Origin of the sequence: Blattabacterium cuenoti (assembly GCF_014251635.1) — a bacterium.
GTDB lineage: Bacteria > Bacteroidota > Bacteroidia > Flavobacteriales > Blattabacteriaceae > Blattabacterium > Blattabacterium cuenoti_S.
This window is the reverse complement of sequence record NZ_CP059194.1, coordinates 403,701-519,043: the sequence shown is the minus strand read 5'-3', so window position 1 is coordinate 519,043 and position 115,343 is coordinate 403,701. Positions and strand designations below refer to the sequence as shown.

Below are 115,343 nucleotides of genomic sequence, written 5' to 3'. Positions count from 1 at the left end.
TAAAAATCAAATTTTTTGTAGTAAAAAAATTTTAAATAAAGTAGGTCTACCTTGTTTTGTAAAACCTAATAGATCTGGATCTAGTTTAGGGATAAGAAAAGTTTATGAAGAAAAAGATTTGTTTGATGCAGTACAAAAAGCTTTTCTAGAAGATGAAGAGATTATTATAGAATCTTTTTTGAAAGGAAAAGAGGTATCAGTAGGTGTTTTTTCATTTAAAAATGAAGTTGTTGTTTTACCAATAACAGAAATAATTAGTCAAAATGATTTTTTTGATTTTGAATCAAAATATTCTGGTAAATCTAAAGAAATCACTCCGGCAAAATTATCTAAAAATATTGAGAATAAAATACGAAATACAGCAGAAAAAGTATACAATTTTCTAAATTTATCAGGAATATCTAGAGCGGAATATATCATTGTAAATGAAGAACCTTATTTTTTGGAAATCAATACAGTACCAGGTCTTTCAGAAGAAAGTATTTTTCCAAAACAATTGAAAATAGTTGGAATCTCTTTATCCGATGTTTTTAAAAATACCATATATGCTTCCATTGAAAAAATGAACAAATAAAATTTCATAATTTACAATTACATCTTTTCTTGCAAAAATTTTTTTTTGGATAAAAAAAATTCAATAATTTTCTAAATAAACAAAAAATTGAATATAAAAAAAATAAACCTATTATAATATATTGCCACATTTTATTATTTTTTTAATGTTTGATATATTAATAATGAAGCTATATAAGCTAATAAAGTCATAAAAATAAATTGTAATATTGGCCATTTCCAGGATTTTGTTTCTTTTTTTATTATGGATAAGGTACTCATACATTGCATAGAAAATGCATAAAAAAATAGTAAAGAAATTCCTGTTGCTAAATTATAAATAGGCTTTTTAGTTCTAGGTGACATTTCTTTTTTCATTTTTTCCTTTAAAAAATTTTCTTTTTCTTCTATGCTATATACAGAAGCCATGGTGCTAACAAAAACTTCTCTCGCTACAAGAGATGATATCAATCCTATTCCAATTTTCCAATCATATCCTAATGGATGAATTATAGGTTCCATTTTTTTTCCCAATAACCCCAAATAAGAATGAGGCAATTCTTTTTTTTCTATTTTTATGATTGAATTTTTATTTGATGAATTTTCTGAAGGACCAAAAGTTCCTAAAACCCAAATTAATATGTTTATCAATAAAATCATTTTTCCTGCATTTATAATAAAGGATTTAAGATTAATCCATAGAGTAATCAATACATTTTTTAACATAGGAATTTTATAAGTAGGAATTTCCATGATAAGATGACTTTTATAATTTTTTTTTAAAAATTGATGTAAAATTATTGAAACACTCAAAGCAGATATAATTCCTAAAATATACATAGCCATGAGCACTATTCCTCTAAGTTGAATAAAATACCATTTTTTATCCTGTATAATTAGAGATATGATAAGAGTATAAACAGGTAATCTTGCCGAACAGGTCATAAAAGGAGTCGCTAAAATAGTAATTAAACGATCTCTTGGATTATCTATATGTCTAGCTGATATGATTGCAGGAATAGCGCAAGCTATGCTAGAAATAAGCGGAACAACACTTTTTCCATTTAATCCAAAAGGCCGCATGATTCTATCCATTAAAAATATAACTCTGCTTATATATCCACTTTCTTCCATGATAAGAAGGAAAAATAGTAAAATAGAAATTTGCGGAATAAAAGAGAGAATAGTACTAATTGCGGGAAATATACCTTGTAATAAAAAATTATTTAAAGGACCAGGATAAATATTTTCCAACTTTTTTTGGACAAAAGAAAAAAAAAACTCTATAAATTGTTTTGGAATTTCTGACCAAAAAAAAATACATTGAAAAATGAAAAATAAAAAGAAAAAAAAAACAAAATAACCCCAAAAAGGATGCAAAATTAAGTGATTATCTATTTTTTTAGAAAATTCTAAATAGGTTTTTTCTTTATCTGAAATGAATTCGGAAACTGTTTTTGAGAAAACTTTTCCTATTTCTTCATATCTATCTAATGTTTCCTTGATTTGTAGTCTTTTCGGTATAATATTATATTTTTTTTTTATTTCATGTAATAAATTATCTTTTTTTAAAAATTTTCTATTATAAGCTAAATAAGACCACGCTTGATAAGTGTTTACTTTATAATTATTTTTTACATCATTAATAGCAGAAGAATAATGTAATCTTGGATTAAAAAAATAGGTTCTTTTCCTTTTTTTATTATTATTTAAATTTAAATTATTTATTTTTATTTTAACTTTATTTAATCCTATTCCTTCTCTTGCATTGATTAATACAATTTCTGTTATAAGAAATTTTTTTAATTTTTCTATATTAATAGATATTCCCTTTTTTTTTGCTTCATCAAGCATATTTAACACAAAAAGAACAGGAAATCCTAAATCTTGTACTTGTCTTAGTAAAAGAAGACTTTTTTTTAAATTCGAGGAATCTGCTACTACTATAATTTTGTCTGGATAATCTAAATCATTCAGGTTGCTCAGCAATCTGCAAACCACTTCTTCATCTTCAGATGAAGGATATATACTATAAGTTCCAGGAAGATCTATAATTTGATAGCACGTGTAGTCATAATAAAAATATCCTATTTTTTTGTCAACTGTAACTCCTATATAATTTCCTACTTTTTGATTGAGACCAGTTAATTTATTAAACAAAGAAGTTTTTCCTACATTTGGATTTCCAACAAGCGCTAATTTAATTTTTGACATTATTTGTTATCTAAAAAATAATAGGTTCTATTATGATATTTTCAGCTTCTTCTTTTCGTAAAGCTAAGCAAGATTGATCATAGCTAATGCATAATGGATCGTAAAAAATAGAAACAAAAAGTATTTCGATTTTTACCCCAGGTAAAACTCCTAACTCTAATAGTTTTATAGGGAAATTATCATTTTTATATCCTTTAATAATCCCTTTTTCTCCTTTTTTAAGATTAGATAAATTCAAAATATATTTTTATTTTGTAATAAAGGTTTAAATTTATCTTTTTTATTTTTTAAATCTTAGAAATGTCATCAATTTTAATTAGATCTATACAATTGCTACTTAGCATTTCTATATTAGTTGTTGTTCATGAATTAGGTCATTTTATTCTAGCTCAAGTGTTTAAAGTAAGAGTAGAAAGATTTTTTTTATTCTTTGATCCTTGGTTCTCTCTTTTTAAAAAAAAAATAGGACATACCATTTATGGAATAGGGTGGTTGCCTTTAGGAGGATATGTTAAAATATCTGGAATGATGATGGATGATAAAAATGTTTTATCCGAAAATCGGATTAAGAATTGGGAGTATCGTTCTAAGTCAGCAATCAAAAGATTATTGATTATTGCTGGAGGAATTATTTTCAATATATTGTTATCTGTTTTAATTTTCACTTTTTTATTGTTTAAATATGGGGAAACTTATCTCCCTACAAAAAATGTTAAATACGGAATAGAAGTTGATTCTTTAGGAGAAAAAATAGGATTGAAAAATGGAGATAAAATTTTATTCGTAAACGAAAAGTATGTCCCATACTTTAATGATATTCCTAAAGCAATTATTTTAGGTAATTCTATTACTGTAGATCGTATGGGAAATATAATAAAATTATCATTAAATAATAACAAGAAAAAATATCTTTTTGATAGAAAAGAACTGAACTTTTTTATTCAACCCCGTGTCCCTCCTATAATCAATTATGTCATCAAAAATTCTGAAGCAGAAAAATATGGATTAAAAAATAATGATGAAATATTAGCTATTAATTCTGAATTTGTTCTTTTTTCTGATCAATTAAAAGATTTATTATCAAAATATAAAAATGAAAACATATTAATATCCATTAATAGAAATGGAAAATTTATTCAGAAAGAAATTTTTTTAGATCCAAAAGGAGTTTTAGGTATTTATTTAAAAAATTTTATGGATTTAGATCAAATTTTTTTATTTGAAAAAAAGAGTTACTCTTTTTTTGAGAGTATCCCTCATGGGATAAAAAAAGCTTGGAATGTTTTAAAAAATCAAATCTTTTTTTTGAAAAATGTTTTTCATATAGAAACTAAAGCTTATAAACAAATAGGTAGTTTTTTTTCCATAGCTAAAGAATTTCCATCTCAATGGAACTGGGGGATTTTTTGGACTTTAACAGCTACTTTATCTATTTGGTTAGCTTTTTTAAATTTATTTCCCATACCATCATTAGATGGTGGTTATATATTATTTATTATGATAGAAATGATAACAAGAAAGAAAATAAATGAAGAAATCATCGAACGTTGTACTATTTACGGATTTGTAATAATTAGTTTAATTATGATGTTAATTATTCTTTGGGATATTTTCAAAGTTTTTCTTTATTGAATTTTTTAAAGAAAAAAATATGATAGGGAGTGACTCCTATATCTATTAATAAATCATTTTTATGTATATCCTTGATTTTTTTTATGGGATAAAAAAAACTTAAACCTATTTTAATAACGTTTTTTTCACATAAAGAAATAAATCTATCATAAAAGCCTTTTCCGTAACCTATTCTATAACCTTTTGAATCAAATATTAATAAAGGAATAAATATTATTTCAATTAGAGAGATTGAAACGATAGATTTATGCATGGGAATAGGCTCTAAAATTCCATACTTTTTTTTTGTTAATATAGTATTTTCATGAAATAAACAATTTTCTATAGAAAAATTACGAAAATTAGAACAGGGTATCGTAACACATTTTCCTATTTTTAGTAAAAAATTAATTATAATAAATGTATTTACTTCTTTATATTCACGTATAGGTAAAAAAATGTGATAATATGTTTTTTCCCATATAAAAAATATATTTTTTAAATGGGAAAAAATTTCGTTACTCATTTTTATAATTTCTTTTTGAGAAAAAGATTTTCTCATATGGAAATATTTTTTTCGTAATTTTTTTTTATTCATTTTCCTATTCCTATTTATTTACTATAAAAATCTATAAAATTTTCTAATATTTTTATAATTTTTTTAGGGCGTTCTATGTGCCCCATATGACCTGTAGGTATTGCAACAAAATAAATTTGATTTCCATTTTTAGTTTCTTCATAAATTTTTTTTTTATCAAGAATTAGATCGTATAAACCGGTTATATATAGTTTTGGAAATCCAGTTGTTTTCAGCAAAAATTTTCTATCTTTTCGAATAGACATTCCTTTTAAAAAAGAAATAATACTATTGATATGAGTATGCGAAGCTATTTTCTTTGTAAAAGAAATTTCTTTTTGTAAAAAAGATAATTTTTCATAATGAAATAATTTTTTGATACTTGTGGATATAAATAATGGATAATTATTGATTGCTAATTGAATAGACTGAATACGACTTTTCTTTTTTTCAAGTGTGTCTGATTCTGTTGTTGAATGAAGTAAACATAAACCTAAAAACATTTCTGGATATTCTTCCGCTATAGCTAAAGCTATATATCCACCCATAGAATGACCTATGAAAATAGCTTTTTGTATATTTTTTTTTTCTAAAATTTTTTTTACCATTTCTGCTGCTTTTTCCATTGTAAAAATCATATTTTTTTCTAATGTGAAAATACTTTTTCCATGTCCTGGAAGATCTATCAAAATAACTTTATACTTAGTAGAAATACTGCGATATATATAATTCCATATTTCTAAACTTTCCATAAATCCATGTAATAATACTATAGGAATTCCTTCTCCTTTTATTTTAAAATTTATTTTACAAATATTAGTCATATATTAATAATTAATACAATACTACAAAATAAAATATACTTTTATGAAATTATATGAATATGTATGAAATTGAAAAAAAAACAATTTTCTAATTCAAAATGCATTTTTCCAAAAATGGAATAAATCATGTTGTTAACAATAAACATTGGAAATTCCAGTCTTCGTTTTGGACTATTTGATAATAATTATAATTTAGAATGTAATTATTCCTGGATTATTAATAGCAATCCACATAGATCGCTGGATGAATATATTTTGTTATTTAGAAGTATATATCAACAATATGGGATTCTTTCAGAATTTATACAAAACATTGTTATTGGATCAGTCGTCCCTCCTCTCACAAATATCGTGGAACAATCTTTATATGAAATACATAAAATAAAAGCTATTATAGTTGATAGAAATTCTCCTTCTCCTATAAAACATGATTCTCATCAGTTAGGTACAGATCTGTATGCTAACGCTATAGCTGCATACACATTATACAAAAACAATCATACCTCCACTTTAGTAGTGGATTTTGGGACTGCATTAAGTTTAACCTGTATAGATAAATATGGGAATCTTCAAGGTGTTATTATTGCTCCCGGAATCAATAGTTCTTTAACAGCGTTGATTGGAAATACTGCTCAATTATCACAAATCGAATTGAAAAAACCTCCTAAAATATTGGGGAAGTACACAGAAACATGTATTCAAAGTGGAATTATCTATGGATATTTAAGTATGGTTGAAGGGTTGATTAATAGAGTCAATCAAGAATTAAAAACGAATTGTTTTGTTATTGCGACCGGAGGTCTTTCTCACATATATGCACCTTTAACAAAAAAAATTCATATAAAAGATAAACTACATACAATAAAAGGGTTAAAGATCCTATTTCATTGGAATCATTAAATATCAATGATAATTTTCATTGATATTTTTTTGAATAGATTTTTTTATTTTTTTAGACAAAATTTGAAAATTTTTTGAAGATAAAACCATTCTTTTTTTGGAAAAATTTCCATCACTTTCTTTATCCATAGGAATTAAATGAATATGGACATGAGGAATTTCAAACCCCATGACAAACATACCTACGCGATTGCAAGGTATGATTTTTTCTATACCTATCGCTATTTTTTTTGTAAAAGACATAATAGAGATAAATTCTTCTTCCGATAGAGAAAAAATTTTATCTCTATTACTTTTTTTTGGAATTACCAAAGTATGCCCTATTTTTATAGGATAAATATCTAAAAAAGCTAAATGATCAGAACTTTCCGCTACTTTATAAGCTAGAATTTCATTATTAATTATTTTTTGAAATATATTTATATTATTCACTAAATGCTATTTCTAAAATTTCATAATCAAGTATCATTTTATTAGGCAATTTAATATGGGCTATTTGTCCGACTTGTTTTCCAAGTAATCCTGTTGATATAGGAGTATTTATAGATATTTTTCCTGATTTTAAGTCAGCTTCACCCTCTGGAACTAAAGTATATATTTGTTCTCTTCCATTAGTTAAATTTTTAACTCTTACTGTAGAAAGAATAGAAACTCTAGTTCTATTAATTTGTGATCCATCTATGATACGTGCGTTAGATAGTTTTTTTTTTAACTTAGCTATATTCATTTCTAAAAAGCCTTGAGCCTCTTTTATTGCATCATACTCAGCATTTTCTGATAAGTCCCCTTTATCTCTAGCTTCTGCTATTTGCATGGATATTTTCGGACGTTCTATGTTTTCTAGTCTTTCTATTTCTTTTTGTAATTTTTCTAATCCTTTTTTAGTTATATATTCAAATTTTTCCATAATTTTTCATTATTATTTTTTTCTGATCTTTTTCATTCAATTTATCTATTTAGATGACATATAAAGTTATATGGTTTTGAAATAAAACATAATATGAAAAAAATACCTCATTTTTATTTAAAAACATTAAATAAAAAAATATATTGATTTTGATCAAATTAAAATTACGAATTTTTGTATTTTTATTTCACTTATTTATTTATAAATTAATTGAATTGATATGATAGGAAAATAATTAAAGTTGATAAGGTAAAATATCATTTCATTCTTAGAATATTTGCCCCTAAAAAACGTAATCTCTTATCTATATTTTCATATCCTCTATCTATTTGTTCTATATTTTTAATAATACTGGTGCCTTTAGCCGAAAGAGCTGCTATAAGCAGTGAAATTCCCGCTCTTATATCTGGAGAATTTAATATCGCTCCTCTTAGGGAAGATTTGTGATTAAGTCCTATAACAGTAGCCCTATGAGGGTCACATAATATGATTTGAGCTCCCATTTCTATAAGTTTATCTACAAAAAATAATCTACTTTCAAACATTTTCTGATGAATTAAAACACTTCCTTTAGCTTGAGTCGCTACTACAGTTAAAATGCTTAATAAATCTGGAGTTAATCCAGGCCATGGAGCATCAGATATTGTCAATATTGCATTGTTAAATGATTTTTTGATTTGATAAGATTTTTGTGATGGAATATAAATATTATCTTTTTCCTTTTCTAATTTGATCCCCATTTTCTGAAATGTTTTAGGAACAATTCCCAAATTTTTCCAACTAACATTTTTAATTCTAATTTCAGAACAAGTAATAGCAGCTAACCCTATCCAACTGCCTATTTCTACTACATCAGGTAATATAGTATGCTCGTCACATCCACCTAGTTCTTTAACTCCAATTACATTAATTAAATTAGATCCTATTCCTTTAATTTTCGCTCCCATTTTATTTAACAATTTGCATAATTGTTGAATATAAGGCTCACAAGCAGCATTATAAATAGTAGTTTTTCCTTTAGCTAAAGTGGCCGCCATAATGATATTAGCTGTTCCCGTAATAGAAGCTTCTTCCATTAAAATATACTCTCCAGTTAAATTGTTTTTATTTATTATTTGTAAATCAAAATATTGGGAATCATTATGATAATGTATATTACTTCCTAATAATTTGAATCCTGTCAAGTGAGCATCTAAACGTCGTCTACCTATCCTATCTCCTCCGGGAATCGGAATACAAACTTTTCCAAATCTAGCGAGCAAAGGTCCTGCAATCATAATTGATCCTCTGATGGATTTTCCATATTCATGAAATCTTTTCGTATTCAAATATTCAATGTTTATATTTTTTGCTTGAAAAGTATAATCTCCAATTCCATTTTTTTTTACTAAAACTCCTAATTCTTTAAGAATTTGCATTAAACATTTAACGTCTCCTATTTCTGGAATATTTTTAATTCTCAATTTTTCTGAAGTGAGTAATACGGCACATAATACCTGCAAAGATTCATTTTTAGCTCCTTGCGGTTGAATTTCTCCTTTTAAAGAGAAACCTCCTTTTATTTTGAAAATCCCCATTGTTATGATTTAAAACTAACTTTACTATTTTTTAGTAATTTTTTTTTACTTTTTAAAATTTTAGAACATTGTAATAATGGATCTGTATTTTTCATTAAACATATTTTTCCTTTTGAAAGTTTTTTTAAATCTTTAAATATGACGTAATCTTCCACCATATTTTTATTCCATCTTAAGTAGTTTTTTTTCATTGTATTAGCAATAGCATAAAACAACCCTTCCTTTTTTTGCGTATCTTTACAACGTATTGCTACATGGATCATATTTCTTATTATTTTTCCATAATATCTAAAATTAGTTAAATATTCAGGATACACGACTTTTTTGTTACAGAAACTTATTTTGTAGTTTTCTTTTGTGTTTGGTTTAGGAAAAGGAGTATCAATATCTAATTGATATTTAGACATAATAAATAATTGATTCCATAATTTATGTTGAAAATAAGGAATCGATTTGTGAAACTTAGGATGAATAGAACCCGTCATTAATTTAATAATCCCCCATGCACAACGATTTCTTTTTTTTCTGTTTTTTATTTGTATGGCGTAGTCTATCATTTTATGAATATTTCTCCCATATTCTGGGATCACCAATTTGAAACGATTAGTGTTGTATTCCATAATATATATTTAAAGTTTAGTTTTATTGTTGTTATAATAAGACGTTTTATCTAAAGTCCAAAGAATTTTTTTTTGAAAAAGGTTTTTTCTTACTTGACAAGAATGATTAGAACAAAATGCACAATGATCGTTAGAGCAAGCTTCTACGTGAACAGATAGTTCTACTTTATATCCAAATTCATTTTTGGTTAGTTGAGTTAACTTTTTTACTTCTTGATTCGCTTCTTTTATATTAAAATACCATGGAACAATTAGATGACAATCTATATGTAATGCGCTACCATATTTAATGATTTTTAAATGATGAAGATCGATCCAATGCACATCTCTTTTTTCGTTAAGGTAAAAAGATAATTTTTTTAAAAGTTTTTTATCAGATTCATCCATAATTCCAGCTGTAGCATTCCTCAATAATTTAAATCCTGTATACAAAATTGCGGAAGAAAAAATAATAGAAATAATAGGATCTATCCATGTACATTTGGTGATATTCAACAAAATTAATCCTACAACTATACCAAAAGTAGAATAGGTATCTATTTGAAGATGTTTTCCACTAGCTATTAATGTTAAAGCTCCATTTTTATGTCCGATCTTACAAGCTAAAAACCCTAATAAGTAATTAATAATTCCAGTAAATGACATTAAAAGTACACCATAATCTAATCTAGATAAAAGAATTCCATGCATGTTATATTTAATACGTATAAAAGTATTTATAAAAATAGTAATTCCTACTATAGAAATTAAAACCCCTTCTATAGCCGTTGATATAAATTCTATTTTTCCATGTCCGTATGGATGATTTTGATCTTTAGGCAAAGATGATATATAAAGACTACATAATCCAATAAAGCCACTAATGATATTAATTAAACTTTCCATGGCATCACTAAATATAGAAAGTGAAGAAGTAATATGCCAAGTAATTAATTTAATGAAAAAGAAAATAATCGCTACAAAACAAATTATTTTCTGAAAATAAAAATTAAATTTAATTTTTTTTGAATCATCCATAAATTTTTGTTATGAGTAAATAACAAGTTTATCTAATTTTAAAAAAATTCTTTTTTCTCCCGATTTTTGAAATTTTATTAAAGCTATTTGATTCTTATTTTGTAATTCTACAATGGTTCCTGCTCCAAAATTTTTATGAAAAACTTTTGTTCCTTTTTGAATTTCTAAATGTTTAGAATATTCATGTTCATGATTAAAATGATTCAAAGAATTAATTTTATCTTTTTCTGATTTTTCTGATTTATGATTTTCTATATCAATAAAACTTTGATTAAGTTCATTAATAAAACGACTAGGAATATTTTTTTTTTTTTCTCCCCATATAAATCTATATTTTGCATAAGTTAGAACTGCTTTTTTTTGAGCTCGAGTCAAGGCAACATAAAATAAACGACGTTCTTCCTCTATTTTGAACTGATTTTCAAAACTAGATTTTGATGGAAACAAATTTTCTTCTAATCCTACGATAAAAACAATGGAAAATTCTAATCCTTTGGATAAATGAACTGTCATTAATGAAACTTTATCTTTTTCATTTTTTTTATGATTGATATCTTCATCAATTTCCAAATAAAAACATTGTAAAAAACCAAGCAAACTTGTATCTCCATTCTTTTTTAATTTTTCTTGTTCTTTAACATATTGAGATATATAATCAAGTATGTATTGTAAATCTTCATTTTTATTATCATCGTTTTCTTCTAACAAAAGATTTATCACTTTTTTTGCTATTATATATGCATTATTTTGTTCTACACGTAATTTTTCTATTGTAAAAATTAAACTTGTAAAATTATTTTTTGTTTTATTACTTATTTTTAATAAACATTGATAATCTTTAATATTTTTTATTATATTATAAACTGTAGTCTCTTTTTTTTTAGATAAACTTAATATATTTTTTACGATTCTTTGGTTTTTCTTTTTTATAATTCGCAATAAAGATTCTTCATCATTTGAATTCACAATAACTCTAAGATAAGCTAGAAAATCTCTAATCTTTTTTCGTTTTTCGAATGAAATAGATCCATATATATGATATGGAATATTTTTTTTTCTTAGTGAATACTCGATAATATGTGATTGTATATTCGCTCTGTAAAGAATAGCGAAATTTTCGTATCGTAAGTTTGTTTTCTTTTTTATTGAAAGAATATAAGAAGCAATATATTGCGCTTCTTCTAGATCAGAAGAAGCGCAATATATTTTTATTTTTTCTCCTTTTTCATTATTTGTCCATATTTTTTTAAAAATTTGATTTTTATTAAAAGAAATAATGCTATTAGAGGCTTGCACTATATGGTTAGTAGAACGATAATTTTGTTCGAGTCTAAAAATTTTAGCATTATTATAATCAAGATTAAAATTCAAAATATTTGAAATATTAGCTCCACGAAAAGCATAAATACTTTGAGCGTCATCTCCTACTACAAAAAGATTTTTATGTTGAGAAACTAGATTCTTTATGATCGTATATTGAGATAAATTAGTATCTTGATATTCATCAATTAATATATATTTAAATTTTTTTTGATACGTTTTAAGAACGTTTGGAAAATAAAAAAATAAATGATTGGTATAAAGTAAGATATCATCAAAATCTAACGCATTTGCTTGAAAACAACGTTTTGTATAAGATTTATATATTTTGGGAAAAAATTCTAATTTTTTATCTTTATATTTTTTATTATTATATAAATATAAATTATTTTTATATTCAGAAATTCTCTTTCTTATCTCTTTATAATTTAAGGATATATCTATGTTGATTTCTTTTAATATTTGTTTGATAACATTTTCTGAATCTTTATGATCATAAATAGTATAATTTGATTTTAATCCTAACCAATGAGATTCCTTTCTTAAAATGCTGGAAAATACAGAATGAAAAGTTCCTAAAGTTATTTGATCAAAATCTGTATGATTCATCATCATGTTAAAAATACGGGTTTTCATTTCTTTAGCAGCTTTTTTGGTAAAAGTCAAAGCTAATATATCAGAAGAAGATATTCCTATATTTTGAATCATATGAACAATACGGTGTGTAATAACACGAGTTTTTCCTGATCCTGCTCCAGCAATAACCAGTATAGGACCATTAATAGTTTCTATAATTTCTCGTTGAGAACTATTCAGTGAATTCATCTATTTACTCATTTATATTTATAAATTTTCCATTTATTTTTGTAGTATTCAAAAAAAATATTTTTTGTGTTTCTAAAAAAATTAGGATTTTTTTGAAAAAAAATTTTAGCAATTGGAAAAACTTCTTTTATTAACTTATGATCTTTGATCAGATTTACAATACGTAAATAATTTTTTCCACTTTGTTTAGTTCCTATTAAATCTCCACCACCACGTAGTTTTAGATCTTCTTTCGCTATTTCTAATCCTTTATTTGTTTCACACATTTTTTTGATCCTAAAAACCCCTTCTACACTAATTTTCTGATCGGTAATAAGAATACAATAACTTTGATGCCCCCCTCTTCCTACTCTTCCTCTTAATTGATGCAATTGAGATAATCCGAAAAAATCTGCATTTTCTATTAAAATAACTGATGCATTCGGGACGTTTACTCCTACTTCTATAACTGTAGTTGCTATTAGAATTTTAGTTTTTCCACGTAAAAATCGGTTAATTTGTATATTTTTTTCTTGAAAATTCATTTCACCATGTAAAATTCCAATTTCATTTTCCAAATTTTTAAATTTCTCTTTAATTTCCTGATATCCTTTCATTAAATTTTTATACTTTAAAGAAGTATTTATAGTGGGATATATAATATAAACTTGCCTCCCTATAAAAATTTGATCTTTAACGATTTTAAAAGCTTGATCTCTATTTTTATTCCAAAAATGAATAGTTTTAATAGGTTTTCTCCCTAAAGGCAATTTTTTTATAATAGAAATATTTAAATCATGGTAAATAATTTTTGCTAAGGTTCTAGGAATAGGAGTAGCAGTCATAATTAAAATATGAGGAAGATGATCATCTTTTTGCCAAATTTTATCTCTTTGTTCTACTCCAAAACGTTGTTCTTCATCTATTATTGCTAATCCAAGATTTCGAAATTGAACTTTTTCTTGAATTAAAGAATGTGTTCCTATTACAATAGAGACTTTTCCTGTTAATATTTCATAATAGAGAGACTTTCGTCTAGAATTAGAAATAGAACTTGTCAATAAGGCTATTTTAATTCCAATTTTTGAAAACATTTTCCTTATATAATAATAATGCTGTATTGCTAAAACTTCAGTAGGAGCCATCAAGCAAGATTGAAAACCGTTATCTAAAGCCACAAGCATTGATAACATAGCTATGATAGTTTTCCCACATCCTACTTCTCCTTGTAATAATCGATTCATTTGAGTAGGTTTTTTCAAATCGTTCCATATTTCTTTGAAGACTTTTTTTTGCTCTCCTGTTAGAGTGAAGGGGAGAAAATATTTGTAAAAATTATAAAAATTCTTACCTAATTTCGTAAAAGGAGAACTATGTGCTATTTTTTTTTTCGATAAAAAAAATAATTTCAATATAAATAACTCTTCAAATTTTAAAGAATATTGTGCTTGTAATAAGGAATCTAAAGACTCTGGAAAATGAATTTGAATTAAGGCTTTTTTTCTTGACATTAATTTTTTATTAATATTAAGAAAATCTTTAAAAAAAAACTCATTTATATTATTTTTTAACTCTTTTATGATATTTTGTAATAAATTGATCATAAAAAAATTATTTATTCCTTCTTCTTTTAAATTTTTAGTAATATGATATACAGGATATATCGAATAATTCTTTACTGAAGAAGAAAATTCTTCAATGTTTGGATGAATGATTTGAATTTTTTTTTGAAAATATTTAACTCTTCCAGAAACTATTACTGTAATATTTTTTGTGATATTTCTTATAAAATTATTTTTTTGAAACCAAACTAACTCAATAGAACCCGTATCGTCTTCCAGACGTCCTATTAACATTTTCCCTTTTTTACTTTTATAGTTTATTTCTTCAACCTTAGTGATTTTACCTAGTATTCTTACAAAATCATGATTATTATTTGACAATCCTGATATGTTTTTTAATGTAGATAAATGGATATATCCCTTAGGATAAAAAGAAAGTACATCTTCGTATGTATACAGGTTTAATTCAGTATTAAATAAGTAAGTTTTTTTTAAACTTAATCCTTTTAAATATCTTATAGATTTTTTTAGAATATTGCAGGACATAAATAAAAGTAAATTATAATCCGTTATATATCAAAAAATACTTAATTTTGTTGATTTTAAAGGACATTTAGCTCAGTAGGTTTAGAGCACTACTTTGACAGAGTAGAGGTCATCGGTTCAAATCCGATAATGTCCACAAGAATTATTTACTAAGTTTTTTATGATCTTAATTACCACTGTTAGAGAAGGAGAATCAATTGATAAAGCTTTGAAAAAATGTAAAAAAAAATTTGATAAAACTCGTGTTTTAAAAGAGTTTAGAGAAAAACAACAATATATAAAACCTTCTGAAGGAAGAAGAAATGAAATATTGAGAGCAAAATATAGAGAACGTATGAAATTGAAAAAAGAAGAATAGACTTCATATTTTTATGGTAGATGAAAAAAGAATAATCTATGGTTTGATAGGAAGAGATATAAAATATTCTTTTTCTAGAAAATTTTTTTTAGAAAAATTTAAAAGAGAATCAATTGTAAATGTAGATTATGAAATTTTTGATATTCCAAAAATAGAAAATGTATCGTTTATATTTCAAAATCCTTATTTAAAAGGATGTAATGTAACTATCCCTTATAAAACAAGTGTTATTCCTTTTTTAACCAAAATAACGCCTGAAGCAAAATCTATAGGATCTGTGAATGTAATAAAAATTAATAATAAATGTAGAACGGGATTCAATACAGATGTATTGGGGTTTGAGTATTCTTTTCAAAAAAATTTGAATCGGTTTGTAAATAAAAAAAATTTAAAAGCATTGGTTTTAGGAAGTGGAGGGGTATCTAAAACAATTTCATTTGTTTTAAAAAAATTACAAATCCCATATCAATGTGTTTCTAGAAAAAAAAATATAGGTTTTTTAGTTTATGAAGATATAAATCAAAGTTTATTGAAAGAATATAAAATTATCATTAATTGTACTCCTGTAGGAACATATCCTGATATCAATTCATGTCCATATTTGCCTTATCAATATGTTTCTTCCGAACATTATTTTTATGACTTAGTTTACAACCCAAATAAAACCTTATTCTTAAGAAATGCAGAAAAAAAGGGGGCTTTAATAAAAAATGGATTAGAAATGTTATATATTCAAGCGGAGGAGTCTTGGAAAATTTGGAAAAACAATAAGATTCATGAAATATAAAGAAATTTTTATGAAAAGAGCTATTCAATTAGCTAAATATGGATTAGGACTTACCTCCCCAAATCCTATGGTTGGATGTGTGATAGAAAGAAATGGTATCATTTTGTCAGAAGGATGGCATTATAAAAAGGAAATGTATCATGCTGAATTTTTAGCTATTAATAATATAAAAGATGAATGTTTATTGTTTAATTGTACTTTATATGTAACATTAGAACCATGTGTTCATTTTGGAGAGACCCCTCCTTGTGTTGATTTGATAATTAAAAAAAATATTCCAAGAGTCGTAGTAGGAATACAAGATCCTTGTGATAAAGTAAAAGGATTAGGAATAAAAAAATTAAAGAAATATGGAATTGAAGTTATAGAAAACGTTTTAATGGATAAATGTAGAATTTTAAATAAACGTTTTTTTACTTTCTATGAAAAAAATCGTCCTTATATCATTTTAAAATGGGCACAAAGTAATGATGGTTTTATATATTCAGAAAATATAAAAGATAATCGGATTAGCGGAATACATGCTAGACAACTTAATCACAAATGGAGATCTGAGGAAGATGGAATTTTAGTAGGAAGAAAAACTGTATTGAACGATAATCCAAAGTTAAATGTTAGAAAATGGTTTGGTAAAAATCCTGTTAGAATTTTTATTGATCAAAAACTAAGTATTTCTAATTCTCATTTTATTTTAGATGGGTCTCAGTATACTATTGTATTTACGGAAAAACAAAAAAAAAATCAAGAGAATATAGAATATATTCAAATCTCTTTTGAAAAGAAAATAATAAATCAAATATTAAATTTTTTACACAAAAAAAAAATATTATCTTTAATAGTAGAAGGAGGAAAAAAAACTTTAGAAAATTTTATACAAGAAAATATTTGGGATGAATGTCGTACTTTTATATGCGATGTAGTATTAAAAAGTGGCCTAAAAGCACCTGAAATAACTGAAATAAAAGGAATAGTATCGAAAAAAATGAATCTAAATAAAGATCAACTGATTATTAAACTGAATTATCAATTCAAAAATTGAAGTGTATCGATTTTATCCGCATAGTCTTCTAGTTTTGGATACTGAGTTTTTCCAAAAGGGATTTCTTCTTCTAAAAAATTTTTAGATACTACACATTGCATACGGTTATTATTTTCTAAAATTGTTTTTTTTAGCTCATTTAAATTATTATAAAATTCATAATAAACTACAGATATTGGACTATGATAATTTTTTTCTTCTTTGAAAAGAACGAAATGATTTTTTTGAAAACGAACTTTGTCCATACTAAAAATAGATAGATAATATTTATAATTATCTGTATACTTATAATTTTTTGTAATATATTCAGATATAAATGATTTTTTTAAAATTAAATGAACATCGTAATTATGCGGTATAAATATTTTTCCTACATTTCTACATCCCCTTCCTGAATAAGTTAATATATCTCTATTTAAAGAAATTAATTCCTCTTCTGTTTCAGTTCCTTGTAATACAGCGACAGAAGTTCTATTTTTTCTTAGCAAAAGAGGATATTTTCTAAAATAATATTCAAAATAACGGGCTGTGTTATTGTTTCCAGTAGCTATTACATAATCAAATTTTTCACGAAAAATGTTATTTGTAAATTTTATTTTATTTTTTAATGTGGGTTTTTCATTTATTATTATTTTACATAAAAATGGAAGTAGTAAATTATCTTCTTCAGATAATTTAATTATGATCTTATGTCCTGATAAAATAACGCATAAAAAATCATGAAATCCTACCATTGGTACATTTCCTGGCATAATAACAAGAATTTTTTTAGGTTTTTTCTTTGTATTCGTAAAAGAGTATTTACTCATCCAATATTCTAATTTTTCTTTTTGAAGAATTTTTCCCCATTGATCAAAAGTTATTAATAAATCCTCTATTCTAAACCAGTTATTTGCAATAGTTGTCTTTTTAATAATTTTTTGAAAAATAGGAAAAAATTTTTTATAATATTTGGATAAATATTTTTCATATGCATAAAATTCCTTAACTTCTTTAAGAAAATGTCCTAACTTATCAAAAGTTTGAATCATTATTTTTAATTTTTCAAATTCAATGTCCATAAAAATTACAGAAAAATGTATAAATTGTGGTGCCTGTGAACCCGAATGTCCTAATCAAGCAATTTATGAAGGAGGAAAAAAATGGAGAATGTCAGATGGGACTTCTTTAAAGAAAAAAAATAAAATATTGGATCCGAATATATTTCAAGAGCCCAAAAAAAAAGATATATATTTTATTGTTCCAGAAAAATGTACAGAATGTGTAGGGTTTTATGAAGAACCACAATGTGTTATAGTTTGCCCAGTTCAATGTTGTATTCCAGATAAAAAAAATTCTGAGGATAAAGATAAACTTATTAAAAAAAAGAATTTTTTGCATGGAAGTCTTAGTTAATTAATTTATGACACTAGTAGGAGTAGAAAATAGGAATTGGAGCTCCTTATTAAAGGATGAATATCATAAACCTTATTTTATAAAACTATTAAAGATTCTTAGGGTTGAGTATAATCGTTTTATTTGTTTTCCTAAGCAAGAAAATATTTTTTCTTGTTTCAAATATTGTTCTTTTCAAAAATTAAAAGTAGTTATTATAGGACAAGATCCTTACCATAAAAAGGATCAAGCTGATGGTCTTTGTTTTTCTGTTCCTGATGGGGCCCCTTTTCCTCCTTCATTAAAAAATATATTTACAGAAGTGAATAATTGTTTTAATTATAATAAATACCCTATTAGTGGATCTTTAATTCATTGGGCGAAACAAGGAGTCTTATTGTTAAATTCAATATTAACAGTCAGAAAAGACTGTCCCTTATCTCATAAAAATATAGGATGGGAATTTTTTACAGACGTAATAATACGAACTGTTTCTAATAGAAAAAAAAACATAGTTTTTCTTTTATGGGGGAAACATGCTCAAAAAAAAATATCTTTAATTAACTCTTTTCATAATCATTACATTCTAAAAACTTCTCATCCATCTCCTTTTTCTGCTCATATGGGTTTTTTGGGATCTAAACATTTTGAAAAAACCAATACTTTTTTAAAAAAAGTAGGAATAGAAACTATTTTTTGGAGTTAGAGTAGAGTTAAAAGTATTTTCACTTTACATATGTATAGAACGATTTTCAAAATTAAGTAAAGCTGCTTCTTTGAATGCTTCACTGAAAGTGGGATGAGGATGGCAGATTCTATATATATCCTCTGAAGAGGATCTAAATTCCATAGCCACAGATGCTTCCATAATCATATCTGCAGCGTGATCTCCAATTATATGAACTCCTAAAATCTCATCTGTTTTTTTGTGGGAGATCATTTTTAAGAACCCGTCTGTACAGCCACTTGTTCTAGCCCTTCCTAATATTTTCATAGGAAAAATTCCTATATTGCATTCTATTTTATCTTTTTTAATATCATTTTCTGATCTTCCAACACTGGCCACTTCAGGATAAGTATAAATTATTGATGGGATTAAGTCGTAATTTAATTTGTTTGGTTTTTTCCCCGCTATATGTTCTACTACATATAACCCTTCTTCTTCAGCCTTATGGGCTAACATTTTTCCTCCTATAACGTCTCCTATAGCATATATATTGTTAATGGAAGTTTGTAAATCATCGTTTACAGATATAAATCCTTTTTGATTTATTTTTATTTTTATATTTTCTAATCCCATATTTTTTGTATACGGGGTTCTTCCTATTGATAGAAGACAATAATTTCCTATGAAATTAACTTCTTTTCCATTATGATATTTAGCTAAAACAGATATTTCTTCATCATTTTTTTTAAATATACTGGTAACAGATAAAGAAGTCTCTATTTGAATGGATGATTTTTCTAATATTTTTCGTATTTCTTGACTTAAAGAATTATCCATATTTGATATAATTTTATCCATAGTTTCTATGATGATAATTTTACTTCCTAGTCTATTAAAAATAGAACCTAACTCTAATCCAATTATTCCTCCTCCAATTATGATTAATTTTTTTGGAATTTCTTTTAAATTAAGAGCTTCTGTTGAAGAAATAATTCTATTTTCTATATTAAAATTTAATTGGGATAAACATAAAGGTTTAGATCCTGTGGATATTATGCAATATTTAAATTGTATTTTTTTTTCTTTTTCCAAAGATTTTATATCTGTTACAGACAGAATATTTTTGGTTTTAAATGATCCGATTCCTTGATACAAATCAATTTTATTTTTTTTCATTAAATATTTTATTCCATTATTTATATTTTCTACTATTTTGTTTTTTCTATCCATCATTTTTCTGAAATCCATAAATAATTTTTCAAAAAAAATTCCATGTGAAGAATATTTTTTTTTAGCTAGAAAAAAATATTTAGAAGAATCTAAAAGAGATTTAGAAGGTATACAGCCTACATTTAAACATGTTCCACCTAATTTTTGATACTTTTCTATAATAGCTGTCCGGAGTCCCAATTGACTTGCTCTAATAGCGGATATATATCCTCCTGGTCCAGATCCAATAATAACAAGATCATATAAATTCTTCATCATATATAATTTTTAAATTTTGAATAAAAAAAAATAGATAAAGTAAAGTTACATACATAATTTCTATATTCCTATTATATTATTTATATTATGATTATGATATATTACATATTTAATATGTATGCGAAAATAAGCGGAGCGACTATGGTAGCATCTGATTCAATGATAAATTTTGGAGTATCTTTATCTAGTTTTCCCCAAGTAATTTTTTCATTAGGAATAGCCCCAGAATAAGATCCATAACTGGTTGTTGAATCAGAAATTTGACAAAAATAAGACCAAAACGGAGTAGGATTAAATCCTATATCTTGAGATAACATAGGGACCACACAAATAGGAAAATCTCCTGATATACCTCCCCCAATTTGAAAAAAACCTATTTTATGTTTTATGGATTCTTTTTGATACCATTTTGCTAAAAATATCATATATTCAATTCCGCTTTTTACAAGGAAAGGTTGAAATAGTTTTTTCATACAATATGAAGAAAAAATATTTCCTATTGTGCTATCTTCCCATCCTGGAACTATTAGGGGAATATTTTTTTTTGCTGCAGCTAATACCCAACTGTTTTCTGAATCTATATTGTAATAAGGTTCTAAAATATTATCTAATAATAATTGATAAATGTATTCATGAGGAAAATAACGTTCTGATTTTTCTTTAGCTCTTATCCATACTTTTAAAATATGTTTTTGTAATTCTTTAAAAGCTTGTTCTTCTGGAATACAAGTATCTGTTACCCTGTAATAACCTTTTTTTAGAAAATTTTTTTCCTCATCAGGAGTTAAATCTCTGTAATGAGGTATTTTTTTGTAATGAGAATGAGCGATCAAATTTAATATATCTTCTTCCAAATTAGCTCCTGTACAAGAGATAATATGGACTTTATCTTTTCGAATCATTTCAGATAATATTTTTCCTAATTCTGCAGTACTCATTGCTCCTGCTAGTGTAATCATCATTTTTCCATCATTTTGAATATGATATTTATATGCTTTAGCTGCTTCTGATAAAGTTAAAGCATTAAAATGAAGAAAATATTTTTCAATAAAATAAGTAATAGGAGAGTCTTTCATAATTTTTATTATTTTATCTAGCTATCTAGCTATTTGTACAGCTCGAGTTTCTCTAATCACTGTCACTTTAATTTGACCAGGATAAGTCATTTCGTTTTTTATTTTTTCTGTTATATCACAAGATAATTGAAAAGCTTTCTTATCATCGATTTTATCACTTTCAACTAATACACGTAATTCTCTTCCTGCTTGTATCGCAAAAGCTTTATTTACTCCATCAAAACTAAACGCTATATCTTCCAAATTTTTTAGCCTTTTTGAATAAGATTCAAAAGAATTTCTTCTGACTCCAGGACGAGCCCCACTAATAGAATCTGAAACTTGTATTATAGGAGATATTAAGAATTTCATTTCTATTTCATCATGATGTGAGCCTATGGCATTACAAACTTCCATATTTTCTCCATATTTTTCTGCCCATTGCATTCCTAGAATTGCATGAGGGAGTTCTGATTCATTTTCAGGTACTTTTCCTATATCATGTAATAATCCAGCGCGTTTTGCTAATTTTGAATTCAATCCCAATTCAGATGCCAATATTCCTGATAAATGAGAAACTTCACGAGAATGCTGTAAAAGATTTTGTCCATAAGAAGAACGATATTTCATTCTTCCTACCATACGAATTAATTCAGGATGGATTCCATGAATCCCTAAATCTATAATATTTTTTTTTCCTACTTCTATTATTTCTTCTTCAATTTGTTTTTCTGTTTTTGCTACTATTTCTTCAATTCTAGCTGGATGTATACGTCCATCTATAACTAACTTATGAAGAGCTAATCGAGCTATTTCTCTTCGTATAGGATTAAAACAAGATAAAAGAATTGCTTCTGGAGTATCGTCTACAATAATTTCTACTCCTGTAGCTTTTTCTAAAGCTCTTATATTCCTTCCTTCTCGTCCTATGATACGGCCTTTAACATCATCTGATTCTATGTGAAAAACGGAAACAGCATTTTCAACAGCCTGTTCAGTTCCAATTCTTTGAATAGCTTGAATGATAATTTTTTTTGCCTCCATTTTTGCAGTTAGTTGTGATTCTTCTATAATGTTTTGTATATGAGTTTGTGCTTTTGTTTTTGCTTCTCCTTTAAGAATTTCTATTAATTCATTTTTAGCTTCTTCAGAAGAATAATTAGATATTTTTTCAAGTAATTCTACTTGTTGAGTATGCATATTTTCAAATTCTTCTTGTTTCTTTTTAAGAGTTTTATATTTTTTTTCGTAATCATGTATTTGTGTTTCTAAACGATTATTTTTTTTAAAATATATTTCTATTTCTTTAGATAATCTATTTTCTTTTTCTCTTTTTTTATTTTCTATATCAATTATTTTTTTTTCTCTTAAATAAATATCTTTTTCATGTTTAGATTTAAGTTCTATAAATTTTTCTTTTGCTTGAAGCATTTTCTTTTCTTTTATGGATTCTCCTTCTTTTTCTGCATTTTTTATGATATTTTTAGCCTGAAAATTAGCTTTTTCTAATAATTGAATATATTTTTTTAATATAGTTTTTTTCCCAAAAAAATAACATGTAATAATTCCAATCAGAAACCCCATTAGGACCGAAAATCCAACATTTATTTTCATATTCACTCAATTTAAATAAAAATAAAATAGACATTTTAATAACATTATTATTAAAACAACAAATATTTAATAAAATCTATCAAGTTTTTTTTATGAAGACTTTCAAAATATTTTGAATTAATCCCAATATAATATGATAAATATACAAAATTAAAGATGAGATTTTTTATTAAAAAATATTTTTAACAAACAGAATTTGAATACATTATATATTTGTATATATATGTAAAATTTTCAATAGTAGATGACACGAGCATATTTGGATAACGCAGCTTCTACTCCTATAAGAGATGAAGTTGTTAAAGTAATAACTCATACATTAAAATACTCATTAGGGAATCCTTCTTCTGTGCAACATAGTTATGGAAGAGAAGCTCGTTCAATTTTAGAGGAATCTAGAATTTGTATAGCTAAAAATATTAAAGCATCTCCTTCTGAGATTATTTTTACTTCTGGAGGAACTGAAGCTAATAATCTTGTATTAAGGTCTTCAGTTTTAGATTTAGGAATTAGACATATTATAACTTCACAATTAGAACACCCATCTGTCTTACAAACTATTATATATCTATCTGTTAGATACAAAATATCTGTAGATTTTATTTCAATTAATGAAAAAGGAATATTAGATTTTAATAATATGGAAGAAATATTAAAAAAAAATGTATATAAAAAAACACTTGTGAGTTTAATGTACGCCAATAATGAAATTGGAAATTTATTAGAGGTAGATCAAGTAATTTTTTTATGTAAAAAATATAATGCTTATTTTCATTCAGATACCATACAAGTTATAGGTAATATTCCTATTAATATGGAAAAATTAAATTTTGATTTTGCTACTGCAAGTGCACATAAATTTTATGGTCCAAAAGGAATAGGTTTTGTTTTTATAAGAAATAATATTTTAAAAAAAATAAAACCTTTCATTACTGGTGGGGGGCAAGAAAATGGAATTCGTTCAGGTACTGAAAATATACATGGAATTGCTGGATTATCAGAAGCTTTACGTTTATCTTGTTGCAATTTTGCAAGTTATATAAAAAAAATGCAATATTTAAAATCTTATTGTATTTCAGAATTACAAAAAATAATTCCCAATATTATTTTCAATGGGTTATCATCTCATCCTGAAAAAAGCATTCCTTCTATATTAAATTTTTTATATCCAACAAAAAAAGATCATTTATTATATTTTCATTTAGATTTAATGGGGGTTTCTGTTTCTAAAGGAAGTTCTTGCAACAGCAAAAAAAAAAGATCTCACGTAATTCAATCTATTATAACAGATAGATGTTTGTTGAATAAAACAATGCCTATTAGAATTTCTTTTGGAATTTTTAATGAAAAAAAAGATATAGATTTGCTTGTGAAAGCCTTGCAGAAAATTGGAAAATGAAACGATTTATATAAAATATTTCGAATATCTTATTTATATTTACTTATAAATAATAAATTATGAATTTCAATCGGTGAATCGTTACAATTTTTTTCAATCCTCCATTGGAAAGAAAGTGGTCATGGCTACTACAGGAGTTTTTTTAATGATTTTTTTACTGTTGCATTTAAGTGTGAATTTGTTTCTTTTTTCGGGAGAAAAAGCATTTAACGAAGCTGTTTATTTCATGAGAAAAAATATGTTTATTCGAATAATGGAATATGTTCTTGCTTTAGGTTTTATCATTCATATTTTATTAGGAGTTAAACTACATTTAGAAAATAGAAAGATAAAAGGAGAAATTGATTATGCTATGAATACTTATTTAACGACTCCATTTAGTAGTCGTACAATGGTATATACAGGAATTTTAATTTTATGTTTTTTAGTTTTACATCTTATCAATTTTATGATTCCTATGAAGTATTCAAATCATCTAATTTCTGATTATAATATAGTAGTTTCTTTATTCAAAAATCCTTTTTATACATTGATATATGTATTTTCATTTTTTATTTTAGGAATTCATTTAAATCATGGATTTAAATCTTCTTTTCAATCTTTTGGCCTATCTAATAAAAAAAGATTGGCTTGGATACAGAAGTTTGGTTCTTTATATCTATGGTTTATTTGTTCTGGATTTTCTATTATTGCTATTTGGTTTTTTTTTAATGATAGAGTAAGATAATTAACATTTTTTGATGAAAAAGACCTTTAATCTCAATTCAAAAATTCCAGTTAGTCCGTTAACTCATAAATGGGAAGATCATAAATCTACTTTAAAATTAGTCTCTCCAAACAATAGATCCAATATAGAAATCATTGTTGTAGGGACAGGACTTGCTGGGAGCTCAGCTGCCGCTTCTTTATCAGAATTAGGATATAGAGTTAAAGCTTTTTGTTACCAAGATTCTCCAAGAAGAGCGCATTCTGTAGCTGCACAAGGTGGTATTAATGCATCTAAAAATTATAAAGGAGATAATGATTCGATTTATCAACTTTTTTATGATACAATTAAAGGTGGAGATTATAGATCTAGAGAAGCAAATGTTTATCGTTTAGCAGAGATTTCATCTAATATTATAGATCAGTGTGTAGCCCAAGGCGTTCCATTTGCTCGTGATTATGCTGGATATTTAGAAACTAGATCTTTTGGTGGAACAAAAGTGTCTAGAACTTTTTATGCGAAGGGACAAACAGGACAACAGCTTCTATTATCATGCTATTCTTCTATGTCTAGACAAATAGGAATGGGAAGAATCAAGATGTATAACCGTCATGAAATGTTAGATTTAGTTATTGTGGATGGTGTTGCCAAAGGCGTTATTGCAAGAAATCTTATTTCTGGAAAAATAGAAAGACATGCAGCGCATGCTATAGTTATAGCTTCAGGAGGGTATGGTAATATATTTTTTTTATCTACCAATGCAATGGGCTCTAATGCAAGTGCTATATGGAAGGTTCACAAAAGAGGAGGTTTTTTTGCTAATCCTTCTTACACTCAAATACATCCTACTTGCATTCCAGTACATGGAGATTATCAATCTAAATTAACATTAATGTCTGAATCATTGAGAAATGATGGAAGAATATGGGTGCCTAAGAAACTAGAAGATGCTATTTCTATCCGTAATGGGGCTAAAAAGCCTGAGGATATAAGTGAAGATAATAGAGACTATTATCTTGAAAGACGTTATCCTTCATTTGGAAATCTTGTACCAAGAGATGTTGCTTCTAGAGCCGCTAAAGAACGTTGTGATAAAGGATTTGGAATAGAAAATAATGAAACTAAAGAAGGCGTATTTTTAGATTTTAGTTTTTCTATAGAAAAATATGGAAAAGAAAAAGCAAATGAATTTGGGATTAAAAAACCCAGTTCATGGGATAAAAAAAAATTAGGAAAAAAAATAATGGAATCTAAATATGGAAATTTATTTCACATGTATGAAAAAATTACGAATAATAATCCTTATCAAACTCCGATGAAAATTTATCCCGCGGTACATTATACAATGGGAGGCTTGTGGGTTGATTACAATTTAATGTCCTCTATTCCTGGATGTTATGTTTTAGGAGAAGCAAATTTTTCTGACCATGGAGCAAATAGACTTGGAGCTTCCGCATTAATGCAGGGATTAGCTGATGGCTATTTTATTTTACCATATACCATATCAGATTATTTATCTGAATGTATTACAGAAAAAATATCGACAAAACATATAGCTTTTCAGCTATCAGAAAAAAATGTAAGAAATAGAATTAAAAAACTTATTCAAAATCATGGAAACATACCTGTTGATTTTTTTCATAAAAAACTTGGAAATATTATGTGGAAGTATGTAGGAATGAGTAGAAATCATATAGGATTACATAAAGCTATAAAAAAAATACAAGAACTTCGAGATGAATTTTGGAAAAATGTTTTTATTCCCGGAAATATTGATGATGGATTAAACTATGAATTAGAAAAGGCTGGACGTGTAGCAGATTTTTTAGAATTAGGAGAATTAATGGCTATGGATGCTTTGAATAGAAAAGAATCTTGTGGAAGTCATTTTCGTGAAGAATATCAAACAAAAGAAGGGGAAGCCCTTCGTGACGATGTCCATTATAAATATGTTTCTGTATGGGAACATAGTGAAAATCGTCCTATAAGTGAAGAAATTATGCATAAAGAAGATTTAAATTTTACTTTTGTAAAAGTACAGTCACGTTCCTATAAATAAAAATTAATCAAAGATTGTGTATGAAAGAACTTATGAATTTTAAGTTAAAAATATGGAGACAAAAAAATCGTGAGGAAAAGGGTTATTTTAAAACTTATAAAATATATAATATATCTCCTAATAGTTCATTTTTAGAAATGTTAGATCTTTTAAATAATCAGATCGTACACAATAATATACATAATAAGGAAGATTCTTCTCCTATATCATTTGATCATGATTGTCGTGAAGGTATTTGTGGAATGTGCTCTCTATATATTAATGGAAGAGCACATGGGCCAGATAATTTAATTACCACCTGTCAACTTCATATGCGTCATTTTCATGATGGAGAAACTATATATATAGAACCTTGGAGAGCTAGACCTTTTCCTATAATTAAAGATCTTATTGTAGATAGATCTTCTTTTGATAGGATTATTATGTCAGGTGGATATATTTCTGTAAATACGTTTGGAAAAACAATAGATGGAAATATGATTCCAATTCCAAAAGATCAAGCAGATAAAGCTTTTGATGCAGCTACGTGTATTGGTTGTGGAGCATGCGTTGCCGCATGCAAAAATAGATCGGCAATGCTATTTGTGTCATCAAAAGTTTCTCAATTTGCTTTATTACCTCAAGGAAAAATAGAGAGAAAAAAAAGAGTTATGAATATGATAAAAAAAATGGATGAGGAAGGATTTGGTAGTTGTACTAATACTGGAGCATGTGAAGTTGAATGTCCGAAAGGAATATCCACAGAATATATTTCTTTTATGAATCGTGAGTATATTCAATCATTTACTCTTTAATTATTTTTTTAAATATGGAATATTTAGATTTCGAGAAACCAATACAAGAAATTCAGGATCAATATGTTAACTGTGTTCTAATAGAAAAAAATAGTGGAATAAACATGAAAGAAGTTTGTAATCAACTCCAATTCAAACTGGAAAAAACTATTAAGAAGTTACACAGTAATTTGACTCCTTGGCAAAGAGTACAATTATCTAGACATCCAAATAGACCTTATACTTTAGATTACATATATTCTATAACAATAAAAGGCTCTTTTATAGAATTACATGGAGATCGTCATTTTGGTGACGATAAAGCTATTGTAGGAGGTTTTGGAAAAATAGAAGATCATACTTTTATGCTTATCGGAACTCAAAAAGGAAAAAATACTAAAGAAAGACAATATAGAAGATTTGGGATGCCTAATCCAGAAGGATATAGAAAAGCTTTGCGTCTTATGAAATTAGCAGAAAAATTTGAAAAACCTATTGTAACTTTTATTGATACACCAGGAGCTTTTCCTGGAATTGAAGCAGAAACAAGGGGGCAAGGAGAAGCCATTGGTAAAAACATTTATGAAATGATGTGTTTAAAAGTTCCCATTATTGTTTTAATTATAGGAGAGGGAGCTAGTGGGGGGGCTTTAGGGATCGGGATAGGAGACAAGGTTTTAATGATGGAAAATTCCTGGTTTTCCGTCATTTCTCCAGAAAGTTGTTCTACAATACTTTGGGGAAATCGCGATAATAAAGAAAAATCAGCAGAAGCATTGAAACTGACAGCAGAAAATATGCATAAATTAAATCTTATAGATGATGTAATCAAAGAACCTTTAGGAGGTGCTCATTTTTATCCTGATAAAGCTTATAAACTTGTAAAAAAACAAATTATTAAACATTATAATAAATTATCTGAAATTAATATAGAATCTCTGATTCAAAAAAGAAAAAATAAGTATATTTCTATTGGTTTTTTTGATGAATAATAAATCAATTCTATTCTTCTGTTTACTTTATTATATTATATAATGTTTATTTAATTAAAATGATTTTATGAGTAATATTAGACAGGAAGAAACGAATAAATTTCGTTTTGATTCAGTAATAAAAAAAGGAAAAATACCTCCTCAAGCATTAGATTTAGAAGAAGCGATAATAGGAGCTATTATGATTGATAAAAAAGGTTTAGATGAAGTTATTGATATACTTTTTCCTGAAATTTTTTATAAAAAAGAACATCAAGAAATATTTATTGCAATACAAAAATTATATCATGATTCTAAACCTATAGATCTATACACTATTTTAAATGAACTTCGTAGAATTGGAAAATTAGAATCAATAGGAGGAGAATTATATTTAATTGAATTAACACAAAAAGTTATTTCTTCTGCCCATATAGAGTATCATAGTCGTATAATAGTACAAAAATTTATTTTAAGGAAATTAATTAGTATATCTTCTGATATTATTCAAAAGTGTTATGAAGAAAGTACAGATGTTTTTGATCTGTTAGATCACGCTGAATCAAAACTTTTTGAAATTAATCAAAAATATTTAATAGCTAAAAAATATGAAACAACTCAATGTCTTATACAAAAAGCTATTGAAAAAATTAAAAAAACAGAAAAAGAAGGATTAAGTGGGGTTTCTTCTGGGTTTCATAAACTTGATCATATTACTTCTGGATGGCAGAATTCTGATTTAATTATACTAGCTTCTAGACCTGGAATGGGAAAAACTACTTTCATGTTATCTATGGTAAGAAATATAGTCGTAGATCAAAAAATTCCAATTATAATTTTTTCATTAGAAATGTCTTCAATTCAATTAATTACAAAATTAATTTCTTCAGAAACTGGAATTTCTTCAGAAAAAATTAAAAGAGCAAACTTATCTCAATTAGATTGGAAACGTTTGTTATATAAAACAAACAATTTAAAAAATATTCCTTTATTTATAGATGATACTCCTTCTTTATCTATATTTAATTTACGTGCAAAATGTCGTCGTTTAATATCACAACATGGAATAAAATTGATATTTATAGATTATATGCAATTGATGGGAATTAATGATCATGGGGCTAAACTACAAAATAGAGAGCAAGAAATATCAGTTATTTCCAGAAGTCTTAAATCTATTGCTAAAGAACTTGATATTCCAATAATAGCTTTATCTCAACTATCTAGAGCAGTAGAAACAAGAGGAGGAAGTAAACGACCCGTATTATCTGATTTACGGGAATCAGGAGCTATTGAACAAGATGCAGATATAGTTTTATTTATTTACAGACCTGAATATTATGGATTTCAAATTTGGGATTCTGGAGAAGATAATGACTCTTGTATAGGTCAAGCAGAAATCATAATTGCTAAACATAGAAATGGAGGGTTAGATAAATTTCGTTTAAAATTTATAAGTGATCAAGCTCAATTTGTAAACTTAGAAGAAAAAAAATATACTTCATTAGCTTGGGAAGAAGATTATAAAAAAAATGTTCTTGATAAAGAAAATTTTTTTATGCCTCCTACTTTATCCGAATTTAAATCTAATATAGACTTCAATAATGAGAATTATTTGGATGAAGATATTTAGAATAGTAGAATTAAATAAAATTGAATTTTGAATGGTTTTTTTCCAAAAAAACGGTTTGGGAAGATTGTAGAAAAAATAAAACTCTTCGTAGAATAGTTATTATAACACAAACAACAATAATTTTTGGTTTAATTATAGCTTTTTTAACTTTTTCTATAGGATTTGGGTTTAAAGAAATTATAAAAGATAAACTATTAAATGTTAGAGGACAAATTCTTATACAGAAAGATAATTCAACAACAAGCTATCCTTTTTTTTCTGTAAAAAAAAAGAAATTTTTATTGAAAAAGTTTTTCAAATCCAATTTAGTTAAACAAATTCATGGAATTTCTGAGAAAAATGTAATTATTTCTACAAAAAAAAAAATAGATAGATATATATTCAAAGGAATATATGAAGATTATAATCCCGTTTTTTTTCAATATTTCTTAATTACGGAAAATTTATTTAAAAAAAAAATATTGTGTAATCATAATATTTTTTTATCTAGAAAAGTATTTTTATCATTAGGATTAGATCTTGGATCTAAGATTAAAGTAGATTTTCTATTTTTTGATAAAAAAGGAAGTCCTGTTGTTATTTCTAAAAAATTTAAAGTTTCTGGTTTATATGAAACTGGAATTCCAGAATTTGATGATGTATATATTATTGGAAACATAAAATATATTCAACAAATCTACGGATGGAAGAAAGATTTAGTAGAAAAATTTGAAATCTTTGTTTCCTACGAAAATATAAATAAAAAAATTTTTAATAAAATCCCTAAAGGATTTTTAATTAAAACTATCCATAACAAAAATGATATTATAAAATGGATAAATATATTTGACGTAAATATTATTGTTATTAGTCTTATTATTTTTGTATCCGTAACCATTAACATGATTGTATTTATTCTAATTCTTCTTTTAGAAAGAATTAGAACCGTGGGGATTTTAAAAACTTTAGGAGCTGAAAATAAAGTTATACATAAAATATTTTTATTTTATATCATACAAATATTGATCCCTTCATTAATTATAGGAAATAGTATTGGAATCACTTTATTAGTATTGCAAAAAAAATTTCATTTAATATCATTAAATAAAATACAATATTTTGTTGATTTTGTTCCTGTTTCTATCAATATATGTCATATTATCATTATAAACTTATTTGTTATCTTTATTTGTTTTATAACAATATTTTTTCCTTCTTTATTTTTTATTAAAAAAATTACTCCTATAAAAGTTATAGAATTTGAATAAATCAAAAAATTTAATTTTGTATTTTTGTTTGTAAATAAACAAATTCAATTAGTTTTTGACACTTATAAAGTCTTCATCTGGAATAAGAGGAACATTGGGAGGAAAAGTTGGAAATGGTTTTTCTCCTATAGACATAATTCAATTTGCGGGAGGATATGTTTCTTGGATGAAAAAAAGGTATAAAAGTAAGAAAAAATTTGTTCTAATATTGGGTAGAGATGGTAGAGTTTCTTCTGTACTATTTCAACAATTTTTAATCATTACTTTTCAAAGTCTTGGAGTGGATGTTATAAATATTGGTTTATCTACAACTCCTACTGTTGGAATTGCTGTAATGAATGAGAATGCAGATGGAGGTGTAATGTTAACGGCAAGTCATAATCCTAAAAATTGGAATGGATTAAAAATGTTTAATTCTTATGGAGAATTTTTATCTGAAGAAGATTTTGAAAAATTATTTTATATAGCAGAAAAAAAATATTTTAGTTTTTCTTCATATAAAAAATTAGGTAATCTTTTTAAAATCGATAATTATATTCAAAAACATATAGAAAAAATTCTTTCACTGCCTATTATAGATAAAAATATTATTCAAAAATCTAAATTAAAAATTGTTGTAGATGGAATTAATTCTACAGGAGGAATAGCGGTTCCTATTTTATTAAAATACTTGGGCGTTCATGTTATTAAAATGTATTGTGATCCTCATGGAAATTTTGTTCATAATCCTGAGCCAATTGAAAAAAACTTAAGGGAAATCTGTAAAAAAGTTCCGGATATAAAAGCAGATCTAGGAATTTCCGTTGATCCTGATGTAGATCGTGTAGTATTTATCTGCGAAAATGGAGATTTTTTTGGAGAAGAATATACTTTAGTGGCTATATCAGATTACATATTGGAAAATAAATTTGGCCCTATTGTTTCTACTTTATCATCTTCTCATGCATTAAAAGACCTTTCTATCAAAAAAGGAGTTCCTTATTATTCTACTCCTGTTGGAGAAATACATGTTGTAAAAAAAATGAAAGAAGTTCATGCTGTAATTGGAGGAGAAGGAAATGGAGGAATTATTTATCCTGATTTACGTTATGGAAGAGATGCTTTGATTGGAATCGCATTACTTTTAACTCAAATAGCTAAATTAGCTAATATTCCATTATCTGAATTAAAAAAAAGATATTCTAATTATTTTATGTCAAAAAAGAAAATTCAATTTTCTTCTCATGAACGAATTAAAATATTATTAAAGACAATAAAAAAGAAATATAAAGGAAAAAAAATGGATTTTAGTGATGGAATTAAAATTTATTTAAAATATAATGAATGGATACATATCAGAAAATCAAATACCGAAAATATTATTAGAATACACACGGAAAGTACTTCAAGAAAAAAAGCTGATTTTTTATCGAAAAAAATCATATATGAAATGAAAGAATTATGATAAATTATAACAAAATTATGTTACAAAGTATTACAAAATATTATATTAAAAACAATTTCCCTTTGTTTCATTCAGGAGATACAATAACTGTTTTTTTTGAAATTAAAGAAGGAGAAAAAAAAAGAATTCAATCTTTCAAAGGAGTAGTTATCAAAAAACAAGGGAAAGGATTTACTAAAACATTTACTATTCGTAAAATAAGTGCAGGAATAGGAATAGAACGTATATTTATTTTCAATCAACCTAATATACGAAAAATAGAGGTAAATAAAAAAGGAAAAGTTAGAAGATCTAAAATCTACTATTTTAGAACACTAAAAGGGAAAAAGGCAAGAGTAAAAAGCTGAAAAGCGAAAATGTAATTTTTCGCTTTTCAGCTTTTTTATCTATCCTATTATTTTATTTATTCTTATCGTTTTCTTCAGTTGTTATTTTTTCTTTTTCAGATGTATTATTGTTGTGTTCCTCATTATTGTTTTTTGAGGTCTCCTCACTAGTTGTAGGAGGCGTATTTGTGTTCGTGTTAGTAGAATCTGTTTGATTTTCATTATTATTAGCTGTTTTTTCCTCTTCTGTTGTCGTAGAGTTATTTTCATTTTTATTTTTGTTATTGCAACTAATAGTAAATAAAAATATTGCTAACAAGATCGTAGTGACTGTAATTCTTAATTTTTTCATCATAATCGATAGTATTTCAGTTATTACATATTCTGGGCAAATTTATATAAAAATTTGGAATGAAAAAATATATCATTATTTGTAAGAGTACAAATAAATTTTATTTCTTCTTTTTAGTTTGAAAATAAGAATATTATGTTTTATAAAAAACTATAGCAAACGAAATTATATATTTTAAAATAAAAATTATGTCTTTAAATAAAAAGATTTTAAAAGAAGCTCTGACTTTTGATGATGTTTTGCTTGTTCCTTCTTATTCTTCAGTTCTTCCATCAGAAGTCTCTCTTAAAACATCTCTTACCCTTGATATTACTATGAATATTCCTATATTAAGCGCTGCTATGGATACAGTTACGGAATCCTCTTTAGCTATCTCTATAGCCAGAGAAGGAGGTATAGGAATTATACATAAGAACATGAATATAGAAAATCAATCAGAAGAGGTTTATAAAGTAAAAAGAAGTGAAAGTGGAATGATAGATGATCCTATTACTCTTTCCAGAAATTCAACATTAAAATATGCTCAATATCTTATGAAAAAATTTAAAATTTCTGGATTACCTGTTATAGAAAAAGATCATTCATTAGTTGGAATTATTACCAGAAGGGATATAAAATATCGAACAGATTTAGATTCTTTAGTTGAAGAAGTAATGACAAAAGAAAAATTAATTACATCTAATAAAAATATAACTCTAGAAGAAGCTAAAAATATTCTTTTGAAAGAGAGAATAGAAAAATTACCTATTGTAGATGATTTTAATAAATTAGTAGGGTTAATCACGATTAGAGATATTGATAATTTAATTGAACACCCTAATGCTTGTAAAGATTCTAGAGGCCGTTTACGTGTAGGTGCAGCTATTGGGATAGATGCAAAAACTATGGAAAGAGTAGAATCTTTAGTGAAGGTGGGAGCAGATATTATAGCTATAGATTCAGCGCATGGGCATTCTTACAAAATATTACAAACAATAAAATTAATCAGAAATTCTTTTCCTAAAATAACATTATTAACAGGGAATATCGTAACCATGGAAGGCGCAAAAGATTTGATAGACGCTGGTTCCACTGTTTTAAAAGTAGGAATTGGATCTGGATCTATCTGTACTACAAGAGTTATAGCTGGAGTAGGTATGCCTCAAATAACAGCTATTAACGATGTTTATGAATATGCTAAAAAAAGAAATGTTAGCGTTATTTCTGATGGAGGAATCCGATATTCAGGGGATGTAGTAAAAGCTATTGCTGCTGGAGCTAGCTCAGTTATGATTGGAAGTCTATTTGCAGGAACTGATGAAGCTCCAGGAGAAGAAGTTATTTTTCAAGGAAGAAAGTTTAAAACTTATGTAGGGATGGGATCCTTAATCGCTCTTAAAAGAGGAAGTAGAGATCGTTATTTCCAATTTAACGAAAAATCTGTTCCGGAAGGAATAGAAGCTATAGTTCCTTATAAAGGAAAGATGAAAGACGTAATTTATCAAATTTGTGGAGGATTACGTTCTGGGATGGGATACTGCGGGGTTACCACTATTGTAGAGCTTATGAAAACAGCTAAATTTGTAAGAATCACGAATTCAGGATTAAAAGAAAATCACCCGCACAGTGTAAATATTACTAAAGAATCACCTAATTATTTTAATTATAGTAAATAAAAATACCCGGAACGGGATTTGAACCCGTACGATCACTACGATCACAGGATTTTAAGTCCTGTGTGTCTACCAATTCCACCATCCGGGTGTAATTAAAAAAATTAATAAGCGAGAAACGGGATTTGAACCCGCGGCCCCGACCTTGGCAAGGTCGTGCTCTACCAACTGAGCTATTCTCGCAGCTAAAAAAATTTAAATGACTAATTTAAATACACTTTTATATATATAGCAAATTTTAATAATTTAATAAATTTTTAATTTCATGAATTTTTATAGTGGCATTTTTCAGAGATAAAGCATCAATATTTTTTATTTTTTTTAAAGAAAAGACTATTTTATTTAATAAATAAAAAATTTTTTTTTTATTTATTTCCGTTTCATTCTTTTTTGATTTTAATATGTTTAATATTTTTTTTGCTCTTTCAATGATTTCTATAGGCATACCTGATATTTTAGCTACATAAATTCCAAAACTTTGTTCACTCCCTCCAGCTGTCAGTTTCCGCATAAAAATAACATTATCATTTTTTTTTCTCACAGAAATATGATAGTTTTTTATTCTTTTAAAAAAAAAACTCATTTCGTTTAATTCATGATAATGTGTAGCAAATAAGGTTAAAGGACGTAAATTTTTTGTATGTAAAAATTCTATGATAGATTTTGCTATTGAAATGCCATCATGAGTACTTGTCCCTCTTCCTATTTCATCTAGAATAAGAAAACTTCTTTTGGAAAGATTATTTAATATATTTGCTGTTTCGTTCATTTCTACCATAAAAGTAGATTCTCCTAAAGAAATATTATCGGACGCTCCAACTCTACTGAATATTTTATCTGTTAATCCTATTTCCGCATATTCAGCAGGAACAAAACTTCCAATATGAGCCATCAGTATAATAATAGCAGTTTGACGCAAAATAGCAGATTTTCCAGACATGTTGGGTCCTGTGATGATTAAGATTTGTTTATTTAACTTATTTAAAATAATATCATTAGGAATGTATGAGGTTTTATCAATAAATTGTCTTTCAATAACCGGGTGTCGTCCTTTTATTATTGATATTTTGAAGGAATCATTAACTTTTGGTTTTACATAATTATTTTCTAATGCTAAACTAGAAAAAGAGTGTAATACATCTAATTTTGCAATTGTTTTTGCATTTTTTTGTAAAGGGGTGATTTTTTCTAATATCTGATTAACTAGATTGTTAAATATTTCTTTCTCTAAGAAAAATATTTTTTGTTCTGCATTAAAAATCTTTAGTTCGTAATTTTTTAATTCTTCAGTGATATATCGAATAGAATTTGTCAATGTTTGTTTTTGTATCCAGTGGGAGGGGACTTTTTCTTTTTTAGAAATTTTAACTTCAAAAAAATATCCAAAAATATTATTATATCCAATTTTTAAATTATTAATTCCTGTTTTTAATCGCTCTATTGAACAAAATTTTTCTAAATATTCTTTTTGAGAAAAGTACATCATACGAATTTCATCTAATTCCTTAGAAAATCCTTTAATTACAACATTTCCTTTTCCTTTTTCAATTTGATGAGGAGGGTTTTTTTGTATTGTTTTCGAAATTTTTTCACATATAAAATTACAATTCTGAAAAGAGTTTCCAATATTTATAAAAATTTTTGATTTTTGAGATAAAAATTCTTTTTGTATTTCGTTTATGTAAATCAAAGATTTATATAATGTATACATTTCACGTGGCGAAATCTTTCCGATGGCTATTTTAGAAATTATTCTTTCTATATCATAAATATTTTTGAGTTTTATTTTTATAAAAGAGCGTATCGTATTATTGTTGCATAATTCTTGTACTATTTGATGACGTTTTTTTATATAGAATAAATTTTTTATAGGAAAAAGAATCCAATTTTTCAATAATCTTCCCCCCATAGGAGTGAGAGTGTGGTCTAATATGTTAATTAAAGAAACTCCTTCCTTGTTCAAGGGATGAAATATTTCTAAATTACGAAAAGTAAAATCATCTATCCACATGTGTTCTTCTTTTTTTATTCTTCGTATGTTAGAAATATGTTTTATATTAAAATGCAGTGTGTTATGTAAGTATGATAAAACGACTCCACAAGAAATAATTCCTAATTTTAAATCATTTATACCAAATCCTTTTAAAGAGTTCATTTGAAAATGAGATATTAATTTTTCATATGCAAATGAATAATCAAATATCCAATCTTCCATTAAAAAAGTATAATATTTTCCTTTTAATAATTGATCAAAAAATTTTTTTTCCTTTCTTTGAAAAAGAATTTCACTAGGATGAAAATGTTTTAAATATTGTAAAATATTGTTTTTTGTACCTTCTGTTACAAAAAATTCACCAGTAGAAATATCTAAAAAACTTAAACCCAAATTTTGATTTTCTCCTAAGTGAATAGAAGCTAAAAAATTATTTGACTTAGGGGATATAATATTTTCATCTATGGCTATTCCTGGAGTAACAAGTTCTGTCACTCCTCTTTTTACAATATTTTTCCCTTTTTTTGGTTCTTCTAATTGATTACAGATAGCAACACGAAATCCTGAACGTATCAATTTTGGTAAATAGGTACTCAAAGAATGGTAAGGAAAACCAGCTAAGAGTACATGAGATCGCTTAGTTAAAACTATATTTAATGTTTGGGAACATTTAATGGCGTCTTCTCCAAAAGTTTCATAAAAATCTCCAACTTGAAATAATAAAATAGTATCTGGATATTTAGCTTTTATATCATTATATTGCTTTATTAATGGAGTTTCTTCTTTTTTTTTGCAATCAAGGGTTTCGTTTTTATTCATATCAAAATTATTAAAATAGTATTATAGCCTTATGTCAAAAATATTTATAGAGTATAAAAAATTGAATATTAATTATATAACTATTACAATATCTCAATATTGGAAAAAACATAAGATTTTTCAAAATAATTCTAATTTTCATAATCAAAAAAAACCCCTTTCATATATATTATATGAAGGGCCTCCATCTTTAAATGGAAATCCTGGAATTCATCATATTTTAGCTAGAACCATAAAAGACATTTTTTGTAGATATCATGCACTAAAAGGTAAAAATGTTTTTAGAAAGGCAGGGTGGGATGCTCATGGGCTTCCAGTGGAATTAAATGTAGAAAAAAGTATGAAAATTACTAAAAATGATATAGGAACAGGAAAAAAAATGAGTATAAAAGAATATAATAATCTTTGTAAAAAATTTGTCAATATATCGTTAAATAAATGGAAATTATTTACAGAAAAAATAGGATATTCCATAGATTTAGATAATTCTTTTATTACTTATAATGCAAAGTATATGGAAAGTGTATGGTGGGGCATTAAAGAATTATATAATAGAAATCTTATTTATAAAGGTTTTACTATTCAACCTTATTCTCCTGCTGCAGGAACTGGATTAAGTCATCATGAGTTAAATATGCCCGGAACTTATAAAAAAGTAAAACAATTATCTCCATTTTTGAAATTTAAAGCAATTAAAAATACTTTACCTAAAAAATTTAAAAATATTTTAGGAGATATATATTTTATATCATGGACAACTGCTCCTTGGACTATTCCTTCAAATACAGCATTAGCTTTTGGGAATGATATAAACTATGTATTAGTTAAAACTTATAATACATATACTTTTTTAAAAGAAAATATTGTTTTTTCTGAAAAATCTATTCATAAAATATTATTATCAAATCAGTTTTATTCTGTTTCAAGTAACATTGAGTTAGATACTTATAATAATAATGATAGAAAAAATAAGAAAATTCCTTATTTAGTAATAGAAAAATTTAAAGGAAAAGAATTAGTATTCAGTAAATATGAACAATTATTACCTTGGTTTAAACCTTATTATAACGAAGAGAATGCTTTTCAAATTATAGCAGGAAATTTTGTTAATGTTAATGAAGGGACAGGGATTGTTCATATTTCCCCCACATTTGGAATGGATGATTTTATGATAGCTAAAAAATATAATATTCCTCCAATGTTAGTTTTAAATGAAAAAAATACACCTGTTCCTTTAGTTGATTTTCAAGGAAAATTTATTAAAAATTTTCCTCACGGATTCTCTGAAAAATATGTTAAAAATGAATTTAATACGGACCAAAATAATTTTTTTTCAGTAGATGAAAAGATAATCTTTTTATTGGAAAAAGAAGAAAAGATATTTAGAACGGAAAAACATGTTCATTTTTATCCACATTGTTGGAGAACAGAAAAACCAATACTTTATTACCTATTAAATTCATGGTTTATCAAAACTACAGAAATAAAAGATAAAATGATTAGTTTGAATCGAAAAATTCAATGGTATCCTGATTTTACAGGTAAAAAACGTTTTGATTCTTGGCTAAGAAATATAAAAGATTGGAATTTTTCACGTTCTAGGTATTGGGGGACTCCTCTTCCTATTTGGAGAACAGAAAAAGGAGATGAGGAAATTGTAATAGGATCAATTAAAGAATTGTTTTTGGAAATTCAAAAATCTATTAAATATGGTTTTATGTCATATAATGTGTTTGAAGGTTTTGTATTAGATGATATCAGTGATAATAATTATAATAAAATAGATTTGCATAAGCATATTTTGGACGAAATCATATTAGTTTCTCCTAAAGGGAAACCTATGAAAAGGGAATCTGATTTAATTGATGTATGGTTTGATTCTGGAGCCATGCCGTATGCTCAATTTCATTATCCGTTCGAAAATAAAGAATATATAGATAAAAATTTGTTGTTTCCCGCTGATTTTATTTCAGAAGGAATAGATCAAACAAGAGGATGGTTTTTTACCTTACATGCTATTAATAGTTTGTTATTTGATTCTATAGCATATAAAAATGTTGTATCAACAGGATTGGTTTTAGACCAATACGGTCGTAAAATGTCAAAAAGTAAAGGTAATACTATAAATCCTTTTGATTTAATAGAGAACTATGGTCCTGATGCTATACGTTGGTATATTATATGCAATTCTGAGCCTTGGGATAATTTAAAATTTAATAAAAATGATATTCATACTATTATAAATAAATTTTTTGGAACATTGTATAATATCTATTCTTTTTTTGTTTTATATGCTAATATTGATGGCTTTTCTTACAAAGAAAAAGAATGCTTGAGTTCTTACACAAAATTGGATTTTTGGATCCTTTCTGAATTAAATACTCTTATTAAAAAAACAGATAATTATTATGCAAACTATAATCCAACAAAGGCGGCTCGTTTGATTTCTTCTTTTGTTTTAGATCAATTAAGTAATTGGTATATAAGATTATGTAGAAGAAGATTTTGGAAAGAAAAATATACAAAAAATAAAATATCTGCATATCAAATTCTTTATAAATGTTTAATTGTTGTCGCCAAATTAATTTCTCCTATTGCTCCATTCTTTTCTGAAAAATTATATGTGGATTTAAATTCTGTTACTAAAAAAGAAAATTTTAAAAGTATTCATTTAACAAATTTTCCTAGTTATAATTCTAATTTAATCAATCAAGAATTGGAAAATAGTATGCTTTGGATTCAGAAAATAATTACAATGGTTTTTTCTATAAGAAAAAAAAATAAAATCAAGATTCGGCAACCTTTACAAAAATTACTTATTCTTGTCTCTGATGATAAAATGCGTTTTCAATTACAACAGTCATTTGCATTTGCAATTATATTTAGAGAAGCTAATGTAAAAGAAATAGAATTTCCTTCTTCTTATAAAGATCTTGAATCCATCAAACATATTAAACCTAATTACAAATCTTTAGGGCCTAAATTTGGAAAAAAAATTCAGGAAGTTTCTGAACTTATAAAAAAATTTAGTCAAGAAGAAATTAGAGAAATCGAAAAAAAGAAAGAATGCATTTTTTTTCTAAAAAAAGAAAAAATTCTTCTTTCTTTAGAAGATGTTAAAATTAGTACTGAATATATTAAAGGTTGGTCAGTTTTATTTGATTACAAATTTACAATAGCATTAGATTTACGGATTACAGACATTCTTTGGGAAGAAGGATTTATTAGAGAATTAATTAGACATATACAAAAATTGAGAAAAAATCGTAACTATAATGTAGTTGAAAAAATATTTGTATATATAAGCGCCAAAAATAATCACAAATTTCAAAATAAAGTACAAACTATTTTACAAAAAAAAAAAGATTTCATTTGTAGAGAAACTCTTGCTGTAGATATTTTTTTACAAAATAATGTAACAAAATTTGATGATGAAGAAGAAGAAAAAATCTATTTTGAAGAAAAATTCATATTATATATGCAGATTCGAAAAGTAGAAAATACAATAAAATGAAAGGAAAAGTAAAACAAAGATATTCTATGGAAGAAAGAAAAGAGTTTCGTAAACTTATACTTGAAAAATTGAAAAAAGCAAAAAAAGATTTATCAATTTTTAAGGAGTCTTTTTCTAATGATCAAAATAATGGAACAGATGATACTTATCCGACTTTTAAAGCTTTTGATGAAGGATCAGAAACCTTAAGTAAGGAACAGAATGCTCAAATTGTGGAACATTTACAGAAATTTATAAAAAGTTTAAATTTAGCCTTAATTAGAGTAGAGAATGAAGATTATGGAATTTGTCGTATAACCAAAAAATTAATTCCTAAAGAACGTTTGATGGCAGTTCCTCATACTACTTTAAGTATTGAAGGTAAAAGATTAGTAGAAAAAATAAATAAATAAATTTTTTTGAAAAAATTTATTTTAATTATTTTTTCTATTGTATTAATAGATCAAATTTTAAAAATTTATATTAAAACTCATTTTGAATTAGGAGGTGGAATTTCTATCTTTCCTTTTTTCCGAATTCTTTTTGTAGAAAATCCAGGAATGGCTTATGGTATTAATTTTTGGATAGGATATCATGGAAAAATACTATTAAGTATATTCCGATTTTTTTTGGTTTTTCTTATTTCTACTTTTCTTTACATAAATATAAAGAGAGGCACTTCAAAATATTTAACTGTTTCTATCAGTTTAATTTTATCGGGCGCTATGGGGAATTTTTTGGATAGTGCTTTATATGGATTGTTGTTTGATACAGGAACAATTTATCATCAAAAATCTGAAAAATGGATTCCTTATTTTGGAATATCTAAAATAAGTTATGATCCTTTTGATAAAAAAAGGGGAGAAGGATATGCTGCTTTTATGGAAGGATGTGTTGTAGATATGTTTTATTTCCCTATAATAGATACTTATTTACCTCCCTGGATTCCATTTTTTGGAGGTTATAATTTAAAATTTTTTCAACCTATTTTTAATTTATCTGATGTAATGATATCTATTGGAGTCTTTTCATTACTTATATTTAAACGTAAAATTAAAAATGCAAAACTTTTATAAAGTTTATTATTTTTTTGAGAATTATAAAAATCTCTATAGATTTGTATCGCCCTGATTTTCATTATTACGAATACAATTTGAATAGCCGGTGTAGCTCAGTTGGTCAGAGCACGTGATTTGTAATCTCGGGGCCGTGGGTTCGAATCCCTCCACCGGCTTTTGGGGAGATACTCAAGTCTGGTTAACGAGGACAGACTGTAAATCTGTTGGCTTTGCCTTCGCAGGTTCGAATCCTGCTCTCCTCATATATAGCGGAAGTAGCTCAGTTGGTAGAGCATCAGCCTTCCAAGTTGAATGTCGCGGGTTCGAATCCCGTCTTCCGCTCTATGAGAATTATGAGAATAATATTCATGGCCAATGTAGCTCAGTGGGAGAGCACTTCCTTGGTAAGGAAGAGGTCACGGGTTCAATTCCCGCCGTTGGCTTTTTTTAAACTCAATATTTTAATAATTTTATCATGGCAAAAGAAAAATTTAAACGAAACAAACCGCATGTAAATATAGGAACTACAGGTCATGTAGATCATGGTAAAACCACTCTAACTGCTTCGATTACAAAAGTTTTATCAGAAATTGGATTAGCAGAAGAAAAAAGTTTTGACGCAATAGACAATGCTCCGGAAGAAAAAGCAAGAGGAATTACTATTAATACATCTCATGTAGAATATGAAACGGAAAAAAGACATTATGCACATGTTGATTGTCCTGGTCATGCTGATTATGTCAAAAACATGATTACAGGAGCGGCTCAAATGGATGGAGCTATTTTGGTTGTAGCGGCTACAGATGGGCCAATGCCTCAAACTAGAGAACATATATTATTATCTCGTCAAGTAGGAGTTCCAAAAATTGTGGTATTTATGAATAAAGTAGATCAAGTAGATGATCCAGAATTATTAGAATTAGTAGAAATGGAAATTAGAGAATTACTTTCTAAATATGAATATGATGGAGAAAATATCCCTATTATACAAGGATCTGCTTTAGGAGCTTTAAATGGAGAAAAAAAATGGATAGAAAAAATAAAAGATTTAATGAAAGTATTAGATGATTATATTCCTGAACCAGTTCGTGAAATGGATAAACCCTTTTTAATGCCTGTAGAGGATGTTTTTACTATAACAGGAAGAGGAACAGTAGCAACTGGTCGTATTGAAAGTGGAATTATTAATACAGGAGATTTAGTTGATATAATTGGAATGGGAGAAAATAAATTATCATCTACAGTAACAGGAGTTGAAATGTTTAGAAAAATATTAGATAAAGGTCAAGCAGGAGATAATGTAGGTTTATTATTACGCGGAATAGAAAAAAAAGATATAAAAAGAGGAATGGTGGTTGGAAAACCAGGATCTGTAAAACCTCATAAAAAATTTAAAGCAGAAGTGTATATTCTTACAAAAGAAGAGGGCGGAAGACATACTCCTTTTCATAATAAATATCGCCCTCAGTTTTATTTAAGAACAACAGACGTAACAGGAGAAATTCATCTTCCAGATGGAATAGAAATGGTTATGCCTGGGGACAATGTCGCTATGGAAGTAGAATTACATCAACCTATAGCATTAAGTGATAATTTACGTTTTGCTATTCGTGAAGGAGGAAAAACAGTAGGAGCGGGGCAAGTTATTCATATAATGGATTAATTTGGAAACAATATAATATAATAATAATTTGGAAACGGATGTAGCTCAGTTGGTAGAGCGTCGGTCTCCAAAACCGAAGGTCGTAAGTTCGACCCTTACCATCCGTGCATTGATTATTCGTATATAAGATGAAGAAAAATAATTTTTTTTTAGAGATTTATGACGAATTTTTTCATTGTATTACATGGCCTAAATGGATAGATTTACAAGCAAAAACAATGATTGTTTCTTTTTTTTCCATATTTCTATCCATATTTTTATATGGGGTAGATGGTTTTTTTATTTTGTTAATTAAGAAATTATTTTCTTTATAAAATTATATATTAATGAGTGATTTGGAAAGAAAATGGTATGTAATAAAAACCATGAGTGGACAAGAAAACAAGGTAAAATTATATATTGAGAATGAAGTTAGAAATAACGGATTTCAAGAACATATAGGAAAGGTATTAGTTCCTATTGAAAAAGTGATACAAATGAGAAAAGGGAAAAAAATTCATAGAGAAAAGGTTCACTATCCTGGATATGTCATGATAGAAGCGAATTTAGAAGGAGAAGCTGCACATGCAATAAAAAATGTTCCGGGAGTTATAAATTTTTTAAGTGAAGGGAAAGGAGCATCCGCAGTACCTATTCCTATGAGGAAAGAAGAAGTAAATAAAATGTTAGGAAAAATAGATCAACTTTCTGAAAGTTATGAAAATATCAGTGTTCCTTTTATAGTAGGAGAAACAATAAAAGTTACAGATGGACCTTTTACTGGATTTAATGGAACAATTGAAAAAATAAATGAAGAAAAAAGAAAATTAGAATTAGCCGTTTTAATTTTTGGAAGAAAAACTCCATTAGAATTGAACTTTACACAGATAGAAAAAATTTAAGTAAATCATGGTTATAATAAGAAAAAAAACGGTAAAAAAAATTAAAATACAGAAAATTAATGGAGGAAAAGCAAGCCCTGCACCCCCTATTGGCCCTATTTTGGGTAGTGCTGGAGTAAATATTATGGAATTTTGTAAACAATATAATTCTTTGACTCAAAATAAAATAGACAAAATATGTCCTGTTGTAATAACCGTGTATGAAGATAAATCATTTTCTTTTTTTATCAAAAAACCTCCAGTTTCTATTCAATTGTTGAATGTTGTAAAAAAAGAAAAAGGATCTAAAGAATCTAATCGTTATAAAATAGGAAAAATAAGTTTAAATGAAATTAAAATAATAGCGAAAAATAAAATGGAAGATTTGAATTGTTTTTCAATTGAGTCTGCTATATCTATGGTTTCCGGAACTGCTAGATCTATGGGGATAGAAATAGAAATTGATTGTTAAAAAAATTTCATTGTATTTCACAATATGTCAAAAAAATTAACTAAAAATAAAAAGAAAATTCTGGAGAAAATTTCTAATAAGAAATATTCTTTGGAAGATGCAATACTTCTCCTGAAAGAAATTAATTTTGTAAAATTTGATGCATCTATTGATATTTCTATCCATCTTAGAATAGATGTTCGATTACCTAATCAAATGGTAAGAGGGACAGTATCGTTACCTCATGGTACAGGTAAAAATATTTGTGTTTTAGCTTTAGTTCCTAAGGATAAAGAATTAGAAGTTAAAAAAGTGGGAGCTGATTATGTTGGGTTAAATTATATTGAAAAAATTAAGTCTGGATGGACAGATATTGATGTTATTGTAGCCACTCCCTCTGTTATGACTCAATTGAGTACTATAGGAAAAATATTGGGTCCTAAAGGATTAATGCCCAATCCTAAAATGGAAACTGTTTCTGTGAACCCAGAAAAATCTATAAAAGAAATTAAATCTGGAAAAATCACTTTTAAAGCAGATCGTTATGGGATTGTTCATTCTTCTGTAGGAAGAGTTTCATTTTCACATCAATATTTATTAGAAAATATTGGAGAATTTATAAAAACAATTGTTCGAAATAAACCTTCTACATCTAAGGGCTCTTATATAAAAAGTATTTACTTATCTAGCACTATGAGTTATGGTATTCCATTAGATTTAAAAAGTTTCGTGAATACGTGAACAAATGAATAAAGAAAATAAAAAAAAAGAACTATTGAAATTAGTTTATATATTATCTAATAATGAAACAATATATTTGATTGATATATCCAATTTAAATTCTAACCAAGTATCTATTCTTAGAAAAAATTTTCATAAACATAGTATTAAAATGAGAATAGTAAAAAATACTTTGTTGAAAAAAGCTATAAATAAAACAAAAAATCAGAAATTTGATTCTTTTTTTTCTATTTTAAATGGAAATACAACTTTATTATTTTCAAATTTTAATGTTGCAAATATAGCTTCAAAAATTATAAAAGATTTTCATATTCAAGAGCAAACTGATAAACCTTATTTAAAAGTTGCTTATGCTCAAGAATCTTTTTATTTTGGTGGAAATAAAGATTTAAATGTATTGATACATTTGAAATCTAAGGAAGATATTATTATTGAAATTTTCAATACACTTCAATTCTCAATAAAGGATGTTATTTCATCTTTTATGGATTCAACAAAATATAAAATATGCGGTCTTTTAGAAGCCTTATCTTCTAAAAAGTGAAAATATAAGCCTCCTGTTATCTTAGGATAATTTTAAAAAATAAATAATAAAAAATAAAATGATAGAAAAGCTAGCAGAACAATTAGTTAATTTAACCGTAAAACAAGTTAATGAATTAGCTACTCTTTTAAAAAAAAAATATGGAATAGAACCGTCTACTTCAATAAAAGTGGACCCCCCTTTATCTCAAAAAGAAGAAACTCAAACTCATGAAAAAGAAGAAAAAAGTATTTTTAATATAATTTTAAAATCATCTGGAAATTCTAAATTATCTGTAGTAAAATTAGTGAAAGAAATCACTGGAAAAGGCCTTAAGGAATCTAAAGATTTAGTAGATAATGCCCCCAGTGTTCTTAAAGAATCTGTCAATAAAAAAGAAGCGGAAGATTTTAAAAATAAATTTGAAGAAATAGGTGCTGAAGTGGAATTGAAGTAGAAAATTTTACATTTTTTTAAAAATTATCCATTAAATTAAAATTGGTGAGTACAGAAAAAAAAAGAATCACTTTTGCCTCAGTAGCAAAACAAGTGGGATATCCGGATTTTTTAGATATCCAAATCAAATCATTTAAAGAATTTTTTCAATTGGATGCAAAACCGAAAGATAGAAAAAACGAAGGATTATTCAAAGCTTTTACAGAAAATTTTCCTATTTCTGATGCTAGAAATTCTTTTGTTTTAGAATTTAAAGGTTATTCTATAGATTCTCCTAGATATTCAATAGAAGAATGTATAGAAAGAGGTTTAACTTATAGTGTTCCTTTAAAAGCGAAATTAAAATTGTATTGTACTGATCCTGAACATGAAGATTTTGAAACTGTGTATCAAGATGTTTATTTAGGAACATGTCCTTATATGACTCCATCCGGTTCTTTTATTTTTAATGGATCGGAAAGAGTAATTGTATCTCAATTACATCGTTCTCCCGGTGTTTTTTTCGGGCAATCCCATCATGCTAATGGGACCAAACTTTATTCCGCTAGAATTATTCCATTTAAAGGGTCATGGATAGAATTTGCCACAGACATTAATAATGTCATGTATGCCTATATTGATAGGAAAAAAAAATTACCCATGACAACTTTATTACGTGCAATTGGATATGAAAGAGACAAAGATATATTGGAAATATTTGATTTATCTGAGGAAATCAAAATAAAAGGAAACGAAAAAAATATTTTAAATAGAACTTTATCAGCTAGAGTATTAAAAATTTGGCATGAGGATTTTGTTGACGAAGATACAGGAGAGGTTTTATCTGTAGAAAAAAATGAGATTCTCATAGAGAGAAATGTTTTTTTGAAAGAGGAACATATTGATCTTATGATTCATCATGAAATTAAAACTATTTTATTGCATAAAGAAGGAGAAAGAAAAAAAGATTATTCCATTATTTATAATACTTTACAGAAGGATCCAACTAATTCTGAAAAAGAAGCAGTAGAATATATTTATAGACAACTCAGAAATACTGAACCTCCAGATGAGGAGACGGCAAGAGGGGTTATAGATAAACTTTTTTTTTCTGATACTAGATATAGTTTAGGTCCTGTAGGAAGATACCGTTTGAATAAACGTCTTGGCTTAAACATAGATCCTGATTATTTAGTTTTAACCAGAGAAGATATTATTGCAATAGTAGAACATTTAAATGCTCTCTTTAATTCCAAAAGAGAAGTAGATGATATTGATCATTTATCGAATAGACGAGTAAGAACAGTAGGAGAACAACTTTATGCTCAATTCAGTATTGGTTTGTCTAGAATGTCTAGAACTATAAGAGAAAGAATGAATGTTCGTGATAATGAGGTTTTTATGCCAGTGGATCTTATTAATGCTAAAACTTTATCATCTGTAATCAACACTTTTTTTGGAACAAATCAATTATCTCAATTTATGGATCAAACAAACCCTTTATCAGAGATCACTCATAAAAGAAGACTTTCTGCATTGGGGCCTGGCGGATTATCTAGAGAAAGAGCAGGATTTGAGGTAAGAGATGTTAATTATTCTCATTATGGGAGATTGTGTCCAATAGAAACTCCAGAAGGACCTAATATAGGATTAATATCTTCTCTTTCTGTATTTGCAAAGATAAATAATATGGGGTTCGTTGAGACTCCATATCGTATTGTTTACGATCAAAAGGTAGATTTAAAATCTGGAGTAAAATATTTAAGTGCGGAAGAAGAAGAAGGAAAAATTATAGCACAAGCTAATGCTATTGATCAACATGGAAATTTTTTATCTGATAGAATTATAGTTCGTGAAGATGGAGATTTTCCTATAGTAAAACCTAATCAAGTAGATTATATAGATGTAGCGCCGAACCAAATCGCTTCTATATCTGCTTCTTTAATTCCTTTTTTAGAACATGACGATGCAAATAGAGCTTTGATGGGATCTAATATGATGCGTCAAGCTGTCCCATTATTAAAACCTGAATCCCCCATTGTAGGAACTGGATTAGAAGAACAAGTCGCAAGGGATTCTCGTATATTGATTAATGCAGAAAAAAATGGATTTGTCGAATATGTTGATGCAAAAAAAATAATTATCCGTTATGATAGAACAAATAGAGAAGATTTAGTCAGTTTTGATTCTGTAACTAAGGTTTATGATTTGATCAAGTTTAGAAAAACAAATCAAAATACATGCATAAATTTAAAACCTATTGTAAGAAAAAAAATGAGAGTGATTCAGGGTCAAATATTATGTGAGGGCTATGCTACAGAAAATGGAGAATTAGCTTTAGGAAGAAACTTAAAAGCAGCTTTTATTCCGTGTAACGGATATAATTTTGAAGATGCTGTTTTAATTTCCGAAAAAGTGGTAAGTGAAGATTGGTTCACTTCCATACATATAGATGAATATTCTTTAGATGTTCGTGATACAAAATTAGGTATGGAAGAATTAACTAATGATATTCCTAATGTTAGTGAAGAAGCCACTAAAGATCTAGATGAAAATGGAATCATAAGAGTTGGAGCGGAAGTGAAACCTGGTGATATTCTAATTGGAAAAATCACTCCTAAAGGAGAATCTGATCCTACACCAGAAGAAAAATTATTAAGAGCTATTTTTGGAGATAAGGCAGGAAATGTAAAAGATGCTTCTTTAAGAGCTGAACCATCTTTATTTGGAGTTGTTATAGATACAAAACTTTTTACTAGAAGTATAAAAGATAAAGCATCTAGAGTTCAAGATAAAATTAAAATAGCACGTTTAGAAAAGGAATATGAAAAAAAATTTTTAGATATTAAAAATTTATTAATTAAAAAATTACAATCTATTTTAGATGGGAAGTTATGCCATAATTCTATTTTTAATGAAAAAAAACAGGAAATTATAAAAAAAGGAATAAAATTCACCACAAAAATACTTAATAATATACAGAATTATATAGAAATCAACTTTAGCAATTGGACTGATAATATTGAAATTAATAATCTGGTATCAGAAATTTTGCATAATTACAAAATAACGGTAAATGATTTAAATAGTATCTTTAAACATAAAAAATTTTCTATTACTGTTGGAGATGAATTGCCTTCAGGAATTATTAAAATGGCAAAAGTATATATTGCTAAAAAAAGAAAATTAAAGGTAGGTGATAAAATGGCAGGAAGACATGGAAATAAAGGAGTAGTCGCTAGAATATTAAGAGAAGAAGATATGCCTTTTTTAGAAGATGGAAGCCCTGTGGATATTGTTTTGAATCCTTTAGGAGTTCCTTCTAGAATGAATATAGGCCAAATATATGAAACTGTATTGGGGTGGTCTGGACAGAAATTAGATATGAAATTTTCAACACCTATATTTGATGGAGCTACCATAGAAGAAATTTGTAAATATACAGATAAAGCTAAAATTCCGCGTTTTGGTACCAGTTATTTATTCGATGGAGGAACAGGAGAAAGATTCGATCAACCTGCTACTGTAGGAGTAATATATATGTTAAAATTAGGTCATATGGTAGATGATAAAATGCATGCACGTTCAATAGGGCCTTATTCTTTAATTACTCAACAACCTTTAGGGGGGAAAGCTCAATTTGGGGGTCAACGTTTCGGAGAAATGGAAGTTTGGGCTTTGGAAGCTTTTGGAGCTTCTAACATTTTACGTGAAATTTTAACAGTTAAATCAGATGATGTTGCTGGAAGAGCTAAAACTTATGAATCTATAGTAAAAGGGGAACCTATGCCTGAACCTAACAATCCAGAATCTTTTAATGTTCTTTGTTATGAATTAAAAGGATTAGGATTAGATATCCGTTTAGAAGAGTGAATTTTTATTATTCCATATTTTTTTATGATAAAAAAAATGAATAGAAAAAAAAACAATAAATTTAATAAAATAACTATTCGATTAGCTTCTCCAGAAGTTATACTTAAGGAATCACATGGAGAAGTATTAAAGCCAGAAACAATCAATTATAGAACACATAAACCAGAAAGAGATGGACTCTTTTGTGAACGAATTTTTGGTCCCGTGAAAGATTATGAGTGTGCCTGTGGTAAATATAAAAGAATTCGTTATAAAGGGATTATTTGTGATAGATGTGGAGTAGAAGTTACCGAAAAAAAAGTCAGAAGAGAACGTATGGGACATATAAGTCTTGTAGTCCCTGTTGTTCATATATGGTGTTTTCGATCTTCTCCTAATAAGATTGGATATTTATTAGGTTTACCTTCTAAAAAACTTGAAATGATTATTTATTATGAACGATATGTTGTTGTTCAAGTAGGTTTAGGGTTACGTTCAGATGGATCTTCTTTTCAAAAAGGAGATTTTCTTATTGAAGAAGAATATTTACAAGTTTTAAATAAACTTCCAAAAGGAAATCAGTTACTAGAAGATTCTGATACAAATAAGTTTATTGCTAAAATGGGAGCGGAATGTATAGAGGATCTTTTAAATAGAGTCGATTTGGATTCTCTATCTGTAGAACTAAGAAATCAAGCTCATAATGAAACTTCTAAACAAAGACGTATTGAAGCCTTGAAACGTTTACAGGTTGTTGAATCTTTTAAGGAAGGAAAAAAAAATGGAGGAAATCCATCTTGGATGATTATTCATGTATTGGCTGTTATTCCCCCTGAATTACGACCTTTGGTTCCTTTGGATGGAGGACGTTATGCTGCTTCTGATATGACTGATTTATACCGTCGTGTCCTTATAAGAAATAATCGTTTAAAAAGACTTATAGAAATTAAAGCGCCCGAAGTAATTTTACGAAATGAAAAAAGAATGCTGCAAGAAGCAGTAGATTCCCTTTTTGATAATTCAAGAAAAGTTTCTGCTGTAAAATCAGAAGCTAATCGTCCTTTAAAATCTTTATCTGATGCGTTAAAAGGGAAACAAGGGCGTTTTAGACAGAATCTTCTTGGAAAAAGAGTAGATTATTCTGCTCGATCTGTTATTGTAGTAGGCCCGCATTTAAAATTGCATGAATGCGGATTACCTAAAGATATGGCTGCAGAACTTTATAAACCTTTTATTATACGGAAATTAATTGAAAGGGGGATAGTAAAAACAGTAAAATCTTCAAAAAAAATTATTGATAAAAGAGATCCCATGATATGGGACATTTTAGAAAATGTTTTAAAAGGGCATCCTATATTATTAAACCGGGCTCCTACTTTGCACAGGTTGGGAATTCAAGCTTTCCAACCTAAATTAATAGAGGGAAAAGCAATTCAATTACATCCTTTAGTTTGTGCGGCTTTTAATGCAGATTTTGATGGGGATCAAATGGCAGTTCATTTACCGTTATCTCATGGAGCTATATTAGAGGCTCAACTTTTAATGTTAGCTTCTCAAAATATATTAAATCCTGCTAATGGTTCTCCTATTACAGTTCCTTCCCAAGATATGGTATTAGGATTATATTATATGACTAAACCTTTACTATCAGATTCCAAAAGAAAAGTTAAAGGGGAGGGACTGATTTTTTATTCTTCAGAAGAAGTGGAAATAGCATATAATCAAAGTATAGTAGATTTGCATGCTTTGATTAAAGTTAAAGTTAATCTTCGTGAAAAAGAAAAATTTTTTAATAAAATAATAGAAACGACTGTAGGAAGAGTGTTATTTAATCAAGTAGTCCCTAAAAAAGTCGGATTTATTAATGAATCTCTTACAAAAAAATCTCTTAGAGAAATTATAGGTAAAATATTATATCTTACAGATGTACCTACTACTGCTAATTTTTTAGATGATATTAAAGAATTAGGTTTTTATAATGCATTTAAAGGTGGATTATCTTTTGGATTAGGAGATATTATTATTCCTGATAACAAGAGAAAGATGGTAGATCATGCAATAAAACAAGTAGATAATGTAAAAATGAATTATAACATGGGATTAATCACGAATAATGAACGTTATAATCAAGTTATTGATATATGGACAAATACCAACGCTATGCTTACGGAAAAAGTAATGAAATACATGCGTGAAGATAGACAAGGATTTAATCCCGTGTATATGATGCTAGATTCTGGAGCAAGAGGTTCTAAAGAGCAAATACGTCAGCTGTCAGGAATGCGGGGTTTAATGGCTAAACCTCAAAAAGCAGGATCCTCTGGAGGGGAAATTATTGAAAATCCCATTTTATCCAATTTTAGAGAAGGACTTTCTATTTTAGAATATTTTATATCTACTCATGGAGCCAGAAAAGGATTAGCAGATACTGCATTAAAAACTGCAGATGCTGGATATCTTACGAGACGTTTAGTAGATGCTGCTCAAGATGTTATTATAAAAATAGAAGATTGTAAAACTTTACGTGGATTAGAAATTTCTGCATTGAAAAAAAATGAAGAGATCGTTGAAACTTTATTTGATAGAATTTTAGGACGTATATCTTTAAATGATATTTATAGAAAAAATCAATTAATGGTTTCTGCAGGTGATATGATTGATGAAAAAACAGCAGAGTTAATTGATAAATCTGGGATTGAACTTGTGGAAGTTAGATCTCCTTTAACTTGTGAAGCAAAAATGGGAATCTGCTCTAAATGTTACGGGCGTAATTTATCTACAGGAGAAATAGTTCAAAAAGGAGAAGCTGTAGGAGTTATTGCGGCACAATCAATTGGAGAGCCAGGCACTCAGTTAACTTTACGTACTTTTCATGTTGGAGGTACGGCAGGAAATATTACAGAGTCTTCACAAATAAAAGCGAAATATGATGGAATTGTAGAATTTGAAGACTTAAAATTTGTAAATACAAAACAGAATTCTGATCCTATGATGAAAGGAATAGTCGTTTCTAGATCTACAGAAATGAAACTTTTCAATTTAAAAAAATCATCTGTCTTAATGGTGAATAATATTCCTTATGGAGCTTCTTTATATGTAAAACATGGAGATCAATTGAAAGCCGGAGATATGATTTGCAAATGGGATCTATATAATGCAGTTATTGTTGCAGAATTTACTGGTGTAATATCTTATCAACATTTGGAGCAAGGCGTTACTTTTCAAGTAGAAATAGACGAACAAACTGGATTTAAAGAAAAAGTAATAACGGAAGTTAGAAACAAAAATTTAATACCAACGTTAAAAATTATTAATGAAAAAAATGAAGAATTAAAAGTGTATAATTTACCGGTAGGGGCTCATTTAATGGTAGATGATGAAGAAAAAATAAATATAGGAAAGATATTAGTAAAGGTTCCAAGAAGAACTGCTAAATCAGGTGATATCACAGGAGGGTTACCTCGTCTATCTGAATTGTTTGAAGCACGTAATCCATCTAATCCTGCGGTAGTATCAGAGATGGATGGAATAGTAAGTCATGGAAAAATAAAAAGAGGGAATAGAGAGATTATTGTAGAATCTAAAACAGGAGAAATTAGAAAATATCTTGTAAAATTATCTAATCAAATACTTGTGCAGGAAAATGATTACGTAAAAGCAGGAATGCCTTTATCAGATGGAGCAGTTACTCCTAATGATATTTTAAATATAAGGGGCCCTAGAGCTGTTCAAGAATATTTAGTAAAAGAGATACAGGAGGTATATCGTTTACAAGGAGTAAAAATTAATGATAAACATTTTGAAGTTATTGTTTTACAAATGATGAGAAAAGTAGAAGTTATAGATGTAGGAGACACTAAATTTTTGGAAGGAAACATAGAATATAAAGACGATTTTATAGAAGAAAATGACAGAATATCTCAAATGAAAGTAGTTGAAGATTCCGGGGATTCTGAAATATTTAAAAATGGAGATATTATTAGTTACAGGGATTTCAGAAATGAAAATACAGTTTTAAAATATAAAAATAAAAAATTAATAAAAACCAGAAGCGCAATTCCTGCTACAGCAAGACCTATATTACAAGGGATCACAAGAGCTGCGTTACAAACTAAATCTTTTATATCTGCCGCTTCATTTCAAGAAACAACAAAAGTTTTAAGTGAGGCAGCTATAAGTAGCAAAATTGATTATTTACATGGATTAAAGGAAAATGTAATTGTAGGGCATAAAATTCCTGCAGGAACTGGATTGAGAGAATATGAAAATCTTTTTCCAGATATATTATCTTAAATTTATTTGACTAGAGTTTTTTTCTTTTCCATTTATTTTTTATAGATACTGTTTGATTGAATATAATTTGATTTTTATCATTTGTAATATCACTATCCACATAAAAATAACCAACTCGTTGAAATTGAAAATGATCTCCTTTTTTTGCTTTTTTTAAGTAAGGTTCCGCATAACCCATAATTTTATCTTCTGATTTAGGATTAATATGTTTATCAAAATCTATATCTGGATTTCTTTTTAGAAAAAGAGGGTTATATAAATTAACTTTTATGGGAAAAGAATGTTTTATCGACACCCAGTGTAAAGTACTTTTTACTCTTCCTTTTTTTTCAATTTTGCTCTTTTTTCCAGATTGACTTTTTGGGTCATAGGTACAATGTATTTCCTTTATTTTTCCTTTATAATTTTTGATTATAGAATTTGCTTTTATGATATAAGCGTTTTTAAGTCTTACTTCTTTTCCAATACAAAGACGAAAAAAATTTTTTTCTTCTTTTTCTAAAAAATCATCTTTTTCAATATATATAAACTTGGAAAAAGGAACCTTTCTATTTCCAAAACTAGAATCTTCTGGATTATTTTCTGCTTCTATCCATTCAGTCGTATTTAAGTAATTATCAATAATTAATTTAATTGGATGTAATACTACCATAACTCTGGAAGCTATTTTGTTTAAATGTTCTCTAATCCAAAATTCTAAAAAAGATATATCTATAATATTGTTCCTTTTTGTAATTCCTATTTTATGAATAAAATTTTTTAAAGCAACAGAAGTGTATCCTTTACGGCGTAATCCAGATATTGTTAAAATACGTGGATCATCCCAAGATTGAATAATTTTTTTTTCAATTAAATATTGAATTTTTCTTTTACTGGTTATAGTATGACTTAAATTTAATCTTGAAAATTCTATTTGTTTTGGTCTGATTTTATCTTTTTTTTCAGTATAAATTTGATCTAAATACCAATTATATAACGGGCGTCTATTTTCAAATTCCAAGGAACATAAAGAATGAGATATTTGTTCTATATAATCACATAAACCATGTGTCCAATCATAAGTAGGATAAATACACCATTTGTATCCAGTTCTATGATGTTTTTTTCGCAAAATTCTATACATAATTGGATCTCGCATATTCATATTTGAAGAACTCATATTAATTTTAGCTCTTAGAACACAAGATCCTTCTTTAAAAAATCCGTTTTTCATTTTTTCGAATAGTAACAGATTTTCTTCTATAGACCTATTTCTATAGTGGCTATCAATTCCAATTTCAAAAGGATTTTTTCTTTGAAATTGGATGATGTTTTTAGGTTGATCATCTACATAAGCTTTGTTTTTTTTAATTAATTCTGTAGCCCATTCATAAAGTTTATGAAAATAATCTGAAGCATAACTTTCATTGTCCCAATGAAAACCTAAAAAAATAATATCTTTTTTTATAGAATCTATAAAATTTCTGTCTTCTCCTATAGGGTTAGTATCATCAAATCTTAAATTGATTGGAGATTTATATTTTTTGCTTAATTCAAAATTCAAACATATAGCTTTGACATGCCCAATATGAAGAAACCCATTAGGTTCAGGAGGAAAACGGAATCTAATTTTTTTTACAGGAAATCCATTTTTTATATCTTCCTCTATAATTTTTTCAATAAAATGTAAATATGATTCTATTTCCGAAAAATAATTTGAAGTCAATTTTACTACGAATATAATTAATTTTTTGAAAAAAATATATTTTTGCTATGTTATTTTTAATAGTTGGAACTTGAATTATAGAGAAACAGTTCAATGGATTTTTAAACGTCTTCCAATCTATCAAAAAACAGGATTGAGATCATATAATCCAGGGTTACAAAGAATACAAAATTTTTGTTCTTATTTAGGAAATCCTCAAGATTTTTTTAAAAGTATACATGTAGGTGGAACAAATGGAAAAGGATCTACAGTACATATGTTATCTTCTATTTTACAAGAAGAAAAATATAGAATAGGATTGTTCACTTCACCTCATTTAATAGATTTTAGAGAAAGAATAACCTGTAATGGCATTTTGATTGAAGAAGATTTTATTGTAGATTTTATAAATAAAAATAAAAAATTTATAGAAAAAGAAAATATTTCATTTTTTGAAATGAATACAGCTTTAGCTTTTCAATATTTTAAAGAAAAAAAAGTAAATATAGCAATTATAGAAGTAGGGATGGGAGGACGATTTGATTCTACCAATTTGATAAATCCGGAAATATCTGTTATTACAAATATTAGCATAGATCATACAGAAACTCTTGGAAATCATCTATTACAAATCGCTTCGGAAAAAGCTGGAATTATAAAAAAAAATGTATCAGTGATAATAGGAATAGGAAGAAAAATATCGAAAGATGTCCGATTTTTTTTTCTTCAAGAAGCTTTCAAAAAAAATGCTCCAATTTATTTTTCTATAAAAAATAGAAAGGATTCTAAATATAAAATGCCTTTTAAAGCAGATTATCAGAATTTAAATCGAAGTGTAGTATTAAAAATAATAAGTATTTTACATTATAGAAAAAATATCACAGTATCTAATCAATCAATAAAAAAAGGATTAAAAAATGTGATAAAAAATACTAATTTCAAAGGTCGATGGCACATCCTGCAACAAAAAAATCCAAAAATCATTTGTGATATAGCTCATAATGAAGAAGGGATATATATGATTTGTGAACAATTAAAAAAAGAATCATATGAAAGATTACACCTAGTTTTAGGTTTTGTAAAAGAAAAAAAAGTAGACCAGTTATTAAAATATTTTTCCATTGAATCTTTTTATTATTTTTGTCAACCTAATATAGATAGAAAATATTCTATTCATGATTTAACAATATTAGTTGATAAATTATTTAAGAATCGTGATAAAATAAATTTTTTCCCTTCTGTGAAAAAGGCTTTTTTATCTGCTAAAAAGAAAGCAAATAAAAATGATTTGATTTTAATAAGTGGAAGTACATTTGTTGTATCTGAGGTCTTGTTATATTATAAGAGTTTTTTTTCTTACATTTGATTAAATAATATAAAAAAAATAGGGGCAATTAGCTCAGTTTGGTTTAGAGCATCTGTTTTACAAGCAGGGGGTCACTGGTTCGAATCCAGTATTGCCCACTATTCTTAATATAAAATTTAATATCTTTTCTTTTTCTTTTGGATCAAACCATATGATTGAGGTGTCTTTTTTGTACCATGTTAATTGTCTTTTTGCGTATTTTCTAGTGTTTATTTTTATTTTTTCTATACTATTATTCAAATCTTTTTTTCCTTTATAAAAAAATTCAAATATCTCTTTATATCCTATTGTTTGCAAACTATTTAAATTTCTATAATGATAATAGAGCTTCGCTTCATCTAATAAACCTATTTTCATCATATCATTTACTCTATTATTTATTCTAGAATAGATTTCATATCTTGGCATTTTTAATCCTATTTTTAAAATTAAAAAATCTCTTTTCTTTTTTTTTTTGTAAAAAAAAGAAGGGCTTTTTCCTGTAGATTGAACGATTTCTAAATATCGAATCAATCGTCTGGGATTATTAATATCTATTGATTCACCTGATTTTTTGAATTTTATAAATTCCTTTTGTAAAAAAGAAATTCCTTTTTTTTGAAAATAATAAATTAAATGATTTCTGATATCAAGACGAATTTCAGGAAATTCAGATAATCCTTCTGTTGCTGCTTTTTCATATAAACTAGATCCTCCTACCATAATCAATATAGTATGTTTAGTGAATAATTCATCAATTTTTCTTAAAAAATCTATTTCAAATAATTTAGCATTGTAAATATGATGAATACTTAAATGTCCGATAAAATGATGAGAAATACGAGATAACTCTTCTGGGGTCGGGGTAGAGGTTCCTATTTTTAGTTCCTTATAAAATTGTCTAGAATCACAAGATAAAATTTCAGTTTTTAGTTTTTCAGCTAAAAATAAGGAAAGAAAAGTTTTCCCTACACAAGTAGGACCTAAAATAGAAATGAGAAATTTTTGATTCAATTTGTGATTGAAGAATGTTTAGATAATTTACTATACATCCAATAATCGGCTAAAACTAAAGCGCTCATAGATTCTACAATAGGTATAGCACGAGGTAAAACACAGGGATCATGTCTTCCTTTTCCTTCCATAAGGATAAAATTTCCATGTTTATCTATAGTTTTTTGTTTTTGCATTATTGTAGCAATAGGTTTTAACGCTATTCTAAAATAAATATCCATTCCATTCGAAATCCCTCCTTGTATTCCTCCGGATAAATTTGTTTTAGTTGTTCCATCTTTTTTAAATAAATCATTATGTTGAGAACCAGTTAGTTTAGTTCCACTAAATCCACTTCCGTATTCAAATCCTTTAACCGCATTAATTGAAAGCATAGCTTTTCCTAGCTCAGCATGTAATTTATCAAAAACAGGTTCTCCAATTCCTATTGGAATATTTTTTATTACACAAGTAATGATACCTCCTATTGTATCTCCTTTATTTTTTATTTTTTTAATTTCATATATCATTTTTTCCGCAGTATCTGGATCAGGGCATCTTATGGGATTATTTTCTATTGATTTCCTTGATAAATCTAATTCTTGATAAGATTTATTTATAGATATATCCCCCACAGAAGAAACATAAGATGTGATCTTAATATCTTTTATTAATTGTTTAGCAATAGCACCAGCTACTACTCTACATGTAGTTTCTCTTGCAGAAGAACGTCCTCCTCCTCTGTAATCTCTTATTCCATATTTTTTTTCATATGTTAAATCTGAATGTGATGGACGATAAACTTCTTTAATATGATTATAATCATCCGATTTATGATCTTTGTTATAAATAATAAAACCAATAGGAGTTCCGGTGGTTTTGTTCTCAAAAATTCCAGATAAAAAGTTAACTTTATCGGGCTCATTTCTTTGAGAAACTATAGAAGATTGTCCAGGTTTCCTTCTATTTAATTCATATTGAATTTCCTTCAAATTTAATTCTATTCCTGATGGACATCCATCAATAATTCCACCTAATGCTGTTCCATGGCTTTCTCCAAAAGTACTAACTCTAAATAAATTTCCAAAAATATTCCCTGCCATAACGAAAAAAAGTTTTAGTTTTTAATTTCTATTGAAAGTGGTCTTCCTAGATGATTTATTCTACTCATTCCTATTAATATTTTATTTCTATAACGCTTTTCTACTTCAAATAATGAAAAATTTGATAATATTTCTATATTACCAATATTAATATGTGAATTATTAACTGCTTGGTTAATTAAATTTATCAATCCTAATTTTGTTAAATTATCTTTAAATCCTATATTTAAAAAAAGTTTAGAAAAAGATTCTTTTTTTAATTTTTTTGTTTTCGAAAAAGTTCTTTTTTTATTAAACAAGTAATTATAGTTATTCTTATACTTATAAGAGTAAGATACCGGATTTAAATCTTTAGAGTTTTTATAATAATTTATAAAATGATTAAATTTAATCCAGGAAAAACGTTTTATCAATTCTTTTTTATCAAATAATTCTAAATTTTTTTGTATTTCAGGAATAAATTTTTTCATTAATTTTTCATCTACAACTGCTTTTTTTACTTTTTCTATAAAACAGAATAGTTGTTTTTCGCATATTTCTTCTCCAGTAGGAACCATAAAACGGTCAAAACTTTTTCCAATTTTTTTTTCAAATTCTTTTAAATTTCTGATTTCTTTAGTTTGAATAATACAAACAGAAATTCCTGTATTTCCAGCCCTTCCAGTACGTCCACTTCTATGGACATAAATTTCACTTTCTTTTGGAAGATTATAATTTATAACATGAGTGATATTATGAACATCTAATCCACGAGCGGCAACATCTGTTGCTACAAGAAATTGTAAATTTTTGTTTCTAAATCTATTCATAACAGATTCACGTTGTGTTTGTGAAAGATCTCCATATAAAGCATCAGCATTATAACCATCTTTGATTAAAAATTCGGCTATTTCTTTAGTTTCTTTTTTAGTGCTACAAAATATAATACCATAAATATCAGGATTTATATCCACAATTCTTTTCAAAGCTAAATATTTTTTATTCAAACTTTCTATCATATAGTAAACGTGTTTAACGTCATCAGAAACTATATTCTTTTTTCCTGTGACAATTTCTATAGGATCTATTAAATATTTATGAGCTATTACGTTTATATATTTAGACATTGTTGCCGAAAATAAAAGACTTTGTCTTTTATTTGGTAATTTTTCTATTATATAATCTAATTCATCTTTAAATCCCATATTTAGCATTTCATCTGCTTCATCAAGTACTAAATATTGAATTTCACTAAAGTATAATTTTTTTCTCTTGATTAGATCTATAATTCTTCCCGGAGTTCCTACTATAATATGAGTTTTATTTTTTAAAGATTTTATTTGAGAATTGATATTAGCTCCTCCATACAAAGAAACTATTTTTATAAATAATGAAAATTTTGAAAATGTACAAAGATCACGTGTGATTTGTATACACAATTCTCTTGTAGGACATAAAATTAAAGCTTGAGGAAAAGTAGATTTAAAATTTATTTTTTGAATGATTGGAAGTCCAAAAGCGGCTGTTTTCCCTGTTCCGGTTTGGGCCAATGCTATAATATCTTTTTTTGAAGATAATAAAAAAGGGATCACTTTCTCTTGTATCGGAGTTGGATATTTAAACCCTATATCTTCTATAGCTTTAATTATATTATCGTTAAAAAAATTGTATTCTTGAAATGTTTTCATATTTTATAACAAAAATGGTAAAATTGAAATTTTTTTCATATGTTGCACAACAAATATAGATATTTAAATACGAACTATAATAAATATTATATTTGAATATTAAAGGTTTATTGCATTTTTTTTTATAAGTTCTTTAGTTATTATTTGATATCTTATAAAAAGTAATATAGCTGATATAGTTAATCCAAATCCTAATCCGATCCATACTCCTATTCCTCCCATTTTAATAGATAAAAACCATGCTGTAGGTATAGCAATGATACAATAAGAAAAAAAACTAATCCACATGGGGATATGAACGTCTTGCATCCCTCTTAATGCCCCTAGGATCATTCCTTGTAATCCATCAGATAATTGAAAAAAACTAGCAACAACAATCATTTTTTCAGCAATTTGAATTACTTCAAGATCATTTTTTATATATATATAAGGGATATAACTTCGCAATAAAAAGAAGGAAAAACTACAAATTAACATAAAAATAATCCCCATAAAAAAAATGGATCTCCCAATCCTTATTAACTCTAAATAATTTTTTAGAGCAAATTGGTTTCCTATTCTAATTGTAGCAGCTACAGAAAAACCTGTGCTAAGAAGAAAAGTAGAAGATACTAAACTAATAACTATTTGATGAGCAGCTAAAACTTTAATTCCACATCTTCCTGATATAAAAGAAGAAATGGCAAAAGCACTCATTTCAAATAACATATGTAATCCAGAAGGAACTCCTATTTTCAATATTTTTATAATATATTTTTTATTTATAAAAAAATATTTTAATTGACTATAATAATTATGTACCTTTTTATATTTATATAATAAAATAAAAATACCTATAAGCATAGTAGTGCGGGATATTAAAGTAGCATAAGCTACCCCAACAATACCTAATTTTGGAATACCACATATTCCGTGAAGAAATATATAATTTAATGTTATGTTAATAAAGGCAGATATCCAAGTTATAATGAAACTAGGAAAGACTAAAGATAACCCTTCTGAAAATTTTCTAAAAACTTCGAATATCATCCAAGGGATAAAAGAAATTGATATTATTTTCAAAAAATACATGGTTTCATTTAATATTTCTTTAGGCTGACCTAAATAAGGAAAAATATAACAGAATACATGTATTAATGCATACATAAATACAGATAAAAAGAAATTTATAACTAATCCATGATGGAAAATAATCGCTCCCTTTTTATATTCTTGTTTTGCATCTATGGATGCGATTAAAGAAGAAATAGCTGTAGATATTCCAAATCCAAAAATAATCATAATAAAAAAAACCGCATTAGCTAATGAAACTGAAGCCAAAGCTTTTTTCCCTAAAAAACCTATCATTACATTATCAGATAACCCTACACATATTACACCTAATTGAGTCAAAAACACAGGAACAGCTAGCAAAAAATTTTTTTTAATATGTTTTAAATATATTATGTTTTTTTTTTTGATAAAATTCCCATTTTATTTTTCTTTCGAAGATTTAGCTTTTTGTTCTTATAAAAGGGAGCTTAACCGTTTTAATAGGGACTTTTTTCTTTCTTATAAAAAGAAATGCAGAATTTATTTTTTTATGATTTATTAAAAAATATCCTAATCCAATACTTTTTTTTAGAACTGGAGAGTAAACACCGGAAGTTACATAACCAATAGTTGTATCTTTTTCATCTATTAATAAATGTCCTTGTCTTGGAATTTTATTTTTTTCCTCTACAAGAAAGGATATAAACCTTTTATAATTTCCTTCTTTTTTTTGTTTTTGTAATATTTTTTTTGCTATAAATTCCTTTTCAAATTTAATCACCCAAGATAAATTAGCTTCTATAGGAGTTATTTCTTCGGAAATATCTTGTCCATATAAACGATATCCCATTTCTAATCTTAATGAATTTCTACTTGCGATTCCACAAGGAATTATTTTATCTTTATTGACTTCTAAAATATCATTCCATATTTTTTCTGCATTTTTATTAGAAACATAAATTTCTATTCCTTTAGATCCTGTATATCCTGTACGAGAAATTAATACATCTTTTACTCCTGAAAATTCTCCTATTTCAAAATGATAAAAAGAAATTTTATTTAATGGAATATTCGTTAATTTTTGTGTATAATATAAAGACAATGGCCCTTGAATAGCTAAAAGAGAATATTCTAGAGAAGTATCTATTAATTTTGTATCGAAATATTCATATTTTTTTATATGATCATTTATCCATTTTTTATTTTTTTCAATATTAACCGCATTAACTATAAGTAAAAATTTTTTTTCCGATATTTTATAAATAACTAAATCGTCTATAATCCCTCCTTTATCATTAATTAAGCAAGTATATTGAGCTTGTCCAATTTTTATTTTAGATAGGTCATTTGTGGTCAAATATTGAATGAGATCTACAGAATGTTTCCCTTTTAAAATAAATTTTCCCATATGACTTACATCAAAAATTCCAGCATGATTTCTTACATACATATGTTCCGTTAAAGAAGAACTATATTGAAGAGGCATGTAAAATCCAGAATAATTAATTATTTTAGCTCCTAAACGAACGTGATTCTCATATAAAATTGTCTTTCTAATAATATTTTTAAAATTTTCCATCATATTCAACAAAATTATTTTTCGTTTCGTACAAAGTTACTTTTAAATTTAAGTTAGTAGATATTTTTTTATTTATTTGATTCCACATGAAAATGACAATATTCTCTATAGTAGGATTGATTGATGTAAATTCTTTAATATCTAAATTAATATTTTTATGATCAAAAAGTATTTCTATTTCATCATAAAGAATATGTTTTAATTTCTGTAAATTGAAGACAAAACCTGTTTCAGAATCTATCTCTCCTGTAATACTTACAATATATTCGTAATTATGTCCGTGATAGTTTAAATGTGCACATTTTCCAAAAATTTCAATATTTTTTTGATAAGTCCAATGACTGTTGTAAAGTCTATGAGCTGCACTAAAATACCCTTTTCGACTTATAGTAGCTATCATAACATTTTAATTTATTTAAATAATTTTTAACAATAATTTTTAACCATATGGTATAAGAATCTGGATAAATATGAATGTTTTCAATTAATTCATTTAATGAAATCCATTTCCAATTATCCACTTCTTTAAAATTTATAATTGGAGATTTTTCATAATATCCTATAAAAACATGATCTAATTCATTTTCTATTAAACCATTACTTAAAAATTCATGGTAAGTAAAACTAAATCTTTGTTCTAGAAAACAATCAAAACCCATTTCTTCTATTAAACAACGATGTGCAGCTTTTAAAACAGACTCATTTTTTTTAGGATGACTGCAACAAGTATTAGTCCAAAGTAAAGAAGAATGATATTTTTTTGAAGATCTTTTTTGCAACATTAAATCGTTTTTTGGATTAAAAATAAAAACAGAAACCGCGCTATGTAGTAATCCTTCCATATGAATTTTTTCTTTTTCCTCAAATCCTACAATCTTATTTTTTATTCCTATCAAAGGAATAAGATCTTTATCATATCGTTTTTTTCTTTTCATATTTATTTACTAATTTTTAGATTTGATTTTTTGAAAAAATAATATAATGTAAATTAGTTGCATAATAAATTTTTTTTCATTCATTTTTTTATTATTATGTATGTTATGAGAAAAAAAATTCAAAAATTATTAAATGAATTAAATGATTTACAAAAAAATACATTAATAAACAAAATGCAAATTCAATTTATTTCTTTATCTCCTAAATTAGATACACTAATAGCAAAAATGCCTATAAATCATGATATTTTTCAACCTTTTGGTTATCTACATGGAGGAGCTACTATGATTTTAGCGGAAAGTGTTGGAAGTTCTATTTCTTTTATAAATATTAAAAATGAAAAAAAAGATAATTTTAATGTTTTTGGTATTGAGATTTCTGCAAATCATGTTAGATCCATAAAAAAAGGAATTTTATTTGCTAAAGCCCAAATTTTTCATAAAGGAAATACTTTACATTTTATTCAAGTTCATGTTTACGATGAAAAAAAAAATATTATTAGTTTTTGTAAACTAACTAATGTTATAATAATTCTCAAAAAATAAATATGTCAAAAAAGATTAGTATTTTTTCTTTATATAAAAAAATTATAAAAAATTATTATAATCATAATAATTTTGTTATTTTTAGAAAACCTTACGATAATAAAGTATTTTTTTATTCACACTATGATTCTGCAGTAGGGGTAGAAAAATTTTTCCTAATTAAAAATTTTAATCAAAATCATACCATAAAAATATACCCCAAAAAAATTTATTACGCATACATACAAAAATTTTATAAAAAAAAAAAGATAACATTTTTTCTTGGGATGAAAATTCTTCGTTTTTAACATATTCTTGCGAATATGAAAATTTAATAAGAAAAGCTGTTAAAAATATAGAAAAAGGATTTTTTGAAAAAGTTGTTTTATCTAGATCGATAAAAATTCCTTTTCGGAATTTTTACTTTAAAAATACATTTATAAAATTGATTTATACTTATTCCAATGCTTTGATTAGTCTTTGGTACGATTTTCATCATGGATTTTGGATGGGGTGTACTCCAGAATTACTAATGAAATCTCGTAACAAAAGATTAAAAATCTCAGCTTTAGCAGGAACTATTTGGGAGTTTAATAAATGGACTAAAAAAGAAATAAAAGAACATCAAATTGTAATAAAATACATTTTTGACTTATTAAAGTTATATAAAGGCTCTATCCATATAGAAAATACTAAAATTATAAAAATAGGCCATTTACAACATTTAGAAACTCCAATTTCTTTTTCTTTTTATGATGAACCTGATTATTATGAAATATTAGATCGTTTGCATCCAACTCCTTCTATATGCGGTTATCCAAAAAAAAAATCTTTAGATTTTATTCATAAAAATGAGGACTATAAAAGGAGTTTTTATACAGGATATATTGGAATCGTTAATCAAAACAACATGGAATTATACCTTAATTTAAGATGTGTAAAAATAAAAGAAAGAGAAATGATTTTATACGCTGGAAGCGGAATTACTATAGATAGTAATGTTCATCAAGAATACGTAGAAACAGAAAATAAAATAAAAAATATTCTTTCTCAACTTATTTTTAAATAATTTTTTTTCTATGAAATGGCCTGATTATTAGACGGACACTTTTGTTATAATGAAAGTATTGAATAATCCAGTTTGTTAAAGCTATTGCTCGATTTCTAAATCCTACTAAACTAACTAAATGAACAAACATCCAAACAATCCATGCTAAGAACCCTCTCAATTTTAAATAAGGAAAATCACATACTGCTTTATTTCGGCCTATGGTAGCCATAGAACCTAAATTTTTGTAAATAAAAGGTTTCATGTTTGGATTTTTTTTATCTAAAAAACAATTTAAATTTTTAGCTAAATAATTTCCTTGTTGTATAGCGGGTTGAGCTGTCATAGGGTGACCATTAGGATAATGTTTGTTTGCATTCATATAGGCCACATCTCCAATTGCAAAAACATTTTTATATCTTATGGCTTTAAGATAATTATCCACTAAAATTCTATTTCCTTTTATATCTTCTTTTAAAAAACCTTTTATAATAGCTCCTTTTACTCCTGCGGCCCATATTACGTTAGAAGATTCTATTTTTTTATTTTTTTCTATAAGTACTATTTCTCCATTATAATCTTTAACCAAACAATTTAACCAAATAATAACACCTAATTCTTTTAAATTTTTGTAAGCTTGTTTAGCTGATTTTTCAGACATTCCATCTAATAATCTAGAAGTAGCTTGTAATAAGTGAATATTCATATATCGTACATCTAAATCGGGATAATCATGTGGTAATACGTATCTTTTCATTTCAGCTAAAGCTCCAGCTAATTCTACTCCAGTAGGCCCTCCTCCTACAATGACAAAAGTCATAAGTCTTTCTTTTTCCTTATTATTTTTTGTTAATAAAGCGGATTCAAAATCTTGTAAAATAAGACTTCTTAAATTTAAAGCTTCTGGAATAGATTTCATGGGTAAAGCGAAAGATTCTATATTTTTATTACCAAAATAATTGGTAACAGATCCTGTTGCCATTATTAAATAATCATAGAATAAATCTCCTATATTTGTATATATCTTTTGTTTTTTTGTATCGATATAATGAACAAGTGCTAATCTAAAAGAAAAGTTTTTTGTTTTTTTTATAATATTTCTAATGGAATGCGCTATAGAATCTGGTTCTAAACCTGCTGTGGCGACTTGATACAATAAAGGCTGAAAAGTATGATAATTATTTTTATCTATAAGAACTACTTGAAATTTATCTCTTCTTAATTTTTTTGCAACTTGTAATCCAGCAAATCCAGCACCAATAATAACGACTCTTTTTAGATTATTTACTTTTGGTATATTCATAGTCAAAAGTTTGACATATAAGCTAATTTATATATATTTTCATTTTAATTGATAAATTAATAATTTTGTTCAAAAATAGATTTTTATGACTTATTATTTCATTGTAGGAACTACTTTTTTGGTAAGTGTTATTGTGAATACAATATTAAAAAATAAATTTAGAGATTATTCTCAGCTTTACTTACACTCTCATATGAGTGGAAAAGAAATAGCAGAAAAAATGTTAACAGACCATGGGATATATGATGTTAATGTCCTTTCTGTAGAAGGAGAATTAACCGATCATTATAATCCTATAAATAAGACAATTAATTTAAGTGATAAAGTTTACAATGATAGGAGTGCAGCTTCAGTTGCAGTAGCCGCTCATGAATGCGGTCACGCTTTGCAACATAGATTGGGTTATAATTTATTGAAATTACGAAATCATTTAGTTCCTATTTTAAATTTTACTTCTAAATTTATTAATATAGCGATAATGTCTGGATTAACTATTTTTTATAGTTCAGGAGGAAAAGATTCTTTGATTCTAAAATTAGGAATAGGATTATTTTTTTTAGTTGTAATTTTTTCTTTTATTACATTACCTATAGAATTTGACGCAAGTAATAGAGCCTTAACTTGGCTCAGAAATAAAAATGTGGTAAATTATCAAGAATATCACAAAGCAAGAGAATCATTAAATTGGGCTGCTATGACTTATGTGGTTTCTGCTTTAGGAAGTTTAGCTCAATTGATATATTTCTTATCTATTTTCACTGGTAAAAAAGATGAACATCTTTGATTTTTTTTTTCTTTTTTTTGGTGTTTCGTGGATTTGGACGAAGATTTCCATAAGTTTTATTTCTTATTTTTCCTCTTCTAGTTTTTTTATCTCCTTTACCCATATTTATTTAGTTTTTTTTTCAGTTAGTTTTTCTAACTGTTTATGTATTTTATTTGCCTCTTTTTTCAAAAAACATATAGATAAATAGTTTTTAATTATGAAATTGGATTTTTTTTCTCTTTTTTTATCAGATATTTGATTTTTTAAACGGTCCATAATTTGATCTTCATTTAAATTATCTCTTTTTATTACTCTTTCGATTATATTTTTTTTTGGGGAAGTTATAGTTATAATAAAATCACATTCTTTATAATTTTCACTTTCAAATAAAATAGCGGATTCTTTTATTACATATATATGTTGTTTGTGCATATACATCCATTGTTTAAAATCAAGCGACACCCATGGATGAACTATCTTGCATAATAATTTTAAAGCCATAGGGTTTTTAAATACAATTTTAGATAAAAAAGTTTTATTTATTTTATTTTTCTTATAAGAATCTTTCCCAAAAAATTTTATAATATTTTGTTTTATAATCCCTATTTGATTCATCAATATTTTTCCTTTTTGATCTGAACAATAAACAGGAATTCCCTTTTTTTTTAAAAAAGATGAAAATAAACTTTTACCAGATCCCATTTTTCCCGTTATTCCTATCAATTTTATTTTTCTATTCCCTATTTTTTTTATCATAATCTATTATAATATTATTATAACGTAATTGGGTTAATTCTTTTGAAATTGTATTTTTTTCAAGTTTTATTTTTCCTGTAATAGTTTCCAGTATACAAAAATGATCTGTAATATCTATAATTTTTCCATGTATTCCTGAGTTTGTCACTATATAATTCCCCTTTTTTAAATTTTCTTGAAATTTTTTTTCAATTTTTTGCTTTTTTATTTGGGGGCGTATCATAAAAAAATAAAATATAATGAAAATCAACACAAACATCCAAATGGTGTTTGCAATAGAATTTTGTTGTAATGAAAAAAACATAAATATTATAATATTTTAGTAAGTATCCTTAAACATGACATGTTACATGAGTCCTTTTCCTATTTTGAATATTTTATTTTCTTTATACAAAAATTTAAATATTTGATCTAATATACCATTAATAAAAATTTTACTTTTTTCCATACAAAATATTTTAGTAATTTCTATATATTCATTCATAGTTGCTTTAGGAGGTATATTTGGAAAATATAAAAATTCGCAAATAGCCATTTGCAATATAATTAAATCTATAACGGCTATTCTTTTTATATCCCAATTATTTGATATATCATTAATTAAATTATTAAATTCTTCTTTGTGAAAAATTGTATTTCGATACAAATCAATAATAAATTTTTTATTTTCATTGTTTTTATAAACATTATATAATTTAAAATTTTTAGGAGTGGAATGATTGATAAATTGTAAAGTTTTACACACCATAGTATGAGCGATATATAAATCTTCTTCTCCATTAAAATAATATAAATCTTCTATGTATCCTATTAATTTTTTATTGGGAATAACAAAATTTTTATAATATTTTATTATAAATCTTTTTTCTTCTTCAAAAGAAGAACATGGTTCTTTAAAAAAGAGTTTTTTACAAAAATTTGATTTTTGCATTTCTTGAAATAAGATAAAAATATATTCTTCTTGTTGGTTCCATAAAATTTTTACTGAATCTCTTTTTATTGTAGAGCGATATTCTTCTATTAAATATTTATTTTTAGATAGTATTTTTATTACTGAATTGTATGCAAATTTCCGTATAATATCTGTTTTATTTTTATTATTATTGTATAAGTTTTTTTTTATTTTTAAAGCTTTTTCTCTAATTTTTAGAATTAAATAAAGAAGAAAAATATACATATGATGCAACGATTCAATACTTTGAAGCATATTTTCTTCAACTTTATTTGAATCCATTTTAGATAAATGTTGAGCATATAAAAATTGTAAACTTCTTATTCTGAAGTGTCGTCTAATTGACATTTTTTGTTATAATCATGTTGATTTTCTATGCACGACAAAATTTTTCGTACAATTATATAAATAAAAAATCAAACTTAAAAAGTTTGTATTTTTGCGTGTTATATGGGTGGTTTATTTGCTTTTAGCAAAAGATATTGTCAAAGATACAAATTACGTTTGTGTATAGGGTTTTTATTAATTTTAATATCAAATATTTTAACCTTACTTCCTATTCCTTATATAGGAAAATCTGTTAATACGATCAAGAATCTGTTTTCAAATTTTTCAAATACATCAAATTCTCTTTCTCTATCTTTAAAAAAAGATATTTGTATTTATACTAGTATTATATTGATAGTTCCAATTATAGGTGGTTTTGTGAAATATCATATGCGACAATGTATAATTACTACATCTAGAATGATAGAATTTGATATAAAAAATGAAATTTTCTCACATTATCAAAAATTAAGTTTGTCTTTCTATAAAAAAAATTCTACAGGAGATTTAATGAACCGTCTTACTGAGGATGTTTCTTTTATAAGACAATATATAGGTCCTGGAATAATGTATTTTTTAAATCTTATAATTCTTTTCTTTATGGTTTTTATGCAAATGTTAAGAATTAATAAAATATTGACTTTTTATGTAATTTTACCTATTCCTATTCTTTTTATTTCTATTTATTATATAAGTGTTTATATCACCAATAAAAGCGAAGAGGTTCAAAGTTTTCAATCTCTTATTTGTTCTTTTATACAAGAAACTTTTTCAGGAATTCATGTTATTAAATCATTTGTATCAGAATCTTTCTTTCAAGAAAAACATAGGAAAATTATATTAAAATATCAAAAGAAAAACACAGAATTAGCTAAAATTGATACTCTATTGTCTTCTGTTATTATATTTTTCATAGGAACTTGTCATTTATTAATTCTTTTTTTTGGTGGAAAAAAATATTTTGAAGGAGAAATAAAAGAAATAGGAACTATTGCTGAATTTTTCACATATATCAATGTTTTAATTTTTCCTTTTATCATATTAGGATGGGTTGTTTCTATTTCAGAAAGAGCTAAAGTATCGCAGATTCGTATTAGTGAATTTTTGAAAGAAAAACCTGAAATATTGAATAATAATTTGATAAAAACAAAAATTTTTGGAAAAGTTCAATTTAAAAATGTAAGTTTTTTTTATTGTAATAATAACAGTAAAAATAATATAAAAGAAAGAAATAAAAATGATACACTTACAGTTAATAAAATATCATTTACTTTAATGAGAGGAAAAACTTTAATTTTAACAGGAGAAACGGGGTCAGGAAAAACAACTATAGGGAGATTAATTTCACGTTTATATGATCCGTATCAAGGAGAGATATTAGTAGACAATTTATCTTTAAAAAATCATAATTTGTATAATTTTAGGAATAACATTGGGTATGTTCCTCAAGAATCTTTTCTTTTTTCAGATTCTATTTATAACAATATAGCTTTAGGAAGTGTATATAAAGTAACTCCATATGAAGTACATGATGCGGCTAGAATAGCTATGATAGAAAGTGATATTTTAAATTTTAAAAACGGCTATGAAACCATTATAGGAGAAAGAGGAATTACTTTATCAGGTGGACAAAAGCAAAGAATATGTATAGCTAGGGCTATCATAAGAAATCCAAAAATTATTATATTTGATGATAGTTTTTCTGCCATAGATCAAAAAACTAGAAAATCAATCATTCATTATGTTAAAGAAGAGATGAAATATAGTACTATTATTATTATAACTCATGATATTTCTTATATTTCTGATTTCGATTTGTTTATTGTTTTGAAGAACGGTAAAATATCAAAAATTGAAAATCATGATATCTTTTAGTAAAAATTAATTTTAAATAATTATAATAAATAGTAAAAAAAATAGTATGGACCATTTTTTTTGTTTAGATTTGCTTAATTAGGATTATAATATTTTTTGAAATGGACGAAAAAGAAAATATCAAAGAAAGAAATGAAATTTGTTCACGAACTTTAAAAACTGGTAGTCGCACTTATTTTTTTGATGCGAGAGAAACTAGAGCTGGTGATTATTATTTGACTATAACTGAAAGTAAGAAAAATTTTACTGAAACAGGAGAAATAACTTATAAAAAACACAAAATTTATTTGTATAAAGAAGATTTTTCCAAATTTCAAAGTATACTTGATGATATGATACGATTTATTATTAATGAAAAGGGAAGAGAAGTTATTTCGGAACGTCATCAAAAAGATTTTAAAAATCACACTACATATAATCAAGAAATGAAGGATGTACAACAAAAAAAGACATCAGAAATAAAAAATTTTACAAATATCAATTTTGAAGATATTTAATATAATGTAAAAAATGATTATCAGATTAGTATGGTCGTTAAGTTTATAATTTTATTTCTTTTCTAAAGATTTCAATTGTTTACTAACTATAAATATAAAGCGATTATGAATAAAATAAGGTGATTATTTTTATTTATCATGGGAATATATGGAAAATTATATAAGTATAATGAATGATATTAATACTTTCATATTTGATGTAGATGGAGTATTGACAGATTGCACTTTGAATTTATTTCCAGATGGGAATATGGTTCGACAAATGTTTGCTAAAGATGGATATGCAATGCAATTGGCAAAAAAAAAAGGATATAATTTATGTATTATAACAAGGGGATCCGATTTAATGGTTTTTAAACGTTTGAGAGGATTAAATATTCGTTATATTTATCAAGGAGTAGATAATAAAAAAAAATATTTAGATGAATATTGCAATATTTTGAATATTACTAAAAAAAAAGTCCTTTACATGGGAGATGATATACCTGATATAGAAATAATGAAATCTGTAGCTCTTCCTTGCTCTCCAATAGATGCGGTTCAAGAAGTTAAAGATGTATCTAAGTATATTTCTCCAAAAAAAGGTGGAAGAGGATGCGTAAGAGATGTTATTGAACAAACTCTGAAAATTCAGAAAAACTGGTTTTAAAAATATGAAAAAAAATAGTGCCTAATCAAGACACTATTTTTTTTTGATTCATATGATTACATCATTCCACCCATTCCTCCTCCACCAGCTCCTGGCATTGGAGGGGCAACGTTAGATTCATCTTTCTTTATTTCTGTAACAACACATTCAGTAGTTAATAACATTCCCGAAACAGAAGCCGCGTTTTCCAATGCGACTCTAGCTACTTTAGTTGGGTCTATAATTCCTTCCACTATCATATTTTTGTATTCACCAATCTTAGCATCATATCCAAAATCCCCTTTTCCTTCTGCCACTTTAGCCACTACTACAGACCCCTCTCCTCCTGCATTAGCTACAATTTGACGTAAAGGTTCTTCTAGAGATCTTCTAACTATTTGTATTCCAGTGTCTTGGTCTGAATTATCTCCTGTGGTATCATCTAAAGATTTTATAGCACGAACCAAAGCTACTCCACCTCCTGCAACTATTCCTTCTTCTACCGCAGCTCTAGTAGCATTTAAAGCGTCATCTACACGATCTTTTTTTTCCTTCATTTCAACCTCAGAAGCCGCTCCTACATAAAGCACGGCTACACCTCCAGCTAATTTTGCAAGACGTTCTTGTAACTTTTCTTTATCATAATCTGATGTTGTAGATTCTATTTGAGCTTTAATTTGATCTACACGTGCTCTTATATCTTTTTTATTTCCCCCTCCATTTACTATAGTAGTATTATCTTTATCTATAATTACTCTTTCTGCTTTCCCTAACATATGTAATTTCACATCCTCCAACTTACTTCCTATTTCTTCAGAAATAACAGTTCCTCCTGTTAGGATCGCAATATCTTCTAACATAGCTTTTCTTCTATCTCCAAATCCAGGAGCTTTAATAGCCGCTACTTTCAAAGTTCCTCGTATTTTATTTACTACTAATGTAGCTAATGCTTCACCTTCTACTTCTTCAGAAATAATTAATAGAGGTTTTCCGGATTGAGCTACAGGTTCCAATATAGGCAACAAATCTTTCATTGCTGCTATTTTTTTATCAGATAATAAAATTTGAGGTTGATCAAATTCTGTTATCATTTTCTCAGTATTTGTAACAAAATAGGGAGACTGATATCCTCTATCAAATTGCATTCCTTCTACTACATCTACAGATGTATCTGTTCCTTTCGCTTCTTCAACGGTAATAACCCCTTCTTTCCCTACTTTTTCAAAAGCATCAGCTATCAAAGCCCCAGTTTTTTCATCATTATTTGCAGAAATAGAAGCTACTTGTTTTATTTTCTCTGTATTTCCTCCAACTTCTCTAGATTGCCTTTTAAGATCTAAAATTACCACTTCTAAAGCTTTATCTATTCCTCTTTTTAAATCCATAGGGTTAGCTCCAGCTGCTACATTTTTTAACCCTTCTCTAACAATAGCTTGAGCTAACACAGTAGCGGTTGTAGTCCCATCTCCAGCAACATCATTAGTTTTAGAAGCTACCTCTTTCACCATTTGAGCTCCAAGATTCTCTATAGAATCTTCTAATTCTATTTCTTTAGCAACAGTAACTCCATCTTTAGTAACTTGAGGCCCTCCAAAGGATTTTTGCAGCACAACATTACGACCTTTTGGTCCTAAAGTTACCTTCACAGCATTTGCTAACGCATCTACTCCTTTTTTTAGTTTATCTCTCGCTTCAATATCAAATTTAATATCTTTTGCCATAATTTTTTAAATTTTAATGAATTTGTCTTATTGAATAATTGAATAAATTATATGAATCATATGATAGCTATAACATCAGATTCTCGCATAATGAGATATTCTTCTCCTTCCCATTTCAATTCTGTTCCAGAATATTTTCCATATAAAACTCTATCCCCTTTTTTTAGATTCATAGGTTCATCTTTCTTCCCTTTCCCTACTGCTATTATAGTCCCTTTTTGTGGTTTTTCTTTTGCTGTATCAGGAATAATAATACCTGAAGCGGTTTTTGTCTCAGCAGGATCAGGTTGCACAAGAACACGATCTGCTAAAGGTTTAATATTTACTTCCACCATATTATAAATAATTTTAAGGTTAACAGTTCTAAATTATTCAAAAGAGCCAAAAACATGCCAAATGAAAAAAATTGAAATTTTTTTCATTTAATTGATATTAAATGTCATTATGACATACTTATTCAATGTTTTGATTTCAGTAGAAAATTGAAAAATAGAGTTAAAAAAAATATAATAATGGATAAAAACCAAGTGATATTATCCAAAAATGTATTTGTTCTCTTAATTCCAAAAAATCTAAAATTTTTCTCCATAAAAGACTGATGAATACTTTCTTTTTTAGGATTTTGTATCAAAATAACCAATATAAGTAAAAGACATGTTATAATAATAAAAAAACCAAATGTAATTATGGGGACATTTTCCATTTATATATACTTTTATACTTACCCTACTCTATTATCTAAAAATTCTATTATCTTTATCTAGATCTACCAATTATCATTATCATTAGAATCATGAAATATTTTATGACACACTTGAATTGTTAATTTTTTTATAATCTTATCAATAATTTCTTTAGAAAAAAGGTTTTTTTTATTGTTGAAAAATACTTCAGATGCAACAAAAGATTCTTCCCAATTTTTTTCTGGTTCAGTGTTATCTGTGTAACATATTTTTGCTGTTACTTTAATTTTTTTCAACGGATAATTTTCCAATGGTATAATTGCGTAATTTAAAAACACACCTTCTAATACAACATCTCCATTTTTTAATACTAAATTGGAAGGATTATGTTTCATTATATAATTTTCAATGCTTTTTTTTAAATCAAAGGAAATGGATCTCCTAGGTATATTGACACTTTCTGAAAACTCCCCTATCTCTATTGTTTTTTTTGTATTAAAAAATGATGAAATAGATGAATGATAACAACTAATTGTCATAAAAAATATGAAAATAAAAATAAAAAAAAATTTTTTATAAACCATACTGTTTAATTTTTCTGTATAATGTTCTTTCTGAAATTCCTAATTCTTTTGCTGCTTTTCTTCTTTTTCCATTATTTTTTTTTAAAGCTTTTTGGATAAACTCAATTTCTTTTCTTTGTAAAGAAAAAGAAGATAATTCATTTTTAGATAAATCTTCTTCTACTTCTTCATAATCTGAATCTTCTAATTGAAAAATAGAATCATCTCTATTATGAATTATCTTTCCAAAAACTTTATCCATAAGATGTTGATTTTTTTCAATAAATCTAGCATTGGAATTATTTTTAATTAATTGAAATGTAATATTTTTTAAATCATTCAAATTTTTTTTCATGTCAAATAGAATTTTATAAAGAAAATCTCTTTCTCTATCACGAAAAGATGTTTCTATTACATTATTAGAAAAAGATATCGATGGAATATTTTCTGGAATATATTCTTTTAATTTTTCTATAGAAATTTCACGTTGAGTTTCTACTACAGAAATTTGTTCTATAAGATTTTTTAATTGTCTGATATTACCAGGCCAAGAATAATCTTCTAAATATTTTAAAGATTCTTCAGAAAACGTTACTGGAGGCATATGATATTTTTCTGCAAAATCATTAGAAAATTTTTTAAATAAGAATTTGATATCATTTTTACGGAAACGTAAAGGAGGAACATTGATCTGAACTGTATTTAAACGATAAAATAAATCTTCTCTAAATTTTCCTTTTTGTATGGATTCTACCATATTCAAATTAGTAGCAGCAACAATACGTATATTTGTTTTTTGAATTTTAGAGGATCCTACTTTAATAAACTCTCCAGATTCCAATATTCTAAGAAGACGAACCTGCGTAGGTAAAGGTAATTCCCCTACTTCATCTAAAAATATAGTTCCTCCATTTGCTCCTTCAAAATAACCTTTACGCATACTCGTAGCCCCTGTAAAAGACCCCTTTTCATGCCCAAAAAGTTCACTATCAATAGTTCCTTCTGGGATAGCACCACAATTCACAGCAATATAAGCATGATGTTTTCTAGAAGAATATTGATGAATAATTTTTGGGATAAACTCTTTCCCTACTCCACTTTCTCCAAGAACCAATACTGAAATGTCAGTAGGAGCGACTTGTATTGCTTTTTCTAAAGCTCTATGCAAAGCATAATCATATCCAATGATACCAAATTTTTGTTTTATATTTTGGATAAAGATAGGTTCCATGTTTTTATTTTTTTTTACATCACTAGAAAAGTTTTCCTATTAAAGTGGCGGATGTAGTATCTGTGATTTCTACATGAACCATATCTCCTATATTTAGGTTTTTTTTAGGAAAGACTATAACTAGATTTTGCGTATTTCTTCCATACCAATATTGATTATTTTTTTTTGATTCTCCTTCTATTAAAACTTCTTCTATTTTACCTAAATGTTCTTTCATTCTATAAAATGAATGATCTCTTTGTAAATCAATAATTTCTCTTAATCGTCTTTTTTTAACATCTTTAGGTACATTATCTTTAAATTTTCTATATGCATAAGTTCCAGGTCTGGGAGAATAAGAAAACATATATCCATAATTATATTTAATTTCATTCATTAAACTTATAGTTTCTTTATGATCTTCTTCATTTTCATTACAAAATCCACTAATAATATCATGAGAAATAGAACATTCAGGAATAATATTTTTAATTTTTTTAACTAAAGAAAGATATTTTTCCCGTGTATATTTTCTGTTCATCAATCTTAGTATTTTATTGCTTCCAGATTGAACAGGTAAATGAATATGTTTGCAAATATTCCTATGTTTAGAAATTACTTCTAGGACTTTGTCAGACATATCATGAGGATTAGATGTAGAAAATCTAATTCTTATAAAAGGAATTTCCTCTGCTAAAAGATCTAAAAGATGAGAAAAATCTACGATATTTTTTTGATTCTTAATCATATCTTTTTTTATCCATAAATAAGAATCCACATTTTGTCCTAAAAGAGTTATTTCTTTATATCCATTATGATATAAACGTTTACATTCCTGTATTATGGAATATGGATCGCTACTTCTTTCTCTCCCTCTGGTAAAAGGGACGATACAAAATGTACACATATTATTACAACCTCTTGTTATGCTTAAAAAAGTTGTTATTTTTTTATTATTTTTTTTTACATTTACAATACTTATATCCGCATAAGTTTCATTTTTTTTAACTGCATGAGAATATTGCTTTCCCATTATAGAATAATGAATAAAATTAGGTATTTCCCTATAAGAATCTGGATTCACAAAAAAATCTACCATTTTTTCTTGCAAAAAAAGATCTTTAATTTGTTTTGAAAAACATCCTATAATTCCAATACAAATTTTTTTTTCCTTTTTAAGAAACTTTAATTGTTCCAATCTTTTTTTTATTGTTAATTCTGCTTTTTCTCTAATAGAACAAGCGTTTAACAGTATAATATTTGCTTTTTCTAAGTTTTCAGATAAAAAAAAATCATTATCCAATAAAATAGAAGTAATAATATCACTATCTGATATATTCATTTGACAACCATAATTTTCGATATAAAAACTTTTGTTTTTCATATTTTTTAATATATACACAATCAAAAATACACAATGTCATTATGACATGAATAAATTAAGAAACTATTTCTTATATATTCTTATATATGAAGGATTTTTTTTGCTAAAAAAATCATATTTTTTTCTCCGGTCGATTTTTCTTTAACATTAGAAAGTTTTACCACTGATATCCATTTTTCATCTGGAAGAGCTTTGACCATTTTTATGACAATGTTCATGGAAGGAAAACCTACATCATTAGTAAAATTAGTTCCTATTCCAAAACAAGTATTTATTTTTTTTTTACAAAAAGAAGAAATATAAGCCACTTTGCATGGATTAAGATTATCAGAGAATATGATTTTTTTTCTTACAGGATTTATTTTAAATTTTTTATAATGTTTTATAGTTTCTTTAGCAAAAAAAATAGGATCTCCACTGTCATGTCTTACTCCTTTAAAAATGTTTGAAAGTTTTTTATTAAAGTTTTTAAAAAAAATTGGGGAAGTATATGTATCAGATAAAGCTATTCCTAAATTATTTCCATAAATATTCAACCAATTTTCCATAGCGATCCGGTCTGCTATATTTAATCCGTATTTTGCTGCATGAAACATGACCCATTCATGTCCTTGGGTCCCTATTGGTTTTATTGAAAAAATATGAGAAAAGTGTAGATTACTGCTTCCCATGAAAAGAGGGGCTCCTTCCTCTGTTAATGTTTTTAAAACTAATTTATGTACTTTATAAGAATATCTTCTCCTTGTCCCATATTCTCCAATTTTAACTTGTAATTTTTTATATTTTTTTAATTTTTCCTTTGTTATACTTGTGATTTTTTTTTCCGATATTTTTTTAGCTCCTGTTAGTTTATAATATAATTCAGATATAATGGCCATTAAAGGCACTTCCCATAATATAGTGCGGCTCCATAACCCTTCTATATGCATTTGTATATTTTTTCCTTTTTGAAAAATATTTACTTCTTTTGGGTTGTATTGGTATTTATTTAAAAAATCTAAATAAGAAGAATCTAAATAAGGACAATATTTTTCTAAAAAAACCCTCTCCTCATTTGAAAGTTTTAAATAAGCCATTTTATTTAAATTTTCTTTTAAAATTTTAGCAAAATTCTTAGGAAAAGAGTGTTTTCCTCTGTTTATAAATTCATATTTGGCTTTTGCTAATGGAAATAATTTTATTACAGCATTCTGCATTGTAAATTTATAAAAATCATTGTCCAATAATGATGATACAATAGAAAAATTATTCATTAAAGGTATTCTTTATAATTATTGAAAAAAATTTTCCAATATTAAAATAAAATTTTATTCTTAAGTTTTTTTATTTATTTATAAATGACAAAATAAATCATTATTTTAACTGCTTTTAGATCAAGTAATATATTTTTCTTTTTTAGAAAAAATATTTCTCTAAATTTGCTTTTAAAACAATTTATTATTTTTAATATGGACAATACGAAACTATACGTTGGTAATTTATCTTATGATATGACAGAACAAGAATTGAAAAAATATTTTGAATCTGTGGGAGAAGTCACTCATGCCAAAATAATTTTTGATGAATCTACATCAAGCAAAAGGAGTAAAGGTTTTGGATTTATAGAAATGTCTAATGAAGAAAACGCTAGACAAGCTATAGAAAAATTAAATGGAACAGAGTTTATGGGCAGAAATATTATTGTATCTGCAGCTAGACCAAGAACAAAGAAAGATTATTAGTCATTATTATGTGCGCTTACATCTGTTTTTTTAATTATTTATATATAATAAAAATAAATAAATCAACATGAAATAATAACAATATTTATCATATCATATATATAAAATGTAGTAAACTAATCTATGAAAAAATTATATGGAACAGGTGTAGCGTTAGTTACTCCTTTTAAAAAGGATGGAAAAATTGACTTCAATGGACTAGAAAAACTTGTAAAATATGTAGTAGACAATAATGTAGATTATTTAGTTGCATTGGGAACAACAGCTGAAACAGCTACCCTAAAAAAGGAAGAGAGATGGGATGTAGTAAAATGTATTCAAAATACTAATTATAAACAACTTCCTTTAATATTAGGAATAGGAGGGAACAACACAGAAGAAGTTATAAAAAAAATAAATAGCATAAAAAACTTATCGGATTTTTATGCTATTCTTTCAGTTTCTCCTTATTATAATAGACCTTCTCAAGAGGGGATTTATCAACACTTCAAATCTATTGTTAGTTATACAGAGGCAGATATTATTCTTTATAATGTACCCAAAAGAACAGGATCTAATATTAACCCAGATACTGTTTTACGTTTAGCTTTTGATTTCAAAAATATAATAGGGATAAAAGAAGCTTCAGGAAATGTTTTACAATCTTATAAAATATTGGATAAAAAACCAGAAAATTTTAGTGTAATATCAGGGGACGATTTTATAACTTTACCTGTTATATTAGGAGGAGGTGAAGGGGTTATTTCCGTAGTTGCTCAAGGGCTTCCTAAAAAAATTTCTAATATGATATCCTTGGCAAGGAATAATAATGTAAAAAAAGCTTTTTCTATTTTTTACAATATTATTAAAATAATAGACCTTATTTACGAAGAAGGAAATCCTACAGGGATCAAAACTTTTTTAGATATAATAGGAATATGTGATTCATATGTGAGATTGCCATTATTAATTGGAACTCCATCTTTAAGAGAAAAAATGTTATTTTCATTAAAAAATATTAAATAATAAGTAAATAAGTAATTGAAAAATATGTTCAGTGAAAAAATACAAAAAGGATTAATAAAACAGTTAAATAGAGAATTAGAATCTTCTCAATTGTATTTATCTATGGCATCTTGGGTTGATAGAAAAGGTTACGAAGGAATATGTGAATTCCTATATGATCATTCAAATGAAGAAAGAATTCATATGTTAAAGTTCATTAGATATATTAATAAAAGAGGAGGAAACGTTATTTTCCATGATTTTTTACATGTAAATATAACATACACATCTTTAAAAGAGTTATTTTTAAAATTATTTGAACATGAAAAGAAAATATCTAAGGAAATAAATTTTTTAGTAGAAATTTCTTTACAAGAAAAAGATTATTTTACATATAATTTCTTGCAATGGTATGTTGAAGAACAGATTGAGGAAGAAGCTTTAAGTAAAATGATTTTAGATAAAATAGAATTAATAGGAGAAGATAAAGGAGGATTGTATTTATTTGATAAAGACATGAAAAATTCTCACAAAAATAAGAAATTTTGATTAGAATTATTTTTATTGTATCAATATTAAGTTTAGTTTTTGAAGGGTGCTCTATATTACCGGAAAAAAAATCTGTTTTTTCAGAAGAGGATACTTTATTTGAACAGGGGAAACGTTATTATTTATCATCTTTAAATTTTGACTTAGATCAAACGAAGACCGATATTGCAATTAGTAAATTTAATCAATTTATTAAAAAATATCCTGATAGTTCAAAAATTAAAGAAGCCTATAGGATACTTAATAACTTGTTGAAAAAAATTGAAAAAAAAAACTATTGCATTGCTAATTCTTATTTTTTAATGAATAGATATCAAGCTTCTTTGATTTACTTTAAAGATCTTATTAATGATTTTCCAGAAAGTTGTTTTAAAGAGAAAATTATGTATAAAATTTGTGTTTCTCAATATAAACTTTCTAAAAAAAAAGATTTTGTAAGATCATATAATGAATACATGAAAAATTTTCCATATTCTTATAATGCAAAAAAATTAAAGATTTTGTACAAAAAGTTAAAATGATTGTAACTTGTTATTCTTATGAATTTTTTAAGAGATATTGATGCTCCAATAAATACAGAAACTATAGATCGCGTTCAGCTAGAAAAAAAATCTGGAAAAAACATATATGAAACTATATGCATTTTAGAAAAAATAAGTCAAAAAATCAATAATAGAATCAAAGAAGATTTGTATTCTAAATTAGAAGAATTCAGTATTCTGAATAAGAATAATTTAGAAGAAATTTTCGAAAATAAAGAACAAATAGAATTATCTAGATTTTATGAAAAACTACCAAAATCCACATCTATTTCTATTCAATATTTATTAGACGGAAAAATAAAAATTTAATTATTTTATTTTTTTCTTAAAATCTTTTAGAAATTTTTCCAATCCTATATCTGTTAAGGGGTGATTTAATAAAGAATAAACAACACTTATAGGAGAAGTAATAGCATGTATTCCTATTTTAGAACATTCTATGATATGTAAAGGATTACGGATAGAAGCTCCTAATATTTTTGTTTTAAAATGATAGTTTTCATATACATTTTTTATTTCTCTTATTAAGTTTAATCCGTTATAAGATAGATCATCTAATCTACCAATAAATGGAGAAACATAATTCGCGCCAGCTTTTGCCGCTAAAAGAGCTTGTCCTGTAGAAAAAATAAGAGTACAATTAGTTTTAATTTTTTTGTTAGAAAAATATTTAATAGCTCGGATTCCATTTTTTGTTATGGGTATTTTCACTACAATTCTTGGGTGTAGAAGAGAAAGTTTTTCTCCTTCTTGAATCATGTTATCATAATCAGTGCTGATAACTTCTGCACTCACATTTTCTTCATTTTTTAAACGTTCACATATAGATATATAATGTTTCTGAATTTCTTTTTGATTGGAAACAGATTCATTTGATATCAAAGATGGATTTGTTGTAACTCCATCTAACATGCCTAATGATCTTGCCTCATCAATTTCTTTTAAGTTAGCTGTATCTATAAAAAACTTCATACAAACAAATTTATAATATTTTAAGTAAAAAATAGGAATTTTATTGTTTTTATAGATTAATATTAAATAGAAAAATCCGTAAATTTATTTAAATGTTTTATTTATATTGTGATTATGCATTTTGATGTTATTGTTTTAGGAAGTGGCCCTGGTGGTTATGTTGCTTCCATACGCGCAGCACAACTTGGAATGAAAACAGCTGTAGTGGAAAAAGATTCTATTGGAGGCGTTTGTTTAAATTGGGGATGTATTCCTACTAAATCACTTTTGAATAGCGTAAAAATTTTACAATCCATAAAAAAAAATGGGGAATTATTTGGTATAAAAAATAAAGATATTGAAATAGATTATCCTAAAATTATTTCTAAAAGTAGAAAAATCGTTGATCAAATAAGAAAAGGAGTTTCATTTTTAATGAAAAAAAATGGTATTCATGTTATTTATGGAAATGCCCGCTTAAAAAAAAATAAAAAAATAGAAATTTTTAAAAACGATGAAAGCATTGCAGAATATTCTGGTTCACATATTATTATTGCTACTGGTGCAATTCCTAAAATTGATGCAAAATTTCAATATAATAGGAAAGAAATTATAACATATAAAGAGGCTCTATCCTTATCTTCATTACCAAAAAAAATGATAATCATAGGTTCTGGTTCTATAGGATTGGAATTTGCTTATTTTTATCATTCTATGGGGACAAAAGTCACTGTTATAGAAATATGTCCTAAATTATTTCCTAATGGAGATGATGATATATCTGATTATTTAAAATATTCTTTTGATAAAATAGGAATTGAAAGTTATGTATCTTCCAGCATAAATCAAATTACTTATAATAATAATAATTGTGAAGTTATTGTTGGTATTAAAACAACATCATTAGAAAATATTGTGTTAAAAGCAGATACGGTACTATACGCTATAGGAGTTGTTCCCAATATTAAACATATTGGACTAGAAGAAATAGGAATTCAAACAGAAAAAGGATTTATAGTTGTAGATGGAAATTATAGTACGAATATAGATGGATATTATGCTATTGGAGATGTAATTAAAACTCCTTCTTTAGCTCATGTTGCATCGCATGAGGCAATAAATTGCGTTGAAAATATAAAAGGTTTAAATTGTCAAGAAATAAATTATAATAATGTTCCGAAATGTGTTTATTCACTTCCTGAAATAGCTTCAATAGGTTATACAGAAAAAGAGTCGAAAGAAAAAGGATTTCAAATAAAAATAGGAAAATTCCCTTTTAGCGCTTTAGGTAGGTCTATTTCTGATGAGAATACTGACGGTTTTGTAAAAGTAATTTTTGACGATAAATATGATGAATGGTTAGGATGCCATATGATAGGAAATCATGTGACGGATTTAATTTCAGAAGTAGCAGTTGCCAGAAAATTAGAGGCAACCAGCTATGAAATTTTGGGTAGTATCCATCCTCATCCTTCATTAAGTGAATCTATTATAGAATCTGTAGCTAACGCTTATGGTAAAGCTATTCATTTATAAATAAGTTTCTCAATTAAGAAATACACTACTTCTTCTATATTTCCACACAAATATTGTTTTGTTGTGGACTAAGTTAGTCCGTATAGGTATATATAGATAAATATCTATATATCTACTGCTACTACTGTATTTTCTTTACATGAAATTCATAATTTTTATTGTTTTATGTTATGATACATATTATATTGTTTGGCCCACCGGGTTGTGGAAAAGGAACTCAAGCTAAAATCATATCAAATAAATTTGGTTTCATACACCTATCTACTGGAATGATATTTAGAGATCATATAAAAAGAAAAACTAATCTAGGAAAAATCGCTAGTTGTTATATAAATAAAGGAATATTAGTTCCTGATATAATTACTACAAACATGTTAAACATAGAAATTCAAAAACATTTTAAGGCTAAAGGAATTATCTATGATGGATATCCTAGAACTAGGAATCAAATTTTTTCTTTAGAAAAAGTATTAAAAAAATTTTGTTTGGGAAAAATAAATATAATTTTTTATTTTTTTATTCAAAAAAATTTGATAATAAATAGATTATTAAAAAGAGGAGAAATAAGTCACCGTAACGATGACACCGATATTATTACAGTTCAAAGAAGAATAAAAGAATATGATAAAGAAACTTCTATAATATGGAATAACAATCATAAATGGGAAAATAGTATAATAAAATTAAATGCTTCTTTGTCTGTGGAAAAAATTTCTGTTTTTATAGAAGAAAAAATCATAAATTTATTATTTTAATAATTAATGGAAAATTCTTTTGTTGATTATATAAAAATTTATTGTAAAAGTGGTGATGGAGGATCTGGATGCATTCATTTTTATAGAGATAAATATATAACTAGAGGCGGACCTGATGGAGGAACAGGAGGGAAAGGTGGAGATATTATTCTTAAAGGGAATTCACAGCTTCATACCTTTTTACATTTGAGATATCATAAACATTGGATAGCAAAGTCAGGATCCCCTGGAAAAGGAAACAACATAACTGGAGCGAATGGAAAGGATTTATTAATAGAAGTTCCTATAGGAACTGTAGTAAAAGATGAAAATAAAAATATAATATTGGAAATAACCAAAAATTTTCAGAAAAAAATTTTATTCGAAGGAGGGAAAGGGGGAAAAGGAAACGTTTTTTTTAAAAATTCAGTTTATCAAACTCCTTATTATGCACAACCGGGAGTTAAAACAAAAGGAAACTGGATTTTTTTAGAATTAAAAATCCTAGCTGATGTAGGGTTTATAGGTTTTCCTAATACTGGAAAATCAACTTTACTTTCTGTAATTACAAAAGCAAAACCCAAAATAGGAAATTTTCCCTTTACTACTAAAGCTCCACACATAGGCGTGGTATATGTAGATTTTAATTCTTTTTTAGCAGCTGATATCCCTGGAATTATTGATAAAGCTTCCGAAGGAAAAGGTTTAGGACATTATTTCCTAAGACATATAGAACGAAATTCTGTTCTATTATTTTTGATTTCTTCAGACACAAAAAATAAAAAAAAAGAATATTTTATTTTGTTAAATGAGTTGAAAAAATTCAATTTAAATCTTTTAAATAAAAAACGTTTATTAGCAATATCTAAATCGGATTTGATCAACGATGAGAAAAAGAATAAAATAAAAGAAGATTTTTTAAAATTAAAAGAAAACGTTGTTTTTATCTCCTCTTTCACAAAAAAAGGATTACCAGAATTAGTAGAAAAATTATGGAAACTAATTAAATTATAGATTAAGAGTAAGATAATTTTTGTTTCACAATATCTTGATCTATATTTAATGTAGATTGAATATTTTCTATTTCAAACATATAATCTAAAAATATTTTTTCACAAAATGTTCTTAATCCTCTAGCACCTAACCCCAACTGAAAGGTTTTATCCGCTATAATATTTAATGCTTCATCCGTAATATTCAAAGAAATATGGTCTATATCAAATAATTTTTGATATTGTTTTATTAAAGCATTTTTTGGTTCTACTAAAATTTTTTTTAACATATTTCTGTTTAGTGGATTTAAATAAGTAACAATAGGGAATCTTCCTATAATTTCAGGAATTAATCCAAACTTTTTTAAATCTTCAGTGAAGATATTTTTTAGATAATTTTTTTCATCATTTTTTTTTCTTTTTTCTTGAGTTATAAACCCTATAGACATTTTTTCTATTCTATTAGAAATAATTTTTTCTATACCATCAAAAGTGCCTCCAGCTATAAATAATATATTCTCAGTATTTATCTGTATCATTTTTTGGTCTGGATGTTTTCTCCCTCCTTGTGGAGGGACATTAATTACGGATCCTTCCAATATTTTGAGTAGTGCTTGTTGTACACCTTCCCCAGAGACGTCTCTAGTAATAGAAGGATTATTTCTTTTTCTAGAAATTTTATCTATTTCATCTAGAAAAATGATTCCTTTTTCAGCAGAATTTACATCATAATTAACAGATTGTAATAGTTTAGTTAAAATAGATTCTACATCTTCCCCTACATACCCAGCTTCAGTCAAAGTCGTTGCATCGGCTATAGCAAAAGGGACTCTCAAAAGTTTTGAGATGCTTTTTGCTAATAAAGTTTTTCCTGTTCCTGTTTTTCCTATCAATAATACGTTAGATTTCTCTATTTCTATGTTTTTATAATTGTGATTTTCATTATTCTTTTGAATGCGTTTATAATGATTATAAACTGCAACGGATATAATTTTTTTTGCTTCATTTTGTCCTATAACATATTTATCTAAAAAAGACTTGATTTCTTTGGGTTTTTTTATTTTTATTAATAATTCATTATTATTATTATTATGTTTAACAGTAAATTTTTTGTGAATTATGGAATAAGTTTTTTCTATGCATATATTACAAATATGTCCATTTATTCCTGATATAAGAAAAGTGATTTCATTTTTATTTTTTCCACAAAAATTACATTTTAACAAATCTTCCATAAACATAAAAGATAAAGATAAACTAGATTCCTATTCTATTCTATCTATTTTGAATTATTGAATAAGGAGCAAGCTTGACTACATCACACCGCTACTACCTTATTACCTTTGCTGTGTTCCCACCCTGGAGGATTTATAGGGAGCTGATTGTGTAGGACTTGCTCCAAGTATTGGTAAATATAAAAAAAAAATCATAAATTCTTATTCAAAACATGAGAATTTCTCTATTAATCTATTAAATTTATTTTTTATTAATTTAGATAGAATGGAGAGCTTTTATTAATTCTTAGTGATTTATAAAGAATTAATAAGAATTTAATTTTGTTGTTTTGTTTTATTTTATTTTTGATGGAAACAAAATATATTTTTGTTACGGGAGGAGTAACCTCTTCTTTAGGAAAAGGAATTGTTTCAGCTTCACTGGGAATGTTATTAAAAGCTAGAGGATATAAAGTTTCTATATTAAAATTAGATCCTTATTTTAATATAGATCCAGGGACTTTAAATCCTTATGAACATGGGGAGTGTTTTGTTACTAAAGATGGAGCAGAAACAGATTTAGATTTAGGGCATTATGAACGATTTTTAAATCAACCTACAACCAAAGAAAATAATGTAACATCGGGATTAATATATAAAACTGTGATAGATAATGAAAGAAAAGGAAATTATCTAGGAAAAACAGTACAAGTTATACCTCATATTACCAATGAGATTAAAAGACGGATTAAAATTATTGGAGATTCCAAAATTTATGACATTATTATAACTGAAATAGGAGGTACTGTAGGTGATATAGAAAGTTTACCTTATATTGAATCAGTACGTCAGTTAAAGTGGGAATTAGGAAGATTTAATGGATTAGTTATTCATTTGACATTACTTCCTATAGTAGTTACTGGTGAAATTAAAACAAAACCTACACAACATTCTGTTAGAAATTTAATGGAAAACGGAATACAAGCAGACATTATAGTGTGTAGAACAGAAAAACATATATCCGATAATATTAGAGAAAAATTAGCATTGTTTTGCAATGTAAAACCAAAGCATGTTATTGAATCAATAGATACTAAAACTATATATGAAATTCCTTATTTGTTACACTTACAAAATTTTGATGAAGAAGTATTGAATCATTTGAACTTATCTACTATTACTATTCCGGATTTAAAAAAATGGAAAATTTTTATCAAAAAATATAAAAATCCAAAATATGAAATTAAGATAGCATTAGTAGGAAAATATGTTGCTTTACATGATTCTTACAAATCAATTACAGAAGCTTTAATTCATGCTGGGACAGAAAATGAAACTTATGTTGATATAAAATGGATTTATTCAGAAATGATTAAAGAAAAAAATATAAAAAAATATTTTAAAGGAATTTCAGGAATTTTAGTTGCTCCAGGGTTTGGAAATAGAGGGATAGAAGGAAAAATACTTGCAGCAAAATATGCGAGAGAAAATAAAATTCCATTTTTTGGAATATGTTTAGGTATGCAAATCGCTGTAATAGAATTTGCAAGAAATGTATTAGGATTAAAAAAAGCAGAAAGTTATGAAACTAATCCTAATACATCTCATCCAGTAATAAGTTTAATGGATAAGCAAAAAAAATTAACTCATACTGGAGGAACAATGCGTTTAGGAAATTGGAAATGTTCTCTTACAAAAGGATCTAAAATATTTTCTATTTATGGAGGAAAAAAAGAGATTTTTGAAAGACATCGTCATAGATATGAATTTAATAATAATTATTTAGAATATTTTTCCAATGCTGGAATGAAGGCTGTTGGAGTAAATCCGGATACAGGTTTAGTCGAAGCATTAGAATTAGAAAACCATATTTTTTTCTTGGGAGTTCAATATCATCCAGAATATCAAAGTACAGTAACGAACCCACATCCTCTGTTTATTAATTTTATACAAGTATCTATAGCTTATCAGAATTCTTCTTATATATGAAGGATAAAAATTTAGATTATAGTTCTATAACCGGGTTAATTCTTATATTGTTTGTTTTAATAATTTTTACTTATCTTAACAACAATACCAATAATAGTAATTCTAGAAAATTTAATTCTAAAGAGTTTTTTACAAAAAAAGAAACTTTTCTCACAGAGAAAAGAAAAAAAAATCATTTTTATCTATTAGAAAACAATGTTTTAAAACTTAAAATTTCTAGTTTAGGAGGGGCTATTAATGAAGTACTTTTAAAAAAGTATAAAGGATACGATTCTTTATTATCATATCATGATCAAAGTCTTTATTTAATAAAAAATTCTAGTTTATTATACAGATTATCTTTTTTTAATGAAAAAGGATTAAATATTGATACAAATGCATTGTATTTTAAACCTTTTTCATTAAAAATGAATAAGATATCTGGAATTAAAACTCTTATTATGAGAGCGAAAAATCCTTATGGAAAAGGATTTTTAGATTACATATATACAATAGGAGAAAAAGATCAATATGATGTAGGTTTTTCTATTAGAACTAATAATTTTTTTTCTTTTAATGAAACAGGAAAAGAATCTGGATGTTATCTAAGTTTAGAGCAAAAAATTTTATCCATAGAAAAGGATAGAGATTGGGAAAATTCTTATACTCAAGTATATTATTCTGTTTCTAATGAAAATTTAAATAGTTCCGCTTCTATAAAATATTTATCTGAAAAAAAAACAGAAGATAGAAATATATATGGAGTAAATTGGATTGCTCATAAACAACAATTTTTTTCTTTCATATTTATTCCAAAAAAAATATTAAAAAATGTTTTTGTAAAATCTGAAAATTTTTCTTCAGGATCTTTCTTAAAAAAAATTCAGTTGAAAACATTTATAAATACAATAAAAAATGAAGAATTTCATTTTTCTTTTCGCTTGTATTTTGGCCCTTTGGATTTAAATTTATTAAATAAATATCATAATGGATTTGAGGGGATCATTCCATTTGGATGGGGTTTTCTCAAGTGGATCAATAAATATTTTTTTTTAACCGTTTTTCAATTTTTGGAAAAAACAAATTTAAATTATGGTGTTATTATTATTTTAATGACTGTAGTTGTGAAACTTATATTATTTCCAATGACTTATAAACAATACAAATTAAGCGCCATGATGAAATTGATTCGTCCAGAAATCGAAAAATTAAATAATAAATATAAAGAAGATGTGTTCAAAAAACAAAGAGCGATAATGGAATTATATCATAATGTAGGGATTAATCCAATGTCTGGTTGTATTTCTACATTATTTCAGGTTCCTATTTTTTATTCCTTATTTAAATTTTTTCCTACCATAATTAATTTGAGAGGAAAATCTTTTTTATGGGTAGAGGACTTAACTTCATATGATTCAATCTTAAAATTACCTTTTTTTATTCCTTTTTACGGAAATCACGTAAGTTTACTAACTTTATTGTATTCTTTAGCATTACTCGTTTATACAAAACTGAGTAATGATGGAAGAAAAGATTTTTCTCAAAGTGAAAATGATTCTTCTATTCCTGACATGAATTTTCTATTGTATTTGATGCCTATTGTTATGTTATTTTTTATAAATAGTTATGCTTCTGCTTTATCTTTATATTATTTTACATCTAATATAATTAACATTGGATTTTTCTTTTTTATTAAAGAATTAATGTTAAATGAAAAAAAAATTTCTCTCAAACTTCAAGAAAAAAAAGTTATAAAACGTAATTACTGGAAAAATATAATAAAAAAAATATCAAACAAGAAATATAAAAATACTACATAAGAAATTCTATTTCTTTATGATAAAAAAAATAGAGTTTTTTATTAAATTCAATCACTAAAGATCCTTGATCCGTTATAGATCGTATTATTCCTGAAATATAATTATTTGTTTTATAAATATAAAAATAAGAGATTTTGTCTTTTAAATATAGATGATTAATATAATATTCTCGTATAAATTGTTCCCCGTAAATCGTAAAAAGAAGGTATTCTTTTTGAATAAAAAATATAATTTTATAAAAAAGATAATCTAAATCAAAATTCAGATTGAAAATCTTTTTTAAAGAAGAAGCTCCCCATTCTTTTTGAAATTCTTCTTGATAAACATTTATACCTATACCAATGATAATAGTATGAATTCTTTGTGAAAAAATACTATTTTCTATTAAAATTCCGCCTATTTTTTTATTGTCTATAATAATATCATTAGGCCATTTGATCCAAATTTTTTCTTTATTTTTTTGATTATAACATGTAGATAAGGTTTTATGTATAGCATTACTTATAATAATGTTTATGACGTATATTTTTTTTATATATTGAACAGGTTTAAAAACAATGCTAAAAGTTAGATTCTTTTCTTTTTCTGAATGCCATAAATTTTGATTCATTCCTATTCCTTCGGTTTGATTCATTGTCCAAATTACGATCCAATTGTGTTTTTCATGAAGATATTTTCTAGCATATTGATTTGTAGAATTAATTTCTTTTAATGTAATTAGATTTATAGGCCAAATAAATTTTTTCAAAATGTTTTAAATTTAACTTCTTTAAAGAGAGTGAAAACCTTATTTTTGTTTTTTGAAATAAATTAAATAAAAGAAATACTTGCTTATTTATAAAAGAAATAATTTTTGTTTTGTTATTAGATAGGATTATAGAAGGGATTCAAATGGTTAAAGGAAAAGATATATCTATTATAAATTTAAAAAATAATAAAAATTTTATTTGTGATTATTTTGTTATTTGTAATGGAGATTCTCATAATCAAGTATATGCTATTTTTCAATCTGTAGAGAATATAACGGTTGAAAAATTACAGGAAAAACCTTGGCGTGTAGAAGGTTTGAAAAATAAAGAATGGATTTTGGTGGATTATGTTTCTATTGTTGTTCATATTTTTCAAAAACAATTAAGATTCTATTACGATATAGAAAATCTTTGGAATCATAATTCATAATGTTACTAAGATTTTTATTTAAAATTAAGTAATGAAGAAACCTATATGATAGACAAAAAAATAAAAAGTAAAAACAACTTTTTTTGGGTATATGCAGTCATATTTGCTATATTTTTGGGAATATTTTTTTTTAAATCTTCTTTTTCTAATCCTAGAAAAATAGATCAGGATACTTTTTTTGATATTCTTTCTAGAGGAGAAATTCAAAAGATTATAGTAAAACATAGAGAAATAGTATATGTTTATTTAAAAAAAGAATTTTTGCCATTTAATAATAACCCCACTAAAAATATTATTAAAAATAATGAAAATGATAAGAGATTTATAACGCAACCATTACAATATGAGTTTGAAATAGGAGATTTACAATTTTTTCAAAAAAAATTTGAGGAATATAAGAAAAAATATAATTTAAGTACTATTATTGATTTTAAAAATCAGCAAGAATATACTATTACTAAATTTTTCTTTGATTATGGTATATTTTTTATATTATTAATTATTTTTTGGATTTTTTTATTTAGGAGAATAGGATCTACTAGTGGAGGACCTGGAGGGCAAATATTTAATATAGGAAAATCTAGAGCTAAGTTATTTGATGAAAATGATAATGTAAAAATAACGTTTAAAGACGTTGCCGGTTTAGAAGGAGCTAAAGAAGAAGTTCAAGAAATTGTAGAATTTTTAAAAAGTCCTCAAAAATATACCAAACTTGGAGGAAAAATTCCTAAAGGAGCTTTGTTGATAGGAGCACCAGGAACAGGAAAAACTTTATTAGCAAAAGCTGTAGCAGGGGAAGCAAAAGTTCCATTTTTTTCTTTATCAGGATCAGATTTTGTAGAAATGTTTGTAGGAGTAGGTGCTTCCAGAGTAAGGGACTTATTTGAAAAAGCGAAGGAAAAATCTCCATGTATAATATTCATAGATGAGATAGATGCAATAGGAAGAGCTCGTGGAAAAAGTAATATAGCTGGATCTAATGATGAAAGAGAAAATACTTTAAATCAACTTTTAACAGAAATGGATGGATTTGGAACTCATACTAATGTTATAGTATTAGCTGCTACTAATAGATCCGATATTTTAGATAAAGCTTTACTTCGTCCTGGTCGTTTTGATCGAACTATATTAGTAGATCCACCTGAATTAAATGAAAGGAAAGAAATATTTCGTGTACATCTTAAAAGATTGGTATTATCTAATAATGTAGATGTAGGTTTTTTAGCAAGACAAACTCCAGGATTTAGTGGAGCAGATATCGCTAATGTTTGTAATGAGTCAGCTCTTATTGCAGCAAGAAAAGATAGATCTCAAATAGAAAATCAAGATTTTCTTGATGCAATAGACCGTATTATTGGAGGTTTAGAAAAAAAGAATAAAATAATAAAACCAAATGAAAAAAAAAGAATTGCTTATCATGAGGCAGGACATGCTACAATAAGCTGGTTGTTAGAACATGCTGCGCCTTTAGTAAAGGTAACCATAGTTCCAAGGGGAAGATCTTTGGGATCAGCATGGTATCTTCCGGAGGAAAGACAATTAACGACTCCAGAACAAATGAAAGATGAAATCTGTGCATTGTTAGCGGGAAGATCGGCGGAAGAAATTATTTTCAGTAGTATTTCTACTGGAGCTTTAAACGACTTAGAAAGAGTGACAAAACAAGCTCAATCTATGGTGGCTATTTTTGGATTAAATGACAAAATTGGAAACATTTCTTACTATGATTCTACAGGACAAAATGAATTTTCTTTTTCTAAACCTTATAGTGAAAAAACGGCTCAAATTATAGATGAAGAAATATCTAAAATTATAACAGAGCAATATCAAAGAGCTAAAAGTATACTTAAAAATAATGAAAAAAAATTATCTATATTGGCTAATGAATTATTGGAAAAAGAAGTTATCTTTAGAGAAGATTTAAAGAAAATATTTGGAGAAAGACCTTATCCTGATGAAATCGGAGATATGTTAAATTCTGTTTAGTAACATTTCTTCTTGAAATATTATAGTTAATATATAATTGAAAAATGAAATGAAAAAAAAAAAATACTTAGATTTTATGATAAGGTTTTTTACTGGTTTGATTTATGTTGTTTCAATTATTTTTTCTATTGAAAAAGGAGAAAAAACTTTTAGAATAGTAATGATGTTACTGTCTTTTCTTTGTTTATTTGAATTTTTATTAATATTAAAAACAAGCATTACTTTAATTAAAATAACATCTTTATTTTTTTTATTTTCTATTTTTATGGATTTTTTTATGGAAAAAGAAAAAGGATTAATTCCCTATGTAATTTGTTTTATTCCTTATTCTATAATTTTTCTTATAATTCAATTATTTTCTAATAAATATTCTCATAAAGAAAAAATAGCACAAGCTAGTCATCTAATTTTTGGATTGGTGTATATTATTATGCCATTTTATTTAGCATCTTATATATATGCTATTATTCATCATGGAAAACAATTAATTTTAGGTGTATTTATCTTAATATGGACAAATGATTCTCTATCCTATTTGATAGGAAAAAAATGGGGAAAAAGAAAAATAGCTATATCTATTTCTCCTAAAAAATCAATAGAAGGAGTTATTGGTGGGATCTTTTTTTGTATAATACTAGGGTTTTTATTATACAAAATATGGGGAAATAAATATTGGTTTATTTTGTCCTTTACTGTTCCTATTTTTTCTACTATTGGAGATCTTGTGGAGTCAACCATTAAAAGATCTTTTAGTGTAAAAAATTCAGGTGTTTGGTTTCCTGGACATGGCGGTTTTTTAGATCGATTAGATAGTTTTATTTTTGTAATTCCTATTATAGCTACCGTAGTAACTAGTCTTGTTTATATTTTTTAATTTTATCAGCGTAACTATGGAACTACGAAAATATTTGATTTTTTTATCGTAAAAATTTTGCAGTCATGATTTCTATTCATAAAGAAGGAATTTTATTTCTGGGATACACATTAGTAATAATATTATTATTATTAATTTTTTCTTTCTTTTTATTATCTAAATTGATTTTTATTTTTTTATCAATTTTTTTTATTGTTATTTATATTTTTCTTATTTTCTTTTTTAGAAATCCAAAAAGAAATTTATTCTGTAGAATTAGTGAAAAAGATTATAACAAAGAAATAATTCTTTCTCCTGCTGATGGAAAAATTTTGAATGTACAAAAAATTTTCGAAAGTGAATTTTTAAAAAAAAACTGTATATGTATTTCTATTTTTATGTCTCCTTTCAATGTACATGTTAATAGATTTCCTGTTTCTGGAAAAATTGTTTATGTAAAACATCATCCTGGAAAATACATAATAGCTTGGCTCCCTAAATCTTCATCACATAATGAACATACAACAACAGTCGTGGAAACTAGTAAGGGAAACAAAATATTATTTCGACAAATAGCTGGTTTTTTAGCTAGACGTATTGTCATTTATGCAAAAAAAAATTCCATCGTAAAAAAAGGAGATGAACTTGGATTTATTAAATTTGGATCAAGAGTTGATGTTTTTTTACCATTAAACTCTATAATTTTAGTGAAAAAGGGAGAAAAAGTTACTGGAGGAGAAAGTACAATTTCTACTATTCCATCATAACATAATACATAATAGGCTCCCTTTATCTATCTTATCAATTCAATTCTTTATTTCACTTCTTCATAATCTACATCTTGTACATTTTCGTTCCCTTTGCTACTTTTTTCTTCATTTTCTTTTTTGTTTGATTGATTATTTTTATTTGTATTTCCTGTGCTATAAATTTCTTGAGAAGCATTAGTCCAAGCCTCGTTCAATTTTTTCATATAATTTTCAATAGAAATGAAATCTTTTTTAGAATGAGCGTTTTTTAACTTTTCTAAGGAATCTTCTATATTTTTTTTATTATTTTCAGATAATTTATTTCCATAATCTTTCAGTTGTTTCTCAGATTGGAAAATCTGATTATCTGCAGCATTTAATTTTTCAATTTCTTTTTTTATTTTATCATCTTTTTGAGCATTTTTTTTTGCCTCTTGTTTCATTTTTTCTATTTCTTCTTGATTTAAACCTGAAGAGGTTTCAATACGTATAGATTGTTCTTTTCCTGTTCCTTTATTTTTTGCAGAAACATTAAGAATTCCATTAGCATCTATATCAAAAGTTACTTCAATTTGAGGAGTCCCCCTAGGTGCAGGAGGTATATCTACTAAGTCAAAACGACCTATTTCTTTATTATCATTGAACATAGATCTTTCGCCTTGTCCTACGCGTATAGTTACTGCCGATTGGTTATCAGATGCGGTAGAAAAAATTTCTGATTTTTTAGTAGGGATTGTGGTATTAGATTCAATAAGTTTAGTAAAGACACCTCCTAATGTCTCAATTCCTAAAGATAAAGGAGTCACATCTAGTAATAACACATTTTGGACATCTCCTGTTAATACTCCTCCTTGTATAGCCGCTCCAATAGCTACGACCTCATCTGGATTAACCCCTTTAGAAGGTTTTTTTCCAAAAAATTTCTCTACTTCTTCTTGTACTTTTGGTATACGAGTAGATCCTCCAACTAAAATTACTTCATCTATGTTTTGAGTAGTTAAATTTGCATCTTTTAATGCTTTAGAACAAGGATTAATAGAACGTTGTATTAATTTTTCTGATAATTGTTCAAATTTTGAACGAATTAGAGTTAAAACTAAATGTTTAGGACCTGATTCCGTTGCTGTGATATAAGGAAGATTTATTTCGGTTTGATTTGAAGAAGATAGCTCTATTTTAGCTTTTTCAGATGCTTCTTTCAAACGCTGTAAAGCCATAGGATCCTTTCTAAGATCTAATCCTTCTTTTGATTTAAATTCATTTGCTAAATAATTAATAATAACTTGATCAAAATCATCCCCTCCTAAATGAGTATCACCATTAGTAGATAAAACTTCAAAAACTCCATCTCCTAATTCTAGGATAGAAACATCAAAAGTCCCTCCTCCTAAATCGTATACCACAATTTTTTTATTTTGATTACTTTTATCTAATCCATAAGCTAAAGCCGCTGCAGTCGGCTCATTTATAATTCTTTCTACTTTTAATCCTGCAATTTCTCCAGCTTCTTTAGTTGCTTGTCTTTGAGCATCGTTAAAATAAGCGGGGACTGTAATTACGGCTCTGTTAACTTCTTCTCCTAGATAATCTTCAGCTGTTTTTTTCATTTTTTGTAAAATCATCGCAGATATTTCCTGTGGAGCGTACAATCTTTTTTCTATATCAACACGAGGAGTATTGTTTCCTCCTTTTATAATTTTATAAGGTATATGTTTCAATTCCTCTGTGACTTCTGAGTACATTCTCCCCATAAATCTTTTGATTGAAAAAATGGTTTTTTGTGGATTAGTTACTGCTTGTCTTTTAGCCGGATCTCCTATTTTTCTTTCTCCTCCTTCTACAAAAGCAACTATAGATGGAGTAGTTCTTTTTCCTTCTGAATTAGGGATAACAACAGGATCGTTGATTTCCATAACGGAAACACAAGAATTTGTTGTACCTAAATCTATGCCTATAATTTTACTCATTTTTATTACGTTTTTTCATATGTTAATTTCATTCAATAGCACTCCAATCATTATGCCACAATGAACTCAACGAAAATAAAACCTTAATAAATAAAGGGAGTATGCGGTCTGACAATAAAAAACTTTTATGCAAAAAGTTTTTATGACAAAAAGTCATTCGTTAACATTAAAAATTTTTAAAATTTCTTATATTAATGAAATAAAATAAAAGAATATGGATTTTTTAAGTTTTAAGACAATTTCAGCTAAAAAAAGTTCTGTAATAAAATTAAAATCTTGGATCATAATAGATGCTACTAATCAAATTTTAGGAAGATTATCTACAAAAATTGCTTGTATTATAATGGGGAAACATAAACCTTTTTTTTCGCCACATATAAATTGTGGAGATTATGTTATCGTAATCAATTCTAATAAAATTAAACTTACTGGAAAAAAATGGAAAGATAAAAAATATATTCATCATAGCGGTTACCCTGGTGGAAGAAAAATAATTTACATTAAAGATTTATTGAATAAAGATTCAAGGAATATAATATATAAATCAGTCAAAGGAATGTTACCTAAAAGTCGTTTAGGACGATTGATTCTAAAAAATTTATATGTTTATCCAAAATCTGAACATAAACATAAAGCGCAAAAACCTGTCTTATTGAAATAAAAATAATTATGATACATACTATAGGAAGAAGAAAAAGATCCCTTGCACGTATCTATTTAAAAATAGGAAACGGATTAATAACTGTAAATTCTAAGAAATTAAATCAATATTTTCCAAAATATCTTCATCAAAAAATACTGTATCCTATTGAAATAATCAAAAAACTGAGTCAGTTTGATATAAATATTAAAGTTTTTGGAGGGGGGTTTAATGGACAAGCAGAAGCAATTCGTCTCGCAATATCTCGCGCGCTTTGTCAGTTCGATATAAAAAATAGAAGTAAACTAAAATATGAAGGCCTATTAACTCGTGATTCTAGAGAAGTAGAAAGGAAAAAATTTGGGCAAAAAAAAGCTAGAAAAAAGTACCAATTTTCGAAACGTTAGAAAAAAATTAAATTATAAAAATATAATGAAAATCAATACTCAGGATTTATTGAAAGCTGGTGTTCATTTTGGACATATTGCACGAAAATGGAATCCTAATATGCGTCCTTTCATTTTTATGAAAAAAGGAGGAATTCATATCATAGATTTATCAAAAACAATTTCAAAATTAGAGGAAGCTTGTGATGGTTTAAAAAGAATAACAAAAAATGGAAAAAAAATATTACTGGTAGGAACCAAAGCTCAAGCTAGAGAAAAAGTTTTTTATTATGCAAAAAACATAAATATGCCCTGCATAACGGAAAGATGGTTGGGGGGATTGCTCACAAATTTCACAACAATTCGTAAGTCTGTGAAAAAAATGAACAATATAGAAAAAATGAAAAAAAATGGGACTTTTGACACTTTATCTAAAAAAGAAAGATTGTTAATTGATAGATTATACGCAAAATTATATAAAAATTTAGGAAGTATTTCAAATATGAATCATGTACCAGGAGGTATTTTTTTGGTAGATCCAAATAAAGAAAAAATAGCTTTAACTGAGGCAAATAAATTAAAAATACCTGTTTTTGCTATGGTAGATACTAACACAGATCCTAATGAAATTCAATACCCTATTCCTTCTAATGACGACTCTTCTAAATCCATAGATATTATTTTGAAATTTGTATCAGAAGCAATTCGAGATGGAGTTTCGATCAATAGAAATGAACGTGAAGATAAAAATTTTGTAAACAAAAAATTATGAAAATTTCTGTACAAAAAATTAATGAACTTAGAAAAATAACAAGAATTGGAATTATGGATTGTAAAAATGCGTTAGTTCATTCTAATGGAAATATTGATAAAGCTATTCGTTTTTTAAGAAAAAAAGGAGAAAAAGTAGCAATTAATCGTTCTTTATATCAAATGAAAGATGGCGCTGTTATTGCTTCCGTTAATTTTAATTATTGTATCGGAACAATTATAGGAATTAGCTGTGAAACTGATTTTTTATCCAAGAACTCGGAATTTTTGGAGTTTTTATCCGAACTTTCAAAACAATCATTATTATTCAATAATAAAATAGATTTTTTGTGTAGTTCATATAATGAATATGGAAGCATACAGGAAATGATTGTAAATAAGATGGGTGTTGTAGGAGAAAAATTAGAATTAAAAATTTTTGAAAAAGTAGATTCTCCATTTATAATGAATTATACTCACAATACAAACAAAATCGCAACATTAGTTGGCTTTTCCGATAAAATAAATAACATATCTGTAGCTAAGGATATAGCAATGCATATAGCCGCTATGAATCCTGTAGCTATTAATGAAAAAGAGATTCCCAATTCATTAATGAATGAAGAAACTGAAATAATTGAAGATCAAGTTCAAAAAGAAAATAAAAGTAAATCCAATTCTATAAAAAAAAGAATAATTCAAGGCCGAATTAACAAATTTATATTAGAAAATACCCTACTTAATCAAAAATTTATAAAAGACAGCAAAATAACTGTTCAAGAATATTTGAATAAATATGATAAAAATTTAAAAATAAATATCTTTAAAAGAGTAAGTATTTAATACTATAATAATAAGATTCGATGAGAAAATTGATATTAATTATTTTAGACGGTTGGGGTCTTTCTTCTCCCAAAAATTATTATTCTTCTGCAATAGAACAAGCTTTTACTCCATTTATTGATTTTTGTTCTAAAAATTATCCTTATAGTAAATTAAAAGCATCAGGATGTTATGTTGGATTACCTAAAGGACAAATGGGAAATTCTGAAGTGGGGCATATTAATTTAGGAGCTGGACGTAAGATTTCTCAAAGTTTAGAAAAAATTAATATTTCTATAAAGAATAATTTATTGATAAAAAAAATAGATGTTTTTTTTGATGAGATCTCTATTTCTAAAAAAAGAATTCATTTTATTGGATTATTATCTGATGGAGGGGTACATTCACACATGAATCATCTTTTTTATTTACTTAAAATAGCTCATGAAAAAAAAATAAAGAATGTTTTTATACATGTTTTTACAGATGGTAGAGACTCTTCTCCAAAAAAGAGTATTTTTTATATAAAAAAACTTTTAAATGTTGCTGAACAATACGTTGGGAAATTATCTTCTGTTATCGGAAGGTACTATTCAATGGATCGTGATCATAAATGGGAGAGAACTAAAAAAGCATATGATGCAATGGTTCATTCAAAAGGAATCTATACTAAAAATATTATTCTATCTATAGAAAAACTATACGATAAAGGAATTACGGATGAGTTTTTATCTCCTTTAATAATTGTTGATGAAAATGAAGTTCCTGTTTCAAAAATAAAGGATGGAGACGTTGTTTTCTGTTTTAATTTTCGTCCTGATCGTTCTAGACAAATTACAGAGCTTCTTACGGGTAATAATGTTCTTTTTTCAGACATGAAAAAATTAAATTTACTTTATTACATAACTATGACTTGTTTTAATCCTAAATATAAAGGAATTCATGTGCTTTTTGAAAAAGAATATTTATTAGATACTTTGGGGGAAATTTTAGAAAAAGAAGGAAAACAACAAATACGTATAGCTGAAACTGAAAAATATCCACATGTTACTTTTTTTTTCTCGGGAGGAAGAGAAACTCCTTTTAATAGAGAAATTAGAATTTTATGTGAATCTCCTAAAATTCCTACTTATGATTTAAAACCTGAAATGAGTGCAAAAAATATTGTGAAAAAAATTATTCCTGAATTAAAAAGGAAACAATCGGATTTTATTTGTCTAAATTTTGCGAATCCAGATATGGTAGGACATACTGGTAAAATGAAAGAAACAATAAAAGCATGTGAATTTGTTGATATATGTGTAAAACATTGTTCTGAAGAAGCTATAAAAAACTCATATACAGTTATTATTGTAGGAGATCATGGAAATGCAGATTATATGATCAATTTAGATGGAACCCCTCATACCGCTCATACTACATCTTTAGTTCCTTTTATTCTTTTAGATAAAAACATAAAAAAACGAGATCTCTTTTTAAAAGAAGAAGGAGTCCTATCAGATGTAGCTCCTACTATTCTACAGTTAATGGGGCTCCCTATTCCTAAAATCATGAGTGGGACTTCTATGATCATAAAATATTTTTAAAAAATAATTGCATTTTGATACAATTAAAAACTATTGAAGAAATAATCTTAATCAAAAAAAGTGCATTTTTAGCTTCTAAAACATTAGGAATGCTGGCTAAAAAAGTAAAACCAGGAGTTAATACTCTTTATTTAGATAAACTTGCAGAAAATTTCATTCGTGATCATGGTGGAAAACCGGCTTTTTTAGGATTATACAATTTTCCAAATACTTTGTGCGTTTCTCCAAACAATCAAGTTGTACATGGAATCCCTAATCAAGACCCCTTATGTGAAGGGGATATATTATCTATAGATTGTGGAGTTTATATGAATGGATTTTACGGAGAACATGCTTATACTTTCGAAGTGGGAAAAGTATCTCGTGATACAAAAAAATTTTTAAATTGTTCTAAAAAATCTCTTTACATTGGAATATCCAATTGTAAATGGAAAAATAGTATTGGAGATATAGGTTATTCGATACAATCTTATATTGAAAAAAACGGTTATAATGTAGTAAAAGACCTTGTAGGTCATGGATTGGGAAAAAATATGCATGAAGATCCTAAAATACCAAATTTTGGGAAAAAAGGAAAAGGAGTTAAATTAAAAGAAGGATTAGTTCTTTCGATAGAACCAATGGTAAATATTGGTTCATCTAAAATTCTTTTTCATAAAGATGGATGGACAATAACTACTCTAGATAATAAAATTTCTGCTCATTATGAACATAATGTGGCTATTGTAGATGGATTGCCCTGTTTACTTTCCACTTTTCGTTATATTTATAAAGAACTTAATATTAATTCATTAGAAGAAGAACCTTTTCAAAATCAGAAAATTGATATTGATGATCTTTAATGTGATTTAATTTTTTTAATTACTAAGTTTTGTAATTTATTATTAAATAGCATAATTTGCATTTTAAATACAGGATATGCCTACTATACAGCAGTTAATTAGAAAAGGACGGACTTCTGTTTCTAAAAAACGGAAATCTGTGGCTTTAGAATTTTGTCCTCAAAAAAGAGGAGTTTGTACCAGAGTTTATACTACTACACCAAAAAAACCCAACTCCGCTATGCGAAAAGTAGCTCGTGTTCGTTTTACAAATGGAAGAGAAGTAATTAGTTATATTACAGGAGAAGGACATAATCTTCAAGAACATTCAATCGTATTAGTTAAAGGGGGAAGAGTAAAAGATTTACCAGGAGTAAAATATAAAATAGTGCGGGGGGCTAGAGATACAGCCGGAGTTAATGGAAGAAAAAAAAGTAGAAGTAAGTATGGAGCTAAAGTAGCTAAAAAAGATTAAACTATTAATGAGAAAAGTAAAAAAAAAAGAAAAAGTATATTTTCCAGATCCTAAATTTCATGACCCTTTAGTAACACGTTTTGTTAATCATTTAATGAAGAATGGGAAAAAAAATATAGCATATAACATATTTTATAATGCTATCGAAAAAATCGAGGTGATCAAGAAAAAAGAAGAAAAATCTGCATTAGAAATATGGAAAGAAGGACTAAAAAATGTAACGCCTCATGTAGAAGTTAGAAGTCGTCGTATGGGGGGATCCAATATTCAAGTTCCTGTTCCTATTTCTTCTAACAGTAAAATAACAAAAGCAATGAAATTGTTGATATCTTGTGCTTCTATTAGAAATGAAAAAACAATGGCGAACAAATTAGCATATGAAATATGGGATGCTTTTCAGGAACAAGGTGAAGCTGTAAAAAGAAAAGAAAACATTCATAAAATGGCAGAAGCTAATAAAGCTTTTTCGCATTTTAGATTTTAGTTATCTATGGCAAAAGATTTAAAATATACAAGAAATATAGGAATTGCAGCACATATTGATGCGGGAAAAACTACTACTACAGAAAGAATTCTATTTTACACAGGTATTAATCACAAAATAGGAGAAGTTCATGATGGGGCGGCAACTATGGATTGGATGCAACAAGAGCAAGAACGAGGGATAACTATTACTTCTGCCGCTACATGTTGTGAATGGATATATAATAAAAAGAAATATCAAATTAATATTATAGATACCCCTGGACATGTAGATTTTACTGTGGAAGTAGAAAGATCTATGAGGGTTTTAGATGGAATGGTTGTTTTATTTAGTGCAGTAGATGGAGTTGAACCTCAATCTGAAACTGTGTGGAGACAAGCAGATAAATATGAGATCCCTAGAATTGCTTTTGTAAATAAAATGGATCGTCAAGGTGCCGATTTTTTTAATGTTTGTTCTCAAATAAGAAAAATTTTAGGAGCGAATTCAGTTCCTTTACAAATACCTATTGATATTGGAGATAATTTTAAGGGAGTTATAGATTTAATATCTAATCAAGCTATTATATGGGATGAAAAAAATTATGGAATGACATATAAGAAAATTCCTATACCAGAGAATATGAAAAATATAGTTGATGATTATAAAAATCAACTCCTAGAAACATTATCTGAACATGATGATGTAATAATGGAAAAATTTTTGTACGGAAATTATTCTTCTATATCACAAGAAGATATTATTTTTTCTTTACGAGAAAATACTATTAAAATGAAAGTCATTCCTATCTTATGTGGGTCTTCTTTCAAAAATAAAGGAGTTCAAGCCATATTGGATGCTATATGTAGATATTTACCTTCTCCATTGGAAGTTAAAGATATAGTGGGCATCAATCCTACTAATCAAAAAAAAGAAAAAAGAAAACCTAGTGAAAATGAACCTTTTTCTGCTTTGGCTTTTAAAATAGCAAGCGATCCTTTTGTTGGACGATTAGCTTTTTTTAGGGTTTATTCTGGAAAAATAGAATCAGGCTCTTATAGTTTTAATGCTAGATCAGGAAATAAAGAACGTATTTCTAGAATATATCAAATGCACGCAAATAAACAAAATCCAGTAGATCAAATTGGGGCTGGAGATATAGCAGCTGTAGTCGGCTTTAAAGATATTAAAACCGGTGATACTTTATGTGATGAAAAATACCCCATTTTATTGGAAAAAATATTGTTTCCTGATCCAGTCATTGGATTAGCAGTTGAGCCTAAATATAAATCGGATATAGATAAAATGAGTTTTGCTTTATCAAAGTTAATGGAAGAAGACCCTACTTTTCAAGTAAGAACGGATAATTATACAGGTCAAACTATTATTTCCGGTATGGGAGAACTTCATTTAGAAATAATTGTGGATAGAATGAAACGAGAATTTAAAGTTGAAGTGAATCAGGGTAGGCCTCAAGTAGAATATAAGGAAGCTCTAACAAATTTAGTAGAACATAGAGAAATTTATAAAAAACAAACAGGAGGTAGAGGGAAATATGCGGATATCTTATTCAGATTAGAACCTGGAAATATAGGGGAATCCGGTTTAGTTTTCATTAATAAAATAAAAGGAGGAAATATACCAAAAGAATATATTCCTTCTATAGAAAAAGGATTTAAAGAAATGATGAAAAATGGTCCTTTATCTGGATATGAAATAGATAGTGCTAAGGTTACTGTTTTAGATGGATCTTATCATTCTGTTGATTCTGATCAACTATCTTTCGAATTGGCAGGTAAATTAGGTTTTAGAGAAGCGGCTAAAAAAGCTAAACCTGTTTTATTAGAACCAATAATGAAATTGGAAGTTTTAATTCCAGAAGAAAATATGGGAGATATAATAGGAGACTTAAATCGAAGAAGAGGAATAGTCCAAAATATGGATAGTAAAAATAATATAAAAGTAATTCAAGCTTTAGTCCCATTATCAGAAATGTTTGGATATGTAACGGTATTACGAACTCTTTCTTCCGGTAGAGGAACTTCTGTTATGGAATTTTCTCATTATGATACAGTTCCTGAAAATGTAATAGATAATATAATTATGGAAAATAAAAATAAAAAATAAAATAATAGTAGAAAAAAAATTAATATACTATGGGTCATGATATAAAAATTAAATTAAAATCTTATGATTATAATTTATTAGATAAATCGGCCGAAAGAATTGTAAATTCAGTGCTTCCTACAGGAGTTGTATTGAACGGACCAGTTCCTTTGCCTACTGAGAAAAAAATATTCACAGTATTACGTTCTCCTCATGTAAATAAAAAATCAAGAGAGCAATTTTTTCTCCCTACTCATAAAAGACTTTTACAAATTCATAATGCTTCATCTAAAACAGTAGATGCATTAATGAAATTGGAATTACCCAGTGGAGTGGAAGCAGAAATAAAAGTATAAAATATGGTTGGATTAATAGGAAAAAATATAGGAATGACTAGTATATTTTTGGAAAATGGAGAAAATGTTCCATGTACGATTGTGAAAGTGGGACCTTGCTATATTGTTCAGATCAAAACAATAGAAAATGATGGTTATTTTTCTATTCAATTAGGAATAGATAATCAGAAAATTAAAAAAACTAATAAATCTTTATTTAATCATTTTAAAAAAGCAGGGTTATCTCCAAAAAAAAAATTATTGGAATTTAAAACAAATAAAGTGTCTGATTTTATTTTAGGGAGTTCGATAAATATCGATCTTTTTAAAGAAGGAGAGTTAGTAAATGTAAAAGGGGTTTCTAAGGGGAAAGGTTTTCAAGGTGTAGTTAAGAGACATAATTTTTCAGGGGTAGGAGAAAAAACTCATGGACAACACAATCGTTTAAGAGCTCCAGGATCAATAGGAGCTGGATCAGATCCATCGCGTGTTTTTAAAGGAAAAAAAATGGCTGGAAGAATGGGAAAAAAAAGTGTAACTATTAAAAATCTAAAAATATTAAAAATAAATCCCGATTACAATATCATCATTTTAAAAGGGGCAGTCCCAGGAAATAAAAATTCATATTTAATGATTCAAAAAAAAGAATGGAATTAAAAATTTTAGATATAAAAGGCAATTATACTGATAAAAAAATAGAATTTCGCGATGATGTTTTTTTTAAAAAATCTTATCGTCATTCTATATACTTAGAAATTAAAAGATATTTATTAGCTCAACGTCAGGGAACACATAAGTCTAAAGAAAGAGGAGAATTATCTGGAAGTACTAAAAAATTGCATAGACAAAAAGGAACTGGAGGATCTAGAAAAGGCGATATAAAAAACCCTATTTTTAGAGGTGGAGGTAGAGTATTTGGTCCTAAACCAAGAAAATACATAACAAAATTAAATAAACGTACTAAAAATATAGTCAAAAAATCTATTATAGAACAAAAATTAGTACAAAACAAAATTTTGATTATAGAAGATTTAAAATTAAACGTTCCAAAAACTAAATTTATTTTAAATTTATTGAAATCCTTACAATTAACAGATAAAAAATCATTAATGATAATTGGAGAAATGAATAAAAACTTATATTTGTCTTCTAGAAATTTGAATAATTTTAAATTATTAAGTGTAAGTGAATTAGATTGTTTTTCACTTATCAATTTTTCATATATTATTTTTTCTGAAAATTCTATAAATAAAATTAACCATTTATTATCTATATAATAATATTATGGATCGTATAATTTTAATAAAACCTTTTATCACAGATAAATCTTATAAAGGAGAGAAATGTAGTTTTTATACTTTTTCTGTAAATATAAATTGCAATAAAATTCAAATTAAAAAAGAGATAAAAAAATTATTTGGATTTTCCGTAAAAAATATAAGAACAATGATTTACCCGAGAAAGAATAAATCTAAATATACTAAAAAAGGATTTCTTTATGGAAGGACCAATAAGCTAAAAAAAGCTACTGTTCAATTTTTTGGAAATCAAAAAATTGATTTCTTAAACAAAAAAGAAATCTAATGTCAGTTAAAAAATTAAAACCTACAACACCTGGTCAACGTTTTAGAATTGTAAATTGTTTTGATGAACTTACAAGTTGTAATTCTGAAAAAACTTTAGTAAAAGGTAAAAATAAATCTGGAGGAAGGAATAATGTAGGTCGCATGACTATGCGTTATTTTGGAGGTGGTCATAAAAAAAAATATAGAATAATAGATTTTAAAAGAAGAAAATTTGGAATTTCTGCTGTTATAAAATCTATAGAATATGATCCAAATCGGTCTTCTTTTATTTCTTTACTCCATTATGAGGATGGAGAAAAAAGATATATAGTAACAATGGAAGGATTTAAAATAGGACAAAAAGTGATTTCTGGAAAAAATATTCCTTTTAATATAGGAAATTCTACCTTTTTAAGTGATATTCCATTAGGAACTAATATATCCTGTATAGAACTTATCCCGGGACAAGGCGCTAAAATCGCAAGAAGTGCGGGTTCTTTTGCTCAATTATTTGCAAGAGACGATAAGTATGCAACAATTAAACTTCCATCTGGAGAAGTTAGAATAATAATGGTTACTTGTATGGCAACAATTGGAATTGTTTCTAACCCGGATCATCAATTGGAAACATATGGAAAAGCTGGTAAGAAAAGGCATATAGGAAAAAGACCTAGAACACGAGGAGTTGCTATGAATCCTGTAGATCATCCAATGGGAGGAGGAGAAGGGAAAGCTTCTGGAGGAATACCTAGAAATAGAAGAGGAAAACCCGCCAAAGGATTTAGAACTCGTTCTAAAAAACGATATTCTGACAGATATATTTTGCAAAGAAGAAAAAAATAAAAATCTTAAATAATTATGGCAAGATCTTTGAAAAAAGGACCATATGTTTCTCATCAGTTATATAAAAAAGTCTTAAATAATATTAAATCAGATAAAAAAATTGTAATTAAAACTTGGTCTAGGCCTTCCACAATTTTACCTGATTTTGTAGGACAAACTTTTGCCGTTCATAATGGAAAACAATTTATTAATGTATATATTACGGAAAATATGATTGGTCATAAACTTGGAGAGTTTGCTCCTACTCGTGCTTTTAGAGGTCACGCAGGATCTAAAGGTAAGTTGAAAATTAAAAATTAGTAGAAAATGAAACAGGAAACTAGTATAGTTTCAGCTTCTTTGAATGGAGCTAGAAGTTCTCCTAGAAAAATGAGATTGATCGCAGATTTAATTAGAAATCAAGAAATATATAGAGCTTTAGATTTATTAAATTATAGTAGAAAAAAAAGAGTTTCTTTTCTTTTCAAGAAATTACTTCTTTCTCTACTGTCTAATTGGAAAAAAAAACATAATCAATCTTATTCCGAAAAAAAAGAATATTTGTATATAAAAGAAGTTAGAGTGAATCAAGGAAAAACATTAAAAAGATTACGTCCTGTTCCTCAGGGAAGAGGACATAGAATTAGAAAAAGATCAAGTAATATTACTGTTTTTTTAGATAATAAAAAAGAAACATAATTCTTATGGGACAAAAAACAAATCCAATTGTTAATCGTCTTGGAATTATAACAGGATGGCAGTCTAGTTGGTGTAATAATTATAGAGATAGAATACAAGAAGATTTCAAAGTAAGAAGATATATAGAAGCTAGACTTCCAAAAGGAATAGTTTCTCGTATTTTTATAGAAAGAACTTTAAAATTTATCACAATTACGATTAGAACATCAAGACCGGCTCTTGTTATAGGAAAAAGAGGAGATGAAGTAGATACAGTAAGAAAAGAATTAAAAAAACTTACTAAAAAAGAAGTTCAAATCAATATTTCTGAAGTTAAACGTCCTGAATTAGATGCCCCATTAGTTGCAAAAGGATTAGTACGACAACTAGAAAATCGAATTTCTTATAAAAAAGCAATTAAATTATCCATTCTTTCTGCTATAAGAATGAATGCTCAAGGGATAAGAGTCCAGATTTCTGGAAGACTTAATGGATCGGAAATGGCAAGATGTGAAACTTATAAAGAAGGGAGAATTTCTCTCGGAACTTTCCGTGCTGATGTTGATTATCATATGGCAGTTGCTCACACTGTTTATGGAAGTATAGGAGTTAAAGTGTGGATAATGAAAGGAGAAATATACGGAAAAAGAGAATTATCTCCATTATTAGAAATTCATAAAAAACAAAGAAGTCATAAACCCTATCATTTTAATAGAAAGAAAAATAAATGAAATTTAGATCTTTATATGTTACAACCGAAAAGAACAAAATATAAAAAAAAACAAAAAGGGAGAATTCGTGGGAAAGCTAAAAAAGGAGTTCTTCTTTCTAGAGGGTTATATGGGATTAAAGCTTTAGAAGGTGCTTGGATTACTGCTAGACAACTAGAGGCAGCAAGAGTTGCTGCTACAAGATATATGAAAAGAGAAGGTCAATTATGGATTAATATTTTTCCAGATAAACCTGCTACAAAAAAACCACAAGAAGTACGTATGGGAAAAGGAAAAGGCCCTGTTGAATTTTGGGTATCTGTCGTTAAACCTGGTAGAATATTATTTGAAATAGACGGAGTAGATATGAATGTGGCTAAAGAAGCATTAAGATTAGCCGCTCAAAAACTTCCTATAAAAATGAAATTTATTTTTTCTAATGAAATAAAATTATGAATAATCTAAATGAAAAAAATTTATCAATTCACGATTTAATAAAACAAATTGATAAAAATCAAAAAAAATACCAGAATATGAAATTTAATCATCATGTTAAAATGCTCAAAAATCCTATGGAAATTAAATTAATTAGAAAAAATATTGCCAGATTGAATACTGAATACAACAAAAAAATAAATGACAAAAAAAGAATATAAATCTGAAAAAAAAATTCGAAATATCCGAAAGCAAAGACAAGGAATAGTTATCAGCGATAAGATGGATAAAACTATTGTTGTGTATGAAATCAAAAAAGTGAAACATAAATATTATGGAAAAAGTGTCACAAAAAATAAAAAATACATGGTTCATGATGACAAAAATATATCTAAAAATGGAGATAAAGTAAGCATTATGGAAATGCGTCCAGTGAGCAAAAGAAAATGTTGGAGGTTAGTTCATGTGTTGGAAAAATAAAATATAATTGATGATGTTACAACAAGAATCTAGGTGTAAAGTATCGGATAACACAGGGGCGAAGGAGGTTTTAATTATTCGAGTTTTAGGTGGAACTAAAAAGAGGTACGCTTCATTAGGAGATACAGTTGTGGTTACTGTGAAAATAGCTATTTCTGGAGGAAATACAGTTAAAAAGGGACAAGTTTGTAAAGCGGTGGTAATTAGAACAAAAAATAGAGCTAGAAGAAAAGACGGATCTTATATAAGTTTCGATGATAATGCTTGTGTATTAATTAATGCTTCTGGAGAAATAATGGGGACAAGAGTTTTTGGTCCAGTAGCAAGAGAACTTAGAGAAAAAGAATATATGAAAATTATTTCTTTAGCACAAGAAGTTTTGTGAAAAATATTTTTATGAAAAGAATAAAAAAAGAAGATAAGGTGTTGGTTTTATCAGGAAATAATAAAGGAACTGAAGGGATAATTGTAAAAGTTTTTTCTAAAAAAGATAAAGCCATTATACGTGGAATAAATATGATTAAAAGACACACCAAACCTACGCCAAGAAAACCTAAAGGTGGAATTGTAGAAAAAGAAGCCCCCATACATTTATCTAATTTAAAAAAATTGAATAAAAACGAAAATGAGTTACCAATCTAAATTGCAAAAATTCTATAAAAACAAAATAGTTCCTGATTTGATAAAAAAATTTAGATATAGTTCTGTTATGGAAGTTCCTAAATTAAAAAAAATAGTAGTTCATCAAGGGGTTGGTTCATCTATTTTAGATAAAAAAATTATAGATTATTCTATGAACGAGATAACATCTATTACAGGACAAAAAGCTATTTTTTGTTATTCTAAACATGATGAATCTGGATTTAAACTTAGAAAAGGAATGCCTATAGGGGTTAAAGTCACTTTAAGGAGAATGAAAATGTACGAGTTTTTAGAAAGACTTATTGTTGTTTCTTTACCTAGGGTTAGAGATTTTAATGGAGTGAAAGAAAGCAGTTTTGATAATCATGGAAATTATAATATGGGAATTATAGAACAAGTAATTTATCCTGAAATAAATATTGATAAAATTAAAAAAAATATGGGGATGAATATTACATTCGTAACTTCTGCAAAAAAAAATGAGGAAGCTAAAAGTCTTTTATCATTATTTGGAATCCCTTTTAAAAAAAAATAAAAATGGCTAAGGAATCTGTTAAAGCTAGACAAAAAAAAAGAGAAAAAATGGTCTTAAAATATGCAAGTAAAAGAAAAGCTTTGAAAAAGGCGGGAAATTATGAATTATTACAAAAATTGCCTAAAGATGCTTCTCCAGTTCGTTTGAGAAATAGATGTTCTATTAGTGGTAGATGTAGAGGCTATATGCGTCAGTTTGGAGTTTCTCGTATTGTTTTTAGAAATTTAGTTTCTCAAGGACTTATTCCTGGAGTAAAAAAAGCAAGTTGGTAGTAAAAAAATTTATATGGATGTAATTGCAGATTTTTTAACTAGAATTCGAAATTCTAGTTTAGCAAAACATAAACTTATCGAAGTTCCATATTCTAAAATAAAAAAAGAAATTGTTTGTGTTTTATTAGAAAGTGGATATATTTTAGGTTATAAAATAGAAAAAAACGAAAAAGTAATTAAAATAGCCTTGAAGTATTATAAAGAAAAAATTTCTGTTATTCATAAAATTATTAGAATTAGCAAACCAGGACTAAGAAAATATTGTAAATATAAAAATATTCCTAGAGTATTAAATGGATTAGGGATTGCTATAATTTCTACTTCTAGTGGAATTATTACAGAT

At 26.5% G+C, this 115,343-nt stretch carries 117 protein-coding genes, 9 tRNA genes and 1 other RNA gene (2 of these 127 cut by a window edge); 83 read left to right on the top strand and 44 right to left on the bottom strand.

Translation table 11 applies throughout. The features are described from left to right. Positions 1-574, top strand: the 3' portion of a protein-coding gene (locus H0H64_RS02555) for a D-alanine--D-alanine ligase (protein WP_185857231.1). The gene continues 407 nt to the left of window position 1, outside the view; the window shows 574 of its 981 coding nt (coding positions 408-981); its start codon lies off the left edge, out of view; the stop codon is at positions 572-574. Between the two features lie 134 nt (positions 575-708). Here the strand turns inward: H0H64_RS02555 and feoB are convergent, their stop codons facing one another. Next, positions 709-2,766: a ferrous iron transport protein B gene (feoB, locus tag H0H64_RS02550; RefSeq protein WP_185857230.1), complete on the bottom strand. Its 2,058-nt coding sequence runs from the start codon at positions 2,764-2,766 to the stop codon at positions 709-711. A gap of 10 nt (positions 2,767-2,776) precedes the next feature. Further along, positions 2,777-3,004, bottom strand: coding sequence for a FeoA family protein (locus H0H64_RS02545; protein WP_185857229.1), 228 nt, complete (start codon positions 3,002-3,004; stop codon positions 2,777-2,779). 62 nt (positions 3,005-3,066) lie between these two features. On the opposite strand from H0H64_RS02545, the gene rseP reads away from it, so the two are divergent. After that, entirely contained in the window at positions 3,067-4,398 is a 1,332-nt protein-coding gene (gene rseP, locus H0H64_RS02540; RefSeq protein WP_185857228.1) for an RIP metalloprotease RseP, read from the top strand. On the opposite strand, the gene H0H64_RS02535 is transcribed toward rseP, so the two are convergent. Both H0H64_RS02535 and H0H64_RS02530 read right to left on the bottom strand, forming a co-directional pair. Next, positions 4,379-4,939, bottom strand: a complete 561-nt coding sequence (locus H0H64_RS02535) for a 5-formyltetrahydrofolate cyclo-ligase (protein ID WP_238784984.1) — start codon at positions 4,937-4,939, stop codon at positions 4,379-4,381. The genes rseP and H0H64_RS02535 overlap by 20 nt on opposite strands. 50 nt (positions 4,940-4,989) lie before the next feature. After that, positions 4,990-5,778 (bottom strand): alpha/beta fold hydrolase, encoded by a 789-nt coding sequence (locus tag H0H64_RS02530; protein ID WP_185857226.1) that lies wholly within the window; start codon positions 5,776-5,778, stop codon positions 4,990-4,992. A 126-nt stretch (positions 5,779-5,904) separates the two neighbouring features. Here H0H64_RS02530 and H0H64_RS02525 point away from each other — a divergent pair, with 126 nt between their 5' ends. Further along, positions 5,905-6,678: a type III pantothenate kinase gene (locus tag H0H64_RS02525; RefSeq protein WP_185857225.1), complete on the top strand. Its 774-nt coding sequence runs from the start codon at positions 5,905-5,907 to the stop codon at positions 6,676-6,678. A gap of 3 nt (positions 6,679-6,681) precedes the next feature. Here the strand turns inward: H0H64_RS02525 and H0H64_RS02520 are convergent, their stop codons facing one another. The 7 genes from H0H64_RS02520 to recG all read right to left on the bottom strand — a co-directional run bounded on the left by H0H64_RS02520 (position 6,682) and on the right by recG (position 15,031). Next, the gene (locus tag H0H64_RS02520; protein ID WP_185857224.1) at positions 6,682-7,110 is read right to left on the bottom strand and encodes an HIT family protein; all 429 of its coding nucleotides are present in this window, start codon (positions 7,108-7,110) and stop codon (positions 6,682-6,684) included. Beyond that, positions 7,103-7,585 (bottom strand): transcription elongation factor GreA, encoded by a 483-nt coding sequence (gene greA / locus H0H64_RS02515; protein WP_185857223.1) that lies wholly within the window; start codon positions 7,583-7,585, stop codon positions 7,103-7,105. The genes H0H64_RS02520 and greA overlap by 8 nt, the downstream gene beginning before the upstream one ends. 257 nt (positions 7,586-7,842) lie before the next feature. After that, positions 7,843-9,162, bottom strand: a complete 1,320-nt coding sequence (gene murA, locus H0H64_RS02510) for a UDP-N-acetylglucosamine 1-carboxyvinyltransferase (protein ID WP_185857222.1) — start codon at positions 9,160-9,162, stop codon at positions 7,843-7,845. A gap of 2 nt (positions 9,163-9,164) precedes the next feature. Further along, positions 9,165-9,782, bottom strand: coding sequence for a DUF4290 domain-containing protein (locus tag H0H64_RS02505; RefSeq protein ID WP_185857221.1), 618 nt, complete (start codon positions 9,780-9,782; stop codon positions 9,165-9,167). Between the two features lie 9 nt (positions 9,783-9,791). Further along, positions 9,792-10,799 carry a cation diffusion facilitator family transporter gene (locus tag H0H64_RS02500; RefSeq protein ID WP_185857220.1) on the bottom strand — a complete coding sequence of 336 codons (1,008 nt, stop codon included), beginning with the start codon at positions 10,797-10,799 and terminating at the stop codon, positions 9,792-9,794. A 9-nt stretch (positions 10,800-10,808) separates the two neighbouring features. Further along, positions 10,809-12,944: an ATP-dependent helicase gene (locus H0H64_RS02495; RefSeq protein WP_185857219.1), complete on the bottom strand. Its 2,136-nt coding sequence runs from the start codon at positions 12,942-12,944 to the stop codon at positions 10,809-10,811. A gap of 8 nt (positions 12,945-12,952) precedes the next feature. Continuing rightward, positions 12,953-15,031, bottom strand: a complete 2,079-nt coding sequence (gene recG, locus H0H64_RS02490) for an ATP-dependent DNA helicase RecG (RefSeq protein ID WP_185857218.1) — start codon at positions 15,029-15,031, stop codon at positions 12,953-12,955. 61 nt (positions 15,032-15,092) lie between these two features. Here recG and H0H64_RS02485 point away from each other — a divergent pair. The 4 genes from H0H64_RS02485 to ribD all read left to right on the top strand — a co-directional run bounded on the left by H0H64_RS02485 (position 15,093) and on the right by ribD (position 17,215). Then, positions 15,093-15,167, top strand: a tRNA-Val gene (locus H0H64_RS02485). 24 nt (positions 15,168-15,191) lie between these two features. Continuing rightward, the gene (gene rpsU, locus H0H64_RS02480; protein ID WP_041936675.1) at positions 15,192-15,389 is read left to right on the top strand and encodes a 30S ribosomal protein S21; all 198 of its coding nucleotides are present in this window, start codon (positions 15,192-15,194) and stop codon (positions 15,387-15,389) included. Between the two features lie 13 nt (positions 15,390-15,402). Beyond that, the gene (locus tag H0H64_RS02475) at positions 15,403-16,176 is read left to right on the top strand and encodes a shikimate dehydrogenase family protein (RefSeq protein WP_185857217.1); all 774 of its coding nucleotides are present in this window, start codon (positions 15,403-15,405) and stop codon (positions 16,174-16,176) included. After that, positions 16,166-17,215, top strand: coding sequence for a bifunctional diaminohydroxyphosphoribosylaminopyrimidine deaminase/5-amino-6-(5-phosphoribosylamino)uracil reductase RibD (gene ribD, locus H0H64_RS02470; protein WP_185857216.1), 1,050 nt, complete (start codon positions 16,166-16,168; stop codon positions 17,213-17,215). Before H0H64_RS02475 ends, ribD begins: the two co-directional genes overlap by 11 nt. On the opposite strand, the gene H0H64_RS02465 is transcribed toward ribD, so the two are convergent. Then, entirely contained in the window at positions 17,200-18,246 is a 1,047-nt protein-coding gene (locus tag H0H64_RS02465) for an acyl-CoA reductase (protein WP_185857215.1), read from the bottom strand. The genes ribD and H0H64_RS02465 overlap by 16 nt on opposite strands. A gap of 22 nt (positions 18,247-18,268) precedes the next feature. On the opposite strand from H0H64_RS02465, the gene H0H64_RS02460 reads away from it, so the two are divergent. Beyond that, positions 18,269-18,610, top strand: a complete 342-nt coding sequence (locus H0H64_RS02460) for a 4Fe-4S dicluster domain-containing protein (protein WP_185857214.1) — start codon at positions 18,269-18,271, stop codon at positions 18,608-18,610. A 7-nt stretch (positions 18,611-18,617) separates the two neighbouring features. Next, positions 18,618-19,295, top strand: a complete 678-nt coding sequence (locus tag H0H64_RS02455; RefSeq protein WP_185857213.1) for a uracil-DNA glycosylase — start codon at positions 18,618-18,620, stop codon at positions 19,293-19,295. A gap of 24 nt (positions 19,296-19,319) precedes the next feature. On the opposite strand, the gene lpdA (H0H64_RS02450) is transcribed toward H0H64_RS02455, so the two are convergent. The 3 genes from lpdA (H0H64_RS02450) to rny all read right to left on the bottom strand — a co-directional run bounded on the left by lpdA (H0H64_RS02450) (position 19,320) and on the right by rny (position 23,413). After that, complete coding sequence (gene lpdA / locus H0H64_RS02450) at positions 19,320-20,741, bottom strand: dihydrolipoyl dehydrogenase (protein ID WP_185857616.1); 1,422 nt, start codon at positions 20,739-20,741, stop codon at positions 19,320-19,322. Between the two features lie 104 nt (positions 20,742-20,845). Beyond that, on the bottom strand, positions 20,846-21,820 hold the full coding sequence (locus H0H64_RS02445) for a deoxyhypusine synthase family protein (protein WP_185857212.1): 975 nt from the start codon (positions 21,818-21,820) through the stop codon (positions 20,846-20,848). A gap of 21 nt (positions 21,821-21,841) precedes the next feature. Further along, complete coding sequence (gene rny, locus H0H64_RS02440) at positions 21,842-23,413, bottom strand: ribonuclease Y (protein WP_185857211.1); 1,572 nt, start codon at positions 23,411-23,413, stop codon at positions 21,842-21,844. A 244-nt stretch (positions 23,414-23,657) separates the two neighbouring features. On the opposite strand from rny, the gene H0H64_RS02435 reads away from it, so the two are divergent. The 9 genes from H0H64_RS02435 to rplS all read left to right on the top strand — a co-directional run bounded on the left by H0H64_RS02435 (position 23,658) and on the right by rplS (position 33,992). Next, positions 23,658-24,812, top strand: coding sequence for a cysteine desulfurase family protein (locus H0H64_RS02435; RefSeq protein ID WP_185857210.1), 1,155 nt, complete (start codon positions 23,658-23,660; stop codon positions 24,810-24,812). Positions 24,813-24,885: 73 nt separating this feature from the next. Further along, the gene (locus H0H64_RS02430; RefSeq protein ID WP_185857209.1) at positions 24,886-25,539 is read left to right on the top strand and encodes a succinate dehydrogenase cytochrome b subunit; all 654 of its coding nucleotides are present in this window, start codon (positions 24,886-24,888) and stop codon (positions 25,537-25,539) included. A 13-nt stretch (positions 25,540-25,552) separates the two neighbouring features. Beyond that, entirely contained in the window at positions 25,553-27,577 is a 2,025-nt protein-coding gene (locus H0H64_RS02425; RefSeq protein WP_185857208.1) for a fumarate reductase/succinate dehydrogenase flavoprotein subunit, read from the top strand. Positions 27,578-27,597: 20 nt separating this feature from the next. Continuing rightward, complete coding sequence (locus tag H0H64_RS02420; RefSeq protein ID WP_185857207.1) at positions 27,598-28,371, top strand: succinate dehydrogenase/fumarate reductase iron-sulfur subunit; 774 nt, start codon at positions 27,598-27,600, stop codon at positions 28,369-28,371. Positions 28,372-28,385: 14 nt separating this feature from the next. Then, a complete protein-coding gene (locus H0H64_RS02415; protein WP_185857206.1) occupies positions 28,386-29,342 on the top strand; it encodes an acetyl-CoA carboxylase carboxyltransferase subunit alpha in 957 nt (318 codons plus the stop codon). 67 nt (positions 29,343-29,409) lie between these two features. Continuing rightward, the gene (gene dnaB, locus H0H64_RS02410) at positions 29,410-30,954 is read left to right on the top strand and encodes a replicative DNA helicase (RefSeq protein ID WP_185857205.1); all 1,545 of its coding nucleotides are present in this window, start codon (positions 29,410-29,412) and stop codon (positions 30,952-30,954) included. Between the two features lie 20 nt (positions 30,955-30,974). Beyond that, on the top strand, positions 30,975-32,201 hold the full coding sequence (locus tag H0H64_RS02405) for an ABC transporter permease (RefSeq protein WP_185857204.1): 1,227 nt from the start codon (positions 30,975-30,977) through the stop codon (positions 32,199-32,201). A gap of 55 nt (positions 32,202-32,256) precedes the next feature. Next, the gene (gene glmM, locus H0H64_RS02400; RefSeq protein WP_185857203.1) at positions 32,257-33,645 is read left to right on the top strand and encodes a phosphoglucosamine mutase; all 1,389 of its coding nucleotides are present in this window, start codon (positions 32,257-32,259) and stop codon (positions 33,643-33,645) included. A 17-nt stretch (positions 33,646-33,662) separates the two neighbouring features. Then, complete coding sequence (gene rplS, locus H0H64_RS02395; protein ID WP_185857202.1) at positions 33,663-33,992, top strand: 50S ribosomal protein L19; 330 nt, start codon at positions 33,663-33,665, stop codon at positions 33,990-33,992. Between the two features lie 52 nt (positions 33,993-34,044). Here the strand turns inward: rplS and H0H64_RS02390 are convergent, their stop codons facing one another. After that, complete coding sequence (locus H0H64_RS02390) at positions 34,045-34,326, bottom strand: hypothetical protein (RefSeq protein ID WP_185857201.1); 282 nt, start codon at positions 34,324-34,326, stop codon at positions 34,045-34,047. A 185-nt stretch (positions 34,327-34,511) separates the two neighbouring features. Here H0H64_RS02390 and guaB point away from each other — a divergent pair, with 185 nt between their 5' ends. Beyond that, the gene (gene guaB / locus H0H64_RS02385; protein ID WP_185857200.1) at positions 34,512-35,978 is read left to right on the top strand and encodes an IMP dehydrogenase; all 1,467 of its coding nucleotides are present in this window, start codon (positions 34,512-34,514) and stop codon (positions 35,976-35,978) included. 3 nt (positions 35,979-35,981) lie between these two features. Here the strand turns inward: guaB and H0H64_RS02380 are convergent. The 3 genes from H0H64_RS02380 to mutS form a co-directional block, all read right to left on the bottom strand. After that, positions 35,982-36,066, bottom strand: a tRNA-Leu gene (locus H0H64_RS02380). 19 nt (positions 36,067-36,085) lie between these two features. Continuing rightward, a tRNA-Gly gene (locus tag H0H64_RS02375) sits at positions 36,086-36,158 on the bottom strand. 55 nt (positions 36,159-36,213) lie between these two features. Beyond that, positions 36,214-38,787: a DNA mismatch repair protein MutS gene (gene mutS, locus H0H64_RS02370; protein ID WP_185857199.1), complete on the bottom strand. Its 2,574-nt coding sequence runs from the start codon at positions 38,785-38,787 to the stop codon at positions 36,214-36,216. Positions 38,788-38,818: 31 nt separating this feature from the next. On the opposite strand from mutS, the gene ileS reads away from it, so the two are divergent. The 17 genes from ileS (at position 38,819) to rpoC (ending at position 56,156) form a co-directional block, all read left to right on the top strand. Beyond that, positions 38,819-42,301 (top strand): isoleucine--tRNA ligase, encoded by a 3,483-nt coding sequence (gene ileS, locus H0H64_RS02365; protein ID WP_185857198.1) that lies wholly within the window; start codon positions 38,819-38,821, stop codon positions 42,299-42,301. Continuing rightward, positions 42,298-42,693, top strand: coding sequence for a TraR/DksA family transcriptional regulator (locus tag H0H64_RS02360; protein WP_185857197.1), 396 nt, complete (start codon positions 42,298-42,300; stop codon positions 42,691-42,693). Before ileS ends, H0H64_RS02360 begins: the two co-directional genes overlap by 4 nt. Before the next feature lie 6 nt (positions 42,694-42,699). Continuing rightward, positions 42,700-43,356: a lipoprotein signal peptidase gene (locus H0H64_RS02355; protein WP_185857196.1), complete on the top strand. Its 657-nt coding sequence runs from the start codon at positions 42,700-42,702 to the stop codon at positions 43,354-43,356. Between the two features lie 84 nt (positions 43,357-43,440). Beyond that, positions 43,441-43,514 (top strand) — tRNA-Thr (locus H0H64_RS02350). Between the two features lie 3 nt (positions 43,515-43,517). Then, a tRNA-Tyr gene (locus H0H64_RS02345) sits at positions 43,518-43,601 on the top strand. Positions 43,602-43,607: 6 nt separating this feature from the next. Then, positions 43,608-43,680 (top strand) — tRNA-Gly (locus tag H0H64_RS02340). Between the two features lie 29 nt (positions 43,681-43,709). Next, positions 43,710-43,781, top strand: a tRNA-Thr gene (locus tag H0H64_RS02335). 32 nt (positions 43,782-43,813) lie between these two features. Then, complete coding sequence (gene tuf / locus H0H64_RS02330) at positions 43,814-45,001, top strand: elongation factor Tu (protein WP_185857195.1); 1,188 nt, start codon at positions 43,814-43,816, stop codon at positions 44,999-45,001. 34 nt (positions 45,002-45,035) lie between these two features. Beyond that, positions 45,036-45,108: transfer RNA gene (locus tag H0H64_RS02325), tRNA-Trp, on the top strand. A gap of 21 nt (positions 45,109-45,129) precedes the next feature. Further along, positions 45,130-45,315, top strand: a complete 186-nt coding sequence (gene secE / locus H0H64_RS02320; RefSeq protein WP_185857194.1) for a preprotein translocase subunit SecE — start codon at positions 45,130-45,132, stop codon at positions 45,313-45,315. A 12-nt stretch (positions 45,316-45,327) separates the two neighbouring features. Beyond that, the gene (nusG, locus tag H0H64_RS02315) at positions 45,328-45,882 is read left to right on the top strand and encodes a transcription termination/antitermination protein NusG (protein ID WP_185857193.1); all 555 of its coding nucleotides are present in this window, start codon (positions 45,328-45,330) and stop codon (positions 45,880-45,882) included. A 7-nt stretch (positions 45,883-45,889) separates the two neighbouring features. After that, positions 45,890-46,333 carry a 50S ribosomal protein L11 gene (gene rplK / locus H0H64_RS02310; protein WP_185857192.1) on the top strand — a complete coding sequence of 148 codons (444 nt, stop codon included), beginning with the start codon at positions 45,890-45,892 and terminating at the stop codon, positions 46,331-46,333. Positions 46,334-46,357: 24 nt separating this feature from the next. Further along, the gene (rplA, locus tag H0H64_RS02305; RefSeq protein WP_185857191.1) at positions 46,358-47,053 is read left to right on the top strand and encodes a 50S ribosomal protein L1; all 696 of its coding nucleotides are present in this window, start codon (positions 46,358-46,360) and stop codon (positions 47,051-47,053) included. 4 nt (positions 47,054-47,057) lie between these two features. After that, a complete protein-coding gene (rplJ, locus tag H0H64_RS02300) occupies positions 47,058-47,597 on the top strand; it encodes a 50S ribosomal protein L10 (RefSeq protein WP_185857190.1) in 540 nt (179 codons plus the stop codon). A 58-nt stretch (positions 47,598-47,655) separates the two neighbouring features. Then, positions 47,656-48,033 carry a 50S ribosomal protein L7/L12 gene (rplL, locus tag H0H64_RS02295; protein ID WP_185857189.1) on the top strand — a complete coding sequence of 126 codons (378 nt, stop codon included), beginning with the start codon at positions 47,656-47,658 and terminating at the stop codon, positions 48,031-48,033. Positions 48,034-48,074: 41 nt separating this feature from the next. After that, positions 48,075-51,884: a DNA-directed RNA polymerase subunit beta gene (rpoB, locus tag H0H64_RS02290; RefSeq protein ID WP_185857188.1), complete on the top strand. Its 3,810-nt coding sequence runs from the start codon at positions 48,075-48,077 to the stop codon at positions 51,882-51,884. 36 nt (positions 51,885-51,920) lie between these two features. After that, entirely contained in the window at positions 51,921-56,156 is a 4,236-nt protein-coding gene (gene rpoC, locus H0H64_RS02285) for a DNA-directed RNA polymerase subunit beta' (protein WP_185857187.1), read from the top strand. A 10-nt stretch (positions 56,157-56,166) separates the two neighbouring features. Here rpoC and glnS read toward each other — a convergent pair whose 3' ends face one another. Further along, the gene (gene glnS, locus H0H64_RS02280; protein ID WP_185857186.1) at positions 56,167-57,861 is read right to left on the bottom strand and encodes a glutamine--tRNA ligase; all 1,695 of its coding nucleotides are present in this window, start codon (positions 57,859-57,861) and stop codon (positions 56,167-56,169) included. A gap of 70 nt (positions 57,862-57,931) precedes the next feature. Here glnS and H0H64_RS02275 point away from each other — a divergent pair, with 70 nt between their 5' ends. Together H0H64_RS02275 and H0H64_RS02270 are read left to right on the top strand one after the other, a co-directional pair. Further along, positions 57,932-59,206, top strand: coding sequence for a bifunctional folylpolyglutamate synthase/dihydrofolate synthase (locus H0H64_RS02275; RefSeq protein ID WP_185857185.1), 1,275 nt, complete (start codon positions 57,932-57,934; stop codon positions 59,204-59,206). Between the two features lie 22 nt (positions 59,207-59,228). Then, a tRNA-Val gene (locus H0H64_RS02270) sits at positions 59,229-59,304 on the top strand. Here H0H64_RS02270 and miaA read toward each other — a convergent pair. The 7 genes from miaA to H0H64_RS02235 all read right to left on the bottom strand — a co-directional run bounded on the left by miaA (position 59,264) and on the right by H0H64_RS02235 (position 66,494). Continuing rightward, the gene (miaA, locus tag H0H64_RS02265; protein ID WP_185857615.1) at positions 59,264-60,199 is read right to left on the bottom strand and encodes a tRNA (adenosine(37)-N6)-dimethylallyltransferase MiaA; all 936 of its coding nucleotides are present in this window, start codon (positions 60,197-60,199) and stop codon (positions 59,264-59,266) included. The genes H0H64_RS02270 and miaA overlap by 41 nt on opposite strands. Then, the gene (aroC, locus tag H0H64_RS02260) at positions 60,196-61,281 is read right to left on the bottom strand and encodes a chorismate synthase (RefSeq protein WP_185857184.1); all 1,086 of its coding nucleotides are present in this window, start codon (positions 61,279-61,281) and stop codon (positions 60,196-60,198) included. Before aroC ends, miaA begins: the two co-directional genes overlap by 4 nt. Before the next feature lie 14 nt (positions 61,282-61,295). After that, the gene (locus tag H0H64_RS02255; protein WP_185857183.1) at positions 61,296-62,948 is read right to left on the bottom strand and encodes a DEAD/DEAH box helicase; all 1,653 of its coding nucleotides are present in this window, start codon (positions 62,946-62,948) and stop codon (positions 61,296-61,298) included. Positions 62,949-63,047: 99 nt separating this feature from the next. Then, positions 63,048-64,295 carry an MATE family efflux transporter gene (locus H0H64_RS02250; protein ID WP_238785004.1) on the bottom strand — a complete coding sequence of 416 codons (1,248 nt, stop codon included), beginning with the start codon at positions 64,293-64,295 and terminating at the stop codon, positions 63,048-63,050. Positions 64,296-64,440: 145 nt separating this feature from the next. Continuing rightward, a complete protein-coding gene (gene gcvT / locus H0H64_RS02245; protein ID WP_238784983.1) occupies positions 64,441-65,562 on the bottom strand; it encodes a glycine cleavage system aminomethyltransferase GcvT in 1,122 nt (373 codons plus the stop codon). Continuing rightward, positions 65,546-65,959, bottom strand: a complete 414-nt coding sequence (locus H0H64_RS02240; protein ID WP_185857181.1) for a 6-pyruvoyl trahydropterin synthase family protein — start codon at positions 65,957-65,959, stop codon at positions 65,546-65,548. The genes gcvT and H0H64_RS02240 overlap by 17 nt, the downstream gene beginning before the upstream one ends. After that, on the bottom strand, positions 65,925-66,494 hold the full coding sequence (locus H0H64_RS02235) for an isopentenyl-diphosphate Delta-isomerase (protein WP_185857180.1): 570 nt from the start codon (positions 66,492-66,494) through the stop codon (positions 65,925-65,927). Before H0H64_RS02235 ends, H0H64_RS02240 begins: the two co-directional genes overlap by 35 nt. A gap of 105 nt (positions 66,495-66,599) precedes the next feature. On the opposite strand from H0H64_RS02235, the gene H0H64_RS02230 reads away from it, so the two are divergent. Continuing rightward, on the top strand, positions 66,600-67,040 hold the full coding sequence (locus tag H0H64_RS02230; protein WP_185857179.1) for a hotdog fold thioesterase: 441 nt from the start codon (positions 66,600-66,602) through the stop codon (positions 67,038-67,040). 253 nt (positions 67,041-67,293) lie between these two features. Then, positions 67,294-68,088 (top strand): chorismate-binding protein, encoded by a 795-nt coding sequence (locus H0H64_RS02225; RefSeq protein ID WP_317168470.1) that lies wholly within the window; start codon positions 67,294-67,296, stop codon positions 68,086-68,088. Here H0H64_RS02225 and H0H64_RS02220 read toward each other — a convergent pair. Further along, a complete protein-coding gene (locus H0H64_RS02220; RefSeq protein ID WP_185857178.1) occupies positions 68,081-69,370 on the bottom strand; it encodes an NAD(P)/FAD-dependent oxidoreductase in 1,290 nt (429 codons plus the stop codon). The two genes, H0H64_RS02225 and H0H64_RS02220, sit on opposite strands and share 8 nt — an antisense overlap. An 85-nt stretch (positions 69,371-69,455) precedes the next feature. On the opposite strand from H0H64_RS02220, the gene H0H64_RS02215 reads away from it, so the two are divergent. Next, the gene (locus H0H64_RS02215) at positions 69,456-70,154 is read left to right on the top strand and encodes a zinc metallopeptidase (RefSeq protein ID WP_185857177.1); all 699 of its coding nucleotides are present in this window, start codon (positions 69,456-69,458) and stop codon (positions 70,152-70,154) included. Here the strand turns inward: H0H64_RS02215 and H0H64_RS02210 are convergent. From H0H64_RS02210 to nusB, 4 genes are read right to left on the bottom strand one after another with little or no spacing between them, the layout of a single operon-like run. Then, on the bottom strand, positions 70,126-70,257 hold the full coding sequence (locus tag H0H64_RS02210; protein WP_185857176.1) for a 30S ribosomal protein THX: 132 nt from the start codon (positions 70,255-70,257) through the stop codon (positions 70,126-70,128). The genes H0H64_RS02215 and H0H64_RS02210 overlap by 29 nt on opposite strands. Positions 70,258-70,259: 2 nt before the next feature. Beyond that, positions 70,260-70,892: a dephospho-CoA kinase gene (gene coaE, locus H0H64_RS02205; RefSeq protein WP_185857175.1), complete on the bottom strand. Its 633-nt coding sequence runs from the start codon at positions 70,890-70,892 to the stop codon at positions 70,260-70,262. After that, on the bottom strand, positions 70,870-71,196 hold the full coding sequence (gene yajC / locus H0H64_RS02200) for a preprotein translocase subunit YajC (protein WP_185857174.1): 327 nt from the start codon (positions 71,194-71,196) through the stop codon (positions 70,870-70,872). The genes coaE and yajC overlap by 23 nt, the downstream gene beginning before the upstream one ends. Before the next feature lie 42 nt (positions 71,197-71,238). Further along, a complete protein-coding gene (gene nusB, locus H0H64_RS02195; protein WP_185857173.1) occupies positions 71,239-72,192 on the bottom strand; it encodes a transcription antitermination factor NusB in 954 nt (317 codons plus the stop codon). A 102-nt stretch (positions 72,193-72,294) separates the two neighbouring features. On the opposite strand from nusB, the gene H0H64_RS02190 reads away from it, so the two are divergent. From H0H64_RS02190 to H0H64_RS02180, 3 genes are all read left to right on the top strand, one after another. Continuing rightward, on the top strand, positions 72,295-74,046 hold the full coding sequence (locus H0H64_RS02190) for an ABC transporter ATP-binding protein (protein WP_185857172.1): 1,752 nt from the start codon (positions 72,295-72,297) through the stop codon (positions 74,044-74,046). A 101-nt stretch (positions 74,047-74,147) separates the two neighbouring features. Further along, on the top strand, positions 74,148-74,543 hold the full coding sequence (locus tag H0H64_RS02185; RefSeq protein WP_185857171.1) for a DUF3276 family protein: 396 nt from the start codon (positions 74,148-74,150) through the stop codon (positions 74,541-74,543). A 169-nt stretch (positions 74,544-74,712) separates the two neighbouring features. Further along, positions 74,713-75,192, top strand: a complete 480-nt coding sequence (locus tag H0H64_RS02180) for a KdsC family phosphatase (RefSeq protein ID WP_394798748.1) — start codon at positions 74,713-74,715, stop codon at positions 75,190-75,192. Positions 75,193-75,248: 56 nt separating this feature from the next. Here the strand turns inward: H0H64_RS02180 and groL are convergent, their stop codons facing one another. From groL to pncB, 7 genes are all read right to left on the bottom strand, one after another. Next, positions 75,249-76,892: a chaperonin GroEL gene (groL, locus tag H0H64_RS02175; protein ID WP_185857169.1), complete on the bottom strand. Its 1,644-nt coding sequence runs from the start codon at positions 76,890-76,892 to the stop codon at positions 75,249-75,251. Between the two features lie 56 nt (positions 76,893-76,948). Then, positions 76,949-77,227 (bottom strand): co-chaperone GroES, encoded by a 279-nt coding sequence (locus tag H0H64_RS02170; protein WP_185857168.1) that lies wholly within the window; start codon positions 77,225-77,227, stop codon positions 76,949-76,951. 122 nt (positions 77,228-77,349) lie between these two features. After that, positions 77,350-77,595 (bottom strand): preprotein translocase subunit SecG, encoded by a 246-nt coding sequence (secG, locus tag H0H64_RS02165; protein WP_185857167.1) that lies wholly within the window; start codon positions 77,593-77,595, stop codon positions 77,350-77,352. A 63-nt stretch (positions 77,596-77,658) separates the two neighbouring features. Beyond that, positions 77,659-78,114 (bottom strand): hypothetical protein, encoded by a 456-nt coding sequence (locus tag H0H64_RS02160; RefSeq protein ID WP_238784982.1) that lies wholly within the window; start codon positions 78,112-78,114, stop codon positions 77,659-77,661. A 34-nt stretch (positions 78,115-78,148) separates the two neighbouring features. Continuing rightward, positions 78,149-79,369, bottom strand: coding sequence for a sigma-54 interaction domain-containing protein (locus H0H64_RS02155; RefSeq protein WP_185857165.1), 1,221 nt, complete (start codon positions 79,367-79,369; stop codon positions 78,149-78,151). 22 nt (positions 79,370-79,391) lie between these two features. After that, positions 79,392-80,732 carry a tRNA (N6-isopentenyl adenosine(37)-C2)-methylthiotransferase MiaB gene (miaB, locus tag H0H64_RS02150; protein WP_185857164.1) on the bottom strand — a complete coding sequence of 447 codons (1,341 nt, stop codon included), beginning with the start codon at positions 80,730-80,732 and terminating at the stop codon, positions 79,392-79,394. Positions 80,733-80,812: 80 nt separating this feature from the next. Further along, positions 80,813-81,985: a nicotinate phosphoribosyltransferase gene (gene pncB / locus H0H64_RS02145; protein ID WP_185857163.1), complete on the bottom strand. Its 1,173-nt coding sequence runs from the start codon at positions 81,983-81,985 to the stop codon at positions 80,813-80,815. 195 nt (positions 81,986-82,180) lie between these two features. On the opposite strand from pncB, the gene H0H64_RS02140 reads away from it, so the two are divergent. The 5 genes from H0H64_RS02140 to H0H64_RS02120 all read left to right on the top strand — a co-directional run bounded on the left by H0H64_RS02140 (position 82,181) and on the right by H0H64_RS02120 (position 84,837). Then, the gene (locus tag H0H64_RS02140) at positions 82,181-82,453 is read left to right on the top strand and encodes an RNA recognition motif domain-containing protein (protein WP_185857162.1); all 273 of its coding nucleotides are present in this window, start codon (positions 82,181-82,183) and stop codon (positions 82,451-82,453) included. Positions 82,454-82,576: 123 nt separating this feature from the next. Beyond that, positions 82,577-83,458 carry a 4-hydroxy-tetrahydrodipicolinate synthase gene (gene dapA, locus H0H64_RS02135; protein ID WP_185857161.1) on the top strand — a complete coding sequence of 294 codons (882 nt, stop codon included), beginning with the start codon at positions 82,577-82,579 and terminating at the stop codon, positions 83,456-83,458. A gap of 24 nt (positions 83,459-83,482) precedes the next feature. Then, positions 83,483-83,986 (top strand): ferritin, encoded by a 504-nt coding sequence (locus H0H64_RS02130; RefSeq protein ID WP_185857160.1) that lies wholly within the window; start codon positions 83,483-83,485, stop codon positions 83,984-83,986. Beyond that, complete coding sequence (locus H0H64_RS02125; protein ID WP_185857159.1) at positions 83,983-84,507, top strand: outer membrane protein assembly factor BamD; 525 nt, start codon at positions 83,983-83,985, stop codon at positions 84,505-84,507. The genes H0H64_RS02130 and H0H64_RS02125 overlap by 4 nt, the downstream gene beginning before the upstream one ends. A gap of 18 nt (positions 84,508-84,525) precedes the next feature. Continuing rightward, positions 84,526-84,837, top strand: a complete 312-nt coding sequence (locus H0H64_RS02120; protein ID WP_185857158.1) for a hypothetical protein — start codon at positions 84,526-84,528, stop codon at positions 84,835-84,837. Here H0H64_RS02120 and fsa read toward each other — a convergent pair whose 3' ends face one another. Next, positions 84,838-85,500 (bottom strand): fructose-6-phosphate aldolase, encoded by a 663-nt coding sequence (fsa, locus tag H0H64_RS02115; protein ID WP_185857157.1) that lies wholly within the window; start codon positions 85,498-85,500, stop codon positions 84,838-84,840. Positions 85,501-85,614: 114 nt separating this feature from the next. On the opposite strand from fsa, the gene lpdA (H0H64_RS02110) reads away from it, so the two are divergent. From lpdA (H0H64_RS02110) to obgE, 3 genes are all read left to right on the top strand, one after another. Beyond that, positions 85,615-87,015, top strand: a complete 1,401-nt coding sequence (gene lpdA, locus H0H64_RS02110) for a dihydrolipoyl dehydrogenase (RefSeq protein ID WP_185857613.1) — start codon at positions 85,615-85,617, stop codon at positions 87,013-87,015. A 170-nt stretch (positions 87,016-87,185) separates the two neighbouring features. Continuing rightward, positions 87,186-87,770, top strand: a complete 585-nt coding sequence (locus H0H64_RS02105) for an adenylate kinase family protein (RefSeq protein WP_185857156.1) — start codon at positions 87,186-87,188, stop codon at positions 87,768-87,770. Between the two features lie 6 nt (positions 87,771-87,776). Beyond that, on the top strand, positions 87,777-88,763 hold the full coding sequence (gene obgE / locus H0H64_RS02100; RefSeq protein ID WP_185857155.1) for a GTPase ObgE: 987 nt from the start codon (positions 87,777-87,779) through the stop codon (positions 88,761-88,763). A gap of 1 nt (position 88,764) precedes the next feature. Here the strand turns inward: obgE and clpX are convergent, their stop codons facing one another. Both clpX and ffs read right to left on the bottom strand, forming a co-directional pair. Beyond that, positions 88,765-89,976, bottom strand: a complete 1,212-nt coding sequence (gene clpX, locus H0H64_RS02095; RefSeq protein WP_185857154.1) for an ATP-dependent Clp protease ATP-binding subunit ClpX — start codon at positions 89,974-89,976, stop codon at positions 88,765-88,767. Positions 89,977-90,039: 63 nt separating this feature from the next. Next, positions 90,040-90,140, bottom strand: an RNA gene (ffs, locus tag H0H64_RS02090) — signal recognition particle sRNA small type. Between the two features lie 184 nt (positions 90,141-90,324). Between ffs and H0H64_RS02085 the strand changes: the two genes are divergently transcribed. After that, positions 90,325-91,944 (top strand): CTP synthase, encoded by a 1,620-nt coding sequence (locus H0H64_RS02085; RefSeq protein ID WP_185857153.1) that lies wholly within the window; start codon positions 90,325-90,327, stop codon positions 91,942-91,944. Further along, positions 91,941-93,743: a YidC/Oxa1 family insertase periplasmic-domain containing protein gene (locus tag H0H64_RS02080; protein ID WP_185857152.1), complete on the top strand. Its 1,803-nt coding sequence runs from the start codon at positions 91,941-91,943 to the stop codon at positions 93,741-93,743. Before H0H64_RS02085 ends, H0H64_RS02080 begins: the two co-directional genes overlap by 4 nt. Here the strand turns inward: H0H64_RS02080 and H0H64_RS02075 are convergent. After that, the gene (locus tag H0H64_RS02075; protein ID WP_185857151.1) at positions 93,736-94,491 is read right to left on the bottom strand and encodes a biotin--[acetyl-CoA-carboxylase] ligase; all 756 of its coding nucleotides are present in this window, start codon (positions 94,489-94,491) and stop codon (positions 93,736-93,738) included. The genes H0H64_RS02080 and H0H64_RS02075 overlap by 8 nt on opposite strands. A gap of 110 nt (positions 94,492-94,601) precedes the next feature. Here H0H64_RS02075 and rsfS point away from each other — a divergent pair, with 110 nt between their 5' ends. The 4 genes from rsfS to H0H64_RS02055 all read left to right on the top strand — a co-directional run bounded on the left by rsfS (position 94,602) and on the right by H0H64_RS02055 (position 98,528). After that, entirely contained in the window at positions 94,602-94,922 is a 321-nt protein-coding gene (gene rsfS, locus H0H64_RS02070; RefSeq protein WP_185857150.1) for a ribosome silencing factor, read from the top strand. 45 nt (positions 94,923-94,967) lie between these two features. Further along, a complete protein-coding gene (ftsH, locus tag H0H64_RS02065) occupies positions 94,968-96,908 on the top strand; it encodes an ATP-dependent zinc metalloprotease FtsH (protein WP_185857149.1) in 1,941 nt (646 codons plus the stop codon). 49 nt (positions 96,909-96,957) lie between these two features. After that, positions 96,958-97,782: a phosphatidate cytidylyltransferase gene (locus H0H64_RS02060; protein ID WP_185857148.1), complete on the top strand. Its 825-nt coding sequence runs from the start codon at positions 96,958-96,960 to the stop codon at positions 97,780-97,782. A gap of 65 nt (positions 97,783-97,847) precedes the next feature. Next, positions 97,848-98,528 carry a phosphatidylserine decarboxylase family protein gene (locus H0H64_RS02055; protein ID WP_185857147.1) on the top strand — a complete coding sequence of 227 codons (681 nt, stop codon included), beginning with the start codon at positions 97,848-97,850 and terminating at the stop codon, positions 98,526-98,528. Between the two features lie 47 nt (positions 98,529-98,575). On the opposite strand, the gene dnaK is transcribed toward H0H64_RS02055, so the two are convergent. Further along, positions 98,576-100,477 carry a molecular chaperone DnaK gene (gene dnaK / locus H0H64_RS02050; protein WP_185857146.1) on the bottom strand — a complete coding sequence of 634 codons (1,902 nt, stop codon included), beginning with the start codon at positions 100,475-100,477 and terminating at the stop codon, positions 98,576-98,578. Between the two features lie 214 nt (positions 100,478-100,691). On the opposite strand from dnaK, the gene rplM reads away from it, so the two are divergent. The 25 genes from rplM to rpsH form a co-directional block, all read left to right on the top strand. Beyond that, entirely contained in the window at positions 100,692-101,138 is a 447-nt protein-coding gene (rplM, locus tag H0H64_RS02045; RefSeq protein WP_185857145.1) for a 50S ribosomal protein L13, read from the top strand. An 8-nt stretch (positions 101,139-101,146) separates the two neighbouring features. Further along, positions 101,147-101,524, top strand: coding sequence for a 30S ribosomal protein S9 (rpsI, locus tag H0H64_RS02040; protein WP_185857144.1), 378 nt, complete (start codon positions 101,147-101,149; stop codon positions 101,522-101,524). Positions 101,525-101,549: 25 nt separating this feature from the next. Beyond that, entirely contained in the window at positions 101,550-102,275 is a 726-nt protein-coding gene (gene rpsB / locus H0H64_RS02035) for a 30S ribosomal protein S2 (protein ID WP_185857143.1), read from the top strand. Beyond that, positions 102,272-103,096 (top strand): translation elongation factor Ts, encoded by an 825-nt coding sequence (tsf, locus tag H0H64_RS02030; protein WP_185857142.1) that lies wholly within the window; start codon positions 102,272-102,274, stop codon positions 103,094-103,096. Before rpsB ends, tsf begins: the two co-directional genes overlap by 4 nt. 20 nt (positions 103,097-103,116) lie before the next feature. Further along, positions 103,117-104,661 carry a 2,3-bisphosphoglycerate-independent phosphoglycerate mutase gene (gpmI, locus tag H0H64_RS02025; protein WP_185857141.1) on the top strand — a complete coding sequence of 515 codons (1,545 nt, stop codon included), beginning with the start codon at positions 103,117-103,119 and terminating at the stop codon, positions 104,659-104,661. A gap of 14 nt (positions 104,662-104,675) precedes the next feature. Further along, positions 104,676-105,503 carry a type I methionyl aminopeptidase gene (gene map / locus H0H64_RS02020; RefSeq protein WP_185857140.1) on the top strand — a complete coding sequence of 276 codons (828 nt, stop codon included), beginning with the start codon at positions 104,676-104,678 and terminating at the stop codon, positions 105,501-105,503. 76 nt (positions 105,504-105,579) lie between these two features. Then, positions 105,580-105,957 carry a 30S ribosomal protein S12 gene (gene rpsL, locus H0H64_RS02015; RefSeq protein ID WP_185857139.1) on the top strand — a complete coding sequence of 126 codons (378 nt, stop codon included), beginning with the start codon at positions 105,580-105,582 and terminating at the stop codon, positions 105,955-105,957. 7 nt (positions 105,958-105,964) lie between these two features. Further along, positions 105,965-106,441, top strand: a complete 477-nt coding sequence (rpsG, locus tag H0H64_RS02010; protein WP_185857138.1) for a 30S ribosomal protein S7 — start codon at positions 105,965-105,967, stop codon at positions 106,439-106,441. Between the two features lie 6 nt (positions 106,442-106,447). After that, positions 106,448-108,547: an elongation factor G gene (fusA, locus tag H0H64_RS02005; RefSeq protein WP_185857137.1), complete on the top strand. Its 2,100-nt coding sequence runs from the start codon at positions 106,448-106,450 to the stop codon at positions 108,545-108,547. A 29-nt stretch (positions 108,548-108,576) separates the two neighbouring features. After that, positions 108,577-108,882: a 30S ribosomal protein S10 gene (rpsJ, locus tag H0H64_RS02000; protein ID WP_012840772.1), complete on the top strand. Its 306-nt coding sequence runs from the start codon at positions 108,577-108,579 to the stop codon at positions 108,880-108,882. Between the two features lie 3 nt (positions 108,883-108,885). After that, complete coding sequence (rplC, locus tag H0H64_RS01995) at positions 108,886-109,518, top strand: 50S ribosomal protein L3 (RefSeq protein WP_185857136.1); 633 nt, start codon at positions 108,886-108,888, stop codon at positions 109,516-109,518. Then, positions 109,509-110,138 carry a 50S ribosomal protein L4 gene (rplD, locus tag H0H64_RS01990; protein WP_185857135.1) on the top strand — a complete coding sequence of 210 codons (630 nt, stop codon included), beginning with the start codon at positions 109,509-109,511 and terminating at the stop codon, positions 110,136-110,138. Before rplC ends, rplD begins: the two co-directional genes overlap by 10 nt. A gap of 7 nt (positions 110,139-110,145) precedes the next feature. Continuing rightward, a complete protein-coding gene (rplW, locus tag H0H64_RS01985; RefSeq protein ID WP_394798747.1) occupies positions 110,146-110,445 on the top strand; it encodes a 50S ribosomal protein L23 in 300 nt (99 codons plus the stop codon). After that, positions 110,445-111,269, top strand: coding sequence for a 50S ribosomal protein L2 (gene rplB, locus H0H64_RS01980; protein WP_185857134.1), 825 nt, complete (start codon positions 110,445-110,447; stop codon positions 111,267-111,269). Before rplW ends, rplB begins: the two co-directional genes overlap by 1 nt. 15 nt (positions 111,270-111,284) lie before the next feature. Further along, positions 111,285-111,569: a 30S ribosomal protein S19 gene (gene rpsS / locus H0H64_RS01975; RefSeq protein WP_185857133.1), complete on the top strand. Its 285-nt coding sequence runs from the start codon at positions 111,285-111,287 to the stop codon at positions 111,567-111,569. Positions 111,570-111,575: 6 nt separating this feature from the next. Further along, a complete protein-coding gene (rplV, locus tag H0H64_RS01970) occupies positions 111,576-111,947 on the top strand; it encodes a 50S ribosomal protein L22 (protein ID WP_185857132.1) in 372 nt (123 codons plus the stop codon). Between the two features lie 5 nt (positions 111,948-111,952). After that, positions 111,953-112,657, top strand: coding sequence for a 30S ribosomal protein S3 (gene rpsC / locus H0H64_RS01965; RefSeq protein WP_185857131.1), 705 nt, complete (start codon positions 111,953-111,955; stop codon positions 112,655-112,657). Between the two features lie 15 nt (positions 112,658-112,672). Further along, positions 112,673-113,092: a 50S ribosomal protein L16 gene (gene rplP, locus H0H64_RS01960; RefSeq protein WP_185857130.1), complete on the top strand. Its 420-nt coding sequence runs from the start codon at positions 112,673-112,675 to the stop codon at positions 113,090-113,092. After that, positions 113,089-113,292 carry a 50S ribosomal protein L29 gene (gene rpmC, locus H0H64_RS01955; RefSeq protein ID WP_185857129.1) on the top strand — a complete coding sequence of 68 codons (204 nt, stop codon included), beginning with the start codon at positions 113,089-113,091 and terminating at the stop codon, positions 113,290-113,292. The genes rplP and rpmC overlap by 4 nt, the downstream gene beginning before the upstream one ends. Beyond that, the gene (gene rpsQ, locus H0H64_RS01950) at positions 113,273-113,551 is read left to right on the top strand and encodes a 30S ribosomal protein S17 (protein WP_185857128.1); all 279 of its coding nucleotides are present in this window, start codon (positions 113,273-113,275) and stop codon (positions 113,549-113,551) included. The genes rpmC and rpsQ overlap by 20 nt, the downstream gene beginning before the upstream one ends. 13 nt (positions 113,552-113,564) lie before the next feature. Further along, a complete protein-coding gene (rplN, locus tag H0H64_RS01945; protein ID WP_185857611.1) occupies positions 113,565-113,936 on the top strand; it encodes a 50S ribosomal protein L14 in 372 nt (123 codons plus the stop codon). Positions 113,937-113,947: 11 nt separating this feature from the next. Then, positions 113,948-114,193: a 50S ribosomal protein L24 gene (gene rplX, locus H0H64_RS01940; RefSeq protein ID WP_185857127.1), complete on the top strand. Its 246-nt coding sequence runs from the start codon at positions 113,948-113,950 to the stop codon at positions 114,191-114,193. Then, a complete protein-coding gene (rplE, locus tag H0H64_RS01935) occupies positions 114,177-114,728 on the top strand; it encodes a 50S ribosomal protein L5 (RefSeq protein ID WP_185857126.1) in 552 nt (183 codons plus the stop codon). Before rplX ends, rplE begins: the two co-directional genes overlap by 17 nt. Positions 114,729-114,730: 2 nt before the next feature. Further along, on the top strand, positions 114,731-115,000 hold the full coding sequence (gene rpsN / locus H0H64_RS01930) for a 30S ribosomal protein S14 (protein WP_185857125.1): 270 nt from the start codon (positions 114,731-114,733) through the stop codon (positions 114,998-115,000). Between the two features lie 7 nt (positions 115,001-115,007). Further along, on the top strand, positions 115,008-115,343 hold the 5' portion of the coding sequence (gene rpsH / locus H0H64_RS01925; protein WP_317168468.1) for a 30S ribosomal protein S8. The gene runs 54 nt beyond the window's last position; only the first 336 of its 390 coding nucleotides appear in the window; it begins with the start codon at positions 115,008-115,010; its stop codon lies beyond the right edge, outside the window.

Bases quoted from the DNA above. Each gene is read 5' to 3' on its own strand.
- feoB (WP_185857230.1), bottom strand. From the start codon at position 2,766: ATGTCAAAAATTAAATTAGCGCTTGTTGGAAATCCAAATGTAGGAAAA.
- rseP (WP_185857228.1), top strand. From the start codon at position 3,067: ATGTCATCAATTTTAATTAGATCTATACAATTGCTACTTAGCATTTCT.
- H0H64_RS02535 (WP_238784984.1), bottom strand. From the start codon at position 4,939: ATGAGAAAATCTTTTTCTCAAAAAGAAATTATAAAAATGAGTAACGAA.
- H0H64_RS02530 (WP_185857226.1), bottom strand. From the start codon at position 5,778: ATGACTAATATTTGTAAAATAAATTTTAAAATAAAAGGAGAAGGAATT.
- H0H64_RS02525 (WP_185857225.1), top strand. From the start codon at position 5,905: ATGTTGTTAACAATAAACATTGGAAATTCCAGTCTTCGTTTTGGACTA.
- greA (WP_185857223.1), bottom strand. From the start codon at position 7,585: ATGGAAAAATTTGAATATATAACTAAAAAAGGATTAGAAAAATTACAA.
- murA (WP_185857222.1), bottom strand. From the start codon at position 9,162: ATGGGGATTTTCAAAATAAAAGGAGGTTTCTCTTTAAAAGGAGAAATT.
- H0H64_RS02505 (WP_185857221.1), bottom strand. From the start codon at position 9,782: ATGGAATACAACACTAATCGTTTCAAATTGGTGATCCCAGAATATGGG.
- H0H64_RS02500 (WP_185857220.1), bottom strand. From the start codon at position 10,799: ATGGATGATTCAAAAAAAATTAAATTTAATTTTTATTTTCAGAAAATA.
- H0H64_RS02495 (WP_185857219.1), bottom strand. From the start codon at position 12,944: ATGAATTCACTGAATAGTTCTCAACGAGAAATTATAGAAACTATTAAT.
- recG (WP_185857218.1), bottom strand. From the start codon at position 15,031: ATGTCCTGCAATATTCTAAAAAAATCTATAAGATATTTAAAAGGATTA.
- rpsU (WP_041936675.1), top strand. From the start codon at position 15,192: ATGATCTTAATTACCACTGTTAGAGAAGGAGAATCAATTGATAAAGCT.
- H0H64_RS02475 (WP_185857217.1), top strand. From the start codon at position 15,403: ATGGTAGATGAAAAAAGAATAATCTATGGTTTGATAGGAAGAGATATA.
- ribD (WP_185857216.1), top strand. From the start codon at position 16,166: ATGAAATATAAAGAAATTTTTATGAAAAGAGCTATTCAATTAGCTAAA.
- H0H64_RS02465 (WP_185857215.1), bottom strand. From the start codon at position 18,246: ATGATTCAAACTTTTGATAAGTTAGGACATTTTCTTAAAGAAGTTAAG.
- H0H64_RS02460 (WP_185857214.1), top strand. From the start codon at position 18,269: ATGTCCATAAAAATTACAGAAAAATGTATAAATTGTGGTGCCTGTGAA.
- H0H64_RS02455 (WP_185857213.1), top strand. From the start codon at position 18,618: ATGACACTAGTAGGAGTAGAAAATAGGAATTGGAGCTCCTTATTAAAG.
- lpdA (WP_185857616.1), bottom strand. From the start codon at position 20,741: ATGAAGAATTTATATGATCTTGTTATTATTGGATCTGGACCAGGAGGA.
- H0H64_RS02445 (WP_185857212.1), bottom strand. From the start codon at position 21,820: ATGAAAGACTCTCCTATTACTTATTTTATTGAAAAATATTTTCTTCAT.
- rny (WP_185857211.1), bottom strand. From the start codon at position 23,413: ATGAAAATAAATGTTGGATTTTCGGTCCTAATGGGGTTTCTGATTGGA.
- H0H64_RS02435 (WP_185857210.1), top strand. From the start codon at position 23,658: ATGACACGAGCATATTTGGATAACGCAGCTTCTACTCCTATAAGAGAT.
- H0H64_RS02425 (WP_185857208.1), top strand. From the start codon at position 25,553: ATGAAAAAGACCTTTAATCTCAATTCAAAAATTCCAGTTAGTCCGTTA.
- H0H64_RS02420 (WP_185857207.1), top strand. From the start codon at position 27,598: ATGAAAGAACTTATGAATTTTAAGTTAAAAATATGGAGACAAAAAAAT.
- H0H64_RS02415 (WP_185857206.1), top strand. From the start codon at position 28,386: ATGGAATATTTAGATTTCGAGAAACCAATACAAGAAATTCAGGATCAA.
- dnaB (WP_185857205.1), top strand. From the start codon at position 29,410: ATGAGTAATATTAGACAGGAAGAAACGAATAAATTTCGTTTTGATTCA.
- rplS (WP_185857202.1), top strand. From the start codon at position 33,663: ATGTTACAAAGTATTACAAAATATTATATTAAAAACAATTTCCCTTTG.
- H0H64_RS02390 (WP_185857201.1), bottom strand. From the start codon at position 34,326: ATGATGAAAAAATTAAGAATTACAGTCACTACGATCTTGTTAGCAATA.
- guaB (WP_185857200.1), top strand. From the start codon at position 34,512: ATGTCTTTAAATAAAAAGATTTTAAAAGAAGCTCTGACTTTTGATGAT.
- mutS (WP_185857199.1), bottom strand. From the start codon at position 38,787: ATGAATAAAAACGAAACCCTTGATTGCAAAAAAAAAGAAGAAACTCCA.
- ileS (WP_185857198.1), top strand. From the start codon at position 38,819: ATGTCAAAAATATTTATAGAGTATAAAAAATTGAATATTAATTATATA.
- H0H64_RS02360 (WP_185857197.1), top strand. From the start codon at position 42,298: ATGAAAGGAAAAGTAAAACAAAGATATTCTATGGAAGAAAGAAAAGAG.
- tuf (WP_185857195.1), top strand. From the start codon at position 43,814: ATGGCAAAAGAAAAATTTAAACGAAACAAACCGCATGTAAATATAGGA.
- secE (WP_185857194.1), top strand. From the start codon at position 45,130: ATGAAGAAAAATAATTTTTTTTTAGAGATTTATGACGAATTTTTTCAT.
- nusG (WP_185857193.1), top strand. From the start codon at position 45,328: ATGAGTGATTTGGAAAGAAAATGGTATGTAATAAAAACCATGAGTGGA.
- rplK (WP_185857192.1), top strand. From the start codon at position 45,890: ATGGTTATAATAAGAAAAAAAACGGTAAAAAAAATTAAAATACAGAAA.
- rplA (WP_185857191.1), top strand. From the start codon at position 46,358: ATGTCAAAAAAATTAACTAAAAATAAAAAGAAAATTCTGGAGAAAATT.
- rplJ (WP_185857190.1), top strand. From the start codon at position 47,058: ATGAATAAAGAAAATAAAAAAAAAGAACTATTGAAATTAGTTTATATA.
- rplL (WP_185857189.1), top strand. From the start codon at position 47,656: ATGATAGAAAAGCTAGCAGAACAATTAGTTAATTTAACCGTAAAACAA.
- rpoC (WP_185857187.1), top strand. From the start codon at position 51,921: ATGAATAGAAAAAAAAACAATAAATTTAATAAAATAACTATTCGATTA.
- aroC (WP_185857184.1), bottom strand. From the start codon at position 61,281: ATGGCAGGGAATATTTTTGGAAATTTATTTAGAGTTAGTACTTTTGGA.
- H0H64_RS02255 (WP_185857183.1), bottom strand. From the start codon at position 62,948: ATGAAAACATTTCAAGAATACAATTTTTTTAACGATAATATAATTAAA.
- H0H64_RS02250 (WP_238785004.1), bottom strand. From the start codon at position 64,295: ATGATAGGTTTTTTAGGGAAAAAAGCTTTGGCTTCAGTTTCATTAGCT.
- gcvT (WP_238784983.1), bottom strand. From the start codon at position 65,562: ATGATGGAAAATTTTAAAAATATTATTAGAAAGACAATTTTATATGAG.
- H0H64_RS02240 (WP_185857181.1), bottom strand. From the start codon at position 65,959: ATGATAGCTACTATAAGTCGAAAAGGGTATTTTAGTGCAGCTCATAGA.
- H0H64_RS02235 (WP_185857180.1), bottom strand. From the start codon at position 66,494: ATGAAAAGAAAAAAACGATATGATAAAGATCTTATTCCTTTGATAGGA.
- H0H64_RS02230 (WP_185857179.1), top strand. From the start codon at position 66,600: ATGAGAAAAAAAATTCAAAAATTATTAAATGAATTAAATGATTTACAA.
- H0H64_RS02220 (WP_185857178.1), bottom strand. From the start codon at position 69,370: ATGAATATACCAAAAGTAAATAATCTAAAAAGAGTCGTTATTATTGGT.
- H0H64_RS02215 (WP_185857177.1), top strand. From the start codon at position 69,456: ATGACTTATTATTTCATTGTAGGAACTACTTTTTTGGTAAGTGTTATT.
- H0H64_RS02210 (WP_185857176.1), bottom strand. From the start codon at position 70,257: ATGGGTAAAGGAGATAAAAAAACTAGAAGAGGAAAAATAAGAAATAAA.
- coaE (WP_185857175.1), bottom strand. From the start codon at position 70,892: ATGATAAAAAAAATAGGGAATAGAAAAATAAAATTGATAGGAATAACG.
- yajC (WP_185857174.1), bottom strand. From the start codon at position 71,196: ATGTTTTTTTCATTACAACAAAATTCTATTGCAAACACCATTTGGATG.
- nusB (WP_185857173.1), bottom strand. From the start codon at position 72,192: ATGTCAATTAGACGACACTTCAGAATAAGAAGTTTACAATTTTTATAT.
- H0H64_RS02190 (WP_185857172.1), top strand. From the start codon at position 72,295: ATGGGTGGTTTATTTGCTTTTAGCAAAAGATATTGTCAAAGATACAAA.
- H0H64_RS02185 (WP_185857171.1), top strand. From the start codon at position 74,148: ATGGACGAAAAAGAAAATATCAAAGAAAGAAATGAAATTTGTTCACGA.
- H0H64_RS02180 (WP_394798748.1), top strand. From the start codon at position 74,713: ATGAATGATATTAATACTTTCATATTTGATGTAGATGGAGTATTGACA.
- groL (WP_185857169.1), bottom strand. From the start codon at position 76,892: ATGGCAAAAGATATTAAATTTGATATTGAAGCGAGAGATAAACTAAAA.
- H0H64_RS02170 (WP_185857168.1), bottom strand. From the start codon at position 77,227: ATGGTGGAAGTAAATATTAAACCTTTAGCAGATCGTGTTCTTGTGCAA.
- secG (WP_185857167.1), bottom strand. From the start codon at position 77,595: ATGGAAAATGTCCCCATAATTACATTTGGTTTTTTTATTATTATAACA.
- H0H64_RS02160 (WP_238784982.1), bottom strand. From the start codon at position 78,114: ATGACAATTAGTTGTTATCATTCATCTATTTCATCATTTTTTAATACA.
- H0H64_RS02155 (WP_185857165.1), bottom strand. From the start codon at position 79,369: ATGGAACCTATCTTTATCCAAAATATAAAACAAAAATTTGGTATCATT.
- miaB (WP_185857164.1), bottom strand. From the start codon at position 80,732: ATGAAAAACAAAAGTTTTTATATCGAAAATTATGGTTGTCAAATGAAT.
- pncB (WP_185857163.1), bottom strand. From the start codon at position 81,985: ATGAATAATTTTTCTATTGTATCATCATTATTGGACAATGATTTTTAT.
- H0H64_RS02140 (WP_185857162.1), top strand. From the start codon at position 82,181: ATGGACAATACGAAACTATACGTTGGTAATTTATCTTATGATATGACA.
- dapA (WP_185857161.1), top strand. From the start codon at position 82,577: ATGAAAAAATTATATGGAACAGGTGTAGCGTTAGTTACTCCTTTTAAA.
- H0H64_RS02130 (WP_185857160.1), top strand. From the start codon at position 83,483: ATGTTCAGTGAAAAAATACAAAAAGGATTAATAAAACAGTTAAATAGA.
- H0H64_RS02120 (WP_185857158.1), top strand. From the start codon at position 84,526: ATGAATTTTTTAAGAGATATTGATGCTCCAATAAATACAGAAACTATA.
- fsa (WP_185857157.1), bottom strand. From the start codon at position 85,500: ATGAAGTTTTTTATAGATACAGCTAACTTAAAAGAAATTGATGAGGCA.
- lpdA (WP_185857613.1), top strand. From the start codon at position 85,615: ATGCATTTTGATGTTATTGTTTTAGGAAGTGGCCCTGGTGGTTATGTT.
- H0H64_RS02105 (WP_185857156.1), top strand. From the start codon at position 87,186: ATGATACATATTATATTGTTTGGCCCACCGGGTTGTGGAAAAGGAACT.
- obgE (WP_185857155.1), top strand. From the start codon at position 87,777: ATGGAAAATTCTTTTGTTGATTATATAAAAATTTATTGTAAAAGTGGT.
- clpX (WP_185857154.1), bottom strand. From the start codon at position 89,976: ATGGAAGATTTGTTAAAATGTAATTTTTGTGGAAAAAATAAAAATGAA.
- H0H64_RS02085 (WP_185857153.1), top strand. From the start codon at position 90,325: ATGGAAACAAAATATATTTTTGTTACGGGAGGAGTAACCTCTTCTTTA.
- H0H64_RS02080 (WP_185857152.1), top strand. From the start codon at position 91,941: ATGAAGGATAAAAATTTAGATTATAGTTCTATAACCGGGTTAATTCTT.
- ftsH (WP_185857149.1), top strand. From the start codon at position 94,968: ATGATAGACAAAAAAATAAAAAGTAAAAACAACTTTTTTTGGGTATAT.
- H0H64_RS02060 (WP_185857148.1), top strand. From the start codon at position 96,958: ATGAAAAAAAAAAAATACTTAGATTTTATGATAAGGTTTTTTACTGGT.
- H0H64_RS02055 (WP_185857147.1), top strand. From the start codon at position 97,848: ATGATTTCTATTCATAAAGAAGGAATTTTATTTCTGGGATACACATTA.
- dnaK (WP_185857146.1), bottom strand. From the start codon at position 100,477: ATGAGTAAAATTATAGGCATAGATTTAGGTACAACAAATTCTTGTGTT.
- rplM (WP_185857145.1), top strand. From the start codon at position 100,692: ATGGATTTTTTAAGTTTTAAGACAATTTCAGCTAAAAAAAGTTCTGTA.
- rpsI (WP_185857144.1), top strand. From the start codon at position 101,147: ATGATACATACTATAGGAAGAAGAAAAAGATCCCTTGCACGTATCTAT.
- rpsB (WP_185857143.1), top strand. From the start codon at position 101,550: ATGAAAATCAATACTCAGGATTTATTGAAAGCTGGTGTTCATTTTGGA.
- tsf (WP_185857142.1), top strand. From the start codon at position 102,272: ATGAAAATTTCTGTACAAAAAATTAATGAACTTAGAAAAATAACAAGA.
- gpmI (WP_185857141.1), top strand. From the start codon at position 103,117: ATGAGAAAATTGATATTAATTATTTTAGACGGTTGGGGTCTTTCTTCT.
- rpsL (WP_185857139.1), top strand. From the start codon at position 105,580: ATGCCTACTATACAGCAGTTAATTAGAAAAGGACGGACTTCTGTTTCT.
- rpsG (WP_185857138.1), top strand. From the start codon at position 105,965: ATGAGAAAAGTAAAAAAAAAAGAAAAAGTATATTTTCCAGATCCTAAA.
- fusA (WP_185857137.1), top strand. From the start codon at position 106,448: ATGGCAAAAGATTTAAAATATACAAGAAATATAGGAATTGCAGCACAT.
- rpsJ (WP_012840772.1), top strand. From the start codon at position 108,577: ATGGGTCATGATATAAAAATTAAATTAAAATCTTATGATTATAATTTA.
- rplC (WP_185857136.1), top strand. From the start codon at position 108,886: ATGGTTGGATTAATAGGAAAAAATATAGGAATGACTAGTATATTTTTG.
- rplD (WP_185857135.1), top strand. From the start codon at position 109,509: ATGGAATTAAAAATTTTAGATATAAAAGGCAATTATACTGATAAAAAA.
- rplW (WP_394798747.1), top strand. From the start codon at position 110,146: ATGGATCGTATAATTTTAATAAAACCTTTTATCACAGATAAATCTTAT.
- rplB (WP_185857134.1), top strand. From the start codon at position 110,445: ATGTCAGTTAAAAAATTAAAACCTACAACACCTGGTCAACGTTTTAGA.
- rpsS (WP_185857133.1), top strand. From the start codon at position 111,285: ATGGCAAGATCTTTGAAAAAAGGACCATATGTTTCTCATCAGTTATAT.
- rplV (WP_185857132.1), top strand. From the start codon at position 111,576: ATGAAACAGGAAACTAGTATAGTTTCAGCTTCTTTGAATGGAGCTAGA.
- rpsC (WP_185857131.1), top strand. From the start codon at position 111,953: ATGGGACAAAAAACAAATCCAATTGTTAATCGTCTTGGAATTATAACA.
- rplP (WP_185857130.1), top strand. From the start codon at position 112,673: ATGTTACAACCGAAAAGAACAAAATATAAAAAAAAACAAAAAGGGAGA.
- rpmC (WP_185857129.1), top strand. From the start codon at position 113,089: ATGAATAATCTAAATGAAAAAAATTTATCAATTCACGATTTAATAAAA.
- rpsQ (WP_185857128.1), top strand. From the start codon at position 113,273: ATGACAAAAAAAGAATATAAATCTGAAAAAAAAATTCGAAATATCCGA.
- rplN (WP_185857611.1), top strand. From the start codon at position 113,565: ATGTTACAACAAGAATCTAGGTGTAAAGTATCGGATAACACAGGGGCG.
- rplX (WP_185857127.1), top strand. From the start codon at position 113,948: ATGAAAAGAATAAAAAAAGAAGATAAGGTGTTGGTTTTATCAGGAAAT.
- rplE (WP_185857126.1), top strand. From the start codon at position 114,177: ATGAGTTACCAATCTAAATTGCAAAAATTCTATAAAAACAAAATAGTT.
- rpsN (WP_185857125.1), top strand. From the start codon at position 114,731: ATGGCTAAGGAATCTGTTAAAGCTAGACAAAAAAAAAGAGAAAAAATG.